We start from the raw sequence: 115,343 nt of genomic DNA, 5'->3' as shown, positions 1-115,343 counted from the left end.
ATAGGTGAAGCGGATGAGGTTGCCTGCGCGGTCGGTATGAGTGAGAGGGTTGCCTTCGCCGTCGTAGGTCCACGACTCGGCATACCCGTCCGGGTCAACCCGGCGCAGCAGTTTTCCGTCAGGATCCCATTGATAGTGAGTCTGGGCATCCAGCGGGTCGGTGACTCGAATCGGGCGGCCACAGCAGTCTCGCTCGATGCGTGTGATTGCCCCGGATGGGTCGGTAACCTGCACGGCCAGGCCTGCGGCGTCGACTTCGATGCAGGTGCGTGTGTCGACCGCACTGATGATCTCTGCGATCGCACCGTTGGGGTGGTAGGTGTACTCGGTCCTGGCTCCTGTCGGGTCGATAACGGCGGCGAGGTTGCCTGCCTTGTCCCATTCTTGTTGTCGCGCAGTACCGTCGGCGTCAGTGACTCGGGTTGGCCGGTTGCGCCAGATGTACTCGATTTCGACGGTGCGGCCGTCCGGGCGGATGATTTCGGCGATGTCGCCCTCGCCGGTGTACCGGTATCGGGTCACCGTCCCGTCCGGCGCCGTGACCTTCAGTGGTTTGCGGTCGGCGTTGTAATCGGTATGAGTGCGGCCACCGGCGGGGTCGACGAGGTCGCGCAGGCGAAAGTCTCGATCGAAGCCGTGGGATGTGGTGGCTCCGAGGCAGTCGGTGACCGTGGTGAGACGGCCAGTTCCGTCGGGGAATTCGAGGTAGTCGAAGTCGGTGTCCAGGATCCCGGCGGTTCCGCGCTGGAAGATGACACGGCCGGATTCGTCGTAGGTGTTGACCATCTGGTTGCCGTTGGAATCGGTCCAGGACCTCAGCCGATGTTCGTCATCGTAGGTGTAGCTGGTGGTAGCGCCGATAGCGTTTGCAACAGTTGACAGCTGGCCCGCCTCGTAACCGAATTTCCTTATTCGAGTTCGAGTTTCGGCGCCATCGGAATCTGTGTCGAGTATGCACAATCCGGTGACGCGCCCCGCGGCGGTGTCGATGCGTACTCGGTATCCGCCAGAGTGTGACACCTCGACCGGTGCGCCGTCGGTGTGGTAATGGAAGCGGATCCGGTTGCGGTGGCGGTCGGTGATCGCGGAGATGGCGTAGTTGCCCAGGCGCGACTCGATGCCATCGAGAGTCGTTTCGGGCGCGAAATGCCAGAGTATTTCCCGCTGTCGATCCCAGATGCGATAACCGCCGACCTCGGTTCGGGTCAGCGTCCACGCCTGTCCACCGGTCACCGGTTCGGTAGCGGCACCGACCTCGGCGTGCGGGTAGGCCAGCATGATGCCGTCCTCACCGAGGAAGGTGACTCCTTCGTGCTCGACGACCAGACGCATGTCCAGGGTGGTCGACCACGAGGGGCCGAACCAGCGGCCGTACCGGTAGTTCGAGCGATGCGTGCGCCGCAGAGTTAGTGCAAGGACACCGGGAAGGTTGACATCAATTTCAGGGAGCAAAAATTCGCCGGTCGCGATATCGACGGGATCTTCGGAGCAGGTTTTCTCACCCCCGGTGCGGTCGTTATCCGCACCGTTCTCACGGGCGGTGTCACCGGCGCCTTGATCAGCGTCGGCACGCTCCTGCGGAGTCGGGTGCTCCTGGGGTGAATCATGATGGACCGGTTGGTTTTCCTGGGCGGGATTGTCGTGTCCATTGGGATTCGTGCCGTCCCTGTCCGAGTGTGTGGGTTCTGTCCCGTCGTGGGTTTGATGCGGACTGCCGTCACCATGATCTGTTGGGGTGTCGGGTGAATCGGTGTGAACAGGCGGGCTGGAGTCTGGGTTGGGGTGGTGGCCGGATGTGTCGTAGCTCGGGTTCGGCCCCGAGGACACCTCGGTATCCGGCCGAACCGCAGGTGTGGCGGAGGGCTGCTGATGCGATGTTTGGGGCGTGTCGCCGGGATGTTTACCGCTGGGGTGCGAGTCGGGCGGCGCCTGTTCGGGGTGCGCCTGCTGGGGCGTGTCCGGCTGAGTGTGCCCCGGTGCGTTGTTGTCGGGCCCTCGTGTGCCGGAGTCCGATGTGTGCGTGGAAGTTTCAGATTGCGGGTTGGTCGTTCCCGGTTGCGTCGGCGACTCGGTTGTCGCGTGTGGTTGTGTGCCCGGCTCGGTGGTGCTCGGATGGGTTCCGGTCGGAGTGCCCGGCTCGCTGCCGGTCGAGGTTGGTGATGGTGCTTCCGTTGTCGGGTGTGTGCTCGCTGGTGTGCCCGGTTCGTGCGGGGCCGACGAGGGGGTGTGGGTCGCGGAGGTGCTGCTCGGGGTATGCGGTGTCGTGTGTGGGACGTGTTCGGCTGCGCTGGTTACGGCATGGGTGGTCTTGCTGACCTTCGAGACGTCACCGATCTTGTCCAGCACCGACAGCGCGGGTTTAGCCGCACCGGCACCGCCGGTGCCCACTGTGGTGATCAGGTCACCGGTCAGCGAGCCTAGGAATTCCGACGGGTTCTTGCGCGCACCGGACAGGATCGAGGACACCGTCGCCCCGGGATCAGCCGCCGCGACCACCAGCCCGGTGCCCAGATCCGACATCCCCGACAAGTATTCGGCCGGATGGGTCAGGTTGTAAGCGTCGATCGGGCTGACCTGACGCACGAACTGCACGATCCCGGTGAAACTGGTCAGCAATCCGGAGGTGAAGTTCAGCTTCGCCTGATCGACCGCCCCCGATAGATCCGAGACATTGGAAGACCAGCGTTCGGTGAACGGCGGCTCGGTGGGGGCGGCCTCGGTCGCCGCCGCCAGCGCCGCCGCAGCCGAGTTCGCCGCGTTATCACGCTGTGAGCGTGCGCCGCGCAGGATCTCGCGAGCCTCGTTCCGGATCGAGGTCCACGTGTCGGTCAGAGGTGTCTTGCGCTTCTGCTCGTCGGACAGTACGTTCCACTGATTCTTCCTGGTGATTTCCTCGGTATCGGCCGCTTCCCATCTCGCGATCGCATCGGCTGCTTTCGTCTGTGCCGCAGTGACCTCGTGGTACCAGCCGTCGAGCACACCCGAAGCTTTGTGCATCGCGTCGGCGCCCGCCCACCACAGCTTCGGCTGCTTCGCGAACTCGGTGTGAAACTCCTCAGCCGCCGACCCAGTCCAGTCCGCGGTGTTGACTGTCCGCAAGGCGTCACCGGTCTTGCCGATCGAGTCGCCCATCTTCTGCAACATCTCGACGGCGTCGTGGATCGCCGAGGGCTCGCCCCGGATCAGTTCTTTCGGGTCGGTGGTGTGCCCGAGTTCGCGTTCTTTGATTTCACCGCCGGCGAGATCTGCGATCTTGTCACCGAGGTCGTCGAGGTTCTCCGCGACACCGTCGGCACCGACCTTGCTCGCCAGCCCCGCCGCCGCGTCCAAACCAGCGTCGGCGAGCTCGCCCGCCTTCTGGGTGACCGATTCGACGCCGTGCTCGACCGCGTCACCGACCTTGTTGACGAAATCACCGAGACCACTCACTTATCGCCCCCATCTCGACCATTCATGATCTCCGCAGCCCGCTCGGCAGCACCGGTATTCCAATGCCGCGGAATCCCCGGTATCGGACCGCTGTTCCCCAACGCATCCGGGCCCACCGCCTCGATCACCTCCACATTCGTGCCGATATGGGTGAAGGCATTCTGGAACGACTCGGCGCTGTAGTCGGTGTGGCGGACCTGGTTGAACTGATTGTCGGCCAACGTGTCTGCCCACGACCGCGCATCGATCTCTTCCTTCGACAGATGCGGGTTCCCCGTCAGCTGCGTGAACATCTCCTTGAACGTGTTCGAGAACTTCTCATCCATGAGGTGATAGCGCCCCGCCGCCAACCCCAACGTCTTCGCGATCTCGTTGCCCGCCTGCACCAGCGCCCGCACACCCCACGACCAACGCTCGGTGAAGGTCTCGAAAGCGCTCTGCACCGACGCCTTACCCGCCTCCATCGGCGACAGGGTCAACAACGAGAACCCGCGCCCCATCGCCCCGGTCTCCCCCACACCCAGATCCGACAACTCACCGATGACCCCGGTGATCCCATCCGCAGCTTGCTGCAGCACCGCGGGATCAACATTCAACTGATCTCCCACCGCCGCTGCCTCCCGTCCCCAGCGGAATCGTCCGACACCTGCGGTGGAAACGCCATCGGCGCCGAACCGGTGATATCGACCGCCACACCCGTCGGCTCCGACCGCCCAGCCGCGTACTGGGCCAGCCGCGATCCCAACAGCGAGTGATACCGATACTGCTGATCACCAGCGACACCCCGCGCAGCCATGTACTGGGCGTACTCCTCGACGCCGGTGAACGCGCAAATCCAATCAACACCCCCAACCCGAGAGACGTACAGGCGGTCATCATCGACCAACGGCACCAATAGAGCAGCCTGCCGAAACGCCGCCTGCAGCACCTCAGGCTGCCCGAAACCGGCATAGAAGGCCGCGATCTCCGCCCGCAACGCGCCACCACTGTTGAACTCAGCCAATCGCCTAGCCACCCCCACGATCTATCGGCCACCCGCCAAACCAAGCCTTCGCAGCATACCTAGGGCTCGCTGGCCACCGCCCGGCCGAGGAATGCGTGCCATCCTTAGGGAACCTATGAGATGCTTGCCGGCACGAAGGTGGACCATGTTGTGTTGGTGAGCAATTCGCTGGGCGCCGCAGTGGCCCTGGCCGCTGACTCACCTCGGATCGCGGTGCGGGCGTTGATCTCACCCGCTGGTTTCATCCGTCTGACGGTGGACCCGAAACTGTTGGCGGCTTCGGCCGTTCAGCTACAACGTCCCACATATAAGCACACGCACCGCATGCTCCGGCTGTTCGTCGCCCCGGCCGGTTGAGCCTCGCGTAGGGGCTGCTCACGACTCGCTTCTCGTGCGCCGGCATAGAATGACCGCCCGATTGTCCAGGAGCGGTTCCCGGCCGGCCAAACTGCACCAGCACCGCGCCGATGAGCAGTATCACCGACCCGGCCAGTTGCGTCAGCCCGAGCGCTTGGCCGAGCAGCAGCCAGGCCAGCCCCGCGGCGACCAGCGGTTCCACCATGGCCAGCACGCTGGCCGTGGCCGAGGGCAGATCGCGCAACGCCCGCAGCCCGGCCAGGTAGGGCAGCACGGTACCGACCACGGCCAGCAACAGCAGCGCCAGCCACACCGGGGTCCGCAGGCCGCCGAGTACCGCTGGGTCGGTGAGGCCGGTGGGCAGCGTCCACGGCGGGCTGATCGCGACCACCACGACCGCGCCGATCGCCAGCCCAGCCGCGGTCAGCCCGAATGGATCGTGCCTGCTCGCGCCGTGCTCGCCGAGCAGAAAGTACCCCGCCGAGCAGATCGCCGCGGCCAGCCCGGCGGCGACACCGAGCATGTCCAGCCGGGCGCCCTCCCAGATCTCCGCGACCAAGGCCAAGCCGGCGACGGCCAACCCGATACCCAGCCAGACCAGCCCGGGCAGCCGGATGCGCCGCACCACCCGCACCCACAGGGCGACCAGCGCGGGCGCCAGGTTGACCAGCACCATCGCCACCCCGATCGGAACCCGCGCCACGGCCACAAAGAAGAACAGCTGCACCCCGGCGACGCCGAGCAGGCCGTAGCTGAGCAGCAGCCAGAGATCGGCGCGACGGAACTGCAGCGCCCGTGGCCGCAGCACCCCGACCACCGGCACCAGCAGTACAGCGGCCAACGCGATCCGCACCGAGGTCACCGCGGCCGCGGACCAGCCCGCCGCCATCACCGCCTTGGCCAGTGAGCCGGAACTCGCGAACAGCGCCCACGAGATCAGGCTCAGCCCCGTCGCCCGGGCCTGGCTCGGCACCCGCGCGGCCTTCTCCAGTACGACCATGGCTGCAGTGTGCATGAGCAATCACGGCCATGACCAAAGGTTTTCCGACGGCTGAGCCCACGGCGTCAGAGCGAGACGGGCTCTGAGTCGAAGTCCGGATTTCGGGTGGTGCGAAGGTCGCGTTGCGGTGATGGAGCCGCCGCAAGGTCAGGGCAAGTCTTCGGTTGGCCCGACGCCAGCCGTCGGATTTCTTTCAGCAATCCATCTACGCAGTCAGCTAGGTTTCGAACAATCATCGTCATTTGCCATGACGCTACGGGTCGCGTCGCGTGTCCACTCTTGATCTGCTTGCGTCGTCACCCCCCGATCCCCAGAACGGGGGGCTCGGGGCTCGAGGATCGGGGATCGGGGAGCGGGGAGCATTTCTCGTTCCGTGAGCACGCGGAGGCCCCCGTTCCTGCTTATGGGGCCCACCCAGCCCAGTTCGGGCAACAGGCAATAAAGATGCGGCTGGGCTCAATACAGTTAAGCCCAGCCCCATCTTCACGTCAGCCCCGGCTACAGACCCATGCGTTCCAGCGCCCAGTCCGTCGCAGCGTCTACGTCGTTGGCAGGGATGGCCCGAGTGAAGTGCAAGGGCGGACTGACCCACCGGTACCGACGCCAACCCTGGTCGGGCCGGATTGTCCAACCTCCGAACTCGCGGCGTATGGGGTAGCCCGTTTTCGTGCCACCGGGATCACACGAGAATGGCAGTAGCGATTCGAACTCATGCCGCGGAGGCGGTAGCAGCCTGAGCAGCATGCGGCGGAACCAGTGCCAGTTTGCTGTCCACGCGGGAAACCGCCTGTATAACTCCAGCGGATCTTGAAGAAGCCTCATGTCCGATCCTCAGCAGCTGAGAATGTGTGCCGGAGTCTTGTCGGTGAACCGGTATGGTTCGCCGTACTCCGTGGACTCGATCCTAGCGACAACCCGCCACGCGCCGGGCTCGCACGGAGCCCACGCCGCGATGTTCAGCCGCGGGTCGGGGATCTGCTTGTCGTTTGCCGCGCCGCGGACCTCCCAGTCGCTACCAGACTTCCTGAACTCCAGGGTCAACTCGACGCGGAACGCCTGCGGTGCGGGCACGCAGTCCGTGTAACCTCCGCCGATGACAGCGCTGTACCCCTGCCTGGTCTGAACGTATGGCCGGCCATTGTGGAAAGCGAAGCTGCACGACCTGGAGCCGTTGGGCTCAGCGGCGGCCGAAGGTGCTTCGACTGCCACTGCGGCACTGGTCAACGCCAACGCAGCGATGCCTATGGTCACGGTAGACCGAATCCTCATGGTGTTCTCCCCTTCTCTACAGAACGGCGCGTACCTGGATTCAGATACGCGCCACGAATACGTCCACCAGTCGCAGACATGGACCTCGGTCGTGTCGCCGTGAAGTTGCGGAAGCCCTGGCTCCGGCGGTTTTGTGGAACCGGCTGTCGGAACCGCGGGGCTCCTCCTAACCGCCCTCGACCCGAAAAAGCCGAGCAGAGCGGGAAGTTCTCAGTTAGTCCTAGCCGTTGCTGTGCGTGTCGTCGACGCCGATGGGATGCTGCTCATCCCAGCATTCGTCGCTCGAACCGCCATCCGGACCGGGGCGACAAAGCTCGTTCATCGCTCTCCTTGCTCGGTTCTCCTCGGTTCCCGGCCGGAATGCCGGGACGATTCGGGGCGCGGCCACAGATGACCGCGCGGCCATGTCTTCTCCGGGGCGACGGAGACGAGCCCGCAGATCTCAGTGATGTGGTGGCGCGTGGATTGGATGTGATTGAGCTGCGGTACGAGGACCGCGGCAGCATCGTGGGTGTGGACCGCGTTGATCAGCCGCAGACCGGGGTCGAGGGCCCCGCCGGGCAGGACGTTCAGCAGGGCTTCGATGGTGTAGCCGTGGGAGCGGGCATAGCGGCGGAGGGCGTGTATGTCGTCGGCGGTTTGGGAGCCTGAGATGTCGCGACGTACGAAGGCGATTGCTTTCACTGCTTGTCCTCGCGCGGGTTGTCGCTGACGACCCGGCCGTCTGCGAACACGACCGCCCAGGACCCGTCGTTGCGCAGCAGGATTCCTTGCGGCTCGTCCATGTCGCGGTCTGGGTCCCACGTGATTCGCCGACTCATCTGGGACCCGCCGACAGTCGGTGTTGCGCGGCCAGGAACAGGTTGCATCCGCCGTGTCCGCTGTGGGCGGTCGCCGCGAACTGGGCGTGATCGACGCCGCTGATGTAGGTGTCGTTACACGGCTGCATGCGCCACCGGTTCAGCTTGTACGTGTGCGCGACGGCGATCATCGGACGGCCCGCCAAGGCTTGACGAGCTTGGCGTCGACGAGGACATCGAGCGCGGCGGACTTGTCGGCGCATGTTTCGGTGTCGCATCTGATTCGCGTATGCCACACCAGATGTGCATCCTCCAGGGTGTACGGGATATCGGGTGCGGGGTGGCATGTTTCGGTGGCTTTCACCGGCCGATCGAAGAGGCAGATCGTGCCGTAGATGACGCCGGCGACACCGAAGGCGATCACCATGGCTGTGGGCATTGGTCTATACCCCCGGGCATGTTGTTGTGTAGCTGGTGCGCCCGATGCCGGGGGACGCTTCACCCCGGCACCGGGACGATGTGGCGGCAGACGACTGGTCGACCAACTCATGGAGCGCGTCGGCGATGCGTTCCAAGAGTTCGAGCGTCAGCGGATCGAATCCGACCACGGGGCGCAGTTCGATCGAAGTTTGTTGTGGCAGTTCTGCTTTTGGCATGGCTTCCTCCCGTCGGGGCGGCGGGGCCAGGCCGTGACCTGGTCGCCGCACGCACCCCGACCCTGTAGACCGATGGTTGGCACCCGGCACCGAAGGCTCTGCACTCATCGGCCGGGCGACGAACCGGCATCACCCCGGCATCGGGTGCGGATTCGACGGTAAGAAGCCCCAAGCATGCTCGTCTAGGTTCATGCTCCAATATGCTCGAAGTCGACATTCGCTGTACAAGACGGGCATTGCCCGGGGATCATGGGATGTGCGTGAGCATATGTACGCATACAGCGATTTGGAGAGCCAGGCCATGCGATTACAGTTTCTCGGCAAGGGTGGAACTACTGGCGGCGGATGCCCCAGCCTGTACGCCACCGACCAAGACACTTACGTTGTGCAGGGATGGAAGACCAGCTCATCCGGAACCGTCGAGATTCCACACCTGTTGCTCGGCTTCGCGCTGCCGGACACGTTCGTCGGGGCGCCGATGACCGACACCGGCCGCGGCACCTTCACTCTCGAAGGAAGCCCGGTCACCGACCCGGATGTGCTTGAAGGACTGGACATCTACGACGACGAAACGTGCATCGAGGTTCCGAAGGCAGAAAGGACGTTCTACGGTGCAACTCGTGCAGGATGAGGCGTTCAACCGCCTATTCCACTCCTGCGAGCGGGAGGCGTTCCACCTGGAAGTTCAGGACACCTACGAGACTCCAGAAGAGTCCGAACCGTTCCGGAAGTTCCTCCAGGACGAACCCGACGACTACGCATGGTTCCAACCGTGGCTCGACCACGTGCGGGACGTGACCAGCCGTGGCGTCGCTGTGAACCGTGCCCGCGTGGTGACCGAACCTCACACCGACTACACCCGATTCGCAAAGGCAGTGGCGCGGTTCAATGCCGAAGCCGGCGAGAACGTCCGCTATTTGCCGCGGTACTTGATCGACCCGGCCGAGCTGACCGTGGACGATTGGTGGCTGTTCGACGACTCACTGCTGGCGTACACGATCTTCGAGCCGTCCGGCCGCTGGGTCGGCGGCGCCGTCACAACCGATCCCCAGTTGGTCGAATACTGCCGGACCGTGAAAGAGCGCGTCTGGGCGCTCGCTACCCCTCTCGCGGAGTACTCCAACCAGTGAGTGATTCGCTTCACCAACTGCGCGAAGCTCTCGGAGGACGACTCCGGGAGCTTCGCCTCAACTCGGGGCTCACCGGAACGGATCTCGCCAATCTGGCAGGCTGGCACCAAACCAAGGTGTCGAAGATCGAGTACGGGAAAACCAAACCGACAGACGCTGACATCCGTACATGGTGTGAACACACCAACGCACTCGACCAAATGCCGGACCTTATCGCGACAGTCCGCAACATCGAGGCGTCATACCTGGAGTGGCGTCGCGTGCTCGGCAGTGGCACGAAGCGGCGCCAACAAACGTCTATCAAACTTGAGTCGGAAGCCAAGCTGATTCGCTGGTATGAGCCGAACTTAATTCCGGGCTTGCTTCAGACAGCCGAATACGCCGAAGGGATCATGCGGAACTTCATCGAGTTCCAGGGCATACCCAACGACCTGGACGAAGGCGTGTCGAAGCGAATGGAACGCCAACAGATCCTCTATCGACGAGACCATAGTTTCCATTTCGTCATTGCCCAGCAATCCTTGTACACCACGGTCGGCGACGACCAAGTCATGATCGGACAGCTAGATCGACTTCTGGCTGTAGCAGGAATGCCGAGAATAACCCTCGGTGTCGTCCCCGCGGAGTCCCCGTATCGGGTCAACATGACGAACTTCATCATGTTCGACAGTCGCATGGCGATGGTGGAGACCGTGACAGCGGAGCTGACCATCACGCAACCACGCGAGGTAGCCATGTACGGGCGCGCGTTCGACATCCTGGCTACGCAATCTGTCACCGGCAAGCAGGCACGAGACCTGATCTCCGCGGCCCTCGAACGTCGGGCCGAGTCCGCCTAGAGAGCCGATTTGCATTCGCGCAAATCGCCGTTTGCCCCATCTAGTAGCCTTCACGCAAACACTGATCCGTGCGTGGAGGACGGCATTGTGAGTGGCTCAACAGTGCGCGGTCGGCGTGATCGGTCACGGCGGCAAGTTATCAGGTTCGTCAGCCCTTCATGACGGACGAGTTTGCGGTTCGCGGACGACTTCATTTGGCGTTTTGTCCGGGCGGAGGCCCCGCCAGGATGCGTGACGGAGTCGGCCGTCACCGGTCCACTCGGTGAACGACACTTCACCCACGACCTGGGGCTCGAGCCAGACGGCGTCCTTGACGTCGGCGTTTTGCGTTGCAGCGGTTGAAGTTTCGCCCGAAGCTCATCGAGCATTCGTTGCGTGAAGCCGGTACCGACGTTGCCGATGTAGGTGAGCTTTCCGCTCGAGTCGTGCACGGCCACGAGAAAAGTCACGCTTACGAGTTACCGCCGCCGGTCAGGCCGGGTGGCGCGGCCGTTTGTCGGCGTCGGCGGTCTGGTGTGGGCGGGCGAGTCGGACCATGGCGCGGTAGAGGGCCCGCGGTTGCGGCGGCGGGGGCAGTGTGGGCAATTCGGCGCCGGGGGCGGCGAAGGATCGCAGCATGTAGCCGACCAGGCGTTGCCAGGTGTCGGGGGCGGCGTCGCCGGTGGCGGCGATGACTCCGGCGTTGGCCATGAGCAGGATCACCATGTCCCGGTCGGAGAATTCGGGGCGTAGATGCCCGCTGGCTTGCGCGCGGGCGATGAGTTCGAGTAGGCCGTTGTAGGCCTGGGCGCGGCGGGCTTCCAGGGGTTTGGCGGCGGGGAAGGTCATGGTGAGGACGTCGGCGAAACCGCGGTCGGCGGCCTGCATCGCGCAGACCGCGTGGACGTAGCCGGCGAAACCGCGCCAAGGGTCGGGGTCGGCCAGGGCCGTGTCGGTCGCATCGGCGTAGGCGTCCATGCGGTCGGCGAACACCGCGGTGATCAGGTCCTCGCGGGTGGCGAACCGCCGCGACAAGGTCGCCTTGCCGACTCCGGCCTCGCGGGCTACTGCGGCCATCGACACTCCCAGGCCTTCGCGGGCGAACAGGGTCCGTGCGGCGGCCAGGATGCGTTCGCGGTTGCGTTCGGCATCGGCGCGCAGTTCGCGCTGCTCATCGGGTGAGGCGCCCAGGGGTTCGGGGGATGTCACGGCCACCACTCTACCCAACTGGAACACCCTAACCATTTGTGTTGTTACACTCCCCGAGCGAATCGGGAAGCCAGTTCCACTTCCGTGCCGCAACCAATGGACCAGCGAAAACTTCCGGTCCACCCCTGACGAAGGAGTACTGCTGTGAACATCGCCCTGTGGATCGCGGCCGGGGTCCTGGCCGTCATGTTCGGGATGGCCGGGGTGATGAAGTCCACCCAGCCCAAGGACAAACTCGCTCAGAAGCTGCCGTGGGTCGCCGATGTCTCGCTGCCCACGCTGCGCCTGATCGGTGTCGCCGAGTTGCTCGGCGCGCTCGGGCTGATCCTGCCGGCATGGACGGGGATTGCCCCGATCCTGACACCGATCGCCGCGGTCGGTCTGGCCGTCATCATGGCCCTGGCGATCGTCACCCATGCCCGTCGCAAGGAACCATCAGCGATCGTGTTCAACCTCGTGCTGCTGGCCGCCGCAGTGTTCGTCGCGTGGGGACGCTTCGGCCCCTACAGCTTCTGACCAGCCGCTTCTTCCACAACTTTCGAGGAGATGACTTCGACATGAAGATCACCGTGTTCGGCGCGACCGGCGGTATCGGCCGCTTGGTCGTCGCACAGTCGCTCGATGCCGGCCACCGCGTCACCGCCGTGGTCCGCAACCCCGCCAAACTCACCCTCGCCCACCCTGCGCTCACGGTGGTCACCGCCGAACTCACCGACAGCGATGCCGTCACCGAAGCGGTCGGCGGCGCGGATGCGGTGATCAGCGCCCTGGGTCCCTCGCTGAAACGGTCGGACACCGGTAGTCCGGTCACCGACGGCACGAAGACGATCGTGGCCGCCATCCAGACCGCGGGGGTGTCGCGGTTCATCGGGCTGGCGACCCCGTCGCTGGCCGACCCGCGCGACAAGGCCCACTGGAAACACAAGGTCCTGCCCGTGATGGCCCGGCTCGCCTTTCCCAACGCCCTGGCCGAGCTGGAGAACATGACCGCCGCGGTGACCGGCTCGGACCTGGACTACACCATCGCCCGCATCTCCGCGCCGAAGGACAAACCTGCCACCGGCCGTATCCGTTCCGGTTTCCTCGGCCACGACCGGATCGGTTCCGCGATGAGCCGCGCCGATATCGCCGCGTTCCTCATCACCCAGCTCACCGATTCCCGCTACCACCGGGCCATGCCCGCCATCAGCAACTGACCCGAAACCAAACCCCCGGAAAGGTAGTCATGAACGCCATCCCCGACACCCACCGCGACCTGCTTGACGCTGCGCACATCGCGACCCTGAGCACTGTCGGCGCCGACGGCACACCACAGGTCACCGCCCTGTGGTACCTCGCCGACGGCAACACCGTCGCCACCTCGCTGATGACCAGCCGCCAGAAATACAAGAACATCGTCGCGCACCCGAAAGCAACCCTGTTCATCGCCGATCCGGCCAACCCGTACAGGACCTTGGAGATCCGCGCGACCGCGACCATCGAACCCGACCCCGGCCTCGCCCTGTTCGACCGGGTCGTGCGCCACTACGGCCAGGATCCCGACACCTTCCCCGCCCCGCGCGAGGACCGCGTCGTCCTGCGGCTCACCCCGACCCGAGTGGTCGCCCAAGGCTGAACCCTTCTCGCGGCACAACCGCTCACGGCTCTTCCGGGGCGTCGGGATCGCACAGCGGCCGGTGTGTTCCGCCGAGATCGCTGGTGGTGCGGTGGCGGCGGGTGAGTTCGGCGGCGTAGGTGTCGCCGCTGGCGTCGGCGAGTTTGCCCCACTGGATCGCGGTGGTGACCGGGAGTGCTCGAGCGCCGCATCGCCACCCGCACGGCCACTCCCGCCACCGAGGTTCCCAGCCGGGACACCCTCGAGGCGCGATGGTTACCGCAGCACCGGTGGGTGGCCGAGATCGACGGCGGAGTCGTGGGCTGGGCCGCGCTCAGCCCCGCATTCTGCGATGAGGGCTACGAGGGCGTGGCCGAGAGTTCGGTATATGTGGCCGAGCAGATGCGCGGGCGTGGCGTCGGGAAAGCTCTGTTACACAAGCAGGTAATCGTGGCCGACGAAGCCGGGCTGTGGACGCTGCAGATCTCGATCTTTCCGGACAACCGCGCCGCGATCGCCCTGCACCACTCCTCGGGCTACCGCACCGTCGGGGTGCGCGAACGCATCGCCCAGCTCGACGGAAAGTGGCGCGACAGCGTATTCCTCGAACGCCGCAGCCCGGTGCGCTGAGCCGGCGCACTCACCGCATTCCGGTGAGAGTGAGTTGGCGCCGATGGTGGTCGTAATAGCGGCCGGGATAAGGGGCCCCCACCTAAGCCTTGCCCCAGTCGTCATCGCCTACCATCCACAGCAGAGTGTGAAAGTCGGCCCGCGCTCGCTCTAGATCGGCGGCGAGCACGCTTCGATCCGTCACCGGTTCTGGCATGGCGCCTCGATTCCATGGCCGAAAGATCTGTCGCCTCCGTGGCAGTCTCCATCGCCCACCCGACACTTCGGGCTTCACAACCGCCATCTGCCCGGTGAGCGCGCTACAGCGGCGGCGAAAGTTTGTTCCATCTCGGGGTTGCATCCGGCCCCTGGGTACAGGACCCCACGGCGCCCCCGGTGCGTCCTTTCCTGTTCTCCTCCGTCTGTCCTGGTACCCATCCCCACGAATCCAGGAGTCACCATGACCCACTCGAATGAATTCGAGTCTCCGGCGGCACATCGCACGGACGCACCATCGCAGCCTGCGGCACCCACGTGTTGCAGCACCGAACGGCAGACCACGTGCTGCGATGCCAGCGAAAAGGCGACGTGCTGCGCTCCGGCGGCCACGGCAGGCTGCGGCTGCCAGTAGCCCTCATCCAGCACAGTGCGGTGCGAGCCTCGTATGGCTCGCACCGCACCGTTGTCTGATCGTGAGGGATCCTGCGGCTGACCGGCGGGGCGTTCCCGAACCGGTGTGCCGGTCTACTGGTCGGATGGTGGTGTGCCACCACCACAGCCGCAGCCTGTGTCGCTGCTGGCTGCGCCACCGCAGGCTCCGTCGCGGGGTTGGTAGTCGTGCACGTGGCCGGTGCGGTCTTGGCTGATCTGACAGCAGGCGTGCAGTTGGGCCTCGAGGGCGGCGCGGCCGCGTTGTACGCGAGATTTCATCCCGGACACCGAGATACCCGCCTCACCGGCAGCCGCGGCGTGCGTGCGCGCGTCGAAGTCGACCATCTTCACCGCCGCGGCCTGCTCGGCGGGCAGCCCGGAGAGCATCGGCACCAGGCACGAGGCCAGTTCCTTCTCCGCCGCCTCGCCGGTGTCGGGTTCATCGTCGCCTGGGGAGAGGTTCTCGGGGACGGCGTCGACGGGTAGTTCGCGGCGATGGGGCGCGGACCGGTAGTAGTCGGTGATCGCGTTGCGGGTGATGGCATACATCCAGCCCAGCAGCCTGTCCTGCTCGCGCAGATTGTCCAGGCTTTTGGCCATCCGCAGGAACACGATCGACAGGATGTCGTCGGCGTCTTGCGGGCGTGAGACCCGGCGGGCGATGAAGGCCCGCAGGTCGTCAGAGAAGCGGCGCCAGAGTTGGTCGAGATCAGCGTGTTGCGGCTGTGGTGTGGTGGCGGTGATGGCCGTTGTCTCGCTCATGATCGGGGTTCCTCTCCCTCTCCAGCATCCTCGCCCACCGCTGTGGTGGCGAGCCTTGGTTTGCGGTCCCCGGTACCGACGACGGTGACCGCGATCGGACGCATCCGTGCGTCCCAATCCGGAGTGCCACGTCTGTATGGGTGTCGAAGTCGATGTCGGATTCTCCGATTCGACAGACCCGATAAGCGCGGTGAGGAGGTGAGAGCGATGCTCACGACACATCTGCTGTCGGATCTGACCGACGAAGAGGTCGATCTGATCGTGGCCGAAGAACTGCATCTGCTCGACGCCACCGCATGAGCGCCGTCGACGCCCACACAGGGCGTACCCGCTGAAACAGCACACCCCATGCGCCCCTACCCCTCGCCGGATAGGGGCCATAGGCGTGCCCCGTTCCAGGCGAACAGCGCACACGCAAACCCGCCTCGTCCTTTCCTGCCGGAAGGAAAGGACGAGGCGGGTGCGTGGTTCAGCGAGCCCGTGTCGGTCGAACCAGACGCGTGAGGACGGGGATGGTGGTGACCGCGGCCCACAGTCCGAGCGCCGCGACCAGGGCGGTCACGGTGTCCCCGGTGGTGGCGGTGCCGAGCACGTGCCCGCGCAGGGCGTCGGTGGCGTGCGCGACCGGATTCACCGTGGCCATGGCCTGCATCCAGCCGGGCATCGTTTGGATCGGTGCGAACGCACTCGAGATGAACATCAGCGGCATCATCACCATCATTCCGGCGAACTGGACCACGTCCGGGCGGCGTAGCCGGTCCCCGATCAGCCCGAACAGGGCGCTCATCGCCCCCGCCAGCATTACCAGAACCACGACTGCGGCCACGGCATCGACGCCGCTGCCGTGGAAGTCGAAACCCAGCAGTACGGCGGCGATCCCGAGCAGCGCGGCCCGGGCGAGGGTGAACACGGCCTCGTTGATGGTGCGAGCCATCCCAGGTAACGTCGCCCGCATCGGCAGGGCAGCGAAGCGGTCGTGCAGGCCGTTGGTGTGATCGATCGCGGCGGAGACTCCGGCGTTGGTGCCGGCCATCACTGTGGAGACCGCGAGCATGGCCGGGGTGAGGAAGTCGATGTAGCTGACCCCGGCCGGGAAGCCGGGTCCGGCGGCGACGCTGCGGAACACCTGGCTGAACAGCACGAGCATCGCCATCGGCATGGTCAGCGAGAACATCAGCAGCTGCGGGACGCGGGCGCTGGTGCGCAGGTTCCGGACAGTCAGGGCGGCGAGCTGGTCGATGATCGGGGAACGCCCGATCGCGGTCGTGGACGTGGTCATCGGTGGGCTCCGGTGGTGTGGACGAGGTGAGTGAAAACGTCGTCGAGGCTCGGGGAGGTCACATCAAGGTCGGTGACGTCGATGCCGCCGTGGTGCAGGTCGGCGACCAGTGCGGTCGCGGTGGGGGCGTCGTCGACGGTGACCGATACCCGCACCCGGGTGCCGTCGACCCGGTCGGTGTCCGGGGTGAACGGCAGATCCGCGATCTGCTGGGCGGGGACGGTGGCGTGCAGCACCTTGCCGCCGACGATCCGTTTCAGCTCGGCGGGGGTGCCGCGGGCGGCGACCCGGCCACGGCTCAACACCACGATGTGGTCGGCGAGCCGGTCGGCTTCCTCGAGGTATTGGGTAGTGAGCACGACGGTGGTGCCCGCGGTGGTGAGTTCGTCGACGACGTCCCATAGTCCGGCGCGGGCGAGGGGGTCCAGACCGGTGGTCGGTTCGTCGAGGAACAGCACCGCCGGGTCACCGACGAGGCTGGCGGCCAGATCGACGCGGCGGCGGGAGCCGCCGGATAGTTCCCCGACCCGCCGGGTCGCGTACTCACCCAGCCCGAGTCGGTCGATCAGCGCGTCGGCACGTCTGCGGGCGGTGCGGCGCAGCCCGGTCAGGCGGCCGATCAGTTCCAGGTTCTCGCGGGCGGTGAGGAATTCATCGAGTCCGGCGTATTGACCGGTCACCCCGATCCGGCGGCGAACCTCGGTGGCATCGGCGATCACGTCGAGGCCACCGATCTGTACGCGGCCGACGGTGGGCCGCACCAGGGTGGTGAGGGCGCGGATCAGGGTGGTCTTGCCGGCGCCGTTGTGGCCGAGCACTCCCAGCGTCGCCCCAGCAGCAACTTCCAGGTCGACACCGTCGAGCGCCCAGGTTTTGCCGTAGGTGACATGCAGATCCTCGACCACAACGGCCGGGGCGGTCATCGCATGCTCCCGAAGTGGTCAGCGAGGTCGTTGAACAGGTGAATCGTCATCGAAAGGTTCCTCTCGAAAGAAGTGCTCTCACACCCGGGCGGATGCGAGTCCGCTTCCTCAGACGAACCAGCCGCGAGATGGACGCACCTGCCGACGGTGAGTGCCGGTCAGGTGAGGGGCACTGGTGTCTCTGGACGCAGGCGGCGATCCGAACAGCGCCATCCCCGCGGTCTGTTCACCCGGTGTTTGCTTGTTTACAGTATTGATATCAATCAATATAGGTAAATGTCGAAGTCGCAGCTTCCGATCGTTCCCGTGCAGTCGTGCACGGCCGCGCCGATCGTTCGTGAACCGTTGACCGCGCAGACCGCCACCGAGCTGGCGGGGGTGTTCAAGGCGCTGTCGGACCCGATACGGCTGCGGCTGCTGAGCGCGATCGCCTCCCGCGAAGGGCAGGAAGCGTGTGTGTGCGATCTGTCGGAGGGCATCGATCTGACGCAGCCGACGATCTCGCATCACTTGAAAGTGCTGCGCGAAGCCGGGCTGCTCACCAGCGAACGCCGCGCCTCCTGGGTGTACTACCGGGTGATTCCCGACGCACTGCAACGGCTCTCGGATGTGCTGCTGGTCGAAAGTGGCGCCGACGCGGGGGTGAACGCGTGAGCGCGGATACCGCCGTCGCGGAGAGCGGAGTTGTGGCGAAGCTGTCCCCGCTGGATCGGTTCCTGCCGGTATGGATCGGTGTCGCGATGGCCGCGGGACTGCTGCTCGGACGAATGATCCCAGGGCTCGGGGACGGGTTGAGCGCGGTGGAGCTCGATGGCATTTCGCTGCCGATCGCGATCGGCTTGCTGATCATGATGTACCCAGTGCTGGCGAAGGTGCGCTACGACCGGCTCGACACGGTCACCCGCGACCGGAAGCTGCTGGTCGGGTCGCTGGTGCTGAACTGGCTGCTCGGTCCGGCGTTGATGTTCGCCCTGGCATGGCTGCTATTGGCGGATCTGCCCGAGTACCGAACCGGGCTGATCATCGTCGGCCTGGCACGGTGCATCGCGATGGTCATCATCTGGAACGATTTGGCCTGCGGAGACCGCGAAGCCGCCGCCGTGCTGGTGGCATTGAACTCGGTGTTCCAAGTGATCATGTTCGCCGTGCTGGGCTGGTTCTACCTGTCGGTGCTGCCAGGCTGGCTCGGGCTGGAGCAGACCACGATCGACACCTCACCGGGGCAGATCGCGAAATCGGTGCTGATCTTCCTCGGCATCCCCCTGCTGGCGGGCTATCTGACCCGCCGCTACGGCGAACACGCCAAAGGCCGCGACTGGTGTGAATCCACACTGCTGCCCCGCATCGGGCCGTGGGCGCTGTACGGACTTCTGTTCACGATCGTCATCCTGTTCGCCCTGCAAGGCAAACAAATCACCTCCCAACCCCTCGACGTCGTGCGCATCGCGATCCCCCTGCTGGCCTACTTCGCCATCATGTGGGGCGGCGGCTACCTCCTCGGCGCCGCCCTCGGCCTCGGCTACGAGCGGACCACCACGCTCGCGTTCACCGCAGCGGGCAACAACTTCGAACTCGCCATCGCCGTCGCCATCGCCACCTACGGCGCGACCTCCGGCCAAGCCCTCGCCGGAGTCGTCGGCCCGCTCATCGAAGTACCAGTCCTCGTCGGGCTGGTGTACGTCTCCCTGGCACTACGCAAACGCTTCCGCCCCACCAGCCCCGCCACGCCGACACCGGCCGACCAAGCGGCGGAGAAGGTGGTAGAGCGGTGAGTGCGAGACCTGCGGTGCTGTTCGTGTGTGTCAAGAACGGCGGCAAGTTCCAGATGGCCGCCGGACTGATGCGGCACGCCGCCGAGGGACGCATCGAGGTCTACTCCGCGGGCACCGCCCCCGGCGAGAGCCTCAACGCGTTGTCGGGGCAGTCGCTGCTGGAAGTCGGCGTCGACATCCGCGAGGAAACCCCGAAACCGATCGACCCGCGGCTGCTGCGCGCGGTCGACCTCGTCGTCACCTTGGGCCGCGAAGCACGCGTCGATCCCGTCGACGGGGTGGCGATCGTGAACTGGGACATCGACGAACCCTCCGAGCGCGGCATCGACCGCATGCGCCTGATCCGCGACGACATCAACACCCGCGTGCAGCAACTGCTCACCGAAATGCGTCCCTCTGCCTAACCCTGCCCACCTCCGAGCATCGGAACCCCGCAATGAGCGACAGCCCCCTCGCCTACGCCACCTACGTTCGCAGCGACCTGACCATCGACCAGCAACTCGCCCTGAAAACCGCCGCCACCCGCCTGCAGCGGGAATTCGACGGCACCTTCGGGGTCGAAACCATCGAACGGTTCCTGCGCTCCTCCTACGACCAATTCGCCGGCCGCGCCACCGTCATGAACTTCCTACCGCTGCTGACCGAACGCTTCGCCCGCCAACGACTCAACGCCCTCGCCCGCGTCGAGGGCAAAGCCCACACCGGCAAACCCACCGTGCTGTTCCTGTGCACCCACAACGCCGGGCGCTCCCAGATGGCCCTCGGCTTCTTCACCTACCTCGCCGGGGACAACGCCGTCGCCTGGTCCGGCGGCAGCGAGCCCGGCGACGAAATCAACCCCGCCGCCGTCGAGGCCATGGCAGAAGTCGGCATCGACATCACGACCGAATTCCCTAAGCCGTGGACCGAGGAAATCCTGCAAGCCGCCGACGTCATCATCACCATGGGCTGCGGCGACGCCTGCCCGCTCTACCCGGGCCGCCGCTATGAGGAATGGGACCTCGACGACCCCGCCGGATTCGGCCTCGACGCGATTCGACCCATTCGCGAGGAAATCGAAACCCGCGTCCGCCACCTGCTCGCCGAACTCGAAATCCCCACCACCTGAAAGCGACCGCCGCCGCACCATGACCGCCAAGCCCAGCATGCTGTTCGTCTGCGTCCACAACGCCGGACGCTCCGAAATGGCCGCCGGATTCCTCACCCACCTCGCCGGAGACGCCATCGAAGTCCGCTCCGCCGGCAGCGCACCCGCCGACACCATCAACCCCGCCGCCGTCGAAGCCATGGCCGAGGTCGGCATCGACATCTCCGACCAAACCCCGAAAATCCTCACCCCGACACCGTCGAAACCTTCACCATGGGCTGCGGCGACGCCTGCCCCTACTTCCCCGGCGTCGACTACCGCGACTGGACCGGGTTGCGGCGTCGGCGGCCGCCGGTCCTCGCAGCTCGTGGATGTGTTCGGTGGCCAGGTTGAGCAGCAGTTCGCCGCGGGCGAGTGCTTGTTCGGCGTCGACTTCGGCGCGGAATCCGGCTTCGCTGGTGCCGGCGTAGCCTTCGAACATCTGGATGCTGAGGTGTCGGTATTGGATCGCGCCGGCGATGGATCCGCCCGGTTTCCGGGCGATATGCCAGGCCAGGTGCGACGGAATTGCCGGGTAGTCAGCTTCCAGGTGGCGCTCGCAATCTGAGGGATTCCGTCGGTCCTGCCGTGCTCGGCGCAATAGGTGTTGACCCAATTGACGACCTCGTTGATGAGGCTGTTCGTTCTTTGGATCGACATCGCTGGCCCGATCTTGTTATTGCGGTGGTTGAGGTGGCGGAACAGGATGTCGATGCCGGGGTCCTGCAATTGATCGTGGCTGGCGGGGCGAGAACATCGACGGCACCCCTTGGTCCCAAGCGCAACGTTCGCGTCTTGGACGTCGCCGACGTCGAGTTGGGCACCGGACCCTGCCCTGGGGGCGTTGGCGTTGCGCTGGTCCGATGGATCTGGAGTCGAATCCACCGCGACTCACCTTTTCCGGCACCATTATTCGCATCAAAGGTAAGGCGCTGATCCGTCCGGAGTGGACGAAGACAGATTCCGGATTCCGAACGGTGATCCCGCCGCAATTCGTCGTCGACACGCTAGAGCGCGTCAAAGCCCAAGCAGTCGATAACAAGTGGGATCTGGTGTTCCCGAACCGCGACGGCGGGATTTGGGACCCCCACAACTTCAACAGACTCTGGCGTCAGGCACGCGGCGAGAAGTTCGCGTGGGTGACCCCGAAGACGTTCCGCAAGACGGTCGCATCGCTGCTGGCGCAGGAGCACGGCCCTCGTGCCGCGGCTCAGCAACTCGGCCATGCGAGCACTGCTACCACCAACCGGCACTACATCGACCAGCCGACCCAGGCCCCCGATTTCACGACCACGCTGGACAAGTTTGTGAGCTGAAAGCGTGACGCTTACGGGCATCAAAAGGAAAAACCAGGGTCGAACTGATACGTTCGCCCTGGTCACAGCTCCCCCATCTGGACTCGAACCAGAAACCTGCCGATTGTGAGTGGGGGGTGTTTTCGAGTTCTCGAGAGTTCTCAATACTGCCCGTGAGCTGCGTCGATAGCAAGAATACGACCCCCAACAAGTCCCGTTGAAACCGGTCAGTTCTCGCTGAAAACGTGTCGTTTCCGTGTCGCTAAGGGTTGTCCCGTAAGTCTGGGATAGTGACGTCAGCCGGTTCACCGGCCAAGACGTCAGTGGGCGTGGGCGAGGTTGGCCAGAGTAGCGATACCAGCAATCGCGACAGCGACACCGTCGCCGCGTAGACGACAGTCGCGCAAGATCTTCCAGGTCTTCATCCGGGCGAAAGCGTGCTCGACGCGGGCACGGACCTTGCGGTGAGACTTGTTGTGGGCCTGTTTCCATTCCGGCAACTCCCCGCCAGGCGGGCGACGATGCGGGATGATTACACCGGTGCCCTGATAGCCACCATCAGCGATCACCACCGCGTTGCGGCAGGCATGAGCGGTACCGGACTCCGCCCAGGCCCGGCAGTCGTTACGGTTACCCGGCAACGGACGCCCGAGCGCGACGACGAGTTCGGTGTCGGCGTCGATCACGACCTGATGGTTGGTCGAGTACCGGTAGTTCTTACTCGGCGCGGCCACCTCGTGATCACGGGTCGGGACCAGGGTGCCGTCCACGATCAGCACCGCACCACGCGGAAACCGGGTCCGGGGCCGTAGCTCCAACGCAGGTCCCAGGTCCTCGATCACACGGGCCGCGGCCGACTTCGACACTCCGAACACTGCAGCGAGCTGGCGCATCGTGAGGTTGGTCCGCCAGTAGGTGGCCACCAGCAACACTCGGTCCTCGAAACACAACCCCCAGGGCCGGCCCCGCAACGGCCGGTCGGCGCCTTCGCGCCGCAACCGGGTGATCAGACGAGCGAACGTGCGTGGCCGCAGCCCGGAGAACAACTCCACCATCACCGGATCAGCCGCCGAGATCACCACTCGCGACACGATACCGTTGCCGCTCAACAGCTTACGGGACAACCCTTAGTCGAGTGACTGAACACGGCCTGCTGCACCCCAGATTGGCAGCACCTACAACTCGAAGCTCGCGTTGCCGTTACGCGAGGCGGCCCGAGCTCGACCAACGTGGTCCCACTCCCCAAAGGCAACCTTCGGCATGGTTCAGAGCAACACGCTCAGATCCCTGAGCATCTAGCAACAAGCACGCAAACTTCCCAAGTCCGCGTGGTGACTGCGGTCGAGCCACTGTGCTGGGATACCGCCGAGTCATGTGCATGTAGTCGTGTCCCGAGGGGACACACGCGCTAACCACACGAATTGACCTGCGGAAATAATGAACAGGAGCAACAAACTCGACACGTGATCGACAGCAAACCGTGATGATAGCCCATCACGCCAGTTGATGAGTGAAAATTCGACATCTATCGCGGTCATCGGGCGTTTGACATTGTCGGGTAGTTGGTTTGATGACCCACGATTCTACATGCGTTCCTGTTGCCGTCATAGGATGCCGTTTGCGGTCAACCGCTTGCGCCCTAGTTTTAAGTAGGCGGTCGTAGAATACAGAGGGTCGATAGTGTACAAGGTCGGAGATGTTCGAGATGTAGCCCCACAAATTCTGCCCAAGTCGATGATGGCTTCAAGGGCGATCTCACTATCCCGTATTAATTTCCACGGCATTGAAATGCCACGGCCGTTCGGAATTCAGCTTGCTACATACGGTAGCTGTCCCAGATGCCTGTCGTTCACCTGCAGTAGGGCTGGAGCAATGCCATTCCTTTGTTTCGATATGGCGCGCATTTCCCGTGCTCGGTACGTGACTGTCGGAGTATTCGGAGAGAATTTGCTTCATTCGTTGGCAGGTCAATGATCCCACGAGCAATTCGATACTTAAAACTGCTCCCGTGGACGACGTTGCAATACAGTTCTTGGAAGGGTCACCGGCCGCCGCGGGCTGTGCAGCGATGGAAAGCACGCCGGGAACGATCAGACGGTCCTGCCCTCCGACGCGCTGATATAGCGCTCCCTGACGGCAACGTAAGTTTGGGTATTCGAAACAGGTGGGCGATCTCAATTGGATTGCACTACCATTACCCAAATATCGAGTCATTCGCGCGGGCGGAACACCTGACTCATGCCTCCACTTCAACGAATAATTGTCAAGCGTCCACAGGCTTGGATGTCGTGTCCATTCAGCTCTCAAGCGAGTCGCACGCACAGAGCTGCCGTCAAGTTGAGGTTCGTCGACCATACCCTCGCCGTCAACACACGTCGCAGTCGATAAAGTCACATGAAATGCCCCGTCCAATCCCCACCACAGGTCCTCTACAATAACCTCGCCGTGACCTGTAGACCGAATGTAGGTCGGTATCGCCGCGGATAGGTCGGTAGGCCGCGCAATTCGATCTCGGTCAACGACGGAAATAATTGGGATAGAGTCACAACCGCGTTCGGATTCCGGCGACGACGCTGACCATAGCGATATTAAGAATCGTTCGGCAGCAAATTCCTCCGTAGAGTTGGAAGTTGCTTGGGAGACCCTCTTTCCCGAGGCCCTTGCCAGCGCATTGTGGTACCCGAGACTGGCTAAGCCCCTGGTTGATCTAATATCATCAGAAAGGATACGAGCGCGAGAGCTGGCATGTATCGCAAAATCATTTTGTACATAAGTCGACGTAAAGCGATCCGATTTTAGATCGAACTGAGTGGCTGCGACGTTCCCCTGCACTCCAGATAGTGCAAGGACCGAGCTGTCCCCGATGGCAACGATATCCCTACAACTTCGGCAAGGTAGTCGCTTCTCAATTCCAGAATTGGCGTCTATATAGATTAGCTCGCGTTCTTCACTTCGCGATACTGGCGGGTTGGAGAGGATAGTCGCAAAATCTCCGCTATGTGTCCAAATCATCTTATCGTCAGCATCGAACGCGCCGAAAGAGTAGCCGATAACCCGATCTAGAGTGGCGACTACAAATTTTTCGTGAGTAATGAAGCTGAACGGTACCTCGTTCCCGGCCGGTGGGGTCCATGGCCTTTCGGCGTAGCTTCCGGAAAGCATCGATACTGCGAGGATACTTGTGGCAAGTATAAAGAGGGGCGTCATTCGGGGCAAAACGCGCTTGCTCGTAGGTCTATTCATTCATTTTCCGACACTGTTAGGATCCAGTCGGATCCATTCCGGCGCTGTGTAGTCTCCCTGACGTCCATAAGCGGTTTGATACCCAGACAAGGGGCGTTCAGGATTTTTTGTGCGGGCCGGTGCCGTGATCTTGAACGAGGTTCCAGCGCAGTCTATATCCTGATAGACGGCGGGCCCTGACCCAACTACGTAGATTCGCACTTTAAAAGAGCAGCTGTAGAGTTTGGTAAATGCGCCTATAGTAAACGTCTGGGTTTCCCCAGGATTCAGCATCACAGTATTTTGATCGAAATAACTCGGGCCTGAAGGCAGTAGCCCTGACTCATTGTGATACATCTCCTGAAAAATCGAATCAGATGTATCCAGATCTACACCGAGCATGATATTCGGCTCCGCGCCGCCCTCGGCCGGGGGTTGAAAATACGTTCCATTGAGAGGTTGAGCGCATTCTTTGATTGCCGACATTCGGATTATTCGAACAGGCTGCGTCGAGTTCGCGCGTAACGTCAGGGTTGTGGTTGCGCCCTCGACCGGGACTGCGCCACGGCTCGTCAGCCATCCTTGATATTTCGCCGATTGCGTGTAGATATCCTTAGCGAAGCTCGCGAGCTCGCTCGAACTCATCTCCATCTTCTCTGCGAAGGCCCATCGCCCCGAACTAATCCCTATCAGGGGCCTTGCGTCAACAACCTGCAGCGGTGGCGACGCCTCTGACGCAGCCATCGCCTCTAGCTGGTCCGCACCAGGAGCTGCTGGTATGTGAAGGTAGGTCGGATAGCCTCGCGGGCTCGCCTGAGTCCCACGTACAACACATGCCGTTATGACGACGGTGACAGCGGCAACTATGGCAACTATGGCAACCGCTGCTGGTATCGCCCAGACCCGCACACGGGATGGGTCTCCGTCCACTGGGACAGGCACTGGGTTCGGCGCAACCTGATGAACCCGCCAGGAAGTTTCGCGCCAGGCTGACAGGTCGCTTCTTGGCACGCCACACGCCGACAGAAAGAGCTCCAACCTGTCGTCATCGACGGAATGGATCCGATTTCCCTTCTCCATATCCTCGATGAGGTTCTTTCGGAGCCGAACCTCAGTGTCGCTTCGCTCGGCTACGGCGGCAACGAGCCCGAGCATCGACAGACCCGCACCCAGCCGCTGCTCACGCAGCGCTGCGCCCAGTTGCACCGGAGTCTCCAACTCGGCCAGTCGCTCCCGAGCCGGGAGATGTGCGTCATCATCTGTCATCAAGTTCCCCCGCGTCTATCTGCCTACCCAGCTGATCACTATAGCGAGCGTGGCCGAGCGCCGTCCGGTGTCCGGTGGACGGTAGGAAACTGGTGCACTACCTGCGGAAATCAACTGATTTTGTCCGATCCCTGTGGGACGTGACGAACCGTCTGCATCGTCGTGGCCAGGCGATGCGATCAGGTCGTCGTCGAACTTCGAATCTGGGATGGACATGGACAATTGGATCGGTTTGGTAGTGGATCTCGACGGTGCAGCACGCGTCCTGGCCGCCATGATCAATCTTGTCTCCGCGCTGGTGCGGACGCAGATTGATCGGCGCCACAACGAGGATGATCAGCGCAGGGGCAAGTAGTAGTCGACCTCAGTCGTGGACTGCTGTTGCCACAAAAGTGGATACGACAGCCGTCTTTACGTGCTGAGACCGCTGGACGGCGATGGCCTGCAAATGTGATCGGGCCATCGTTGACCTTGCGAAGGGTCGGCTCACTCGGTTCGGGCCCCGCACACGCGAAACAACGAATCCGAGATACGCTGTCGGCGTAGCCTTTTGCGGTAATTACCCAAAGTACATAGCCGCAGGACTCCTCTGACGATCTCACGCCAGCGCTGCTCCGCGCGGTCAATAAATTCCTCGATCGATTCGAGTTCGTATTCGACAGCGCCTGGGACATGGTCAAGAGTTGTGTTACCGACGAGTACATGTTCGATCCAGAGATCGGCTCCTTCCACGAACCATACGTGGAGGACGAGAGCAACAATTGGGCGAACAGAGGAGGGCGATCGGCGGATCAGCAACTCCTTCTACGAGTGATCGTCGCGATGCCGTCTGCCTCGTAACAAGAATTACGCTGCTGCAGAGCGTGATTCGACGAATCTCGCGTATCTCTGAGTTATCGTGAGTAGCGGAAGTCATTCGAGGACGCAAGGGGGACTCGTGCCTGACATCATCCGTGAGCGGCGTCGGGGCTGGGTGGAGCGCCGCCTCGCTGAGATTTCTTCGCTTACTGCTGGCCAGCGCCGATTCCTGTCGATTCCAATGATGGAGCGTCGATGGCACGTGCTCATCGATCGTGCGCCCGGTAGCGAGGATCGGGCAACGGCTTTCGCGATCGGCCCAACTGGCGTATACGCGCTGGTGTTTACCGAACGAGTGCCCGAACGTCAGGTCCTCCGTGCCATCCGCAAGCATGCGGAGGAGGCATTCGCCGGCCTGGTGTTCGGGCGCAGTCAGTATGTGCCACACATGCTAGAGATCTTGCTACTAATGCCAAGAGCGGTGGCTACCGAGGCGCACGACCCGTTCGCCTCCGTGGACGAGTTCACGTTGAGGAAGACGCTGCTCGACGGCGATAAAACGTTGCCGCTTAGGTTGATCCGTGAGTTCTCCGCGACGGTCGCAGATCGGAGCACTCGATACGAGTGGATCAGCAGTGACGACGCGCCGGTCGCGGAATCCGTTGCGCCCGAGTCGCTTTTCGGTGTCACTGAACTGCAGGAGGATGAACGCGGCAAGATGCTCGGCCGTCCGTTCAAGGAATGGATAACCTTCCTAGACCCTGATCAGATCGGCTTGGTGAACATCAATTTCACCGGTCCAGCCCGCTTCAGCGGACCCGCGGGCACCGGGAAGTCGGTAGTGGCACTACACCGGATGGCCCGATTCGTCAAGGCGAACCCCGGTCGTGTGATGTTCACCAGCTTCGTGAAAACCCTGCCCACGTACCATGAATCGGCGTTCCGGCGACTCGCTCCGCAGGCCGTTGACCGGGCCGAGTTCATCGGCCTACACGCCTGGACCATACGGTTCCTCAAGAAACGAAAAGTCCCGTACGCTCTCGCCGACGACGCCCACGAGGACGCGTTCGCTCGCGCATGGACCACGGCCCGGCATGTGCTCGGTGAAATCCGTGATACGGATTACCAGTACTGGAAGGACGAGGTCGATCGGGTCATCAAGGGGCGCGGGCTACCGGACCTCGAGGCATACAAGAAGGTCGCCCGTTCCGGCCGTGAGGGCGTAGGGCTTGGGCCGAAGCGTCGTGAGGACGTGTGGACGCTGTTCTATGAGCCGTACCAGTCGCGACTCGAGGAACGAGGAATCGACGACTTCAACGATGTAATCGGCAAGGCGATCAACGAGCTTCGCGATCGCCCACTGGACGACACCGAAGACTTCGCCATGGTCGCGGTCGACGAGGTGCAGGACTTCACCCTGATGCAGCTGATGCTGGTCCACCAGATCGCCGGCGGGCAGCAGGATGCTCAGCTGCTACTGGTCGGCGATGGTCAGCAGCAGGTATACGCGGGTGGCTGGAAACTATCCGACGCTGGTATCCCGCTGCCCGGTGGCCGCGGGCGCGTGTTGAGGAAGAATTACCGCAATCGCGAAGCCGTCCTGCAGTTCGCGCAGCGGGTAGAGGCCGCCAACACCGTCGACGACCTCGATGGCGGGCCCGGATTTGTCCTACGTGACAGCGAAACCGTCCTCCCCGGTGGCAAAGCGGTCGAGAAGTCGATACGCCGTGCGGCAGTAGGCGACGAACTCGTTCGCGCGCTCAATGAATTCGGCTACACCTCGTCTGATACCGCCGTAATCGTGGGCAGTCGACGAGATGCCGTCCGCTATCAGCACATCCTAGAACGCGCCGGACTGTCGGTACTGTCACTCGACAAATACGACGGCACCCAGCACGAGGCCATTAAAGTTGGTACCGTCCATCGAGCAAAGGGCATGGACTTCGCCGCCGTCTTCCACATCACAGAGAAGTCGGACACACCGCTCAATGAACTCACCGGCGGTGCCCGTGACCGGGCGGAACTTGCCGCCCGGCAGACCATGGTGGCACTGACCCGAGCTCGCGACTTCGTCTGGGTAGGAGTGGTAGAAGACTGACTATCTCGTCGTCCTGCCAGGCAAGCGCGGGCGGCACCCAATTCGGTGGAATCTGTACTCCCACAGACGTCTTGCCGACCTGGACTACGAAACAAACCGCCATCCGACAAGCCGTGACCTGCCCAGTCGATGTCGACCGCGTCGAGCAATGCTGGCGATGGGTCTCCAACAACGGTGCTCCACTCAGGCATTGCGATAACGACAGCATCGCTGACACCAGGCGAGGTACGAGGTGTAGTGGAGGTAGTATGCCAGCCAACTCTTGCTATTCCTTCGGTCTCGCTACCATTCCTGAGCGCCGCACCGAAATACCGCTCTATATTCTTGTCGTCAATTTACAGGTTGACCAGGTTCGCAACCGCTTCGTCCAAATAGCACCCCGACAGACTTCACCTGGTCGACCAGTTCGTACCGTTCACCCTGCTGCGCTAGCGGAAATAGCGCAGCGAAGGAGGCGCCCCGCGCCGTAAAATTCACACCTTACGAGTGAGGAGTGAACGGTGACAAACGCGGCGAAGCCGGACTTCGAGCAGAACCTGGTGGACTTCAGGTCTGCGAGGTTCACCCAACTTCGGCCGGGTCAGCGCCAGGTCCTCGCCGCCTACGCGGACCAGCACCTCGACACTGCAGATCTGGCCATAGAGATGCCCACAGGCGAGGGTAAGACGCTGCTGGCCCTGCTGATCGCCGATCATGCCCTCAGCCGCGGTTGGTCGGTGGCCTACCTGACTGGTACCCGCCAGCTCGCCGAGCGGGTCGAGGAGGAAGCCGAAGATCTGGATCTAGACGTCGTCCGCTTCGCCGCGAAGGACTACGGCGGTGCGAAGCTCGACGACTACCACCAAGCTCAGGCCGTCGGCGTGATGAACTACTGGGTCTACTTCAACAGCGATCCGAAGGTTGGAGCCGCTGACCTGGTCATCTTCGACGATGCCCACCTTGCCGAGCAGTCTCTCAGCGGGCTGCAGACCTTGCGCATCCTTGACAAGCCCGGCCTCGGCCGCCAGCTCTTTCGAACGATCTGCGAGCTGGTGGTAGCGCACACCGACGCCTACCCCGGTCTACACGCAATGCTGGACGGGACCGCCCGACCTGGCACCCCTCCCGAACTGCTGTCCTTCAGAGATTGGGACGCGATCGTGGGCTCAACACGCGACGCTATCGCGGCATCGCCACTCGTCACGGACCGTGACCTCAAGGACGAGATGCTATACGTCTGGCCAACCGTCCGCGATCACCTCACCCAGTGCGGCGTCCTCATCGGCCCCTCCGGTATCGAGATCGGCCCCTACCATCCACCAACCACGCTAAACCCCCAGTACAGCCGTGCCAAGCAGCGGATCTACCTGTCAGCCACCCTCTGCTCGATGGACGACCTCCAGCGCCGAGTTGGAGGCGGACCGGTCACCCGTCTCACCACTGCCACCCCACTGCCGCCTGGGGCGACGGGCGAGCGGCTGCTGGTGCTCAACCCTAGTGCCGAACACCCCTTCAGCCAGAATGTGCTCGGCTGGGCCCTTGCTCAAACTCAGGCAGCCGGCGGCCGTGCCGCCTGGTTGTGCGCCAGCCACGCCGAAGCCGACACTCTCCAGAAGACTCTCACCGCTTACGGACAGCCGATATACCGCCTTCGCCCTGGGGACGACTCGATGGTCGACACCTGGGGGCGCGTCACCAACGGACACTTGATCACCGCCGGTCGCTACGACGGGTTAGACCTCGCGGGCGACCTGTGCAAACTGGTCATCATCACCACTGTCCGCAGGCAAGCAGTGAGTTCGAACGATTCGTCGTCGCCTACCTCGGCGACGCCAGCTTCATGCGCCACCGGGTCGGCCAGCGAGTCACCCAAGCATTAGGCCGGGCTAACCGTGAAGAGACCGACCGGTCCCTCTACCTCGGACTCGACCCTAGCTTCGCGCAGATGCTCGCCGACCCTGCCGTACGCAAGTCGATCCCTACAGGCACCGAACCCACCATCCGCACGGCGCTGGAGATCTACGACCAAGGTTGGGAGGGCACCCTTCTCGCCTGCACCTCGTTCTGGCAACCAGCCATACCAGCTTCGACCTCCACGGAGACCTCTGCGCCGACGAGTCCTCGCCGGAAGGCGCGACCCGGCCGCGACATCGGCGGAAGCAGCCATGTCTCCAGCGCCGACGCGGAAGTCTCTGCGGCGACCGACTTATGGCTCAGCGACCACGCGGGGGCAGCCAGGAAAGCGAGGGAAGCCGCCGCTCAACTAGCCAAGGCAGGGGAAACCGAACACGCCGCGTTCTGGCGCTACGTGGAGGCCCACGCCCACTTCGATCGCGGACGCCCCCAAGACCTAGCCGCCGCGCGCAAGGCACTCGAAGAGGCCACCGCCGGTGGACCGCGCACTACTTGGTTCCGCCGGCTGGGCCGTACCGTCGCCGACCTTGAAGGCTACGAACAGACCGCCGACGACACCGACAGGTTCTTCTCGCTTGGGATGAGTGGCGCCGTGAAACCGGTACGCGACTTGATCGTGTCCTTTCCGAGGGACGGGCCTTGCTCACTGGCAGCCATGACCAACAGTGTGAAGCCCTGACCAGGCTCGCTCGCCTGGTGGGGGCCTACGGAGAACGCCCACCCAAGACCGAACAGAGCGCCACGGACTGCCGATGGACCTGGTCCACCGTCAAGCGCGCCGAACGCCGCGTCTGGGAAGTAAAGACCATCCCGAAGGGAGAGCCGAAGCCACTCATCCGCGGCGATGTGAACCAACTGCTCGGCCAGATCGAGGTCGAGACTCGGCGATCGGCAAAGACTCGAGTATGCGGCTGCTTGCTGACCCCCGCCACTACCACGAAGGACGACGCCGCCGAGGCCGCCCACGACAAGATCGTGTTGGTAAACCACGGTGCTGCCGTCCGCCTCTACGACATGCTGGCCGACCGCCTTCGCCAGTACGACGCCCTATGCGGCGACAATCACGCCGAAGCACGTGGCGAGGCTCGCACGCGGATCGAGGCGCTCCTGCCTCAAGAGGACGGCTGGCTGGGCAAGCTGCTCGCACCCTCTCGGGGGAAGCTCGTCAGAGCACACGACGTCGCTGCCATCTTCCCATCAACATGAGATGACAAGTCCAGTGGGTCTCCTGTCTCCTCCGGACACGCCTCGGGATTCGGACTCAGCTCCAGCATCTTTCCGACACGCTCGTAGATCATCTTGGAAACCGCCGCGTACGCCAGATCAAGAGCGATGCCCCTATCGTCTGCGAGCAACTCCATCAGCGACTTCACAACGAGCAGCGTCACCAGCAGCACCACGTTCCGGTGCACAACGGTGCACAGTTCGAGTCGTTCGAGATACACCTGGATCAATGCACCATCGGCTGTAAACCAGGCATCGATGAGTGCCAGACTTTCCAAGATGAGCTCAGCGCCCGAGCCCTGAGCTGAATCGCCGGTAAACCCGGGCGCGGCACGCTTCGCCGCCACTCTCAGAAGGTCGTCGCGCCCGTCGCGAGAAGCGAAACAAGATAAGACGGTTACTGCCAGAAACAAGGCGGTGTAGAGATCGACCGGCTCGTCATGCAGGTGGCCGATTATCTCTTCTCGGATGCGGCATGATCGCGAGCAGGCGCTGCAACTTTATGGGATCGGCTGAGATCTCGACGATCGGTCGCTCGGAACGCAGGCGGTCAGGTTCATCGATACCGAGCTGTTCCTCCAGCTCATTGGCTATACCGATCAGGTCGCTCCACAGCGGCACGGTCGGACTGCGAAGCAGCCGTCGAGAACAGTGGTTCACGATCGTATCGCTCACCATGGCATGGGTCTCGGGCCTAAGACTGTGTCTTACGTGGTTGTGATTGGTTTGTGTTGTGCCGGAATCGGCTGTGCTGCATGATGTTCGACTCGTGGTCGATGAGTTGTCGAAACGTCTTGTTCCGGACGAGTTGTGGGCTTTGGTAGAGCCGTTGCTTCCGGAGTTCACTGCGCGTCCGCAGGGTGGTGGCACCGCCCCGGCCGACGAGCGTGCAGTGTTCACGGCGGTGGTGTTCGTGCTGGTCAGTGGTTGTGCGTGGCGGATGCTGCCGCCGTCGTTCGGGGTTACGGTGCCCACGGCGCACCGCCGGTTCAGCGTGTGGACCGAGGCCGGACTGTGGCGGCGTTTACACAACGCCGTCCTGGACGAGCTGGGCAGCCGAGGCTTGATCGACTGGTCGCGGGCGGTGATCGACGCAGCGAGTGTTCGGGCGAAAAAGGGGGACCTTTGACCGGTCCGAGCCCAGTCGATCGCGGCAAGCCCGGCTCGAAGCTTCACGTCCTGTCCGACCGCGCGGGAATCCCTCTGTCGGTGGGTGTTTCGGCGGCCAACACCAACGACGCCGAAGCGCTGCGGCCGCTGGTTAAAGCGGTCCCAGCCATCCGGTCGCGGCGCGGTCCGCGCCGACGCAAACCCGGTAAGCTGCACGCCGACAAGGCATACGACACGGCCGAACTCCGGCAATGGGTGCGAGACCGCGGCATCGGCGTCCGCATCGCCCGCAAAGGCATCGAATCCTCCCAGCGCCTCGGACGCCACCGGTGGGTGATCGAGCGCACGATCTCCTGGTTGACCGGCTACCACCGCCTCAACATCCGCTACGACCACAAGGCCACCCACTTCCTCGCCTTCCTCACCCTCGCCGCGACACTGACCTGCTATAAGAAACTCGCGAAATCAACCACATGAGACATTGTCTAAGCCGATCGAAATTGATCTCGAACAGCCCGGTGTTGCCGACAGCGGTAACCATCGCCGCTGCGTGGGCGAACTTCGCGTCGGCGGTGACCAGCACCGGCATCCGCGGAACCGTGATCCCTTCGAGCTGATCGACCGAGCGAAGCATTGACATATAGGACAGCAGACTCATGTCCCATCCGCCCGAACGGGAATTCTTCGCAAGAGAGGATCCATCCAGTTTGAACAGACCCGAACGCACCGTCCGTGCCACCTCAAACGTACCGAATTCGGCGTAGAACAACATAATCCATGTCAAGGGGAGGTAGTTGATCTTCGTCTCGAGGCGCCGACCGAGCTCAAGGAGCAGTGTGCGCGAGGTCTCAGCGTCACGACGATTCGGTCGGTCCTCGCACACCAGCCGCCACAGCAGGATCGCAATATAGTTGGGCAGAAAGAGGTTACCGGCTAGATCCTGCGCGTGATCGACAGCCGACGTGATATCGGGCAGCTTCACCAGCATCCGATCTTGCAGTGGAGTTGCATCGAATGGATCAACGCCGCAGTCGGTAGTCGCGGCCCGAAACAGCGCCGCAGATGATGCAAGCCGCCGAGCAAGGCTGTAGGACGACACGGAGTATCCATCGAACCCTGCGCCTTCTACGGCCCCGACGTAACAGTTGAACTCCGCATCTCCCGATCGTGCCCAATCGCAAATATTTCGGAGCCGACGATGCTGAATGTCGTTCTCTACAAAACCTTTTCGCATCACGGACTCCGCGATCGACACGACGTTGTTGTCCACTATCAGCTCAACATTAGTATTGCTGACCGAGCCTCGATACGCCTGGCCGACGAGGTGGAACTCTTCCCTCGGTGCGCCCTTGCCCTCCTTCTCCGCCATACGCTCCCTTTCCGAGCTCGTAGTGCCTCAAGGAGGAATTGTCGCCACGCGACATGAGCATTGTCATCTGAATTGCCGCGTACCACGAGGTCAGGAACCAATTCGCTCCCGAGTTCCGGGGCGTACCTGGCGGTCGCGAGACCATCCAATGAGCAGGCTGAGTGGTCAGGGCCCGGATTCGCGCCAACGGCGCGACACGACGTAATCATCCCATGACATGTAGAGTTCTCAGGCCCATCGACGCTGACGCAGTCGGGACGAGCGCGACCGCCCAAGTTCCGGAGGATTGCTGGCGGTCACCCGTAGTATTCAGGGCAGTCGGGTAACGAGGGTGGGCTTCACGCGCGAATTGTGGTGAGCGGCTTGGGGTCAGGAAGGATGAGAGTTCGTGCGTGAGGATTCGCTACGCTGGGAGCAGATCAACCCCAGTGCCTTTGCTCACGAGCGGGATGGCCTGCACGAGCTGGCCAAATACTTGCCTGACGAGGACCCGTTCCATGTATGGCCGAACGTCGAGTTCGTCGCCACCGACGGCTCGATCAATGAGGTCGATGCACTCGTCCTGATACCCCGCGGTCTATTCGTCGTCGAGCTGAAGCACTGGCAAGGCGACCTCATGGGCGACGGGATCCAATGGGTGCGCCGCATGCCCAAGGGGCGACTCGTTCCGGTCGACAACCCTTACATCCTGGCTAACCGGAAGGCCAAGCGCCTTGCCAGCCTGATCAACTTCTACGCCCGCAAAGCAGGCAAGCAGACTCGAAGCCCGTTCGTGGGTGCCGCCGTCTTCATGCATGCCCACAACATGGTCTCCTCGTTGGACGAAATCGGCCGCCAGCACACGTTTGGCCTGGACGGTGGCACTTCCAACCTGCCCAGCTTCAAGGAGTTCCTCCTTGACCGGCCCGCAAACGCTCAGCTGATCAACACGAAGCGCGGGCGCGAGATCGTCGATCTGGTTCGGGGAGCGAAGATCCGGCCGTCGGTTGCGGATCGGCGGATCGGACAGCTGATCCTGCATCCGAAGCCGTTTGCTGAAGGTATTGGCTGGCAGGACTTCCTGGCTGGTCATGCGATGGACACCGCGCTCGTGCGACGGGTCCGCTTCTACCTGACCAGTCGGGCCGATGAGGAGGAGCTGCCGGTCATCAAGCGGGCGGCGGAGCGAGAATTCCGTTTGCTGCAAGGGATCCACCATCCCGGTATCGCGCACCCGGTGGATCTGGTCGACCATGCCTTCGGCCCGGCGGTGATCTTCGACCACACCCTCGAGTCGCAGCGCCTGGATAGCTGGCTCAACCAACGCCAGAACCAGACGCTGGCTCAGAAGCTGCAGCTGATTCAGGATCTTGCCGAGATCGTCGACTACGCACACTCGCGGCGGCTGTCGCACCGAGCATTACACCCGAACGCGGTCTTCGTCACCGAGAAGGAACGCGCGCACCCCGCGTTGGTGATCACCGACTGGCAGACCGGCGGTCGGCTCGCCGGATCGACGCAGCTCACCAAGCTCGGCTCGTCGAGCAATGGCGCCGGGCTTGAGCTGTTCTTCGACGACGAAGTGCGCCGCTTCCAGGCCCCGGAGTTCGTCACCAACGCGCATGTGCCTGGCGTACAACTCGACGTGTTCGCGCTCGGTGCGATCGCCTACCGGATCTTTGCCGGGGTCGCCCCGGCCGAGAATGCCGAGCAGCTGGTCGCAGCAGTCACCAACCAGGGCCTGAACCTTGCTGCCGTAGTGGACGGAATGCCCGCCGGTCTGGTGGATCTGATCTATGACGCCACCCACGGCGACCCGAAGCAGCGTCTGTCCAGCGTCCGAGACTTCCTGCGTGGGCTGGACGCGGTATGGGACGAGCTCACCGCTCCAGAACCCGAGCCGGTGACCGATCCGCTAGAGGCGAAGAAGGGTGATCTCCTCGATGGTGGCCTGACCGTTGTGCGGCGGCTCGGCTCCGGTTCGACGGCAGTCGCGCTATTGGTCAACCGGAACGGCCGCGAGCTGGTTCTCAAAGTCGCTCGCGATGAGCAGCATTCACAGCGGCTCGAAGCTGAAGCGTCAGTGCTGGGCAAGCTCAAGCACTGGCAGGTCGCCGCCCTGATCGAGGGGCCGGTGACCGTTGGCGGCAGAACCGCGCTGTTGCTGGAGAGCGCCGGCCCACGGACAGTGGTCGAAGAACTCCAGGAGGGTCGCCTGGCGCTGGACCTGCTCGAGCGCTACGGCCGCGACCTGTTCGACATCGTCGATTTCCTCGACGGCCAGGGCGTATGGCATCGCGACATCAAACCCGCCAACCTGGCCGCGCGTCCCCGGCCCAAGGACAAGCAGCTCCATCTGTGCGCGTTCGACTTCTCACTCGCCGCAGTCCCAGCCACCCAGCTCAACGCAGGCACGCCGACCTATCTCGATCCATTCCTCGGCGGGCCGAGGCGGAAGGTATACGACGCGGCGGCCGAGCGCTTCGCGGTCGCGGTGACCTTGTACGAGATGGCTACTGGCGCCCTTCCTCGGTGGGGTGAAAACGCCAATCCCGCTGCGGTGACGGATGAGGTCACCCTCGAACCATCCGCTTTCGATCCGGCGGTCGCCGACCGCATGGTGACATTTTTCGCCCGTGCGCTGTCACGCGACGTGGCCAAACGATTCGACACTGTCGAGGAGATGGCCGACGCCTGGCGTGAGATCTTCCGCGCCATCCCCGACACCAAACCTGATCCGTCGAAGGTCGGGCCTGTCACGGCCGAGCTCACCCGCACCTCGCCATTGGAGGCCACCGAGCTCACCGCGCGTGCGCGCTCAGCGCTCGAACGGCTCGGCGTGCACACCGTCGGTGAGCTGCTGGACTACGAGCCCTCGGCCCTGACCCGTGCCCGTGGTGTTCCCAACGCCACCCGCAAGGAAATCCTGGACCAGACCCGTGCGCTGCGGGTGCGGCTCGAACCGGTACGGGAGACACTCCCGGAGACGGCCGCCGAGGAACAGGTGCCCCACGGCATCGAAGCAGTGTGCGCGACGCTGCTGCCCAACCGCACGAGTCGCAACGCCAAGGAATGGACCGCGATGCAGGTGGTCCTCGGCCAGGCCACGACCGAGAACGGCGTATTTCTGCGCTGGCCGTCACAGGCCGAAGCCGCCCGCGCCACCGACCAAAGTCAACCCCAGATCTCCATCTGGCTGCGCAAGTACGTCAAGAAGTGGGTCGGAAGCACCGCCCTCATGCAGATCCGCGACGAGATCGTCGCGTTGTTGGATGCTCGCGGCGCCGTGATGAGCGCCGCCGAGTTGGCGGAGGCGCTGGCCGCGGCCCGAGGCTCATACACTTCCGGACCCGCTCGACTGCCCCAGGCGATCGGGCTGGTCCGCGCGGCCATCGAGGCCGAGCTGTCCACCGGCGGCGACTCCCGCGTCGCCATCCGCAGGTTCCGTAGCTCCGACACCGTCTTGGTCGGCCGCGAGCCAGACGACCCGGCTGCAGTTACCACTGCCGCCGATCTACTCCAGTTCGCCGTGTCCTTAGGGCAGTGCGCGACACGTTTGTGTATATCGGACCCGCTGCCATCGCGACAGCGTGCCGTCGACGAGCTGCGCGGCATCGCCCCGCCGGATGGCATGCCGACTCTCAGCGACCAACGTCTGCTCCAGTTGGCCGCAGTTTCGAGCAACGCTGAGGCCTCCGTCAGCGCGCAGGGGCAGTTGTATCCAGTGGGTATGCCGGCCGAGCGCGCTCTGAAGCTTTCGGCCGGTGCACTGTTCGGCAAGCGCATGGCCGTCGAGGAAGTACGCGGACGAGTGCACGCGCGGTTCCCCGACGCCGAGCCACTGCCAGGCAGACCCGCACTCGACAAGTTGCTGGAGCAGTGCGGCCTGCGCTGGGACTCCGACGCCCAGGCATACGCCCCGCCGACGCTGCAGTCATCGGTGACCGCGACTCGGATGCCTACCACGTTGGGCCGGTTGACTGGCCCGACCGAAGTAGCGAAGGTCGATACCGCGCTTGCCGCCGTCATCGATCGCCGCGGATTCCTCGCAGTCCTGGCTCGCCTGAGCGCTCTGGACCACGCTCGCCGGGCCTTGCTAGCGAGACACAACCTCACCGAGGTCAACATCACCGCGATCACGCTCGACCAGTTGCGTGCCCTCGGATACCCGTGGGAGGCGATTGTCGCCGCAGACAACGGTGAAGCCGGCAATGCGGACTTCCGCGGCCTCACCGAGCTCGTGCAGCATCATGTCCTCCCGGCCATCGCCGAGCAGCTTGAGACCGAGGCGCCAGTACTGATCACCGAGGCCGCCCCCCTGGCCCGCTACGGCCAGCTGCAGTTGCTACAGCAACTCGCCGACCCAACTCGCCCCCGACCCGCTGCCCGGCTGCTGCTAGTACCCGCACGCCGCCCCGAACCTGCCATGCTGGACCAAGTCCAATTGCCGCTGACCTCCCCGAGCACCCAGTCGCTGTGGCTGCCGCAGGAGTGGATCGAACCGACCGCCGAAAGGGCCGCCCGCTAGATGATCGAGTTGAAGGCGCTGCAAGGCCAGGTCAAGAACCTGGTCGAAGACCTGCGCACGCAAGTCGCCGCCAAGGACGACCTGCGCACTGAGCTGCGGCAGGAATACGCCGACGCGAGGTCCGCCGAACGCATCGGCGTCACCTTCGAAACCTGGCTCGAGGACGTGCTCGACCAGGCTGCGGTGGCCTGGGTACTCGGTTGTGTGTTCGTGCGGTTCTGCGAAGACAACCGCCTGGTCGACAAGCTCTGGATCGGCGGGCCGGACGACGACGCGTCTACCGAACGAGCGATGCAAGCGATGCAGCAGTACATCATCACCAATCCGATACACAACGACCGGCATTGGCTGCGTCAGGCTTTCGAGCATTTGCAAGGCTTACGAGCGACCAGCAAGATATTCGACAAACACAACCCGGTGTGGCGATTCGACATCTCCGCCGAGGCTAGCGAGGCTCTGTCGGACTTTTTCCGACGCGGTGCGGGGTTCCGGTCGTTGTTGTCGGAGGATATGGATACCCGGTTCCTAGGCGATCTGTATCAGGACCTGTCGGTTCATGCGCAGAAGAAGTTTGCACTCAAGCAAACCCCGGAGTTCGTCGAGGAATTCATCCTCGACCGCACCTTCGCGCCGGCACTGAAGGAATTCGGTTTGGCTGAAATGTCGGTTATCGATCCGACCTGTGGATCAGGACATTTCCTGCTCGGCGCATTCCACCGGCTGCTGGATCTGTGGATGGAACGCGAACCCGCGACCTCAGTCGACGCCCTAGTGGAGCGAGCACTAGGGCAGGTAACAGGAGTGGACATCAATCCGGTTGCGGTGGCTATCGCTCGTTTCCGGCTAGTAATCGCTGCGTTGCGGGCTACAGGACGCAAAAACCTCAATAGCACGTATCCGGTGCGAGTGGCGACCGGCGATTCGTTGCTGCATTGGGGAAAGGAATCTGGCAGCCATCAGGGCGATCTCCTCGCTGCCCTCGACGAACGACCCGAATTCGCCTATTACGGCGAGGACGGCGACCTGCTCGCTGAATATCTCTGGCCCGGAACCTACACCGTAGTTGTCGGGAACCCGCCGTACATCACGGTCAAAGATAAGGTGCTCAACGAGCGTTACCGCCACGACTATTCTGCCTGTTCCGGAAAATATGCCCTCGCCGTACCTTTCGCGCAGCGCTTCTTCGAACTAGCGAGACGGGGGGATCATGACGGTGATAGGTCAGGCTACGTGGGACAGATCACTGCAAACTCGTTCATGAAGCGAGAGTTCGGCAAGAAGCTAATCGACGACTATTTTGCGTATGAGGTCGAGCTGACCGAGGTGATCGACACGTCGGGGGCATATATACCCGGCCACGGCACGCCAACAGTGATCCTTGTTGGCATCAACCGTTCGGTCAGCGACCGCTACAGTCGTTCGATTCGCGCGATTCTCGGAGTGCGTGGCGAACCAGCCCAGCCTAGGGACGCCGCTCAGGGCCACGTGTGGTCAGCAATAGTGAAACAGATCGACGAGCCGGGTTCCGAGTCGGAGTGGATCGGTGCGGTAGACCTCAATCGTGATGCGCTCAAGACCCATCCGTGGAGCTTAAGCGGCGGAGGCGCTTCCGAGTTGCTTGCAGTGCTTGATCAGGCAAAGCAACGGCTCAGCACTCGGATTCAGGGAGCCATCGGGTTCGCCAGCTTCCCTGGTCAGGATGAGGCATTCTTGGCGCCAGAACAGTGGTTCCTCCGACATGGACTCAGCGACACGGTTCACCGTAGGCTAATTGCTGGAGAACTAGTTCGTGACTGGGACGTACTGCGCGGCGATCATGCGATCGTGCCTTATGGTGAAGATTTAAAACCGCTCCCTTTCGAAATAGATGCACCGTGGGCTCGGCACCTGTGGACCGTGCGGGCATCGATTGGTTCAACAACAGGGTTTTCCGGTCAGCCACGCTCTGAAACGAATGAGCCTTGGTGGGTTTGGTATCGATGGATTCCTGAGCGTTACCGCATTCCGCTGTCGATAACCTTCGCGGAAGTTGTCACACACAACCACTTCGTACTAGATCGAGGTGGGAAGGTCTTCAACCGCTCGGCGCCGGTTATCAAGCTGCCGGAGGGGGCAACGGACGACGATCACTTGGAGCTGCTCGGGTTGCTCAACAGTTCGACTGCATGCTTCTGGCTTCGACAGGTCTGCGGATCCAAGGGTGGAAGTGGAATTGGCCGTGGAATTCAACCCGAGAGCTGGATGGAGAGATTCAACTTCACGTCAACCAACGTGGAGAGGTTCCCGCTGACTACCAAGCGCCCACTGCCGCTGAGTCGGGATATATATCGAATGGCACAGGATCTCGCTGCCTCTACTCCTTCGGCGGTAGCAACTGCTGGGGTGCCGACCCGTGAGAACCTAAATAATGCTCGCTCCAAATATGAGGCCATCCGCAAGAATATGATTACGGTACAGGAAGAGCTTGACTGGCAGGTGTATGGACTCTATGGGCTTATTGCTGACGACCTGACTGCTGTGAAACCACCGGCGCTTAAGCTCGGCGAGCGGGCGTTCGAGATCGTTCTTGCGCGCAAAATAGCGGCCGGTGTGGTCGAGTCACAGTGGTTCGCCAGGCATAACTCGACCCCCATCACAGACCTACCTGATCACTGGCCCTTCGAGTACAAGGTATTGGTGGAAAAGCGGATTGCCGCGATCGAGTCCGATCGCAGTATCGGGTTGATCGAACGGCCAGAATGCAAGCGACGGTGGACGACTGAGAGCTGGGATGCGATGCAGGCCACTGCTCTGAGTGAATGGCTAATGGGGCGGCTTGAGGCATCTGAGCTGTGGGGAGGCAATCCGACCCTGCTGTCGGTGGCGCAGCTTGCCGATCGGGTACGCCACGACGAAGAATTCCGGTCCGTGCTGGACCTGTGGATTGGCACGGACCAGCATGACTTGGTGAAGACATTGAGCAAGCTAGTCGCAGATGAGCTCGTGCCGTTTCTGCCTGCCGGCCGGTACAAGCCCTCAGGCCTGCGAAAGCGGGCCCAATGGGAGCGTACGTGGGCGCTACAGCGTCGGATGGACGCTGGCGAGAAGGTCGAGATTGACGTGCCTCCGAAGTACTCCAAAGATGACTTCACGAAACTGAGCTACTGGGCCAACCGCGGGAAGTTGGATGTGCCGAAGGAGCGCTTCATCTCCTACCCGCAAATGGGTCGCGACGGGGACAACACCGAGCTACTCGGATGGGCAGGCTGGGATCACTTGGCGCAGGCCCAGGCGCTGGCCGGGGTCTACCTTGACCGTAAGACTCAAGGCGGCTGGCCTGCAGAACGATTGTTGCCGATGCTGGCGGGGCTAGCAGAGCTTGAACCATGGTTGCGTCAGTGGCACGGCAAACCAGCATCCAGTTTCCCCGGCTCCCCGGCAGAGTTCTTCACCGGGCTGATTGACACCGAACTGGCAGGTCTCGGCGCTGACCGGCATGCGCTGACCGAGCTGCGTGGCGTAGAGGAACTGGCATGACGCTGCTACGGGACCTGATCACAATCCCCACCTCGGTGAGCGACGGAGACTTCGTCGTGAAGGCGTCCGAGGGTGCGGATCTGGCGAATTACGTTGTAACCGAGCAGTTGCGGGACGACTTCGGTGACGCGCTGCGTATGGTAGGGCATGCGGTGACGACTGGTCGTTCACAAGCGGCGTATCTGCATGGGTCGTTCGGTTCGGGTAAGTCGCATTTCATGTCCGTGCTGCGAGAGATCCTGCAGCACAACAACCAAGCGCGGGCGATTCCGGGATTGGCGGCGCCGATCGCGGAAGCCGATTCCTGGTTGCCGGGCCGCAAGGTATTGTGCTTGACGTTCCACCTGCTCGGCGCGCAGTCGGTCGAGCAGGCGGTGCTGGAGGGCTATCTCAACCAGATCACGGCGCTGCACCCGGAGGCGCCGCCGCCGGCGGTGCATCGCTCGGATCGGATGCTGGCCGATGCCGCAACGCTGCGTCAGACCATGACCGACGAGAAGTTCTTCGAGGTGCTGGGGAACGGCGGACAGCCGGGCTCGGCGGGGGCGGGCCTGGCGTCGATGATGGCTCAGCGTCAGGGGTGGACTGCACAGAGCTACGACGCGGCAGCGGCTGCAGCACCCGGCACGAAAGAACGCGACAGCCTCGTCAGCGCGCTGACGACGGCGTTCTACACCGGCGCGGTGCGCAGCGGCGAGTACCTGGACCTGGACACCGGGTTGCAGGTCGTCACCAGACATGCGAAGAGCCTCGGCTACGACGTAGCCGTGCTGTTCCTCGACGAGTTGATCCTCTGGCTGTCCACCAGAATGTCCGACATCACCTTCGTCAATACCGAGGGCGCGAAGCTCAACAAGCTGGTCGAGTCCTCGGACGCGGCGCGGCCGTTGCCTCTGGTGTCGTTCATCGCCAAACAGCGCAACCTGGAGGAGTTCCTCGGACCACAGGTAGGCGGCACCGAACGTGAGGTGCTCGCCGACGTGATGCGCAGCGGCCAGGGACGATTCGACGAAATCGTGCTGGCAGACACCAACCTGCCAGAGATCACCGAAGGTCGGCTGTTGCGTCCGGGCACGGAGACAGTGCCGAAGGACGAGGCGCGCCGGATCATCGACGAAGCGTTCGAGGCGGTGCGCGGCAACCGTGAGGTGTGGGACATCCTGCTGTCGGGTGCGCAGTATGGCGATGCGGGCATCGGCTCGGATCGAGCCACCTTCCGGCGGCTGTATCCGTTCTCCCCCGCACTGGTGGCGACCTTGGTCGCGCTGTCGCAGGCATTGCAGCGTGAGCGCACGGCACTGCGGGTGATGACCGAGCTGCTGGTGGAGCGGCGGAATACGTTGCAGGTCAACGATGTCATCGGTGTGGCGGCGCTGTTCGATCCACTCGTGTTGCATGGTGCACTGCCCGATCGGCCTCAGCTTAAGCAACAGTTCCAGGCAGCCCGCGACACTTACCGGCAGAAGCTGCGTCCATTGTTGTTGGCGCTCAATGGGATCGCCGAGGAGCAGGCCGCCGGCCACGAGCAGTTCCAGCTCGACGACCGGTTGGTGCGAACACTCATGGTGGGGGCGTTGGTGCCGGAAGTGCCTGCGCTGCACAACTTGACGGCCTCGCGCCTCCATGCGCTGAACTTCGGCAGTATCAGTGCGCCGATTCCTGGCTACGAGAACCAGACCATCATCAGCCGGTTGAGCAAGCTCGCCGACGACGCGGGCGAGCTGCACAAGACCGATGGACCCGACCCGGTTTTCTCTTTGAAACTGTCGGCAGTCGACTACGACAAGCTGCTCGAATTGGTGCCGCACAACGAAACCGCGACGGGTGTGCTGCAGCAGCTGGTTCGCGACATGGTCTGTGTCGAGCTGGGGGTGGGCAGCTCGGAGGGCACCTTTGGCGAGCTCGCGCATATGAAGGAGTGGCGCGGTCGTCGGCACCAGATCACCGTCAAGTTCGGCAATGTGCGTGATCGGGAAACGATGCCCGACGCGACCCTCTACGCGGAGGGCGAAACATGGCGGGTTATCATCGACTACCCCTTCGACAACGGCGGCAACCGGCGCGACGACCTGGCGCGCATCGAGGGGTTGGAGCGGGACAAGAACACGGTCTTCTGGCTGCCGTACTTCCTTTCGGACGACTTGATGGTCCGGCTGGGACAACTCGCGAAGATCAACTACCTGCTGGGCAGTGGCGGTACCGGGGACCGGCTGACCACGTTGGCTGCAGACTGGTCGATCGCCGACCGTCAACAGGGCAAGATCTATCTCCAGCAGCGTCAGCAGCACTTGAAATCCTCGCTGCTCGACACCTTGAAGCTCGCGTACGGCGTGGTCAAGCCGAGGCAGTCGGATACGGCCGTGGAACTCGACACCGGCCCGGTGCTGGTCTCGTTGCGAGAGGCGTTGCCACTCGGTGATCCTCGCGGCGGAACGGTGAAGGCAGCGTTCGACAACCTCACGTCGGACCTACTGGACTGGTCATTCCCCGGCACCCCGTGCCTTCCGGTGGCGGAAAAGCCGGTGACGAAAGGCGAACTGAACAAGGTGTTGGGCTTCGCCCGCGCCGCGGCCACCGACGAGGCACGCCGGGCGAAGGTGGAAGGGAGCACGGACCAGAAGACGGTGCAGCGCATCTGCAACAACCTGCAGTTGGGCGAGATCGTCGAGAACCAGTACGTGTTGAATGCCACGACGTGTTGGTGGAGCACCCATCTCGTTCGGGAAGCCGCCAAAGACGGGTACACCGAGCAATTCCCGGTCCAGGTGCTGCGGCCATTGCTGGACAAGCCGTCGCCGCGCGGGTTCGAACGCGACCTGCAGAACCTGATCCTGGCGGTGTTCGCTCACGAACAGCAGCTCGCTTGGTACCAGCACGACGGCAAGATCGACATCCAGGCGGTGCAGCAAATCACCGACTCGATGATGCTCAAGCGCCCACCCATGCCCGAACAGGACATATGGGATCGGGCGGTGCGCCGGGCCAAGCCCATCTTCGGGATACAGCTGGCGGAATACCGCACCCCCGCGACGCTCGAGGATTTCGGAACGAAGATCCGGAGCGTGGCAAAGGTACACGTGACGGCCACCGACGTGCTGGTCACCGAACTGACCGAGCACGCCGGTGTGCTGGGCCTGGACACCGAGGCACGATCCGGGCGGCTGGCCACCGCGCGCCGAGTCGCGAAACTGCTGCGCGAGATTGCATCCGAGACCGACGATGCCGTGCTGGTGGGCATGGTGGCAGACGCCGAGGTTGGTGAGATCGAAGACTTGGTCGCGGGAACATCCTTCAAACAGTCGGATCAGGTGAAGGTGGCCCTGGCAGGCACGCAATGGGATCTGCTCGATGCGGTGGCACAGCGGGCGAGCCATGACGGGGGCGCCAAGCTCGTCATCGATGAGTTGCGCGCCGCGGCCGGCTACGAGCAGAGCGTGTGCGACCTGGCCGCAGCGCTGAAGAATGCGGTGAGTGCCGCCGCCGCGCTGCTCGTGAAGCCCGTGCCGCCACCGGCCCCACCACCGGCTGCGGTGTCCAAGGGCGATCCCACGTCCACGCGCGTGCCGACGCGGCAGCAACGCGACGTCGCCGACACGTCGGCAATCGCAGCGGTGATGGCCGAAATCGAAAACGAGGTGACCGCCGGCCACAACGTGCGGATTTCGTGGGAGGTCATCGGTGATTCGTGAGCCTGTGCAACCGGCCACGATCCGCCGCAAGGTGGAAGCGTGGCTGTCTGAGGGCGACAGTCAGATGGCGCTCGCGCTGCGCGCGACCCCCGTGTGGGACGACGAGCCGATCCTGACAGTCGGGGAGAACGCGAACGCGGCGCGAGTGGTGCCGTGCCCCACGCCGATCGCGGTCCGCGCTGCGCTACATGATCGCCGCGAGGGTGAAAGGCTGGTGCTGCTCACCGAACTCACCGATCTCGAGCTCGGCGATGGCCTGCTGGCTCACCTCAGTCGCGGTCAGATCCGCAGCGTCGACCGCTGGGATCTCGTGCGACAGATGTTCAAGCTCACCAACTTGGACCCGACCATCGTCAGCTCGACGATGGGCGGCGGCGGGTGGATCGCGGATGCACTTGCGCAGTACCAGCCCCGCGAGGGTTGGCCCCCGCCACCAGGCACCGTCTTGACTCGCGACCATGTCCTCCGTTGCTTGTCTGCGCAGCTGCTCGGTCTGGATCGTGGCCGTCTGGACAGCGCCGGCCTGCTGCAATGGACTACGGACGCGCACAGCCTATTGCAGTTCAGTCACCTGCCCTCGGACGTGCTGAACGGGATTACCGGCTACCTCACTGAGATCGCCGGCCCTGCAGTGGCACCAATTATGGCGGCGGTGCGTTCCGGTCACGGCGTTGACGCGATCCCGCTCGGATTGCTTGCCGCGGCGCTGTGGCCTGTTCCGAACGGCGCCGCCATGAGCACTGACGTGATTATCGCTCGCACCCGGCTCGAGCCGTACTTCGGCGGAGAACGCCTGACCGACGAGCAGGCGTACGCCTTCCGCGTAGCGGCCGAAGCGTGGGTAGACCGAGCACTCGACTCCGATCGAGATGCCGGCCTGCTTCGTGAAGTTCATCGGGTCTTCAACCGCGCAGAAGACCTGGCCAAGAAGGTCGATGCGGCCGAGTTACTTGCCGCCTCAGATCTGTTGCCCCTGGGTTTCACCCACCGTCTGCGGGCCTTTACGGCATCCATTCGGCGGGCATTACCGACCAAGGGGCGGGTATCGGCTGAGGCGGTGCTGTCAGCACAGCACGCTCTGGAGGCGGTGGAACGACACAGGGGGGTGGACAACCAATCTCGAGTCGACACCGCCAGAATGGCCGTTCGACTGTTGCGCTGGTTGTCCACGCCTGAGCCTGCCGCGCCGCAAACCCTGCTCGAGGCCGTGTGGCGCCACGTCCGGGAGGACGGTTGGGTGGATCGCGCCCGGCTCGACCTCTTTGTCGGCGACACCGACCCGGGCGTCGCGCAGGCATACCGCCAGCTCTACCACTCGGTAGACCAGCGGCGGGCGCTCCACGATCACCAGTTCGCGAACCTGCTCGCCACGAGCACGGCTGCGGAATCCGAACCCGGCACGCTCCTACGCGTGGAGGATGTCCTGGATCGCGTCGTGGCACCGATACTGGAGCGCCATCCGGTGCTGCTATTGGTTATGGACGGCATGAGCGTGGCCGCGGCGACGGAACTCGTCGAGTCGGTGACTCGGTCAGGGTCCTGGCTCGAGCTCACGCCGGACGGTGGAGCACGCACCGGCGTTCTCGCAGCCTTGCCCAGCGTCACCGAGGTCAGCCGATGCAGCCTGCTCTCCGGGCGGATCGCCGTCGGTAAGGCCCAAGCCGAGCGTGCCGCATTCACTCAGCGCTTCCCGAAGGGAATGCTGCTGCACAAGGGTTCACTGCGTGCCGGTGCTGGATCCGCGCTGGATTCCGAAGTTGTCGAAGCAGTCGCCAACCGGAACGTTCCATTGGTCGCAGCGGTGGTCAACACCATCGACGACGCGCTGGACCGCAGTGAACCGGACACGATCGTGTGGGGTCAGGAGAACATCGCCGCAGTGCGTGCGCTGCTGGAAGTGGCTCAGGATCGCGTTGTAGTGCTGGTCTCCGACCACGGGCATGTCCTTGATCGCGGACCGGATTCCGTCACGCGCACCTCACCTTCGAGCGAGAACCGGTGGCGACCTTCGAATCCCCCTGCGGGCGACGGGGAAATCGCCATACACGGCTCGCGCGTGGGCCTGGGCAATAGCAGCGTCGTACTCCCGTGGCGCGAGGAACTGCGATATGGCCCGCGAAAGTCCGGCTACCACGGCGGCGCGTCGCCCGCCGAGGTCGTCATTCCGCTGATCGTGCTCAGCGCCGGCGACGACCAGGCAGTCCCCGGTTGGAGTGGTGCCCCGGTGGCCAGCCCGGACTGGTGGCGTGAGGCTCTGACAGGCGCGGCTGCCGTGGCAGCGGCTCCGGTAGCACCGCGACGGCCGGCTCCGAAATCGGACCAGGACCTCACCCTCTTCGACGAGACTCCAAAATCGACTCCGGCACCGGAACAGTCGACGAAGCCGAAACACCCTGCTCTGGTGGAAGCATTCCTCGCCAGCGAGATCTATCGCCAACGACAAGGCACACGAGCGCCACTGCCCAACGAGCGCGTCGCAGCGCTGCTGACGGTGTTGTTAGCTGGCGGTGGACGAGCCACCCTGGACACCATGGCTGCTCACGCGGGCGTACCCGCACACCGCATCGGTGGCACCGTCACTGCCCTGCGCAAATTGCTGCAGGTCGAGGGCTATCCGGTGCTGGATATCGATGCGGACGGCCAAACGGTCAAGCTGGACACGGCCTTGCTTATCGAGCAATTCGATTTGGAGCAGATGTGACAGCGGATGTTTCGGCGCGCCGCCGACAGGACATCATCGAAGCGCTGCGCCGGGGCGCGGTGCCGATGAACGGGCTTGACGTGCTGGCGGTCGGTCTCGACCGCTTCACCAATGCGATGGACGCGGACCTCGACCGGGTTGCCTCCGGTAGCAGCGTATTCAAAGCGGTCCGAGGCGAATATGGCGCGGGCAAGACGTTCTTCACCCGGTGGCTAGCTGAACGCGCCAAACGGCGAGGCTTCGCCGTCTCCGAAGTACAGATCTCCGAGACCGAGACTCCGCTGCACCGGATGGAAACCGTTTATCGTCGACTGGTCGAGCAACTGTCCGCCGAGCAGTTCCCACCCAGTGCCCTGCGACCGATCCTCGACGGTTGGATCTTTGCACTCGAGGAAGATGTACTCGCTGACGGTTCAATCCACGAGGAGGACGCCGAGGCGCTCGATGCCGCAGTCGGCGAACTGCTCGAACTGCGGCTGGCCGAGATATCCCGTAGCACACCAGGTTTCGCGGCGGCGCTGCGCGCTTACCGAACCGCCAACGCTGATGGTGATCACGCCACCGCCGACGGCCTCGCGGCCTGGTTGGGCGGGCAGCCGCACGTTGCGGCGGCGATTCGCCGATCCGCCGGGGTCAAGGGGGATCTGGACCATTTCGGGGCGATGAGTTCCCTGCAGGGCCTGCTCACCGTGCTACGTGACAGCGGCCACGCAGGGCTACTGCTGGTGCTCGACGAGGTCGAAACGCTGCAGCGAGTTCGTTCGGACGCACGCGACAAGGCGCTCAACGCCCTGCGTCAGCTTGTCGATGACGTCTACTCCGGACGGTTCCCCGGGCTGTACCTGGTGATTACAGGTACGCCGGCGTTTTATGACGGCCAGCAGGGTGTGCAGCGGCTCGCGCCATTGGCCCAGCGGCTGGCCACCGACTTTGGACCTGATCCGCGTTGGGACAACCCACGCGCCACCCAAATCCGATTGCCCGGCTTCACCATCGACGCCCTCGTCGAGCTCGGCGGTAAAGTTACTGAGTTGTATGCCGCGGCCTACAATTGCCCACGTGCGACCGCGGTGGTCGATGCGGAATACATCGCCGAGTTGGCGCGGGCGGTCACCGGCAAGCTCGGCGGGCAGGTCGGCGTAGCGCCACGTGTCTTCCTCAAGAAGTTGGTCTCCGATGTGCTGGATCGGGTGGAGCAATACGACGACTGGGATCCGCGAGAACATTATGCGCTGACCCTGCGCAGTGACGAGCTCACGGACGTCGAACGCAACGCCGCTACCTCGGCCGACGACATCGACCTGCAACTGTGACACTGGACAGGCTCGAGCCAGTGCTGGTGCACCACATCGTCAACTCACTGGGTTGGCGAGACCTGCGCCCGCTCCAGCATGCCGCGATCGAGCCGCTGACCGCGGGAGAGGATGCGCTGTTGCTGGCGCCGACCGCAGGCGGCAAAACCGAAGCGGCGCTGTTCCCCCTGTTGTCGCGCATGACTGCACACCGCTGGCAGGGCACCTCTGTGCTGTATCTGTGTCCGCTCAAGGCGCTGCTCAATAACCTGACACCGCGCGTCGAGCGCTACTCGGGCTGGCTGGGCCGCCGTGCTGCCGTATGGCACGGCGACGTCGGCACGGCCAGTCGCCGCGCCGTGCTGACCGAACGTCCCGACATCCTGCTGACCACACCGGAATCTCTTGAATCTATGCTCGTCAGCACGAATGTCGACCATGGCGCATTTTTCGCCGGGCTGCAGGCAGTCATCGTCGACGAAGTGCACGCCTTCGCCGGCGACGATCGTGGCTGGCACCTGCTTGCCGTGCTTGAACGGCTCACGCATCTCATCGGGAGGCCGGTCCAACGCGTCGGTCTCTCCGCCACCGTCGGCAACCCCAAGGAGTTACTGACTTGGTTGCAGGGCTCCGGCGCGAAAACTCGCCCCGCTGCTGTCGTAGCTCCCGACCTCAACAGCACCGCCGTGCCGGGCCCCCCGCCTGGCGAGGTCGAGCTCGACTACGTGGGCTCCCTGGCCAATGCCGCCACCGTGATCACATCCCTCCACGCGGGTGAGAAGCGCCTGGTGTTCTGCGAATCCCGGCAAACCGTAGAGGAACTCGGCCAGCTGTTGCGAGGAAACGGCGTGACAACTTTTCTCTCACACGCCTCGCTGTCCGCCGACGAACGGCGGCGCTCCGAAGAAGCGTTCGCGGAGGCACGCGACTGCGTTATCGTCTCCACCAGCACTCTGGAACTGGGCATCGACGTCGGCGACCTGGACCGAGTAATCCAGATCAACACGCCGTCGACGGTGGCGTCGTTCCTGCAACGCATCGGACGAACCGGCCGTCGAGCCGACAGCACTCGCAACTGCCTGTTCCTGACCGTCGACTCCGACTCGCTGCTCAAAGCGGCCGCATTGTTGCTGCTGTGGGGCAAGGGCTGGGTAGAGCCAGTAACCGCGCCACCAGAACCGCGGCACATCATCGCCCAACAGATTCTCGCGTTGTGCCTGCAGGAGCACAGCGTTGGAGACCAGGTGTTGCCACAGTGGTGGAACGGACTGGCACCGTTCGACTCCTCCGCGATGCCGATCGCACGCTTCCTGATCGACAACGGGTATCTGGACGGCGACGGCGGAATGCTACACATAGGTCCGTCGGCCGAGCTGCGTTTCGGGCAGCGCAACTTCATGGACATGACCGCAGTGTTCACCGGGCCACCAGAATTCACGGTGCTCACCGGCCGCACCGAACTCGGCCGAATCGACCCAAGCCTTCTCACCGAAGAAGTCCACGGCGATCGACGTCTGCTCCTCGGCGGACGAAGCTGGCGGGTCACCTATGTCGACTGGCGGCGCAGGCGCTGCTTTGTCGATCCCGCAGATGGCGGCGGCAAGGCCCGATGGATGAACTCGGGCATGGCCGGGTTGGGTTTCGAACTCACCCGTGCCATGCGTGACGTGCTGCTCGGCGCCGATCCACCCACCAAACTCACCAAGCGCGCCGTCGGGCAACTCATGGGAATCCGGGACAGCAGAAGCGGATTCGTGGACCCCGACACCAATCTCATTGTGCGAAGTAACGGCGGCAACGACGTCCGCTGGTGGACCTGGGCCGGATATCGCACCAATGCGACGCTGGCCGCGACTCTCGGCGGCATCACAGACCCGCTGCAACGACACGGCGACCAGTACATTCGGCTACGCGAAGACTTTAATGCCATCAGTTGGACGGAAGCCATCGCAGACGCAGGGACGAGACTCTGCCTGCCCGATGTCAGCGAGAAAGCCTTGGTGGGATTGAAGTTCAGCGATGCTCTTCCCAAGCGGCTCGCGATGGCAACCCTGGCTGCTCGGGTGGCCGATCTCGACGGTGCGGCGGCGGTGCTCTCCGAACGCAGCCGAATCGTTGTGCGCGCCAGTTGAATCGGAGGTGCCGAGGACCTTCGCTAAGTGGGTCATCGGTCACCGAAACGTTCGGGCCCACTGCCCTGCATTGCACAACACATCAATATTTTGTTGCGGTTTTCCGTTGAACACGAAGCTGATCAGGTCGTCCCATTCCGGACGGATTCCACGGACGATCGGCCAGACGGTGTCCTGGCTGGTGAACCGCCCCGGTGGGTCGGGAGTCTCCCGATACTTACAGGCGATTCAACTGGTGAGTGCTGTGGTTAGTGGCTATTGGTCCAGCCGTCGCGGTTCATCCGCTCGAAGTACGCGTCGTCGGCATGCTGGATTTCTTCCTCTGTCAGCTGAGCTCGAGCCGCTGGCTCAGTTTGGTGGTGTTGCTGCGGGAGCTGTCTACTGAGGCGTGGGTCGGCCTTGGCGAGGATACGTTCGACTCTTGCTTTGGCCTCGGTTCGGGCTTTGCTATGGCAATCGATCAGGACGCTGGTGAGCTGAGTACTGCTCCATTGCATTACGGCCGGGGCAATCTGCATCGTGGTGATGTCGCCATCAGCGTTGACCTCGACGAGGACGCCACGTCCTTCCCCGCGCCCTCGCACCGCCGCAATCGCGTTCGCGAGTTGTGCACTGCTGCGGCGGATCTCGTCGAGCTCGCGCTCAAGCTGCCGCTCCCACGCTTCGATGTCGGCCACCGGTCATCCCTGACGGTCGATAACGGTTCCGGCGGTGACGATCGGCCGGAGCCCAGCATCGAGCAGGATGGTCGTTTTCCCTGGCCGAGTGTGGATCTCGATCGATCTGACGGTCGTGCTTGTTGCCTGCCCGCCGTGACAGATCGATACCTCGTCGCCGACGCTGACCGGCTCGCCGGACAGGGTGCCGGTGACGAAGATCCAGTCGGGTCGGCTAGGGAGGTAGTCGACCCGCTCTACGATCAGTTGCGAGTGTCCGTCGGTCATTGCGTATTCCTCCGCCAAGTGTCGACGAAGCCGTCCTCGGCTGCGTAGGCTTCGTCCTCCAGTGCCCGTGTCATCGAGTTGATCTGGCCTTCCGCGTATTGGCGGACGTGCACATTCTCGTGCGCCAGGGTACGCACCAATGTTTCCGCGTCTTGGAAGGCGGCCGGCCCGAGTTGGACGCCGAGAGCATCGGTTCGTGCGATGGCGCCTTGGAAGTCCAGGTAGGAGATCGTGTCGGCGTCGTCGAGGATCTCGATCTTGGCGCCGCGGAGATCGATGCCGGCCAGCTGGGCGTAGTGCTCGATCGTGTCCATGTCCCGGTTCAGGCCGATGTTGCCTTCCAGGACTTCCCGGTTGGTCAGGGCGCCACCGCGGGAGTACAAGGCGGTGGGTCCACTACGGCCGAGGAATTTAGTGCGGGCCGCTTGGACCCAGGTGCGGATCTTCTCGACCAGCGGCTTCAACCGTTGCACGAGCGGCCGCACGACGTCGGCCACGATCTTCGCTGCCTTGGCAGCCAGCTCGGCAATGACGGTCGCGATGCGTCTCGCTTTGGTGGTGATGCGGGCGACCAAAGCCACATTGCCGACCCACTCGGACAGAGTAGCGGTAACCGGTGCCAGGATCGCGAAAGCCGTTTCGGCGGCGACAGTTTCGATCGCGATGTCTTTGAGCTCGTCGAGGATTTTGCTGTGCGCCTCGTCGAGGTGGTGGGCGTATTCGCCGCACGCGTCACCGAGCGCCTGGCAGACGTCGGCGAGCGCGTTCAGATCCGCCTGGCGGGTATTGCACGTTTGAATCCCGATCTCGATCTCGGGCGACTGCTGGTTCGCAAGCAGACCGACCGCGCTCGGCACGGCACTGGCCACAGTGCGGAAGTCCGAGGACGCGGTATGCCACGCTGCCTTGGCGCCGTTGAGCTGATCCTGATGACCGTTGGGCCAAGCCCACCCGACAATGTCCTTGACGAAGGACCACCCGAACGGCTCGGGTATCCCGTCCCCGGCCGCAGAGGGCGCGGTCTCGGGCAGACACGGATCACTCCACAGCGACGGCGTCGGTGGCGTGGGCAGCTCCCGCAGGTTTGCCGCCGCTTCGGCGACCTGATGGTTGTAGGCACTGACCACGATCAGGTCCCGGGTCTGGCCACACGCGGTAGCCAGTTTCGATGACGTCGAGATCGCCAGCTGCGCGGCCTCGTCATAGCCCGCAGCCCACTCGGTGCCGACGCTGTCGCTGCCCGCCATCCCCTTGTACGCGGTCAGCACCGCGACCAGCGCGGAGTGAGTGGTCACCGTATCGGTCGACATCTGACCGAAGACCTCGCCGGCGGAGGTGTACTCCTGGGCGCGGTGCACGATCAGCGGCACAGTCGGTGTGGTCACTGCGGCCACATCTCCACGTTGGTTTGTACAGCGTGGCTGTAACTCGTATGTGCACGGCGCGCGACCTCACGCAGTTCGTCGAGGTTTTCGCGCATCTCCGCCGCGCCGGCCATCCATCGGTCGTGCGCGGCACGCTGCGCTTGGGCAGCCCGGCTTTCCCACGACAGGTGTAGCTCGGCGACCTTGACGTCGACTTCGCGCAGTAAACCCTCGACCTCGGCGCCGAAGGCAGCCATCGCCGCGACCGCTTCGTCGAGCTGGCTCAGATTGACTCGATAGTCGTCTGCCACCGGCCTACACCTGCCCACCGGCTCGGTCGATCGCGTCCCGAAAATTGGTATCGCGCAGCTCGTACTCATTCGCCGCCGTCAACAGATTCGCCGCTGAATCTTCCAGGGCAGCAACGATCAGCTCGGCGCCCTGCTTCCATTCGACCCAGGACTCGTCGTAGGCAGACGCGGCCTTGCCCTGCCACCCGTCGATAAGCAACTCGCGCCCAACCGTGCCATCGAGCTTGCCGACACCATCCTTGATGCGCTGGGCTTTCTCCGAGATGAATCGCGCCGCTTCCCGGAGTCGATCCACCTCAACCCGAAGCTCGCCCACCTCGCATCCCCTCTCGGCAACCGCCCACCAGAGCTCTTCGCACTATAAGCCCGCGCCAGCCCCGACTGAGTCTTGCCCCAAGCATCGCGCCCACGCCGCGGCCCACGCTGCGCAAGACGCCGCTCAGTCACGCCAACTGCCGTCGATGAGCCGCCATGCTAGTCGGCTCGCCGCATGCCGACCCTCCTGCCAATCCCATCGTCAGCGTTGCTGTCCCAGACTGTGCACGGCCCACCGTTCCCCGGTGCCCGCCGAACGCGTAGTCTCTCGTCGTTTCTCCCTCCCCTCGTGAACCTCGGGATACCAGCACACCTAACCACTGCGCACCAGCCCAACTACCTTCCACCACCCTCCGCACCGCTCCCTCTCGCATCTACACTTCTCCCCGCCATGACCACCAAACCCACTTTCTCCACCTTTCTCGCAAGCAGACCTCTTGCACCAAGGATAACGATTCGATAACTACCAGGGGTTTTGGCGGATTTGATACTAATGAGATGGGTCCGACGCCTGGACTAATTCGAGCCCGAGGTGCTTGCTGGAGGTATGACCGCGACGATCCATAAAGTCGTGGCAGGCAATGGGTATCAATATTATCTCCGCAATGTCGCCGCGAACGATGCCACTTCCCGAGGCCGCTCCAGCCTCGCCGACTACTACTCCGCACGAGGTGAGACGCCGGGCCGCTGGCACGGCTCCGGGTTGGCCGGCCTGGACATCCATCCTGGTGAGGAGGTCACCGAGGAACAGATGAAGTCTCTGTTCGGACTGGGCCGCCATCCGAACGCCGAGGCGATCGAAGACCGCGTCTACAACGAGCAGATGGAACTCGGCGCCAAGCACAAGGACGCCACCCGAGCCGCCGACAAAGCGACCCGTTTGGGTCATCCATTCCCGCTCTATGCCGATGTTTCCGAGTTCCGGAAACGGTGCGCGAAGGCGTTCGAGCAACATAATATCGCGCACGATTTACCTCCCGGCGATGCTATTTCCGATGCGGATCGGGCGCAGATCCGCACCCATGTCGCATCCGAAATGTTCACCGAAACCTACGACCGGCCACCGATTGATGCGCGCGAACTGTCGGGGTGGGTGGCCAAGAACTCGCGCCCGCACACCACCGCGGTCGCCGGTTTCGACATCACCTTCTCACCGGTCAAGACAGTCTCGGTGCTGTGGGCGGTGGCACCACGGGCGGTGTCCGAGCAGATCGAGGCCGCACACCACGCGGCCATCTCCGACGCATTGCGCTGGCTTGAGCAGCATGCGGTCTTCACCCGGTTGGGTCGCCACGGGGTCCGGCAGGTCGACGTCGAAGGGATCGTCGCGGCCGTCTTTTCTCACCGCGACAGCCGCGCAGGTGACCCGGACCTGCACACCCACGTGCTGATCGCCAACCGCGTACGCACCCTGGACGGCAAGTGGCGCACCCTCGACGGAACCCAGATCTACCGCGCGATGGTAACGGTCTCGGAGATCTACAACACCCGCCTCGAACATCACCTCGAACGAACCGTCGGCGTCGAGTTCACCGAACGCCCCGGCCAAGACCCCGCCAAACGCCCGATCCGGGAAATCCTCGGCATCCCAGCACCGTTGATCACCGCCTGGTCGCGCCGCGACACCGCGATCACCACCCGCCTCGGCGAGCTCACCGCACAGTTCCAAACTCTCCACGGACGCGAACCAACACCAGGAGAAGTGTTCGATCTCGCCGAGCGTGCCACCCTCGAAACCCGCCCCGCCAAACACCTTCCGCACTCCCTTGCCGAGCAGCGCAATACCTGGCGCGCTGAAGCCGAGCGACTGCTCGGAGGTCGAAAGGCGTTGGCACGCATGGTCCATGCGACGTTGAATCCGCTCCGCGTGTCTCGCCCGCAGATCACCGAGCACTGGATCACCCGCGCCGCCGAGCGCGTCATCGACGTCGTATCCGAACACCGCGCCACCTGGACGACCACCAATCTGCGCGCCGAAATCGAACGTCAACTTCGCGGTCACGTCGCCGGCGAAGACTGGGAACACGTCGCCGAAGCGGTACTCGCCGAGACCATCTACCCCACCCACGCCATCGCCCAACAGGATCCGGATCTGACCGACGAGCCCGAACTCCGTGCTGTACCGATCGTGTTGCAGCGCCGCGACAGCACTAGCGTCTACACCTCGCCGGACCGCCAGCTCTACACCTCGACGCGCATCCTGTCGGTCGAGCAGCAGCTGATAGATCTCTCGATCCAGCCCGGCGCCCGCCAACTCCCCGCACAAACCATCGCCACCGCAGTCGCCGACTACAACGCCACACACCCGGATCGACCACTCAACACCGGACAAGTCAGCATGATCGAAGGCTTCGCCGCATCGAATCTGCGTGTCCGCACCACCAACGCACCCGCAGGTTCGGGCAAGACCACCGCGATGGCAGTACTCGCGGATGCGTGGACGGCCAGCGGCGGCCAAGTCCTCGGGCTCGCCCCGACCGCAGCCGCAGCAGCGGTACTCGGCGAGTCGATCAACCACCGAGTCGAGACCGTCGACAAGGTCCTCGATGTCCTGCACCGGCACACACCCGCACCGAACAACCCCTATCTCGGCCGCGAGTATCCACCGTCGTTGCCGCAATGGGTCCTCGATATCAACCCCGACACGTTGGTGATCGTCGACGAGCACACCAAAATCGGGAACCGCAAACGCCTTCGCCTGCTCCGATATCTGGCCGATCGCGGCGCGACAATCCGCTGTATCGGCGACCCTCACCAGCTCGCATCGATCGAAGCCGGCGGCGCCGATATCGACATGAACGCTGCGGCTCCCGACACCGTACTGACCCTGACCCACGTCGTCCGGTTCGACTCCAGCGCTGAAGCGACCGCGAGTCTGTGTCCATGGCCGTGACAAAGTCCCCGCTGGTGGCTGGTTGTAGGTCGCCGCTGGCGGCCAGGTAGAAGTCCCCATTCCTCTTGCTCGTCGTGTCATGCCCGGAGCTCATGGCCTGGGCGGTGACGGTGATAGCGCCAACTGTCATTCCGTCACTGCCCAGGGAGTTCCATTGAAGTCTGCGAGGGAGCGAATGGACATCATTTCCGCCTATCGAGAGGTCGGAACCTATCGGGGGGCCGCCGAGCTGTGCGGCACCACGCACAAGACGGTGAAACGGGTCGTCGAGCGTGTCGAGGCCGGCGGCCGGCCGCCGGAGCGGGCACCGCGGTCCCGAAATTACGACTCGGTGCAGGATCTGGTCGCCGAACGGGTCGCCAAGTCGAAGGGCCGGATCTCGGCCAAGCGGCTGTTACCGGCCGCTCGCGCTGCCGGTTACGAGGGGTCGCCACGGAATTTCCGGCGCCTGGTGTCGGAGCAGAAAGCGTTGTGGCGCAAGGATAATCATCGGGGTCGTCGTCCGGCGGTGTGGTCGGCGGGTGAGTATCTGGTGATCGATTGGGCCGAGGCCGCGCCTGGGTTGCAGCTGTTTTGTGCGGTGCTGGCGTTCTCGCGGTGGCGGTTCACCGCGTTCGCCACCGACCAGAAACAGTCGACCACCCTGGCCATGCTCGCCGAAGCGTTCACCGCGATCGGCGGCGTCCCCGCCCGGGTGCTCGCCGACCGGATGGGCTGCCTGAAGGGCGGGGTGGTCGCGAACGTGGTCGTCCCGACACCCGAATACGTTCGGTTCGCAACACATTACGGTTTTCGTCCCGACTGGTGTCACGGCAGCGATCCGCAGTCCAAGGGCATCGTGGAGAACCTGTGTGGCTATGCCCAGCGGGATCTGGCGGTCCCGCTGCTGACCGAGGCCGCGATGACCGGGACGGCCGTGAGCCTGCGCGAGGCCAACGCGGCGGCGAGGACCTGGTGCGCGGAGGTGAACTCGCTGGTGCATTCGGAGATCTGTGCCGTCCCCGACGAACGCCTGGTCGTCGAGCGGGAGTTGTTGCGGGGATTGCCGTCGCTGCGGCTCGAGGTCGGTGCACCGGCGGTGACGCGCACGGTCGACCGGCTCTCGTGTGTGCGTTACGGGTCGGCCCGCTACTCGGTGCCGACCCGCCTGATCGGTGAGAAAGTGCAGATCGTCCTCGACTGCGGCGCGCTGCTGGTGCTCGAACCGGCGACCGGGGTGATCGTGGCCGAGCACGAACTCGTCGCTCCCGGTGACGCGTCGATCCTCGATGACCACTACGACGGGCCCCGGCCCGCGCCCAACCGCGGGCCGCGTCCGAAAACCACTGCAGAACAGCAGTTCTGCGCCCTCGGGCCGGACGCGGAAGCGTTCCTGGTCGGCGCGGCCGCGATCGGCAACACCCGCCTCGGCGCCGAGTTGGAGATCCTGCTCGCGCTCGGCGCCGCCCACGGCGAAGCCGCGCTGGTCGCGGCGTTGCGGCGGGCGGTCGCGTTCGGGCGGTTCCGCGCCGCCGACGTCCGCTCCATCCTCGCCGCTGGCACCGGCACCCCGCAGCCGCGGGGGGCCGGTGACGCGCTGGTGCTGGACCTGCCCACCGCACCGATCCGGTCCCTGGATGCCTACAAGATCACTCGTGACGGGAGCGCCTCGTGACCACAGCTCGATCGAAAATCGTCGCTCCCAAGCCGATTCCGGAACTCGCCGCCGATCTCGACGCTGGGCTGCGGCGGTTGAAGCTGGCCACGGTCCGGCGCACCGCGCCGGAGGTGCTGGCGGTCGCGAAAACCCAGCGCTGGACACCGGAAGAGGTGCTGCGGACTCTGATCGAGGCCGAGTTGGCTGCCCGCGACGCCTCCAACGCGGCCAACCGGCTCAAGGCCGCCGCGTTCCCGGTGACCAAGACTCTCGACAGCTTCGACGTGTCGGCGTCGTCGATCCCGCAAGCCACCTTCGACTACCTGTCGAGTCTGGAATGGGTTCGCGCGCAACACAATCTCGCGATTATCGGTCCACCGGGGACAGGCAAGAGCCACACCCTGATCGGGCTCGGCCACGCTGCGGTCACCGCCGGCCACAAGGTCCGCTACTTCACCGCCGCCGATGTAGTCGACACCCTCTACCGCGGCCTGGCAGACAACACCGTCGGCCGAATCATCGACACCCTGCTGCGCGCGGACCTCGTGATCCTCGACGAGATCGGGTTCGCGCCACTGGACGACACCGGCACCCAGCTGCTGTTCCGGCTGGTCGCAGCCGCCTACGAACGCCGCTCGCTGGCCGTCGCGTCGCACTGGCCGTTCGAGCAATGGGGCCGGTTCCTGCCCGAACACACCACCGCCGCCAGCATCCTCGACCGGCTCCTGCACCACGCCACCGTCGTCATCACCGACGGCGACTCCTACCGCATGAAACACCGCAACAAACGAGGTGACCGCCCCTGAACTAACCACCCCACCCCCAGCAAAGGGGTGGGGACTTCAACCCCGGCCACCAGCGGCGACCTGAAAGTGGCCATTGACAGTCTGCAACTGCGCGAAGGCGATCCGACCGCACTGGGCTGGTATCTGGACAACGGCCGCATCCACAGCGGACACGAAGGCGCCGTCCACGACGACGCGTTCATCGCATGGACCGCGGATCATCTCGCGGGCCGCGACACCATCATGTTGGCCGCCACTCATGACGTGGTGACCGAACTCAACGCGCGCGCACGCGCCGATCGCCTCGCTCGCACCGGCACCCCGGTGGGTGCACAATCCATGCTCTGCGACGGCCTCGCGGCCTCGGTCGGTGACATCATCCGCACCCGCCGCAACAATCCGAGACTGCGTTTAGGCGAACGCGACTGGGTCCGAAACGGCTACACCTGGACCGTCACCGCAGTCCACAACGACGGCAGTCTCACCGCCACCCACCACACACCCGACCGAAAACCAGGCCACAGTGTGCGACTGCCCGCCGACTACGTGAGCGAACATGTGCGCCTCGGGTACGCGACAACCATCGATTCCGCGCAAGGAATCACCGCCGAAACCTGCCACGTCGCACTCACCGGAAGCGAGTCGCTGCAACAGCTTTACGTCGCACTCACCCGCGGAATCTACGCCAACCACGTCTACGTCCCGACCGCCTTGGACGGTTCAGAAGGCTCGTTCTGGTCCGAACCCGCAGCCAATCCACGCACCGCCGTTGAGGTTCTGCTGCGCATTTTCGGTCGCGACGGTGCACAAAAGTCAGCGCACTCGATGCTGCGTGACGCGCTCGACCCGCACCAGCGCATCGGCCGCGCGCTCGATATCTACCTCGACTCCATCGGCATCGCCGCCGAAAACGCACTCGGTCCCGAAGGTCTCGAGCGCCTCGACACCGACGCCGAGACGATGCTCACCCACCTCACCGACTGCCCCGCCTACCCCATCCTGCGCCAACACCTAGCGGTGATCGCGCTCTCAGGACGCGACCCGATCACCGCCTTACGCACCGCGATCAACGCACGCGAACTCGACACCGCCGACGATGTTGCCGCCGTCCTGGACTGGCGCCTGGACCCAACCGGCGCCCACTCCACCGGCCACGGACCACTCCCCTGGGCCGCCGGAATCCCCGACGGCCTGGACGCCGAACATGACACCACACAGCTCGCCGCCCGCGCCCGCATCGTCACCGACATCGCCCACCAGATCCGCACCGACGCAACGGCGTGGACACCAGCGACGGCTCCGCCGTGGGCGCGCGCACTCCTCGGCACGGATCGACAACTCGTACAAGAACTCGCAGTCTGGCGAGCTTCGCTGCACGTAGACGACCGAGATCAACGGCCCACCGGACCACCACGGCACACTGTTCTCGAACGAGAACACCAGCGGCTCCTCGACTCCCGCATCAGTGATGTCCTCGGTGACCCACGCCTGCCAGCCAACACGTGGGCACCTGTCGTGCAACAGATCGCACCACGGGTCGTCACCGACCCGTGGTGGCCGAGCATCGCCGCCAAGATCGAGACCGCTCACCTCGCCGGAATCGACATCCAAACCCGACTCGCCAACGCCGCCGACACCCGCCCACTACCCGATGAGATGCCTGCCGCCGCACTGTGGTCCCGGCTTGAGATTGACCACTCAGCCCTGGACATACTCAACGGCGAGCACACCAGTGATTCCTTATCTGAGCCGCACGACACCACGGTCACGCCAGCCGATCGGGTCGCGAAGAATCCGCTGATCGTGCTCTCCGACGCTCAGCTCCGACAACAGATTACAGACCTCGAGCTGCGTATCGCCTTCGCGGACACCGACGAAATCCTTTACGGCCCAGCTCCCGAACTCCAGGACAACGACGATTCCGTCCACACCAGCGCAGTACGGAGTGGGTTCGCTCCCGCCGCCGACACCTCAGTGCTCGTCGCCGACTACCAGCGGCAGATCGATGAACTACGCACGGAGCAACAGCGACGCGCCACTCTCTCCGAGGCGCAGCAAGCCATCGAGCAACAGTTGCAGCGTGGTTTGAGCACCGACGCAGACAACGAGTTCGACGTCGACGACGATCTGATCACCCGACAACCCGACATCGACCTAGAGCTTTAACGAAACAGGACGGGCACGACCAGCTTCATCGGGGCGGGTTTCTGACCATCGTGACCTGCTCAGGTGGGAATTCAGAGCGATCGTCGACCACCCGAGTACCGATCCAGGGACACCTCCCCGGAATCCACCCATCATGAGCACTGATCTTTCCATCGACTAACCGAACTAAGCCCGAACAGAACCGCGACGGGCAGGCAACCGAAACCAGGGCTTGCGATGCCGGATCGAATGCTCCGACCCCGCAATGCGACAACTTGATCCATGGACCACACGCGCAATCAGGCTTCGACATCAGGCACACCCTCTGCTCGTTCGTCGAGAACCATCCGACCGTTGTCGACCAACGTGTTGCGGGCACGTCGGCGCACCCGGCATCGGTCCACAGAGCATTCGAGGTGCACCTGCATCGCCTTATGCGCCTGCGCAGTGGTCATCGGCCCCGGATCCGCACCGCACGACCACACCGGCGCATGTAGGTAGTCGACGACGGGCAAATCGCTGGTCGGGCACCCAACGTCACGAGCGAAGCGTCTTTCGCGTTCGAGCCGCTCCCTGATCCGATCAACCGTGAGCTTGCTGTCAGGCATTTCTCTCATCCCTTTCGTGCGGGATCCGGCGACGGCCTCGGCCTGGGCGCGTCAGCAGGGTTGACGCTCCTGCCGAGACGGGCCGCCGCCGGCGCATCCCGCATTTGCAATCAGACGGCCCGATGCCTATGCAGTACTTCTTTCACTGCGTCGGTGACTGGTGGCTCTTCAGCCAAGCTGGTCCAGGTGTAGGCGTCGTGTTCGGTGAGCTCGACCGGTTCGGGATCAACTACGTCGACGGTGAAGTTGAACTGCCGGCTCTTCTTGCCGCTGCCGGATTGATAGTCGAACTCGCCCAAGTACTTTCGGATTCCCGCGATGTCGAGTCCGGTTTCCTCTTTCACCTCACGGATGAGGGCTTGATCGAGCGTTTCGCCTGGATCGACCTTGCCGCTGGGCAGCTCCCAGATGCCGCCCATGAAATCGTCGGCTGGTCGTTGCAGCAGCAAGACTTTGCCGTCGTGCGCGACGACCGCGCCGACGACGAGCTGTTGTACCTGGTCGCGTTCGGCATCGCTGGTCAGAGTCTCCAGCAGCGTGGTTTCGATCATCAATCCTTATCCCTTCAACTCGGTGTGGTGTGCGGCGACTTTGCGGATGGCTTCGATGTAGCAGTCGACGATCCAGAGATCTTGTTCCTCGTGCCAGACCGGCAGTTTGAGTGTCGCGTGGTGGATCTCCTCCGCCCGCGGGTAGTCGCCCGCCGCGTAGGCCAGTTTCCCTGTGAATGCCGGGAACAGGGGTCCTGGCTCCTGAAACAGCGGTAGCTGGTTCAGCGGACACGTGGAACCTGGACGATCGATCTCGGCGCACCCTTCGGCCAGCAGCGCCTCATGGAACCGTTCGACCGGCAAATCATTGAAGGAGTCAGCGTCGTACTGCATTGTCAGCCCATACCAGGACGACTGAACGCCTAGTTCGGCCCGCGGAATCGTCACGCCTGGCAACTCGTCGAGCTCGTCGGCGATGTATGCAGCGATACGCTGACGACCATCGAGGTACTCGTCCAGACGCGAAAGTTGATCCAGCGCAACCGCAGCGGCCAGCGGATGGATGCGATGCTTGAGGCCCATGCCGGTGACGGCATAGCGGTACAGTTCGCTGTCAGAAGGGATCTCGCTACGGCAGCGCTTGTTATATTGCCCGTGGAGTAGGACTCGGTGATACACCTCGTCGTCATCGGTCAGCACGAAGCCGCCCTCGCCCGCGGACAAAGGCTTGGGTCCGTTCATGCTGAACGCAGCAGCACGCCCGAAAGTACCGACCTTCCTGCCGGCGACGCTCGCCCCGTGAGCATGAGACGCGTCCTCGAACAGTTGCAGACCGTAGGTATCGGCGAGCTGTTTCAAGCTCTGGATTTGAGCGGGCATGCCCCACATGTGCGTGACCACAATGGCTTTGGTGCGGTCGGTGATCCGTCGCGGTACGTCGTGCGGATCGAGATTGCCCCTGGCGTCGCAGTCGGCCAACACCGGTGTCGCACCGAGGTGCAGCAGCGGGGTTGCCGTGGCGAAGAAGGTGTAGGCGGGCACGATGACCTCGTCACCCGGCCCGATCCCGCACGCGGCGTACATCGAGTACAGGGCGGCCGTGCCGGAGCTGGTGAGGACGGCATAACGTACGCCGAAGTAGCGCTGTAATGCATCTTCCAGCTCGGCGATCACGCTGGAGCGGTTGTAGATGGAGAAGCCATCCCACAGTTGATAGAGCACCGCGCCAGCGGTGGCCTCCGTCAGCGGCGGCCACAAAAAGTGCGGAGCCGCTTTACTAATGACCGGTGTGCCGCCGAGAAGAGCCAATGAAGATGTCACAGCAACTCCTGTGGGTTGATGGAAGTGCGGGTACGCGCGGCCTCGTAGCAGGCCGCGACGAAAGCCATGTGGGCCAGGTTGTCGGCAGGACTGCTGAGGTTCGGTCGAGTGCCATCGATGACGCGGTGGAAGTAGTCGATCTGGCAGGCCGCGGCCGATGGCCAGGCTTGCTCGCGCCGTAGTGATTCGATGACCTCACCGCCGTTGGTCAGCCGGCGAATGCACCCGCGTTCCAGATGGACGATGCCGTCGGAGCCGATCAGCCGGATCTCCTCGGCTTTGGGACCGACGAAACGCGATAGCAGCAGCGATCCGTATAGGCCTGTGTCGTAGGAGAAGTGAACGAGCGCAGTGTCTTCGGCGTCATAGTTACGATCCGGCCGAGCACTGATCGATAGGTCAGCGGTGATGCTGTCCGGTAGACCGAAATACCAGAGAAGCAGGTCGATCAGGTGGTAGCCCATATCGATCACGCAGCCACCTCCGGCCTTGGCCGTGACGCCACGCCAGCCATCGGAAGGGTCTTCAACGTGCACGGTGTAGCGAGCGTCTACCAGGAACGGTGTACCGATCTGGTCTGCGAGCTGGGTAAAGCTGCTGTAGATCGGGTTGAAGCGGCGCTGCAGCGTGACCATCAGCTGGATGCCGGACTGTTCACACAGGTCGGCAAGTTCGACGGCCTCGACCAAACCCGTAGCGAACGGCTTCTCCTTCAGGACGTGAACCCCATGTTCCGCGGCGGCTTCGATCACACTTCGCCCGACATCGTGCGGAACGCAAACGATGACGAAGTCGAGCTGCTCAGCGTTCAACATCTCCCGGAAATCGGTGTAGCCCGACACCTGGTACCGCTGCTTCTGTTCGACAACGATCCCCGGATTCTCATCACAGACGGCGACAAGCTCAGCGGTACTGGACGCGAGCAACCCTGGCAGATGATCATCCACCGCCTGGTGACCGAGACCAACGACACCAGCTCGACGCATTGATCGGCCTTGGGTGGCGAGTCTGCTTGTGCGCCAGGATGGTTCGATCGTCGGCGCGCTGACGCAGGGCGCTAGTGAACTGCCGATAGTGCCCCGAAGTGATTCGCACGATCTCATTGGATCCCCCAGATTTGGTGAGTCGGTGCTCGTGATGGTCAGCTTCTAGATTCGTCGTCAACGAGGTCCAGCAAGAGGGCAAGTTACGGGGCAGAACACCGTCCGTCCGCTCCATACGAGTGCTGCTGGATAAACTGAGCCGACCGGTTACTCGGCAAGGGGGCACATGCCACCGAACGTGCATCTACAACGGCGACGCGAGGCGACACCGTCAAGGGTTGAGCCTCGGCGAGCGATGTGCCGTGCCGAACTGGCGGAAGCGGTCAACAACTACCTGTGGCGCACTCACCGGCAGCGCTGCGATCTAGATGCCCGCACTATCGCGCGCTACGAGCGCGGCGTGGTCCGATGGCCGAACGAGCGATACCGCGAGGCATTCCGCGTCGTTCTCAGCGCAACCGATAGCGAACTCGGGTTTATCCCCTCCCGTCAGCGACGGGAAGACACCCGATCTCCCGATGGAACGTTGGCGGTGAATCTGTTCAGCCCGTTCGATCCGGGCGTCATCCCCACCACCTATCTCGGATCGAGCACAACAGACGAAAAGCCGGTCAGCCGCGTGGGCTGGACGGATGTGGACCAAGTGCAGACCGCCACGCGGGAGGCCGCTCAGGCCGAGAACCTGCATGGTGGCGGCTCAGCCAGCCTCACCGCAGGCGCACAGGTCACCCGCTTCGTCCGGCTGCTCGACGGGCATTCCGCGCCGGCCACTCGCCGTGCGCTGCTCGAAGCAATCGGAAACCTGAGCAGCGTGGCCGGTTACGCTGCCTTCGACATCGGCGACTACCCGGTGGCCGAGCGCAGGTTCCGACTAGCGCTGTGGTGTGCCGACAACGCTGGCTCCTGGGAATTACGCGCGAGCACGTTGGCAGATATGGCTCGAAAGATGGCCTACATCGGCAACACCGACGGTGCGCTGTCGTTGATCGAACTCGCTCAGGTCCGGTCAGACCGACTGTCCGCCACCGCCCGCGCGATGCTCAGCGCACTGCGTGCCCAGTTCCTCGCCACAACGGGACGGACACAAGAGGCACTCACCGAAGTCGCCAGGTCTGACGAGCATTTCGCCAACCGCACCCCCGCCACCGACGCTCCCTGGCTGTGCTACTACGACACCGCCGAACACCTCGGCAGCACCGGGAAGGCATTGATGCCCGTCGCGAAAGCACGACAGCGAATCGACTTGGCAGCACCAAGGATCCGTGAAGCCGTCGCGCTCCAAGGAACCCAGTATCCGCGTTCGCGAACCTTCTCGCTTACTCGATTAGCCACGCTGACAATGCAATTGGATGATCCGAGAGAAGCCGCTGTCATCGGCCTGCAAGCTACCCAGCAAGCCACCGCCTTTCGCTCACAGCGCATCCAGAACGAACTCCGCACGCTGGCGGCGGCAGCAGCACCTCGGCGCCGGATGACTGAAGTCGCGGAACTGCGGTACGCCATCGCCAGCAGCGCACCAACAGGTTCGGATCAATGAGTTCGCCACGCTCGCACACCTCGGCAGACGAGGTGTTGGCCAAAGCTGCAGAAGTCAGCGGCGTCGATCTGCGTGGTGCCGAAGTAATTCGAGACGGATCACATGCGATCTACCGGTTGGCCGATAACATCGTCGCCCGGATCGGACAACCAGGCAGCATCGATGACGCCGACCGTGAACTACGAGTCTCCCAGTGGCTCAACGATTCCGGGATACCGACAGTCGAGGCCGAAATATCACTGACGCAACCGATCGTCGTCGCCGACCGCCCCGTCACATGGTGGCGCTTGATCCCTGACCACCGCCCATCGACGCCAGGCGAGCTGGGCGCAATGCTGCGGACGCTCCACGCGTTGCCACCCCCAACAGAATTCGAACTTCCCGCCTACGACCCCTTCACCGGGCTCGAGAAACGCATCGACACCGCGGACATCCTCGACCAGGACGATCGAACGTGGCTGCTCCAGCACTACGCACGACTACGCACCCAGTACCATTCCTTGCCAAACACCCTCTCTTCCTGCGTGATTCACGGTGATGCCTGGCAGGGCAACCTGGTAGTGCCACCTTCAGGCATCCCGACAGTGCTCGACCTCGACAAGATGTCGATCGGCCGACGCGAATGGGACCTCACCCAACTAGGTGTGGACTACACCGATTTCAGCCGCGTGCCCTACGACGACTATCAGTCGTTCGTCACGGCGTACGGCGGCGATGACGTCACCGAGTGGCCAGGATTCCGGACCCTCGCCGACATCCAGGAGCTCCGATGGGTCGCGTTCGCTGTTGCCCAATCAGCAGGCAACGGCAATGCAGCTCGACAAGCCAAGCACCGGATCGCGTGCCTGCGCGGGCAGGTTCCTCGACCCTGGCAATGGGAGGCGTTGTAACGGCGCCCCCGCCAGAACGTCCTCGACGTGCCTGCCGGAAAGGGTTGCGAGGCGTTGCCTCGGACACGATCCCGGTCCAGCCAAAGCTGAACTTCGAGATCGGAACGTCTGTGAACCTAAGGGTTGTCCCGTAAGTCTGGGATAGTGACGTCAGCCGGTTCACCGGCCAAGACGTCAGTGGGCGTGGGCGAGGTTGGCCAGAGTAGCGATACCAGCAATCGCGACAGCGACACCGTCGCCGCGTAGACGACAGTCGCGCAAGATCTTCCAGGTCTTCATCCGGGCGAAAGCGTGCTCGACGCGGGCACGGACCTTGCGGTGAGACTTGTTGTGGGCCTGTTTCCATTCCGGCAACTCCCCGCCAGGCGGGCGACGATGCGGGATGATTACACCGGTGCCCTGATAGCCACCATCAGCGATCACCACCGCGTTGCGGCAGGCATGAGCGGTACCGGACTCCGCCCAGGCCCGGCAGTCGTTACGGTTACCCGGCAACGGACGCCCGAGCGCGACGACGAGTTCGGTGTCGGCGTCGATCACGACCTGATGGTTGGTCGAGTACCGGTAGTTCTTACTCGGCGCGGCCACCTCGTGATCACGGGTCGGGACCAGGGTGCCGTCCACGATCAGCACCGCACCACGCGGAAACCGGGTCCGGGGCCGTAGCTCCAACGCAGGTCCCAGGTCCTCGATCACACGGGCCGCGGCCGACTTCGACACTCCGAACACTGCAGCGAGCTGGCGCATCGTGAGGTTGGTCCGCCAGTAGGTGGCCACCAGCAACACTCGGTCCTCGAAACACAACCCCCAGGGCCGGCCCCGCAACGGCCGGTCGGCGCCTTCGCGCCGCAACCGGGTGATCAGACGAGCGAACGTGCGTGGCCGCAGCCCGGAGAACAACTCCACCATCACCGGATCAGCCGCCGAGATCACCACTCGCGACACGATACCGTTGCCGCTCAACAGCTTACGGGACAACCCTTAGTTGTGGCGCATTGGCCGAAGATCAGGTTTCATGGACCCTGGGAGAATCAGTGCGACGGGTAGAAAGCGACCTGCCATGCCCACAATCATCTCCCGGCCTCCTGCCCAGCTGACGAACGATCGAATAGACCGACCAGGCCGTCGCTGAACAGTTCCGATCGCGCCCATCTGACGATTCAGCCACTCTGCACTCCTGTAATCAATTGGGCATCAACATCTTTCGGCTGCGGGCTTCCACAGCATGCTGCACAACAGAGTTCCTCGCTCTCGAGGACATCCAAATGAATTCTGATGACGTGTGGCTCAGCACCGAAGAATTGGCCGCTCGTCTGAAAATCCCGAAGAAGACACTTGCGGTCTGGGCGTCGGCTGGGCGGGGGCCGAGATACGCACGCATCGGTCGATATCGCCGGTATCGCCTCAGCGATCTGCTCCTCTGGGAACAGGATCAACTCGACAAGAGCGCACCGTCGAGAGTCGAGTATCCAGGCCAAGATTCCCACCGCCGACCGCCCACTCGGCTCGACCGCGGTCGCAGCAGAGATCACTGAGCGCCAGACACAGACAGCTACCCACTGGCAATCATTCTCGTCTTGACGTAGTCCGCTGCGATGAGGCAGTTTTCGTGCCTAGACCTCGCCCATGCGAAGACAGCAATCTTCCAGCCCGCCGACGGCATCTCCTGCCCGTCGAGCCAGGCAAACACTCAAACGGACTGACTCACCCAGCCCGATCCCAGGAAGGACAGTGATGCCCAGACAATCGCTGCCTATCGGCACCTACGGCCGGATCACCTCCAAGCGGCAGCCGAACGGAAGCTGGCGTGCAACCACGCGCTACCGAGACGACGACGGAATCACCCGCCCAGTACACAAATTCGGCCCTACGAAGGGTCAGGCCGAGGACATCCTCCGCAAGGCGCTCACCCAACGCTCTGGGGGTCGCGGCCGCTTGATCACCCGGGACACGAAACTCACCGATTTGGCCGACCTGTGGTTGGCAGAGAAGGTCCTCCAGGAAGGCATCACCGAGCAGAGTCTGGACCTGTACCGGATGGAGATCAACGTCTCCACCGACCGCCGGGCCAGCAAGGACACCGTCAAAATCAAACCAGCGCTCGGCGCCTTGCGGATATGGGAAGCCACCACTTCGCGCATCGACGCTTATCTCAAACGCATCGTGCTCAACGGCCACCGAGAGAAGGCCCGGCGGCAGCGCGTCATCCTCTCCGAGATGATGAGCATGGCCGTGCGCCACGACGCCATCGACCGCAACCCCGTCCGCGAAGTAGCCGACCTCCCCCGCAAGCGCCAGAAACCTCGCGCCGCCGACCTCGAAACCCTCACAGAGCTTCGAGCCCAACTACAGGCGTGGGTAGATGGAGAGCCCCTCGATGGGGCTCCCGCCTACACCTACGGCCCCAAACGCAACCCGAGGGTCCTCGACGTCGCAGACGTCGAACTCGGAACGGGCCCGCGCCCCGGCGAAGCACTCGCCCTGCGCTGGTCCGATGTCGACCTCGACAGCACCCCGGCGCGGATCACATTCTCCGGCACCATTATCCGAATCAAGGGCAAAGGACTGATCCGGCAGGAATGGACCAAGACAGACTCCGGATACCGGACCGTCGTGCTGCCCCAGTTCGTCATAGACACCCTTCGGAGAGTCAAGGCCGAAGCAGTCGCGACCGAGCTGGACTTGGTCTTCCCCAACCGCGACGGCGGCATCTGGGATCCCCACAACTTCAACCGTCTGTGGCGCCAAGCACGCGGCGAGAAGTTCGCCTGGGTCACCCCCAAGACCTTCCGTAAGACCGTCGCATCCCTCATCGCCGAGCAGTACGGCCCCCAAGCCGCAGCTCAGCAGCTCGGCCACGCCAACGACTCGGTCACCAAACGCCACTACATCGACCAACCCACCGAAGCACCCGACTTCACCGCCGCTCTAGGCGGCCTCGCACGCTGAAAGCGTGTCGTTTCCGTGTCGTTCTACCCCTGAAAAGCAAAAAACCAGGGTCGAACGTTACCGTTCGCCCTGGTCACTGCTCCCCCATCTGGACTCGAACCAGAAACCTGCCGATTAACAGTCGGCTGCTCTGCCAATTGAGCTATAGGGGACTATCCTCGGCTCGCTCGTGGTACCGGGCGGGCCGAGGAGAAACTTTAGCGTATCGCTGGGCGAGGGCCCAAATCGCGTCTCTAGCTGCTGACTTGTCCGGGATCGCGGGTGTGTTCGTGGCGGGCGTCCGGATCGACAGGCGTGCGGGGTGTCGGGCAGGATAGTAGCCGCGAACAGCCAACGGGAGGAGCACATCGAGATGCTGCGGTTGATCATCGGCGTGGCGGCCGGTTACGTACTCGGCAGCAAGGCCGGGCGGGCTCGCTACGAACAGATCAGTGCGGCTACCCGCGCACTGACGGAGAGCCCGGTGACCCGCAAGCTCGTGCTCTTCGGCAGACAGAAATTGGCGGACAAACTCAGCACCCGGCCACGGCTGGAGCCGATGGAGCCGCTCGACGAGCGGACGACCCTCATGGTGCCGCACGACCAACTGCGCCGCTGAAGGGTAGTCACGGGGGCCGATGAAGCGGGTCGCAGTGGGCCTCGTCATCGAACCGATCCAGCCTTGCTTGGCCGGTTGGCGGTCGGGGCCCAGACGGGCGACGACTGGGATCGATCGGAATCGTGGTTAGGCCAGATCCGACCGAGTACGACATATCCGCCGGCGCGGGCGGAGCGCGAAGCCCTGCTCAGCCCGCTGAACTGCCACTCCGGGCGCCCATGTGCACTGAAGTACGGCATGGAATCGCACACTGAACGCGAGGAACCACGCCGATGCGCCGGCCAATGCCGCGGGTGTCGATCACCGCACGGACCGTGCGACCGCTAAGCCCCGGTCGCGAAATCGCCGTGGCTGCCCATCGCCTGGGTGAGCAGGCTCTTGCGGTACTGCTCCAGGGCGACCAGATCGCCGAACAAAGCGAAGTATGCCTCCGGCTGTTCGGTCGAGGACACCCGCTGCAGCTTGGACTTCAGCTCGGCGATCTGCCTGCCGACCCAGGCCTCCTGGGTACGCGCCAGGACACCGGCGACGAAGCGCGGGATGTCGGCTTCGGACTTCACCGGCAGTGGCTCGTTGGCCAACTCGGACAGCATCGCCCGCACCGTGAGGTCGTCGGTGCCATCCGCCACGGCGTTGACCCATTCAGCGCCGCCCAGCCCTGCCGCCGTGCCGCCCGCCCCGGCGATCAGCGTGCGGACGACTGTGTAGGCCGGGTGGGTGAAGGCCTCCGGCTCGAGCGCGTCGAAACCCGCCCCGGCCATCGCCGGGTACTGGAGCGCGGCGGCCAGCACCTGTCGTTGCGGCAGCAGCGTGGGATCGTTCGGATTCGGCCGTGCCGCAGGATGTTCGGCGACCACCTCCCGCCGCGGCGCGGTCGCGCGGCCCACCCCGGCGTGCCCGCCGCCGTTGCGATTCCGCTTGGCCTCCTCGCCGACTCGGCGCACGACGGCCTGGATATCGTCCCAGCCGACCCAGCCAGCCAGCTTGGTGGCATACGCCTTGCGCAGTGCGTTGTCCTTGATCTGCGCGACCACGGGCACCGCACGGCGCAGTGCTTCCACCTGCCCTTCGGCGGTATCCAGATCATGGTCGGCGAGCAGACCGCGAACCACGAACTCGTACAAGGGGGTCCGGCGCGCTACCAGGTCGCGCACGGCGCCGTCGCCGGAGTGCTGGCGCAGTTCGCACGGGTCCTGCCCGTCCGGCGCGATCGCGATATAGGTCTGGCCCGCCAGCTTCTGGTCGCCCCCGAAAGCTTTCAGCGCCGCGGCTTGACCCGCCGCGTCACCGTCGAAGGTGTAGATGATCTCACCGCGCCAGAAGTTGTCGTCCATCAACAGACGGCGCAGCAGCGCGAGGTGTTCGTCACCGAAGGCGGTACCGCACGAGGCGACAGCCGTTTTCACACCGGCCAAGTGCATCGCCATCACGTCGGTGTAGCCCTCCACCACGACGGCCTGGTGACCCTTGGCGATCTCCCGCTTGGCGTGATCGAGACCGAAGAGCACCTGAGACTTCTTGTACAGCAATGTTTCGGGGGTGTTGATGTACTTGCCGGGCATGGTGTCGTCGTCGAAGAGCTTGCGTGCGCCGAATCCGATGACGTCGCCGCCGAGATTGCGGATCGGCCAGAGCAGACGCCGGTGGAAGCGGTCGATCGGGCCGCGCTGGCCCTGCCGCGACAGCCCGGCGGCCTCCAGCTCCTTGAAATCGAAACCTTTGCGCAGCAGATGCTTGGTCAGCGTGTCCCACCCGGCGGGGGCGTAGCCGCAGCCGAACTGCTGAGCCGCAGCCGCGTCGAAATTACGCTCGGTGAGATATTTGCGTGCCGCCTCGGCTTCCGGCTCGCGCAACTGGGACAGGTAGAACTCGTGCGCTGCCGCGTTCGCCGCGACCAGGCGGGAGCGGGTGCCCCGATCGCGCTGCACCGAGGTCCCGCCACCCTCATAGTTGATCTGGTAGCCGACCCGGTCGGCGAGCTGCTCGACCGCCTCGACGAAGCCGACATGCTCGATCTTCTGCAGGAAGGCGAATACGTCGCCGCCCTCACCGCAGCCGAAGCAGTGAAACAAGCCGTGGTTGGGCCGCACATGGAACGAGGGCGATTTCTCGTCGTGGAACGGGCACAAACCCTTCATGGAGTCCGCACCCGCGCGTTTCAGTGCGACGTACTCCCCCACCACATCTTCGATCCGGACGCGTTCGCGTATCGTCGCGATATCGCGATCAGGGAGTCGTCCGGCCACGGCAGTGAGTCTAGGCGAACGCAGCGGCTACCCGCTCGGAGGCTGGTCAGGCCGGGTCGGAAGAGTTGACGCGCTATACGTTCAACTGGGCGGCGACGCGCTCCAGGCGACTCTCGGTGTAGGAGGCGATCTGGTCGACGATGACGCGTACACGGGCGGTGTCGTCGGTGGCGGCGTCCCAGACGGGCAGCAGGAGCGGGTCGAGACCACGCGGCGCGGTGGCCAGCAGCCGCTCGGCCACCGCGAGGATGCGTTCCCGCTGGGCGGCCTGCCGCAGCTTGTGCGCCGGATCAGACATGACGTAGCGCAGCGCGACAGTCTTCAGCAGCGCCACCTCGGCGGCGACGATGCGCGGTATCTCCAACTCGGCGTCATAGCGGGAGAGCCACCCTTGCCCCGCGGCATCCTTGGTCGCCATGATCGCGGCGGTGGCGAAACGGCCGACGAGCTCGCTGGTCAGGCGCTTCAACGCAACAGAAGCGGTGAACGTGCCGTCGTACCAGGAGGCTGCCGCGACCACGGGCAGCTCCGAAAGTCGTTGCGCGGCGGCGGTCAGCTCGTCGGCCGACAGCGCGTGCTGGAATTGGCCGAGGGTCGCCAGCGCATCCTGCTCGGCGGGGTCGGCGAGGGCGCGCAGATCGATGCGGCCGGCGAGCACACCGTCCTCGACGTCGTGTACCGAGTAGGCGACGTCATCCGACCAGTCCATGATCTGGCATTCCAGGCTGCGCCGCCGATCGGGCGCACCCTTGCGTATCCACTCCAGACGCTCGGCGTCGACCTCGTACGTGCCGAACTTGGTGCCGGAACCCGTTCTGCCCCAAGGATATTTGAGAGTCGCGTCCAGCGAGGCACGGGTGAGGTTGAGGCCGGCACTGGTGCCGTCGGCGGCGAGCACCTTGGGTTCGAGGCGGGTGAGGATGCGCAGGTTCTGTGCGTTGCCCTCGAATCCGCCGTACGCGTCGGCGAAGGTGTCCAGCGCGGTCTCACCATTGTGGCCGTAGGGCGGATGGCCGATGTCGTGGGCAAGGCCGGCCAGGTCGACCAGGTCGGGGTCGCAGCCGAGGCCGTCGGCGATGCTGCGGCCGATCTGGGCGACCTCGATGGAATGGGTGAGCCGGGTGCGCGGGGTGTCCCCCTCGCGCGGACCCATGACCTGGGTCTTGTCGGCCAGCCTGCGCAGCGCGGCCGAGTGCAGCACACGGGCACGGTCGCGGGCGAACTCGGTGCGGTGGCCGGTTTCGAACTCACTGCGCGGCGGGCCGAGCCCCGCGGTCTTGGCGCCTTCGACGACAATGCGTTCCCTGTCGTATTCGGTGTAGCTGTCGACCATCGGATCTCACTGTCCCGCTGTATATGTGAAGTCCGCCGAGAAATGGGTGAGCTGGTACCACAGTAAAGCGCCGGTCTCCCTGGCGATTCCGTGCGCCTGTGACTCCCGGGTGTAGACGGCGGGACCGGTTCTGGTCGGCGCGGTCCACGCGGCGAGGCCCTCGTCGCGCGCCATGGTGCGAGTGCGCAGCGAATGCCAGGGATCGCTGACCAACACCGCGGAGGTCATTTCGCGCGCACGCATCGCCGTCGCGACCGCCTCGACGCTGCGCACGGTGTCCGAACCGGTTTCGACAGCGAGGATCTTGTCGCTGGGCACTCCGCGCGACTGCAGGTAGTTCTTCCCCGAAGCCGCCTCGGTGAACAGGTCGCCCTCCTGCTTGCCGCCGACGGTGATCACCCGCGGCGCGACACCAGCCCGGAAGAGCTTGTATGCCTGATCGAGTCGCGCCTCGAACACGGTCGACGGAGTGCCGGAATACTGTGCGGCGCCGAGCACGACGATCGCGTCGGCCTTCGTGTAGTCGTCGATGCGCGCCACCTGCCACACACGGAACGCGGTCCCGCCGACCAGCACCGCGCTCATCACCACCGAGCCGACGACCAGTCGCCGGGCCCAGCGCAGCAACCGCGCGCCGAGGCCGAAGGGCCGGGCGAGGTCGGGAGCCGAACCAGCTCTGTTGCGCGTCGTTGGCGAGTTCACTCCCCAAGTTTGCCAGTAGGGATGCCACTCCCGGCGAGTTCGGGCTCCCGGCGCGCGGTCCTCGGCTGATAGCACGTCTGCCAGGAACCGACCAGTCGTGCGAAAAGGCCCGAGCTGGCGGGGTGCGGCCCCCGCCGATTACCAGCCGCGGGCGCGCCAGTCGCCTAGGTTCGGGCGTTCGGTGCCGAGGGTTGTGTCGTCGCCGTGGCCTGGGTAGACGACCGTGTCGTCGGAGTATCGGTCGAAGAGTTTCGTCGTCACATCACCGAACAGCGAGTTGAAGTCTTCGGGTGCGGTGGTGCGGCCTAGACCGCCGGGGAACAGGGAGTCGCCGGTGAACAAGTGGGTGCGACCGGCACCGTCGGTGAGGGCGAGGGCGACCGAGCCCGGGGTGTGGCCGCGCAGGTGGATGACTTCGAAGACCAGGTCGCCGATGGTGATGGTGTCGCCGTCGGCGAGGATGCGGTCGGGGCGGACGGGCAACGGCTCGGCGTCCAGTGCGTGGGCAGCGGTCGGGGCGGCCGTGGCGGCGGTGGTCTCCTTCAGCGCCGACCAGTGGTCGCGGTGCTGGTGAGTGGTGACGATCAGCTGGACCCGCCCCGGCGTCTCCTGCTCGACGAGGGCCGCGATGCGCTCCGCCTCGTTGGCGGCGTCGATGAGCACGGCGGCCCCGGTGTTCGCGCACTGCACCAGGTAGCAGTTGTTGTCCATGCCGCCGACGGACATCTTGACGATCCGCGCGCCGGGGACGTCGCGCTGCTGCGGATTCGAGCTCGGGAATACGTGGCCGGTGTATGGGCGATCGATGGTGATCACGGATCAATGCTAACCAGTTGGATTCTTTCCATGTCGTTGCCGCTGCCCAATGGCCTTGCCCGCTGGACGCCTGGCCGGCGATCGGCATCCTGATCGAAGGGCCGCTGCGTGGCGCTCCGGATCCGGCGGCTGGAGTGCGGGCTCCTACGGCGACGACCGGTTCCCGGCGGATCAGCCGCGGCGGCAGGTTCTGATTACTTCGCCATCAGACACAAGCCACCGACAGCGCGGTCAACTCCGCACGGACCGCCGCGAGAAGACCCTCGGCGTTCGCGCCCCCGCCGAGCAGACCGACGGTCAGCTCGCGGGCGAATGTGTAGACCAAGAAGGTGACGGAGGCGGAGGCGCCCGCCGACGGTCGGGGGTGGGCGGAGAGGTAGACGATCTCGTAATCGGTCAGTTCGATCGCGGCCGGTATGCGGAATGTGGGAACGACGCCGGTGTTGGTCACCGCGATGTGCCCGGCCAGGGAATAAGTCCTGGTCACACCGTAGAAATCCGGAAAGTGCAGAACCGACTGGTGCACAATGCCTGAGGACAGATCGCGGGCCAGTCGGCCCGAAATGCGCTGAGCCAGTTCCATGAGACTCCCCGAGGGATCGACCTCGGCCGCGAACGAGGCCATCCCGGCCATGTTGGTTCCCGCCGCCGCGGCGACGGGCGGATCGAACCGCGAGCGCAGGTCTACCGGATACAGACAGCCCAACGACACAGCACCGCCGACGGTTTCGCTCGCGCACGCCCGCAACAATGCTGCGGTGACGAGCCCGTTCACCGTCACTCCCGGCTTGCGGCCGAGCGCGACGATCCGCGTGGTGGTGTCCGGATCCAGGCGCGCGCGAAGCGGACGCGCGAGCGTGCTCGGCGTGGGTTCCCCGGCGGCGGGCACAACATCGGTCTCCGGGGGAAGCGGCTTGGTCACGTCTTCGAATCCGGACGCAACGGACCTGACGATCCGATGCGCCTCGACATACCACTCCAGCGGCTTGGGATAGTCCTGTGGCACAACGGTGATAGGCGCACAATCGACGATCCCGGTGTAGAAGTCCCAGAGCCCGGACAACAGTCCGACGCAGTGCCCCGCGTCGGCGATGCTGTGATGTGCGAACAGCGTGACACGCCATTGATCCGCGCCCGATCCGACGACATCCAGGTAGGCCAACTGGCCGGCGGGATCCACCGCGGGTGGGTCGACGGTTTCCACGTCACCCTGGCGCACCGACGCCGGTGTCCACGCCTGCTCGTCCGGAGCGAGTAGATATCCCTGTCCCGCAGCGTCTTCCATGATTCGGCAGGCCACCACCGGATACTCGCGCCGCACAAAGTCGAATGCCTCCCCCAGCGCTACTGGGTCCAGCGCTCCTCGCACCGACACCGATCGCCCCGTGTACGTGCCGTGCCGTACGAACCGCTGCTCCGACGGCGCCAACGTCCGCAACACATCAACCTCATCCCGCAACACATCGCAAGCGTGCGGCAACTCCGGCACAGGTGCAATCCAGGCCGCCGGGGCGAATGCGGAAGACTGCCGGTATGAGTCTCGCGGCACATCTGGAGGACATCGGCCGATCCCTGGTCGAGGAACAGCTCACCCATCCCACGGTGGCCGGGATCGCCGAAGGCACGCTGCCCGAGCCGATCTTCCGGTCCTGGCTGGAACAGGACTATCTGTTCCTGCTCGACTACGTCCGGGTGTTCGCCCGCCTCGCCTGGCAGGCGCCACCGGCCCACCTCGGCGACCTGATCGATCTCGCGCATGTCACCTACCACGAGGAGCTGTCGCTGCACCGCTCGCTGGCCGCGGAGTTCGGCGCCGACCTCGACGGCGCGACCAAAGGCGCGCCGTGCGCGGCGTATACGGCGTTCCTGCTCGAGTCGGCCGCCTCGTACAGTGAGGGCCTTTCCGCCCTCTATCCGTGCATGTGGGGGTATTCCACGCTCGGAGCGCTGCTCGCGCGGAACCCGCCCGAGGATCCGCGTTATCGCCGCTGGGTCGACACCTACGCCGATCCCGGCTTCGCCGAGCTCACCCGGCGCTGCGCGCAGATGATCGATGAGGCGGGTACCGACCCGGCGCGCGCGGAAGAACTGTTCAGGGAAGGCATGCGTCACGAGCTCGCGTTCTGGGACGTTCCACGCTGAGCCGCCCTCCACAGACGGACCCGGCCGCATCTGGCGCTCGGATCTCACGTCCTTCGGGACAGCGATTGTCGCCATAGGCGATCGGGGTTGCGCCGACTGAGCGCAACCACTCGTGATCGGTCTCCCCTGCCGCCACGGCACGCATCGCAGCGAAAGGCGTTGTGCCGGCTACGAACAACGCTCCGGCGACATTCCAGCCCAGATTCGCAGGCTTGGGCGTCACCTGATCGGCGGGCACCACCACATGGGTGGCGTGGCTGGCACGGTTCTCGTGCCCCGCCCTGCTTTCGGGGTGGCCACCTCGAGAACCCTCAATTCGTCGATCCCGCCGTAGCGGTCGAACTGCACTCCTCTCGCCATGCGTCGCTCCTCACCTTCGGTGATCTCCGGTCTTTCGAGCGTCAACGGGCCGGTCCGACCGGATGTTTCCGCCCACCGAGACCGAGGGGCACGCCACCACAGCCCATCGTTGCGGCATGGTGGCCCTCTGGACGTGGACGATCTCCGTCCAGACCCTGAACGAATCCGTCGGCTGTCACCCGATGACTCGGCTCCGGCAACTCCGTCTACCTATATGGAGCACTGTCCACCGACCAAGGAGAGATTTCATGAACCCTCCAGCCGTGGCATCACGCGAGGAATGGCTGGCCGCCCGCACCCGACTGCTGGCCGAGGAGAAGGCGCTCACCCACAGGATGAACGAGGTGGCCGCGCTACGCCGCGCCCTGCCGATGGTCGCAATCGACAAGGACTACGTGTTCGAGGGCCCTGCGGGGAAAGTCACCCTCGCCGACCTGTTCGACCGGCGCCGCCAACTCATCGTGTACCACATGATGTGGCGCTGGGACCTGGACGCGGGCTGCCCGAGTTGCGCGCTGCTGCTCGACAACGTCGGCCACCTCGCCCACCTGAACGCGCAGGACACCGCCTTCGCGGTGGTGTCACGCGGACCGTGGGAGACCCTCGACCGGTACCGCGAGCGGATGGGCTGGAGCTTCCCGACGTACTCGTCGTTCGGCAGTGACTTCAACTATGACTTCCACGTCACCCAGGACGAATCCGTCGCCCCGCTCGAATACAACTACCGCACCAAGGCCGAGCTCGAGGCCAGGGGCGAGACCTGGCACACCGACGGCGAGCAGCCCGGCACCAGTGTCTTCTGGCGCGACGACGACACGGTCTTCCACACCTACTCGTCCTACGGCCGCGGCGGCGACATCCTCATCGGCACCCACCAGTACCTCGATCTCACCCCGCTCGGCAGGCAGAAGCACGTCGGCGAGGCGGTGCACCACGACAGCTACGGCGACGCCGAATCTCCTTGTCACTGACCCGAACGGCGTGGGCGCCGCGGATTTACGCTGACATCCTGGGTCAGGAACACGTGCGCCGTCCGACGGCGATCGCGAAAAGATCCTCGACCAATTGCGTCACACGATGACCGAGGGCAGGTTGTCGCTGCCCTAATTCGATGAACGGCTGCAGCAACTGTATGCCGCCGAGACCGACGGCGGGCTGGCTCCGCTGTTGTCCGACAGAACAGTTCCTGTAACAACGGTCCCTGATCGAGGAATGCCCCCCGTGACCGGTTCGGCCACGGGGCGTCGTCGGAGCGGGTCAGGCGCCGATCAGGTGCTGGGCCAGGTAGCCCTCGACCTTGTCCAGCGCGATGCGCTCCTGAGTCATCGAGTCCCGTTCGCGGATGGTCACCGCCTGGTCCTCCAGCGTCTCGAAGTCGACGGTGATGCAGAACGGCGTGCCGATCTCGTCTTGGCGGCGGTAGCGGCGGCCGATGGCGCCCGCGTCGTCGAACTCGACGTTCCAGTTCTGACGCAGTTGCGCGGCAAGGTCTTTCGCTTTCGGCGTCAGATCGGCATTGCGCGAAAGCGGAAGCACCGCCGCCTTCACCGGGGCAAGGCGGCGATCCAGCCGCAGCACCGTGCGGGTGTCCACGCCGCCCTTGGCATTGGGCGCCTCGTCCTCGGCGTACGCGTCGACCAGGAACGCCATCAGCGAGCGGGTCAGGCCGGCCGCGGGCTCGATGACGTAAGGGACATACCGCTCGTTGGTGGTCTGGTCGAAGAAGCTCAGCTCGGTTCCGGAGTGCTCGGCGTGCGTCTTCAGGTCGAAGTCGGTGCGGTTGGCGACACCCTCCAGCTCACCCCACTCATTGCCCTGGAAGCCGAAGCGGTACTCGATGTCGGTAGTGCCCGCCGAGTAGTGCGAAAGCTTGTCCTTCGGGTGTTCGAAGAGACGCAGGTTCTCGGCGGTGATGCCGAGGTCGGTGTACCAGGAGAACCGGGTCTCGATCCAGTACTTGTGCCACTGCTCGTCCTCGCCCGGCTTTACGAAGTACTCCATCTCCATCTGCTCGAACTCGCGGGTGCGGAAGATGAAGTTGCCCGGGGTGATCTCGTTGCGAAAGCTCTTGCCGATCTGCGCGATACCGAACGGCGGCTTCTTGCGCGCGGTGGTCATCACATTCGCGAAGTTGACGAAGATGCCCTGTGCGGTCTCGGGGCGCAGGTAGTGCAGACCCTCCTCGGACTCGATCGGACCCAGGTAGGTCTTGAGCATCATGTTGAAGTCACGCGGCTCGGTCCAGCGGCCGACGGTGCCGCAGTTCGGGCACGCGACCAGCTCCATCGAGACCGTATCCGGGTCGTCGATCTTGTTTTTGAGCGCGTACGCCTCCTGCAGGTGGTCCTGCCGGAAGCGGTGGTGACAGTTCAGGCATTCGACCAGCGGGTCGTTGAACACGCCGACGTGGCCCGAGGCGACCCACACCTGGCGCGGCAGGATCACCGACGAGTCGAGGCCGACGACGTCCTCGCGGCTGGTGACCATCGCGCGCCACCACTGCTTCTTGATGTTCTCCTTGAGTTCGACACCCAGCGGACCGTAGTCCCATGCCGACTTGGTGCCTCCGTAGATCTCACCACACGGGTACACCAGACCCCGGCGCTTGGCGAGGTTGGCAACGGTGTCCACCTTCGACTTGGGTGCCACTCGAGAGTTCTCCATCCACTTGCGAGTCGGATCAGTGCGGTTGAATGTGTTGCCTTCACTCGAATGCCAACACATCAACCAGGTCGGCTCTAGCCTATAGACCCTGCCCAACCGAGTTTCCACCGCACAGCCAACCCTGAAACGCAGGCCGACCGACGCGCCTGTTTGACATGCGCACCCGTGCATATCAAAATGGTAATGCTTTCCATTAAGGAGTTGGGTGACATGACCGCCGAGACCGCTGCCGCGCCGCCGCACAATCCCTACCGATCACCCGGACCCGCGCCGGTCCCCGCGCGGGCCGTGCTGGAGGATGCGGGTGAGTTGTTGCGGGCGCTGGCCGCGCCGGTGCGCATCGCCATCGTGCTGCAGTTGCGCGAGTCGCCGCGGTGCGTGCACGAGCTGGTAGACGCGCTCGGGGTGACCCAACCCCTGGTCAGTCAACATCTGCGTATCCTCAAGTCCGCGGGCGTCGTGCACGGTGAGCGTTCGGGTCGTGAGGTGCTCTACGAACTCGTCGACGACCACTTGGCGCATATCGTCGTCGACGCCGTCGCGCACGCCGAGGAAGGGTGATTCGTGCCAGACAATACGGCCGCTCCACAGAAACCGGTCGGTATCCGCAGCACCAGGCAGCGCAGCGCCATCGCCGCGCTGCTCGGTGACATCGATGAGTTCCGCTCCGCCCAGGAGCTACACGACGAGTTACGCAAACGTGGCGAAGGCATCGGCCTCACCACGGTCTATCGAACGCTGCAGTCGCTGGCCGACGCGGGGATGGTGGACGTGCTGCGCACCGATTCCGGCGAATCCGTCTACCGCCAGTGCTCGAATGGCCACCATCACCATCTGGTCTGCAGACGCTGCGGCCGCACCGTCGAGGTCGAGGGCCCGACGGTCGAGGCGTGGGCCGAGGCGATCGCGAGTGAGCACGGCTTCACCGAGATCAGCCACACCCTCGAGGTGTTCGGCACCTGCACGGCTTGCTTGTCGGCGGGCCACGGAGTGATGTAACCGGCCGACCCCGCCGACGAACTCCGCGAAACAGCCGGAAGCCGACGAATTCCGGCTCCCGGCTAGCCTTTTCGGCTCGCACCGCAGCGGGTATCGGTCATCTTCCGCACCGTCTCGCACTGGTCGGGCCGCCCTCGGCTACGAGGACGGCCCGACCATGACCGAACTCAACCCACGGGGACCGCGTCCCGCGCCGGAGTCGGTTCCGCCACGGCACGACCGCGCAGCGCGGCGACGCCGAGCAGCACGAGCGCGACGGCGGCCCAGATCAGCAACACCGCGAGCGGGCCAGCCGCGGCGGCTCCGTCGAAGAACGCGACCGAGCGCAGCAGCGAGGCTGCCGCGCCTGGGGGCAGCAGCTGGCCGATGACGCCGCCCGGCTGCGGCAACAGTTCCGGAGCCGAAGTCGCCGCCGAGAACGGGTTGCCGACCAGCAGCATGGTGAGCGCGGCGAGGCCGATTCCCACGCGGCCGATCACGGCGGCGAGTCCGACGACCGTGCCCGCGACCGAGACCGAGACCAGTGCGGCCACGGAGGCGAGCACGAGGTAGGAACCCGGCACCACCGACATCCAGCCCTGAATGATCGCCATGCTCAGCAACCCGCCAGCGACGCCGAAGGTCACCAGCCCGATCACCTTGCCGCCGACCGCGGGGATCAGTAGCGCGAGCAGCACGCCCGCCGCGAGACCGGACATCACCAGCGGCAGCACCATGGCGCCGAACGCGGCTCCCCGCGGATCGTCCGGGTCGGCGGCCACCACATCCTCCACCCTGGCGGCCGGAGCGCCGGAGAGCTGCTGCCCGATCTGGGTGAGCTGCTGCGCGACAGCCGGACTCGCACCAGAGGCGACCAGCACGCGGGGCGGCCCGTCGCCGGTGACGATCGCACCGTAGACCTCCCGGTTCGCGATCGCGGCGCGGGCGGCGGCCTCATCGGCCGGAGTGGAGATGTCGAAGGCATCCGGACTGTTCTCGGCGAGCTTGCCTGCGACCACCCCTGCCTGTGGGCCGGTGACGGCCAGCGGCAGGTCACGTGGGGCGATATTGGCGGCGGGCCAGGCGAACGCGATCAGCATCAGCGCTTGGAGCAGGGCGGCGCCGAGACCGAGGGCGAGCGCCCGCTGCATGGTGTTCATGACGTTCTCCCCAAAATCGAATGATCGTTCTTTTTCGATGCTTTACGGTGGCACGGGACAGTGAGGTTGTCAAGAACGAACATTCGTTTTACTTTGGGAACATGCCCCGAGTCAGCGAAGAACACCTGGAACGCCGCAAGCAGCAGATTCTGGACGCCGCGCGGCTGTGCTTTGCCCGCAAGGGGTTTTACGAGACCTCGATGCAGGACGTGTTCATGGCATCGGGCCTTTCGGCCGGTGCGGTCTACCGGTATTTCAAGAGCAAGGACGAGCTGATCACCGCGCTGGCCACCCAGACAACCGTGCACCTGCGTGTGGCGATGGACGAGGCGATCCGCCACGACCCGCTGCCGACACCCGCCGAACTGATCACGACGATCGCCGAAGAGGTCGTGCGCCAGAGCGGTCCCGACGGGCCAGTGCGGTTGGCGCCGCAGGCCTGGGCGCTGGCCCTGGTCCATCCCGAGGCAGGCGAGATGGTCCGGACGACGATGTTCACGATGCGCACGTTGTGGGTCACCTACGCCGAACGCATGCGCACGCAGGGCTGGCTACCCGACGATGCCGACACCGATGCCGTGGCCAAGGCGATCATCGGATTCCTGCCGGGCTTCATTCTCCAGCACCTCATCCTCGGCGATATCGACCCGCAGACGCTGGCGCGGGGCGTCCGGACATTGCTTCCCTTCGGAGAAACCACCGCGCGGGCGAAGGCCGTCTGAGACGAATCACGGCGTGGACGCGGCTCGACGATGGGGCTGCGCGCAGGGATCAGAGCCCAGCCGAGTCGCTCCGCGGCGCGCACCACCTCGGCCCGCGCTCGTGCCGGCCTTGCCGATCCGCCCGAGCCCGCGGCGCGGATAACCCGAGCCCCATACCTCGCATGGCTGTCACGACCTCGGCAGGACAGAGGTCATGTCCTCAGGGCAGCAGACCTTGTCTGGCTCGGCCCGCGTTCGACAGGACGAGCAGCAGCATCGTGGTCAGCGCCTGGTCGTCCAGCCCCGCGGCCGGGAAGGTGTACCGGAGGATGACGTCGGCGAGATTGCCGCGGCCGATCACGGTGAGCGAGCCGAACTGCAACGCGTTATTGCGCTCGGCGACCCGCTTGTGCAGCTGGGATTTGAGCGGCCGGTCCCAGGCCAGCACGCAGGTGAGGGTCAGCACATCCAGGCCCGGCGCGAGATTCACCGCGCGCAGCGAACAGAGGGCGCCCTCGTATTCGAATCCGAGCGACCCTTCGGGGTCGACACGCACATCGATGTCGTAGTGCGACAGGCAGGCCCCGGCCCGTGCCTGCAGCTCCCGGTCCGGAGTCACCGCTGCGTCCATGTCCGTCCCGCCGTTCACTTGGTGCCGCCGAAGCGACGGTCACGCGAAGCGTACTGGAGACATGCCTCCCATAGGTTGCGCCGGTCGAAATCGGGAAACAGCGTGTCCTGGTAAACATATTCAGCGTAAGCCGACTGCCAGATGAGGAAGTTGGAGCTGCGGAACTCGCCCGACGGACGCAAGAACAGATCCACGTCGGGCATGTCCGGCTCGTCCAGGTACTTCGCCACTGTGGACTCGGTGATCTTTTCCGGGTCGATCTCGCCCGCCGCCACGCGACGCCCGATCTCCCTTGCCGCATCGGCGATTTCGGCCCGGCCACCATAGTTGACACACATGGTGAGAGTCATCACCGTGTTCTTCTCGGTGAGCTGCTCGGCGATCTCCAATTCGTTGATCACGCTGCGCCACAGGCGTGGTCGGCGTCCGGCCCAGCGCACGCGCACACCCATCGCGTGCATCTCGTCGCGGCGGCGGCGGATCACGTCGCGGTTGAAGCCCATGAGGAAGCGCACTTCCTCGGGGCTGCGCCGCCAGTTCTCGGTGGAGAAGGCGTAGGCCGACAGCCATTTCACCCCGATCTCGATGCAGCCCTCCACGGTGTCCATCAGCACTACCTCGCCGCGTTCGTGACCTGCGGTGCGCGGCAGCCCGCGCTCCTGGGCCCACCGCCCATTGCCGTCCATCACCAGCGCGACATGGTTCGGCACCAGCTCTTGCGGCAGCTGCGGCGGACGAGCTCCCGACGGATGCGGCGAAGGCGGACGGACGGCGCCTACTGTGTTCGGCCTGGTCGCGGTGGAAGAGTCTCGACGGAGGATCACGGGCTCCATCCTGCCTGATCGGCACAGCACCCTGTACTGGCGAGTTGCGTCCTGGTGAATTCCGGGGTCCCTTCCAGCAAAAGTGACCTATTCTTTTCCATACTGTGATGCTGGGGAGGGTTCTCGCACGTGATCGATCTACCAAGCACCGGAACCGCGGCAGGTTTCCGCGCCACTCGGGAATTGCTCGGCCTGCCGGTCCCTTGGTGCGCGCGGTTCTTCGAGGTCGCCGAGCGCACCGTCGAACGGTGGGAGAAGGGCGCCTTTCAGATCCCCGACACCGTGGCCCGCGAGCTCGCCTCGATCGCGGATGAGACCGAGCAGGTGGTCGAGGCAATGGTCGACGCCATCTACACCGGAGAGATCTCCCCACGCCTGCACACTTACCGAACCAACGACGATTACTGCAAGCACGAGCCCGACACCCGTTACCCGGCCACCTGGCACCGTGCGGTGTGCGCCCGCGTCATGGTCGAGCTACCCCAGGTAGAGCTTCAATTCGTGGATTAATGGCCCCAGAACGCTCGATCAACGGCAAGGTGCGCAACTGACGCTCCAGATGCCACTGCAGGTGCGCCGCGACCAGGCCGCTGGCCTGTCTGCGCACCGTGTCCGGCACCGTCTCGACGTACTCCCACTCGCCGCGCAGCAGGGCAGTCAGCAGATCGAGCACCCCGGGGGCGGGCGTCGCCGCCCCCGCCGGACGGCAGTGCACGCACACCGCACCCCCAGCCGCGACATGGAAGGCCCGATGCGGCCCCGGTGTCGCGCACTTGGCGCATTCGTCCAGCGCGGGCGCCCAGCCCGCGAAACCCATGGCACGCAACAGGAACGCATCCAGGATCAGCTCGTGCGGGCGCTGCTTGGCCGCGATCGCGCGCAACGCACTCGCAGTCAGCGCATGCAGCCGGGGCGCGGGCGCGTGTTCCTCGCCTGCCAGACGTTCGGCGGTTTCCAGCACGGCGCACGCGGTGGTGTAGCGCCCATAATCATCGATGATGTCGGCGGCGAACGCCTCCATCGTGTGCACCTGGGTAACCGTGTCGAGCGTGCGCCCCGGATACAGCTGCACATCGATGTAGGAGAACGGCTCCAGGCGGGCCCCGAACCTCGACTTGGTTCGCCGCACCCCCTTGGCGACCGCCCGCACGAGACCGTGCTGCCGGGTGAGCAGCGTGACGATGCGATCCGCCTCGCCGAGCTTGTGCTGGCGCACCACCACAGCCTCATCCCGATACAAACGCACGGCCTGAGTCTAATTGCTGTGTTGGTTTGCAGCGCCTGCGGCGCCGCGGGTTCGCGCCTCGGTTGATCCGGGATACACCGGGGCGAGATATCGAAGATCGGCAGCAACCCAGGATCGCTCGCCGCCGCCTTCGGGATCGGGCCCAGCGGGGAATCCGGGTCGGGGTCACCACCACGGTGTGGGCGGTGGCGATGCCACTCCAGTTCGGATTCGAGTTGGGCGGCTACGGAGATCAAGAGGGGTTCGGAGTTTGCTGTGCCCATCAGTTGGGCGCCGACCGGCAGGCCGGAGTCGGTGAATCCCGCGGGCACGTTGACGCTCGGCCAGCCGAGCACGTTCCACGGCCAGGTGTATGGGCAAGCCGCGGTGATGAGGTTCGTGGTGGCGGTCACGCCGATGCCGTCGATCTCCTCGACGCGCGGCGGCGGTGTCGCCGTGGTCGGCGCGAGGACAAGGTCGTGGTTACGGAAGAAGTTCCCGATGCGCTTGTGTAGCAACGGTTCGGTCTGACGCGCGGCAATCAGCGCCGGTCCGCGTAACAGGCTGCCGAAACAGGCGTTGGCCGTGGTGCGCGGGTCGACCTCGGCGCCGGGCATCCGGTGGTACACCCGGTGGATTCCGGCCAGGGAGCGGGGCAGAAATGAGGCGCCGATCATGATGCCGTAGTGCAGGTCTGCCACGGTCACCGAATGTCCGAGCTTGCGCAGGCTGGCGGCGGACTGCCGCACCGCCCGTTCGACCTCGGGGTCGAGCGCCGTCTTGGTCGCCGTGAACGGGATGCGCAGCGAGAGAGCGATCCGCAACCGTCCTGGGTCGCGGCCGACGGCGTCCGAGGCGGTGATCGGCGCGGGCGTGTGCAGGTCGCCTTGGTGTGGACCGGCGGAGGAGTCCAGTAGCAGCGCCGCGTCCGCGACAGTGCGCGCCAACGGCCCGTTCACGGTGAGCCCGTAGAACGCCTCGGCTTCCGGCCAGGTGGAGATCCGGCCGCGTTGCGGCTTGATGCCGACCAGGTTCGTCCACGCGGCCGGGATGCGGATCGAGCCCGCGCCGTCGGAACCCAATGCGGCCGGGACCAATCCGGCGGCGACGGCCGCCGACGAGCCGCCGGAGGACCCACCCGGCGTTCGGCTGCGGTCCCAGGGGTTGCGGGTGTGTCCGAACCAGTCGGCACTGGTGAACGGCAGCTGCCCGAGCTCGCAGGTGTTGGTCTTGCCGACGATCACCGCGCCCGCCGCGCGGAGCCGCCGAACCGATTCGGCGTCTTCGGTTTTCGGCGTGAAGCTGCCACCGCACCCGAACGCGGTCGGCTCACCCGCGATATCGGTGTCGTCCTTCACCGCGATGGGCACGCCGAGGAGCGGCCGCCGTTCACCGGTGGCCAGCCGCCGGTCGGCGTCGGCCGCCTCGGCCAACGCCCGTTCGCGGCGCACGATCCGGAACGCGTTGAGCGTGGGCTGCGACGCCTCGATCCGATCGAGTACGGCACCGACCACCGCCGTCGAGGTGATCGTGCCCCGCGCGATCACCGCCGCTAGCTCGGCCAGCCCGAGTTCCCGCCTCTCGGGCGAAATCCGGGTCTGATCGGACACCGTCATCTGAGCTCCGTCTCGTCGCTGTAGTAACCGTAGCGCCGAACTTGGTCAATCGTCCATATCAGTTTCGCAATATCCGCCCTGGGTAGGAGTACTTCTCTAGACATACATACGGTATGCATGTAACAGTGGACCGGAACTGCGACGACTCGGAGGAACCATGGCAACCAGCACATCACTCGGCCGCACCCACGAGGTGGACTTGGCCGGCGGCCGCATCCGCTACCACGAAACCGGGGAGGGCGCTCCGGTCGTCTTCGTGCACGGCCTACTCGTCAACGCGGACCTCTGGCGCAAGGTGGTCCCCGCGATCGCCGCCGCGGGCCACCGCTGCATAGCGCCGGATTGGCCGCTCGGCTCACACGAGATTCCAGTCCCGGACGCGGAACTGACCCCGATAGGCGTCGCCGACTTGATCGCCGCATTTCTCGAGCGCCTCGAACTCACCGACGTAACCGTGGTCGCCAACGACACCGGCGGCGCGATCACACAGGTGCTGCTCACCCGCGACCGGTCCAGGATCGGCCGCGTCGTGCTCGCGTCGGTCGATAGTTACGAGGGCTTCCTACCGCAGCCGTTCACGGCGCTCCCGCTGCTGGCGAGGATCCCCGGGTCGATGCGCCCACTGACCGAAGCGATGCGCATTCGGGCGCTGTACCGCCTGCCGCTGGCCTTCGGCTTGGCCACCAAACGGCCGGTGCCGGCAGAGATCGTCGACTCCTATCTGTTGCCGAGCCGGAACTCGGCCGCGATCCGAAAAGATCTGCGCCGCTTCCTTCGGTCCGTGCATCGCAGCTACACCCTGGCAGCCGCGAGCCATTTCGCCGACGTCGACATTCCTGTGCTACTGGCCTGGGCGCGGGAGGACCGCATCTTCCCGCTCTCGTTCGCCGAACGTCTGGCCGGCGACCTGCCGAACGCGACGCTGAAGCTCATCGACGACTCCTACACCTTCCTGCCGGAAGACCAGCCCGAGTTGCTCACCGAATCGATCCTGGAGTTCACTCGGCTGCATGCCACGCCGTAGCCAGGAAGACCGCTCCCGCGTCACCAGGGCCGCGCTCGAACAAGCCGGACGCCGCCTGTTCACCGAGCGCGGCTTCGCGGGGACCTCCGCCGAACAGTTGGTCACCGAGGCGGGGGTCACTCGCGGCGCGCTACACCACCACTACGGCGACAAGCGTGGACTGTTCCTGGCTGTGCTCGAGCAGATCGAGGTCGAGACCACAGAGGAGATCGAAAAGGCCATCGCCGCGGCCGATCCCGACGATGTGATGGCCGGCATGGCCGTCGGGCTCGCTGTTTTCCTGGAGATCTGCCAGCGGCCCGCGATGTTACGGATCGCCCTCACCGACGCCCCCACAGTGCTCGGCTGGCAGGCGTGGCGCGAGTTCGAGTCGGCCCATGGCCTCGGCCTGATCACCAGGCAACTGGAGCGGGCCCGCGACGCGGGGCTGATCGCCGACGCCCCGATCCCGGTGCTCGCCCAGCTGGTCATCAGCGTGATCAGCGAAGCCGCCCTGATCGTCGCACACGCCGCCGATCCGGACGCGGCCCGTGCGCAGACCCAGCAATCTGTACTGCTGCTGATCTCCGGCATCGTGCGCGGCAGCGGCTGACTCGGCCCGCGTGTCCCGGCAGCGGCGTTACCGGCCAGGCTGAATCGACCGCCATCCGAAGAAGGATCCGGGAACCGCCTGGGACGGCTGAAATCGGTCAGAAGCCCAGTTTGCCCAGCTGCTTCGGGTCACGCTGCCAGTCCTTGGCGACCTTCACGTGCAGATTCAAGTAGATGCGAGTGCCGAGGATGTGCTCGATCTGCTTGCGCGCGTTGGTGCCGACCTCTTTCAGCCGAGAGCCGCCTTTACCGATGACGATCGCCTTCTGGCTGGGCCGCTCGACATACAGCAGCGCGTGCACGTCGAGCATGGCCCGGGCGGGGCGAGGGCCCGTCGACTCAGTCTCACGGCCCTCATAGGGCAGGATCTCCTCGATGACAACGGCCAGCGAGTGCGGCAGCTCGTCGCGGACACCCTCGAGCGCGGCCTCGCGGATCAGCTCGGCCATGAGCGTCTCCTCCGGCTCGTCGGTCAGCTCGCCGTCGGGGTAGAAGGCCGGGCCCTCCGGCATCTTCGAGGCGATGACATCGACGAGGACCTCGACCTGCTCGCCCTTGACCGCCGACACCGGCACCACGTCCGCGTCCGGGCCGAGCAACTGGGAGACCGCGACCAGTTGCTCTGCGACCTGGTCCCGGCTCACCTTGTCGATCTTGGTGACCACACCGAGTAGCGTCGTCCTCGGTGCCATCTGCCTGATCTGCTGCACGATCCAGCGGTCGCCCGGCCCGATCTTCTCGTCGGCCGGGATGCACAGCGCGATCACGTCGACTTCCGAATACGTATCGCGCACAAGGTCGTTCAAGCGCTGGCCGAGCAGCGTACGTGGCCGGTGCAGGCCGGGGGTGTCGACCAGGATCAACTGGGTGTGTTCTCGGTGCACGATGCCACGAATGGTGTGCCTGGTGGTCTGTGGGCGCGAGGAGGTGATCGCGATCTTCGCACCGACCAGCGCGTTGGTCAACGTCGACTTGCCCGTGTTCGGCCGTCCGACGAAACACACGAAGCCGGAGTGGAATTCGGCGTCCTCGTGCGCCTTGGATCCGTCAGCCACCACGCACCTCGCCGGCGTCGGCCGAATCGTCGACGATCTCGAACACCGCACCGTCGCGGTCGGTGAAGATGATCCGCGCCTCCGCCGACACCTCCCGCACCGCGGTGACCCCGAAGTCGGACAAGCGCCCGCCGACCACCACGGCCGCCTCGAATCCCTCCGCGCCGCTGGAGATCGCGGCGGCCACCGCCGCCTGCAGCGCGGTCAGGCGCAGCGCCGTCAGGTTCACCTCGCCCGCGGCGTAGCTGCGTCCCTCCGTGTCGCGGATGGCCGCGCCACTCGCGCCGTCGGTGCGGCCGAGCGCGCCACGGGCCAGCACCATCAGCTTATTGTCCTCGGCATCCAGTTCGGTCATCCGATGTCTCCGTCCTCGTTACGATCGGCCGGGGTCTCCGGCTCCGATCCATTGGCCTTGCGCTTGCCATTGGGGTTGTCGCCGTTGGATTTCTCGGCCTCGACCCTTTCGGTCGCCTTGCGCACCACCACGGTGTGCACCCGCATCCGCCCCCGTGCATCCGCGCGGCCCTCGCCACGCAGTACCAGCCCGTGCACCGCGACCTTCGAACCGGGCAGCGGCACACGGCCGAGTTCGTGCGCGAGCAGGCCGCCGACGGTGTCGACGTCCTCCTCCTCGATCTCCAGCCCGTACAGCTCGCCGAGGTCCTCCACCGACAACCGGGCCGACACCCGGTAGCGGCCCCCGCCGAGGTTCTCGATGGGCGGTGTCTCATCGACGTCGTACTCGTCGGCGATCTCGCCGACGATCTCCTCGAGCACGTCCTCGATGGTCACCAGGCCCGCGATGCCGCCGTACTCGTCCACCAGCAGCGCCATGTGATTGCGCCTGCGCTGCATTTCGTCGAGCAGGCTGTCCAGCGGCTTGGAATCGGGCATGAACACGGCCGACCGCATGACCTCGCGCACCCGCACCTTTCGGCTGCGATCCGCATACGGCACAAGGTCTTTCAGGTAGACGACGCCGAGAATGTCGTCGACGTTCTCGCCGATCACCGGGATGCGCGAATGCCCGGACCGAACCGCGAGCGACAGCGCCTGCGCCGCGGTCTTGTTCGCCTCGATCCAGACCATCTCGGTGCGCGGCACCATCACCGCACGGGCCGGGGTGTCGCCGAGCTCGAAGACCGACTGGATCATCCGGCGCTCGTCGTCGGCTACCACGCCGCGCTCGCCTGCCATCTCGACCACCTCACGCAGCTCGATCTCGGAGGCGAACGGGCCGTTGCGAAACCCCTTGCCCGGGGTGATCGCGTTGCCGAGCAGAATCAGCAGCGTGCTGAGCGGGCCGAGCAGCGCGCCGATGAACTGCAGCGGCAGCGCGGCGGCCAGCGCGATCGAGTACGCGTGCTGACGACCGAGCGTGCGCGGGCCGACGCCTATCACCACGTAGGACACCAACACCATCACCAGCGCGGTGACCAGCAGCGCCCAATCGTCCGCCCAGACCGTCATGAGCCCCGCCGCGAGCAGTACCGTGGCGCCGATCTCGCACAGAATGCGCAGCAGCACCATGAGATTCACGTAGCGGGCCCGGTCGGAGACGATCCGGGTCAGCCGCACCGCGCCGGGCCGATCGGCACGCACCAGGTCCTCGACTCGGGCGGGCGAAATCGTGTTCAGCGCCGAATCGACACCGGCGAACACCCCACCCACCGGGACGAGCAGGACCGCAAGCAGAACGAGGGTCTGTGAATTCACGCGGGTCCCACGGGGTCACCCGGTGTGGTGAAGCCCGCCTTACCCAGCAACCGCGCGTCCCGCGCGGCCAGCTCGGCCCGCCGCCGCGCTTCGCGCAGGCTCTCATACCACTCCTCGAGCAGCCGGGCCTGCAGCGCGAACATCTCCTTCTCCTCCTCCGGCTCGGCATGGTCATAGCCGAGCAGATGGAGCACGCCGTGCACAGTGAGCAGCGCGAGCTCATGATCCAGCGAGTGGCCCGCCTTGCGAGCCTGTCCTGCCGCGAACTCAGGGCACAGCACGATGTCACCCAGCATCGACGGGCCGGGTTCGGGGCTGTCCGGCCGCCCGCCCGGCTCGAGTTCGTCCATCGGGAAGGACATGACGTCGGTCGGGCCCGGCAAGTCCATCCAGCGCATGTGCAGGTCGGCCATGGTGTCGAGATCGACGAGCACCATCGACAGCTCCGCGGCCGGGTGTACGTCCATTCGGGCGATCACGAATCGCGCGACGCTGACCAGGTCTTCTTCGGGCACGTCGATACCCGACTCGTTGGCGATCTCGATACTCACCCGAATAGCGTACGATCCCGGCGATCGTACGGCGGGAGCGGAGCCCCGCACGGCGAAACGAGCTACCGCCGGTCCGTCCGGCCCGCGGCGCGCCGTTGCGCCCGGTTGCCGCCGTAATGCGCGGCGACCTGCGGACGCGACTCTGCCTCGAACCGCTCGTAGGCGTCGACGATGTCTGTGACGAGCCGATGCCGGACCACGTCGCTGCTGGTGAGCAGTGCGAAGTGAATGTCGTCGATCTCGGTGAGGATCTCCGACGCCGCACGCAGACCCGACCGTGCCCCGGTCGGCAGATCGACCTGGGTGACGTCACCGGTCACCACGATCTTCGAGCCGAACCCGAGGCGGGTGAGGAACATCTTCATCTGCTCGGCGGTGGTGTTCTGCGCCTCGTCCAAAATGATGAACGAGTCGTTCAAGGTACGGCCGCGCATGTATGCCAGCGGCGCGACCTCGATGACACCGGCCGCCATCAGCTTCGGGATGGCCTCCGGATCCATCATGTCGTGCAGCGCGTCGTAGAGCGGGCGCAGGTATGGATCGATCTTCTCGTTCAGCGTTCCGGGCAGGAAGCCGAGCCGCTCCCCCGCCTCGACCGCGGGACGGGTGAGGATAATCCGGTTGACCTGCTTGGACTGCAGCGCCTGGACCGCCTTGGCCATCGCGAGATACGTCTTGCCGGTACCGGCGGGTCCGATGCCGAACACGATCGTGTTGGCATCGATCGCGTCGACGTAGCGCTTCTGGTTGAGGGTCTTGGGCCGGATGGTCCTGCCGCGCCTTGACAGAATGTCCAGGCTGAGCACCTCCGCCGGGGACTCGCTCGAGCCCTCGGTGAGCATCGACACCGTGTGGCGCACCGCCTCCGGGGTAACCACTCGATTGCGGCCGGTGAGCGCGACAAGTTGCTCGATGACTCGCTCGGCCAGCGCGACATCGGCCGCCTTGCCGGTGAGGGTTACCGAATTGCCTCGGACGTGAATGTCCGCGTCGAGTAGCCCCTCGAGTTCGCGCAGATTCTGGTCGGCCGAACCTAGGAACGGGAACACGGATTCGGGAGCGAGTTCGATACTCGAACGCACGGTGCGCGCTGCGGGGCCCGAACCGTCACCGGCACCGATGCCTGCCTCGGGTGTAGTCGGGTCGCCGATCTCGCCTTGTGTTCTCAAAAGTGGCTGAAGCCTGCTTTCCGGTCTCGACTGCTGCTGTATTGAGGCAAGTTTAACGCGCCCCACCGACACCGCCCAATGAATAGGCCTCTGACGGAGGGACCATGATCACGGGATTCCCCCGCGCCGCTGGGCCCAATCCGTAGTGAAATCACGAAATCGTCGCGCCGCGTCCGACAATGTCGCGGCCGCGGACCAGACCAGCCCGACCGCACGAGAGGCGCCCGGGTCCGCGAGCGGCACGGTCACCGGACCGGACAGCGGGCCCGCCGACAACGGATCCTCCCGCGGCAGGATCGCCACGCCCAACCCCGCCGATACCAGCCCGGCCACGGTGACCAGGTCGCTGGATTCGAACCCGATCCTCGGCCGGATGTCCGCGGCCGCGCACAGCTCGTCGAAGATGCGCCGCATCCCGAAGCCTTGATGCATTGTGACGAACTCGGCATCGGCCAGCTCCGCGAGCCGGACCTGCCTGCGCCCGGCCAAACGGTGCTCAGCGGGCACCGCGAGCACGACAGGTTGGTGCAGCACGGTGCGCCAACCGACACCGGCCACGGCCGGGCGCGGGGAGACGATGCCCAGATCGGCCTCGCCGTCGAGCACCCGCTGCGTAACCGTCTCGCCGGCCCCTTGCCACAGTGTGACCGTGATCCGGCCGGAGCCGCGCCGGAAACCGCCGATCAGCTGCGGCACGAGCGACCCGCCGAAGGAATGCTGGAACGACAGTCGCACCACGCCCTTGGCGGGGTTGGCCAGGTCCGATACCGCTTGCGCGGCCCCGTCCAGCTCGGTTTGCGCGCGGCGGGCGTGCTCGTAGTAGATCCGGCCGTACTCGTTGAGCATGATGCGTTTACCTCGTCGATCGAACAGCTCGACGCCGATCCTGCGCTCCAACCGGGCGAGCATGCGCGACAGCGTGGGCTGGGCGAGGTGCAGCCGATCGGCCGCCGCGCCGACCCGCTCCAGTTCGGCGAGTGTCGTAAACCACTCCAGGTCTTCACCCAACACAACCCGGCCTCTCTATATGCGGATAGAGCATGAACTCTCTCATTATTATTCATTTCCTTTCTGTACGACGGGTGGCGATCCTGAACCGCAGGAGGAGCCCATGACCACGACGCAAACCCGGGACGCCCAACACGAGCGCCGGATCACGACGGCACTGTTCGCCGCCGGCCTGACGACCTTCGCGTCCATGTACAGCGCCCAAGCCCTGCTGCCCAGCATTTCGGCGGCGTTCGGCGCCACACCGGCACATGCGGCGCTCGCGGTGTCGCTCACCACCGGTTTCCTCGCGCTGGCGAGCGTTCCGGCGAGCGCGCTGTCTTCTCGTATCGGGCGGACCAAGGTGATGATCGGCTCCGCCGTCGCGGCGGCCGGGATCGGTCTGCTGCTACCGCTGAGCCCGTCGCTGGGCGTGCTGCTCGCCGGGCGAGCGCTGCAGGGAATCGCGCTCGCGGGCGTGCTCGCGGTGGCGATGGTTTATTTGGGAGAAGAGATCGGCGGCGCCGGAGTCGGCGCCGCGATGGGAACCTATGTGGCCGGCACGACGGTCGGCGGGTTGGCCGGGCGGTTGATTCCGGCGTTCACCCTGAATCTGACGTCCTGGCGATGGGCGGAAGCAGCGGCTTCGGTCGCCGCGGCGGCCTGCACAGTGTGGTTCATCCGGGGCCTGCCGCCCTCCCGCGGTTTCGTCGCCCGGCCCGCCGGAATCCGCACGGTGCTCGGCGGTCTCGCGAAACAACTGCGCCATCGCGGGCTGCTCGCGCTGTTCGGGCTGGCCTTCGTGCTGATGGGCGGGTTCGTCTCGATCTACAACTATCTCGGCTACCGCCTGATCGGGGCGCCGTTCGGGCTACCAGAGGCGCTCGCCGGGCTGGTGTTCGTGCTGTACCTGGCTGGAACGGCAGCGTCGGCGGCGGCCGGGCGCCTGGCCGATCGGATCGGCAGACAACAGGTGCTCGCGGCGTCGGTGGGGCTGATGGCCATCGGTCTCGCGGTGACGGTTCCAGATCATCTCGGCACCGTGATCCTGGGCGTATTGCTCTACACCGCCGGGTTTTTCGGAGCGCATACGGCAGCAAGCACATGGGTCAGCGTGATAGCGGAGGGCAACCGTGGTGCGGCGTCGTCGCTGTATTTGTTCGCCTACTACCTCGGCAGCGCGCTCGTCGGCGGCGCTGCGGGCATCGCCTACGCCAGAGGCGGGTGGCTCGGGTTGGCCGGTGGAATCGGCGTTCTGCTCATACTCGCGGGGATGCTGGTGTGGGCGTTGGCGATTCATTCGCGCGGATCGGCCCGGCACTCGGGGGTGGTCGGCGCCTGAGCGCACGGGCCGGGACTACCTCACCAGCGCGGGGTCAGAGCACCCAGAGCGCCGAGGGCGACCGCGGCGGCGGTGGACGTGCGCAGCACGGTTGGACCGAGCAAGGCTACCTGGGCGCCCGCGTCGGCCAGGCCCGTCAACTCCATGTCGTCTAGGCCGCCCTCGGGGCCGACGACGAGGATGATCTCGGTGGTGTCGGCGAACGGCAGTTCGGTGAAACGGGCGGTCCCGGATTCGTGCAGCGCCGCGATGATCGCGCCGTCGGCCTTGGCGGTGCGCACCAGGTCGAGCAGGTCGGTGGTGCGTTGCAGGTCGACTACGTGCGGGATGTAGGCCCGGCGGGATTGGCGTGCGGCCGAGCGGGCGACGGCGCGCCATTTGTCGACCGCCTTGGCCGCCTTGCCTTCCCAGTTCGCGACGCAGCGCGCCGCCTGCCATGGAATGACGACATCCGCGCCCGCCTCGGTCATCAGCTCGACGGCCAGATCCGAGCGATCGGATTTGGGCAGCGCTTGCACCACGGTGACGCGTGGCGCCGCCGGGGCGGCGAGCATGCGGTTGTGGACCGTCAGCTCGAGCCGACCGCGTTGCGCGGCAACGACTTCGGATTCAGCAAGCACGCCGCGGCCGTCGGAGAGGGTGATCGACTCGCCGACCCGGATGCGGCGCACCGTGGCGGCGTGCCTGCCCTCCGGGCCGTCGAGCACCGCGACAGCGCCCGGTTCGGGCACCTCGTCGAGGTAGAAGACCGTCGCGGCCAACTAGCGTCCGCTGAACGACGCGCGCAGCCGCGCGAACAGGCCGCTATTGTGCTCGGACTGCGCCGACATCACCTCGGCGCGCTCGCGCTCGCGCATGCCCTTGTATGTGCGCAGCAGCTCGGTCTGCTTGTTGTCCAGCTTGCTCGGAATCACGATGTCCAGGTGTGCGAGCAAGTCGCCGCGCGCGCCGGAACGCAGGCGCGGCATGCCATGGCTGCGCAGCACGGCTACCTCTCCCGGCTGGGTGCCGGGTGCGATGGTCAGTTCGGTGGGGCCGTCCAGGATGGTGTCGATCACGACGGTGGTGCCCAGTGCCGCGTCGACCATCGGGACCCGGATGGTGCAGTGCAGGTCGTCACCATCGCGGACGAACACGTCGTGCGGCTGCTCGACGATCTCGACGTACAAGTCGCCCGCGTGGCCACCGCCCGGGCCCACCTCGCCCTGCGCGGCCAGCCGCACCCGCATGCCGTTGGCGACACCCGCGGGGATCGGCGCGGCGATCTCGCGGCGCGCCCGCACCCGCCCGTCTCCGCCACACTTGTGGCACGGGTCCGGGATGGTCTCGCCCGCGCCGCGGCAGGTCGGGCACGGACGCGAGGTCAGCACCTGGCCGAGGAAGGAGCGCTGCACGGACTGCACTTCCCCCGCGCCGCCGCAGGTTTCGCAGCGCACCGGCTTGGATTTGCCGTTCGTGCCCGAGCCCTGGCAGATGTCGCACAAGATCGCCGTGTCCACGGTCAGATGCTTGGTCACGCCGACCGCGCATTCAGCCAGGCTGAGCCGGGCGCGGATCAGCGAGTCGGCGCCCGGCTGGACGCGACCGCGCGCCTTACGGGGCGCGCCCGATCCGCTCATGCCCCCGAAGAACGCCTCGAACACGTCGCCGAGGCCACCGAACCCCGCGCCGTTGAAGCCGCCACCGCCGCCGCCGGATTCCAGCGGGTCCCCACCCAAGTCGACGATGCGGCGCTTCTCCGGATCCGACAGCACCTCGTAGGCGGTCGATACTTCCTTGAACTTGGCCTGTGCCACCTCGTCGGGGTTGACGTCGGGGTGGAGCTCACGCGCCAGCTTGCGGTATGCCCGCTTGATCTCCTGGTCGGTCGCGTTCTTCGCGACGCCGAGCAGTCCGTAGTAGTCCCGTGCCACTTGAGTTCTCTAGTCCTTGGTCGTTTCGACAGTGCCGCCGGTGCCCGCGCCGCATCTACCGCACGCTGACATCAGCATTAGTCTTGTGCACTCAACTTTATCCGGCCGGAATGTCGAGCTTATCAGCGGCGGGGGTGGCCGGTGTCACGGTCAGCGTTCGGCGAGCACCTCACCGATGTATCGGGCGACCGCCGCCACCGAAGCGATCGTTCCTGGGTAGTCCATCCGGGTCGGGCCGAGCACGCCCATGCCGCCGAGCACCGCGCCCGCCGCGCCATAGCCGGTCGACACCACCGAGGTGCCGCGCATCTGCTCGACCTGCGTCTCCTCGCCGATCCGCACCGTCACCGTCCCCGGCTGCTGGGCCGCGGCCAGCAGCTTGAGCACGACCACCTGCTCCTCCAGCGCCTCCAGCACCGCGCGCAGTGAGCCGGGGAACCCGAAGTCCGCGGCGTTGCGGGTGAGGTTGGCGGTACCGCCGAGCACCAGCCGCTCCTCTGGATGCTCCACCAGCGTCTCGACCAGCACCGTGGACACCCGGATCAGCACTTCACGCAGTCGCGGCGGCGCGTGCTCGGGCAGCTCCGCGACCGCCGCCGAGGCCGCAGCCAGGCGCTTGCCGTCCATCGCGCCTCCGAGCATGCCGCGCAGCGCGGCAAGATCCTCGTCATCGATCACCGCACCGAGCTCCACCAAGCGCTGGTCGACGCGGCCCGTATCGGTGATGACCACCAGCAGCAATCGCGCGGGATTGAGCGCGACGACCTCGATATGCCGGACCGTCGAGGCCGACACCGTCGGGTACTGCACGACGGCGACCTGCCTGGTGAGTTGGGCCAGCAGCCGCACGCCACGACGCAGCACGTCATCGAGGTCGACACCCGACTCGAGGAAATCCATGATCGCCCTGCGCTCCGCGGACGACAGCGGCTTCACCTCGGAGATCCGGTCCACGAACTGGCGATAGCCCTTGTCCGTGGGAACACGCCCGGAACTCGTGTGCGGCTGCGCGATATAGCCCTCCGCCTCCAGCACAGCCATGTCGTTGCGCACCGTCGCGCTGGAAACACCCAGGTTATGCCGCTCGACCAAGGACTTCGACCCGATCGGCTCCTTGGTAGCGACATAGTCGGCGACGATCGCGCGCAGGACCTCGAAGCGCCGATCCTCGGTGCTCGACATCGGCCCCACCTCCTCGCTCTCGTCTTCGGTCACGCCGTACCCCGGCGCCGGCGCCCAGCACCCGTCCCACAAGTCCAGGTGAATTCCGGGTTCGTCTGTTTATCCAGTCTAATTGTTTCGCGCCGAATCGCCCGTTTGCGCGGGTGCGCAGACACGCGGCTCACGCGACTCACGCGATCGGTGGCCAGGCGACGAGTAGCACATGACTGCGGCAATGAAGACCTCCTGGTGTGCCATCAACAAGATCTGGTGGTGAAGTCGGCTCGCCGGCTACGAGGTTCATGCGATCCGCGGCAGGACCTCCGAGGCGAGGCGCTCCATCTGGGCGGACGAGTCGAACAGGGGGTTGACGAGGATCATGTCGGCTCCGGCGGCCACCACCTCTCGCAGGCCCCGGATGCAGGCGGTGGGTGGGCCGCAGACTGCGACCGGGAGAAGGGTTTTGCCGTAGTCGCCGTATTGGGCGATGAGCGCGTCGGACATGCGAGATCGGGCGCGGTCGGTGTTGTCGTCGACGGCGATGTATACGCGTTTTGCGATACGGAAACCCGTAGTGTCCCTTCCGGTTTCGGCGAGGGCAGCGCGGACGATCGGAACCTGCTCGGCGAACTGGGCCGTGGTGGTGGAGCCAGCGCCGAAGAAGCCGTCACCGTGGCAGCCGGCGCGGCGCAGGGCGGCGGGCTTGCTGCCGCCGAACCAGAGGGGCGGGTAGGGCTTCTGGAATGGCTTGGGCTCCATGGTGGCTCCGGCCAGCTGCCAGAAGCGGCCTTCGATGTCGATCGTCGGCTGGGTCCACAACGCCTTCATCACCCGCAGGCCCTCGTTGAAACGGGTAACGAGGTTGTCATCGGGGTCGACGTCGAAGGCGGTGAACATCCGGTTGCGTCCGCCGATGCCCACGCCGACCTCGACGCGTCCGCGGCTGAGCTGGTCCAGCGTCGAGATCCGTTTCGCCAGGTGGACCGGGTTGTGCAGGGGCGTGACGAACACGGCGCAGCCGAGCCGCAGCCGCTGGTTGCATGCCGCGGCGAACGCCAAGGTCTCGAGCGGGCTCAGGCTGGCCCCGGACCCGACGATCTGCTCGGTCATCCACGCGCTCTCGAAGCCGAGTTCCTCGGCCCGATTCAGATACGCCCGCAGTTCGGTCGGCTGAAACGCACCGTCATCGACATGCTGCGGAACCGAGATCGCGTATCGCATAAGCCCCGACACTAGACCCCGCCCGAGCCCCATGCCGCCCCGACACGGGCGGCTCCATGAGCCGCCGAGCGGCAGATGACCGCGGCAAAGGTGACAGTCGTATCATCAGCCAGCGGCTCGACCGGGTGCGCACGGATTCGACCAATCCGGACGATATGCACCGGACGATCGCGATGATCTTGCGGCGCTGGGGTTTTCGCGATCCGTCATATTTCGTCCGGCGCTTCCGCGCCGCCTATGGACTGTCGCCATGGGAATGGCGACGGGTCGCGACGGCCGAGGGCGAGCCGTAGCGGCGAACTAACCGCGATCGCAGACCTTCGCCTGCTTGCCCGCGAGGGCGTCGAGGCCGAGCATCGCCAGTAATGACTGGCAGTCGGCGGCGTTCTTCGCGTAGCTGGCGACGGTGCGGGCGGCGACGGCGCTCTGGCGCGCGTTCTCCGCTTTCTCCGCTTTCCTCGCCTCGGCGAACTCGCCCGGTTCATGGATAAGGGTGATGTGTCGTGCCGACGCCATTTGTCTCCTTGGGGTTGGTCGAAGCCTACAAGGCTCGCCAGCACCGCGATACCCGAACCGAACGGGCACTTGGTCGAATCGCCGAATCCTGGCACCGGACCGGCGCTCGGCACGGCACACGACCGCACGGAACATCGTTATGCGAGTTGTCATCTCGTAGGCGGCGCCCGACCAGGTCGCCCTGCCCCGTAGGTCTTCGCCGGAGCAGCCGGCCACACGGCATCGACGTCCGTGGCCCAGTACGGCTAACTCAGCAGCTCTCGAACCACACCGTCGGCGAGCAGCCGACCGCGATCGGTGAGCACCAGCCGGTCACCCGAAAGGTACGCGAGGCCATCGGCCACGACCCGATCCACCGCGACGGTCCCGGACGCGTCGAGTTCGGCCAGCGGTAGACCGGTACGCAGCCGGACGGCGAGCATCACGCGCTCCAGATAACGCTCGTCGGCACCGAGCTCCTCCCAGCCCCCCACGGGCAACCCGCCCTCGGCGACCCGGTCCGCGTAGCGTGCCGGGTGTTTGACGTTCCACCAGCGCACTCCCCCCACGTGACTGTGCGCGCCCGGCCCGGCGCCGAGCCAGTCGCCGCCGTCCCAGTAGCCGAGGTTGTGCCGACAGACCGCGCCATCGCCCGCGGCCCAGTTCGATACCTCATACCAGCCGAGCCCGGCCGCGCCGAGCCGGGCGTCGATGCGTTCGTAGCGTGCGGCGAGCACATCGTCGTCGGGCGCGGGCAGTTCGCCGCGGCGCACCCGACGGGCCAGGGCGGTGCCGTCCTCCACGATCAGCGAGTATGCCGAGACGTGATCGACGCCAACGCTGAGCACCGCGTCCAGGCCGGCATCGAGATCGGCGTCGGTCTCGCCCGGTGTCCCGTAGATCAAGTCCAGGTTGACGTGCTCGAAGCCGGCGGCGCGCGCCTCGCGGGCGGCAGCGACCGCGCGACCGGGGGTGTGCGTCCGGTCGAGCACCTTCAACACGTGCGCCGCGGCGGACTGCATACCCAATGAGACCCGGGTGAACCCGGTGTCCCGGATGCGCTCGAAGAATTCCGGGGAGGTGGATTCCGGATTGGACTCCGTGGTCACCTCGGCGTCGGCGGAGAGGGTGAATTCGCCGCGCACCGCGGCGAGCACCGCGGCGAGCCCGTCGCCACCCAGCAGCGAGGGCGTCCCTCCACCGACGAAGATCGTGGCCACTTCCGGAGTCGAGGTCGGCAACGCCGCGAACTCCCGCGCGGCCGTGGCCAACTCCCCACGCAGCGCCTCCAGCCAGGACTGCGGCGATGCCGACGTGCCGAGTTCACCCGCGGTATAGGTGTTGAAGTCGCAGTATCCGCACCGCGTCGCGCAGAACGGAACATGTACATAGACGCCGAACGGCCCACGTCCGAAATCACGCAGCACGGGCGCGGAGGATTCGGCGCTCGAGGAGACGACGGCGGAAGCACTCACCTGTCCAGTGTGAACGTCGCCGCGGCCGCACCGGTGGCCGGGCCCGTGGCACACTCTGGAACAACCGCTGCCCGCCGAGCGGACTCGAGTGGGGTCCGCGGCGACCCACCCGCGCCCCTTGGGCCGGGCTCATCGCCCGGCGCAGCCGAACCGCGAGCGGCTCAATCCGCCACGACCGGGGTGTTCTGGTTGGCGGTGAGCAGCCAGCGGCCGTCCTCCTTGGACATCACGTACATCGGGCTGCCCGCGCTGTCGAGTTCGCCGTCATTGGTGAAGTAGCGCTGGCGCACCTTGACCGCCGCCACATCGGTGCGAATGAACAAGACATGCTCGACCTCATAGGTCGCCTTGCCGTGCTCGGTGGCCCCGGGCAGTACCTCGGCGGTGAATTCGGCGATGGCCGCGCGGCCGTAGAGACGCTTGCCGTGCCCGGTAGTCCAGATCGCGTCCTCGCGGAACAAGGCGACGAACTCGTCCACGAGTTCGTGCTGCTGGGCGTGCTCGACGGCGGCGACCACCGCGCGGATGGCGTCGGTATCGGCGGCTGAAGTACTCATGGCACAGAGCCTGCTACCTCGAGCAGACTTCAGGTCAAGCGGCGTGCTCGGCGTCACAGCCGACCACCGGATCTATCGCAAGCCCGTTCGGCACAGGAACTATGACTGCCGTCACAAACCAGGTCGACAGTCCAGGGAATTTCCCTCGAAATTGCGGAAAATATGGCCGCAGGGTCGGAAGGCTATTGCTGACGTGGCACAATGGCCCCCATGCGCGTTTTGGGAGTACGGCTTGTGGCACGTCGCCACGTCGACTACAAGCGCGTTTGTAGCGCCTGCTGTCTGCCCTGTTCCCTCCGGTAGCTCGAGCGGCGCCACAGTCCGGGTCTCCCCGGCGATTCCCGAGACCGACTTCATCGGCCCGCTGACACCGCAGGCGTGAGTCAGCCCCTCACGCCCTCACGACGGACGTACCATCCACCCCGCAGGAGCGACCCCCATGACGTCGAGTACCGGCGCCGGTCCGACCGAGCAGCCCGAACCCCGGCCGGAGCACCACGCGCGCCCCGAACGCCCCGCCTCCGAACGCCGTGTCCGCCCGGACCGCCCGCGTCCCGTGGCGTCGACCGGGCCACGCGCCCGCACAGGCAAACCCGTGCGCCGCAAGGCCGAGGGCCAGTGGGCGCTGGGTTACCGCGAGCCGCTGAACCCGAACGAGCAGTCCAAGAAGGACGACAACCCGCTCAACGTCCGCGCCCGGATCGAGAACATCTACGCCAAGACCGGCTTCGACGGCATCGACAAGGGCGACCTGCGCGGCCGGTTCCGCTGGTGGGGTCTCTACACCCAGCGCGAGCAGGGCTACGACGGCAGCTGGACCGGCGACGAGAACATCGACATTCTCGAGGCCGAGTACTTCATGATGCGCATTCGCTGCGACGCGGGCGCGCTGAACGTCGCGCAGCTGCGCACGCTCGGCCAGATCTCCACGGAGTTCGCCCGCGACACCGCCGACCTCTCCGACCGCGAGAACGTGCAGTACCACTGGATCGAGGTGGAGAACGTCCCCGAGATCTGGAAGCGGATCGAGGCGGTCGGGCTGAAGACCACCGAGGCGTGCGGCGACTGCCCGCGCGTGGTACTCGGTTCCCCGCTGGCCGGCGAGTCGCTGAACGAGATCATCGACCCGACGCCCGCGATCGACGAGATCGTGCGCCGCTACATCGGCAAGAAGGAGTACTCCAACCTGCCGCGCAAGTTCAAGACCGCGATCTCCGGCCAGCAGGACGTGGTACACGAGATCAACGACGTCGCGTTCGTGGGCGTCGTCCATCCTGAGCACGGCCCCGGTCTGGACCTGTGGGTCGGCGGCGGGCTGTCCACCAACCCGATGCTGGCGCAGCGGGTCGGTGTGTGGGTGCCGCTGGCGGAGGTCCCCGACGTGTGGGAGGCCGTGGTCTCGCTGTTCCGCGACTACGGCTACCGCCGCCTCCGCACCAAGGCGCGACTGAAGTTCCTGGTCAAGGACTGGGGCATCGAGAAGTTCCGTCAGGTGCTCGAGGACGAGTTCTTGAAGCGCAAGCTGATCGACGGTCCCGCGCCGGAGCAGCCGACCAAGCCGATCGACCATGTCGGCGTGCAGAAGCTGCGCAATGGGCTCAACGCCGTCGGCTTCTCCCCCATCGCGGGCCGGGTGTCGGGCACCATCCTGACCAAGGTCGCCGACGCGGCGGAGCGGATCGGCTCCGACCGCATCCGGTTCACCCCATACCAGAAGCTGATCGTGCTCGACGTTGCCGACGACAAGGTCGACGCTCTGATCGACGAGCTCGAACCGCTCGGGTTGCAGGCCCGCCCGTCGCTGTGGCGGCGGAACCTGATGGCCTGCTCCGGTATCGAGTTCTGCAAGCTCTCCTTCGCCGAGACCCGCAAGCGGTCCCAGGTGCTGGTGCCCGAGCTGGAGGAGCGGCTCGCGGATCTCAACGCGCGGTTGGACGTCCCGATCACCATCAACATCAACGGTTGCCCGAACTCGTGCGCCCGGTCGCAGATCGCCGACATCGGATTCAAGGGCCAGCTGGTCGACGACGGCACCGGGAATCAGGTGGAGGGTTTCCAGGTTCACCTCGGTGGCAGCCTCGGTTTCGACAGCGCCTTCGGGCGCAAGCTGCGCCAGCACAAGGTGACCAGCAGCGAACTCGGTGACTACATCGAGCGCGTGGTGCGCAACTTCGTCAAGCACCGCGAAGACGGCGAGCGATTCGCCCAGTGGGCGGTTCGCGCCGACGAAGCCGACTTGAGATAAGTCTCGACGGGAGATCAATTGTGACAACCCAACTCGCGGAAAAGCTGTCCGAGGACGAGCTACGAGCCATCGCCACCCGAGGCGCGGCCGAGCTCGACGGCGCCTCGGCGACCGAGCTCCTGCAGTGGACCGAAGACACCTTCGGTGCGAGCTACATCGTCGCCTCCAACATGCAGGACGGCGTGCTGGTGCACCTGGCCGCCGAGGTCCCAAAGGACAAATCGGATGTGCTGTCGGTGCTTTTCTTAGACACCGGCTACCACTTCGCCGAGACCATCGGCACGAGGGACGCGGTGGAGGCGGTGTACGGGGTGAACGTGATCAACGTCCGCCCGGAAAACACTGTCGCCGAACAGGATCGGCTGCTGGGCAAGGATTTGTTCGCCCGCGAGCCGAACGAGTGCTGCCGGTTGCGCAAGGTCGTCCCGTTGCAGAAGTCACTCGCCGGGTACAACGCCTGGGTCACCGGTATCCGCCGGGTCGAGGCGCCGACGCGGGCGAACGCGCCGCTCATCTCGTTCGACGAGGCGTTCGGACTGGTGAAGATCAATCCGATCGCGCCGTGGTCCGACGACGAGATGCAGGACTATATCGAGCAGCACGGCATCCTCGTCAACCCCCTGGTGGAGGAGGGCTATCCATCCATCGGCTGCGCTCCGTGCACACGGAAGCCGGAGCCGGGCTCCGATCCGCGAAGCGGCCGTTGGGCCGGCCGCGCCAAGACCGAATGCGGGTTGCACACAGCATGACCGAGTCAGGGCCCGGAGGAGGCAGCATGCGTAACCACGCAGGGCACCTCGGGCATGCAGAAAAGGACACAGCATGACCGAGTCAGGGCCCGGAGGAGGCAGCATGCGTAACCACGCAGGGCACCTCGGGCATGCAGAGAAGGACACAGCATGACCGAAACCATCCGAAGCGAACGTTCCCTCGGCATCAGCGATTTCGACACACTTGCCGCGCTGGAGTCCGAGTCGATCCACATCTTCCGCGAGGTGGCGGGCGAGTTCGAGCGGCCGGTGATCCTGTTCTCCGGCGGCAAGGACTCCACCGTACTGCTGCACCTGGCGCTCGCGGCCTTCTGGCCCGCGCCGTTGCCATTCGCGCTGCTGCACGTGGACACCGGGCACAACCTGCCCGAGGTGCTCGAGTTCCGGGACGAGGTGGTCGAGCGCTACGGCCTGCGACTGTACGTGGCCAAGGTGGAGGACTATCTGGCCGACGGGCGGCTCACCGAGCGTCCCGACGGCATCCGCAACCCGCTGCAGACCGTCCCGCTGCTGGACGCGATCAGCGAGCACCGCTTCGACGCCGTATTCGGCGGCGGCCGTCGCGATGAGGAGCGCTCACGCGCCAAGGAACGGATATTCTCGCTGCGCAACGCCTTCGGGCAGTGGGACCCGAAGCGGCAGCGCCCGGAGCTGTGGAACCTCTACAACGGGCGTCACGCACCAGGCGAACATGTGCGCGTATTCCCGCTGAGCAACTGGACCGAGCTGGACATCTGGCGTTACATCGCCCGCAAGGACATCGATCTGGCGAGCATCTACTACGCACACGAGCGTCCGGTGTACCAGCGCGACGGCATGTGGATGACGCCGGGCGTATGGGGCGGCCCGCGCGACGGCGAGGTGCTGGAGGCCCGGTCGGTGCGCTACCGCACCGTCGGTGACGGATCGTCCACCGGCGCCATTCTTTCCGACGCGGCCGACAACGACGCGATCCTCGCCGAGGTCGCCGCGTCTCGACTGACCGAACGCGGTGCGACCCGCGGGGACGACCGGGTGTCGGAGGCCGCGATGGAAGACCGTAAACGAGAGGGTTATTTCTGACATGTCCGACCTACTGAGGCTGGCCACCGCCGGTTCTGTCGACGACGGCAAGTCCACTCTGGTCGGACGCCTGCTCTACGACACGAAGTCCGTACTGGCTGACCAGATCGACGCCGTCACGCGCGCGTCGGTGGACAAAGGTCTTGCCACACCGGATCTTTCGCTGCTCGTGGACGGGCTGCGCGCGGAACGCGAACAAGGCATTACCATCGATGTGGCCTATCGCTACTTCGCTACGCCGCGGCGTTCTTTCGTGCTCGCGGACACCCCCGGGCACGTGCAGTACACCCGCAACACGGTATCCGGCGCGTCCACCGCGCAGCTGGTGATCCTGCTGGTCGACGCCCGCAAGGGCGTCATCGAGCAGACCCGCCGACACGCCGCGGTGCTCGCACTGCTCGGCGTGCCGAAGCTGGTGCTCGCGGTGAACAAGGTCGACCTCGTCGACGACGCCGCCACCGTGTTCGCCGACATCTCCGCGGAGTTCACCGAACTCACCGGCAGGCTGGGCTGGTCGAGTGAGGACGTGCTGGAGATTCCGGTATCGGCGCTGCACGGCGACAACATCGCCACCCGTTCGGACAACACCCCGTACTATCGCGGCCCCTCGCTGATCGAGCATCTGGAGTCGGTACCGGTCGACGCCGACAGTACCGGGAATCATTCACTGGGACTGCGGTTCCCGGTACAGTACGTGATCCGGCCGCGCACCTCCGAGTACCCGGACTACCGCGGCTACGCGGGACAGATCGCGGCGGGCACGGTCGCGCCGGGCGACGAGGTCGTCGTGCTGCCCTCCGGTATCCGGACCACCGTCGAGCGAATCGACACCCCGGACGGCGAGCTCGCGGTGGCGCAGACCGGCCGCAGCGTCACGCTGATCCTGGCCGACGAGGTCGACGTCTCGCGCGGCGACATCATCGCCTCGGTCGCCGACGCGCCGGAGCCGATCGACACGTTCGACGCGACCGTCTGCTGGCTGGGCGACAAGCCGTTGCGCCCGGGCGCACGCCTGCTGCTCAAGCACGGCACCCGGACCACCCAGGCGATCGTCGGCACGCTGCTCGAGCGCTTCGACGAGCAGCGCCTCGCCGCAGACCCGAACCCGGAGTCATTGGCACTCAACGACATCGGACGCATCTCGGTGCGGGTCGCCGAGCCGATCGCGGCCGACGACTACCGGGTGAACCGGCACACCGGCAGCTTCCTGCTGATCGACCCGGCCGGTGGCAATACGCTGGCCGCCGGACTGGTCGGCGATGTGCTGACCGCAGTCGAGGTCGGCGCCTGAGATGCCGCCCACGCAGGCCTCTTTCGGCGCCGCGCCGGTCGTGCGCGGGTCCGGCCCGGCGCCATCCGGCGCCGCGACGTTCCGGGCCGCCCGATCAAGTTATGCGACCACCTGGCTCGGCTACCCACCCGCCATGACCGGCGGTATCACCGCCTCGAAGCCGCCCGCGCTGATCGCGGTCGCTCACGGCAGTCGTGATCCGCGGTCGGCGGCGACGGTGTCGGCGGTCGTCGCCGCCGTCGCGGCCGCACGCCCGGATATCGATGTCCGGCTCGCCTTCCTCGATCTCAACGCACCCTCGGTCGAGCAGGTCGTGGATGGTGTCGCGGCCCAGGGACATAGGCACGCGGTGGTGACGCCGCTGCTGCTCGGCAGCGCTTTCCACGCCAGAGTGGACCTGCCCGGTCTGCTCGATGCGGCCCGGGCCCGTCAGCCACAGCTGCGGCTGACCCAGGCCGACGTACTCGGCCCGGACATCGGACTGATCGCCGCGCTGCGGGATCGTGTCCTGGCCGCCTGCTCCGCGCGAAATGCTGTGCACCCCTTGGCGGATCGTCGCCTCGGCATAGCGGTCGCGGCGGTCGGCTCGTCCTCGGGCACCGCCAATGCGCGCACCGCCGAGGTGGCCGGTCGGCTCGCCGCGCTCACCGGATGGCGTACCGAGATCTGCTTCGCCACCACCGAACCGTCGGTGGCCGAGGCGATTGCCACACTGCGTGCCGACGGCGCGAGCCGTGTTTTCGTCGCGCCCTGGTTCCTCGCCCCGGGCCGGCTGACCGACCGTCTGGTCGGTGCGGCACCGCACGAGATCCACGCCGACGTCCTCGGCCCGCACCCGGCCCTCACCGACGTCATCCTGGACCGCTACCACGCGGCGATCGCCGAGCCGCACGCGCTCTCGGCCTGACCGGACGTAACCGCGAAGATGCCGCCGCCCGAAGGGCAGGGGCCACTCGGCGGAGAATGCAACCAGCGTTCAGCTACTGCGTGGCCCCACTCGGTTCTGGAAGATGCGCCGCTGCGGATTGCTGAGCTCACCGACGGACCCACTTCGAGTTGGTTCGGTCGGCAGCCGACGCGTATCGGCGTGTGACCGAATCCCGGCTTCGCGGTAAGTCCGCTGGTCCGTACGCAATCGACGCAGTGGCGAAGGCTCGGTCGAGCAGACTGTCCACGATGGAACGGGCGGTGGCGACAGCCCATTCTTCGCCCCCGCGTGGGCCCTCACCACAACCCTGGAGGGCGGTGCACTAGCCCCCATCCCGGTAGCGGTCGACTAGTTCGGTGCCGAGGCGGGCCAGTTCGACACGGACGTCGGGTGGGCCGAGGACTTCGAGCGAGGCACCCCACCCGGCCAGCTGCTGAGTGACCATCCATGCGGTCGGGGCGGTGATGCGGACCTGGACCCGGCCGTCGTCGGTGGGGCCGTCCACGACACAGTTCCTGCCCTGCTGGTCGCGCAGGATGGGTAGCAGGCGCTCAGGGACGAGAACGGTCGCTGCGGTAGTCGCGCGGTGTTGTTCCATCTCGTCGACCACCTGCTCCCAGGCGGCGGAGAGATCGAAATCGACGGGGCGGTGTGACTTTTCGTCGGTCGGGATCGCCTCTGCGATGCGATCGACACGAAAGGTTCGCTGCCCACGCTCGGTTCCGGCCACCAGGTACCAGACTGCGTCCTTGTCGACCAGACCCCACGGGTCGACGAGACGCTCGGAGCGCTCGCCTGCCCGGTCGGCGTAGTGCAGCCGAACCTTGGTGCGCTGGACCACCGCTCGCTGCAGCAGAGTCACGACCGGCGGCAGCTGCCGGGCGTTCGCACCCCAGCGGGCCGGGTCTATCACGATGGCGTCGGCCGCCGCCTCCGCGTCTTCGCGAAAGGGCTGCGGCAGCGCCCGGACCAGTTTGCGCAGCGCCGATTTCACCTCCGGCACCGCACCCGCGGACGGACCTGCCAGCAGGAACAACGCACGCGCCTCCCCTGCGGTCAGCCCGCTCAGGTCGGTGCGCGCACCGCCGACCAGCGACCACCCACCGCCACGACCGGGCTGCGGATACACCGGCACACCGGCCGCCGACAGCGCCTCGAGATCGCGGCGCGCGGTGGCTACCGAGGTCTCGAGTTCCGTGGCGACCTGCGCGGCGGTCACCCGTCCACGCGTCTGCATCATCAACAGGATGGCCACCAATCTGTCCGCTCGCATGCACACAATTCTGCCGAAAAAAGTGCTCATTCGGTGAGCACTTCAATTTGGATGATGGTTTCACAAGCACGAACGAGCACATCGAAGGAGATCCGACATGCTGCGAGGAATGGCGACGAGCACCTTCTACGCCGACGACCTGGAGGCCGCGAAGGACTGGTACACGGAGTTCCTGGGCGTCGAGCCCTACTTCCACGTCCCCAATGGCTACTACGAGTTCCGCATCGGCGACTACCAACACGAATTCGGCATCGTGAATCGCGCCTACGCCCCGGCGGGTGCGCGCAACGAGCCGGGCGGCGCCATCGTCAACTGGCATGTCGACGATCTGCGAGCAACGGTCGACCGGCTGCTCGAACTCGGCGCGAAGGAATACGACCCGATCACCGAACGCGGCACCGGAACGGGGTTCGTGACCGCCTCGGTAGTAGACCCGTTCGGCAACGTCCTCGGCCTGATGACGAACCCGCACTACCTCGAGATCCTCGCCGAAACCGGCCCGGCGTAGCCCGAGCGCGGCAGCATGGTGCCGGACGGGTATTCGTTTGCGAGCACCATGCCCCGCAACGTTTCCCAACCGGTCGCCTGCACCGCGGCACCATCTCAGGTGGGACGACTTCGCGGCGCGCCGGATAACCAGATGGTTGCGGCATGATCTGCGTCATATGATCGGCCGCACACGCCGTCGCTGCACAGACGGCATCCGGCTTGGTCAGGCTTGGAAGGACACCGTATGGTCATCCGCGCCCGAGCGGTACACGGCGCCTTGGGCGCCGATGGCGTCACCGGCACAGCAAACACCCCGGACCTGGTTCAGGGGGATGACGAGTCCATCCAGGACCTGGCGGTCCCCGATATCCGCACACACGGGGAGTCGCCCGCAGACGGACGGGGCGAGCTGGACTCGACCCGGATCATGCCACCGCTCGACACGCTCGGCCGCGCCGACATCCTGCCCCGACCTGACGCGCTCGGCCACACGAACATCCTGCCGCCGCTGGAGCTGTTCGGGGAGGACGACATCGCACCACTGCCCGCCCGTCACCCGTGGGCGACGCGAGTCGTGATCGGCATCGCGACGGCGGTGGCGGTCGCGGTCGCGGCGATCACCGGGTTCGCGCTGGCCGATCGGGCCGCCCACGGCGACGACACAGTCGCGACGGAGCAGGTACGCAGGGCGGCCGATTCCGTCACCCGCAAGGGCACTGTGGTGGCCGAGGGCGGCTCGGCAACAGCGCTGCTGTCGCACAGCGTGGGCAAGGTGGTCGTCTCGGCCGTCGGCCTGCCCGCGCTGGACCACGAACACGGCTACCAGCTGTGGCTGATTCCTAACGCGGGCGCACCGCGGTCGGCCGGAATGATGCACACCGCGGGCGGGCGCACCGAGCAGATGGCCGACCTGCGCGACGATACCGCGTTCGTCGTGATCACCACTGAACCCACCGATGGTTCGCTACAGCCGACCACGCCGATCGCGGTCCGGATCGACCTGGCCTGAGCCGACCGACAGGGGTTGGACGCTTGGACACTGACCGCCCCCGAGCGGTCATCGAGCCGGGCTCGCCGCGAGGACCTCGTCGGCGGCGCGTTCGCCCGCCTGGATGGCGCCGCTGAGGAAGCCGATCCATGCGTCGGCGGTCTCGACGCCTGCCCAATGCACACGATCGACCGGCGTGCTGGCCAGGCGACGCGCCGAGGTGAGTGCGCCGACCGCGAGACCGCCCTCGCAGCCGTGCGCGTACGGCTCGTCCTGCCAGTTCTTTTCGACATAGTGCCGGGGTGTGCGAGCGCGCGGCCCGAAGAGTTCGGCGCACACCGCCAGCACCGCACGGCGGCGTTCAGCGGCGTCGGCGGGTCCTCGGTCGGCAGGCAGATAGCCGGCCAGGATGCCCGCATTCCCGTCCTGCGGTGAGGCGTCGGTGAGCCCAGGTACCACGTCGAGATCGGTGAGCGCGGAACCGGACAGCCCGGCCTGCCGCCAGAACGGTTCGTCGTAGACGATATTGACCTTGCGGCCGTGCACTGGTTGCCAAGCGTCCTGCAGCGCTATGCGATCGACGGGCAGTGCAGGCTCGAAGCGCAGCTTTCGAATGCCCGAGGGAGCCATCGCGACGATCACTCGCTCCGCCGCGAACTCGGCGTCGGCGCAGCGCACCACTACGCCGGTGGAGTGCTGGGCGATCTCTAGCACGGAGCTGTCCAGAACCACGCGATCGCCCAGTGCCGCGGCCAGCGCGAGCGCCAATTCCTGTGCACCACCACTGAATCGATGTACCCGAGCGGGCGTACCGAGTAGCCTCCGCACACCGCCCCAGGTGTTGAAGAAGTGCAATGCGTAGAGCAGTGAGGTGGTCGCGGGCAGGTATCCGGCAACGTTCGCCTCGAGCAACCGGCGGGCCTGAGTCGACGGCACCTGTTCGCGCAGCCAGGAATCGAAGGCGCGGCAATCGAGCAGATCGGCGTCAGGGGCGGTCCATGGTGCCGCCGCGGGCACCGTGGCGGCGAGTTCGTCCAGCGCCGAGATGGCGCGGAGCACCTGCATCATCGCATCGGGCGGCAGCGGCAGGGTGGTTCGGAGCGCCGCGACGTGGAGGGCGACGCGGAGCAGGGGGCGCAGAACCGGCATACCGAACAGCTTCATGCCGCGAGAGTCGCCGAATCGGAAACTGTGTCTGGCGCCCTCGGTATAGAGCAGGAAACGCCCGTCGGATCGGCTCTCGAACAGGTCGACGCCGAGAGCCCCAGCGAGCCGGAACACATTGTGCTGCATGGGATAGACCAGGGTCGCGCC

Annotated in this window: 104 protein-coding genes, 1 tRNA gene and 4 pseudogenes (2 of these 109 running past the window's edge); 52 read left to right on the top strand and 57 right to left on the bottom strand. The window is 65.2% G+C overall.

Going from position 1 to position 115,343, the window contains the following annotated elements; all coding sequences use genetic code 11:
* From OH799_RS32950 to OH799_RS32905, 10 genes are all read right to left on the bottom strand, one after another.
* A protein-coding gene (locus OH799_RS32950) for a putative T7SS-secreted protein (protein ID WP_406272438.1) crosses the window boundary here: on the bottom strand, positions 1 to 3,429 show its 5' portion. It extends 2,037 nt beyond the left edge of the window; only the first 3,429 of its 5,466 coding nucleotides appear in the window; the start codon lies at positions 3,427 to 3,429; its stop codon lies off the left edge, out of view.
* A complete protein-coding gene (locus OH799_RS32945; protein WP_406272435.1) occupies positions 3,426 to 4,025 on the bottom strand; it encodes a hypothetical protein in 600 nt (199 codons plus the stop codon). The genes OH799_RS32950 and OH799_RS32945 overlap by 4 nt, the downstream gene beginning before the upstream one ends.
* Positions 4,022 to 4,432, bottom strand: coding sequence for a hypothetical protein (locus OH799_RS32940; protein WP_406272432.1), 411 nt, complete (start codon positions 4,430 to 4,432; stop codon positions 4,022 to 4,024). The genes OH799_RS32945 and OH799_RS32940 overlap by 4 nt, the downstream gene beginning before the upstream one ends.
* 241 nt (positions 4,433 to 4,673) lie before the next feature.
* Positions 4,674 to 5,789 (bottom strand): EamA family transporter, encoded by a 1,116-nt coding sequence (locus OH799_RS32935; protein ID WP_406272429.1) that lies wholly within the window; start codon positions 5,787 to 5,789, stop codon positions 4,674 to 4,676.
* 831 nt (positions 5,790 to 6,620) lie between these two features.
* Complete coding sequence (locus OH799_RS32930) at positions 6,621 to 7,058, bottom strand: hypothetical protein (RefSeq protein ID WP_406272426.1); 438 nt, start codon at positions 7,056 to 7,058, stop codon at positions 6,621 to 6,623.
* A 318-nt stretch (positions 7,059 to 7,376) separates the two neighbouring features.
* Entirely contained in the window at positions 7,377 to 7,742 is a 366-nt protein-coding gene (locus OH799_RS32925) for a hypothetical protein (protein ID WP_406272423.1), read from the bottom strand.
* A complete protein-coding gene (locus OH799_RS32920; RefSeq protein ID WP_406272420.1) occupies positions 7,739 to 7,879 on the bottom strand; it encodes a hypothetical protein in 141 nt (46 codons plus the stop codon). The genes OH799_RS32925 and OH799_RS32920 overlap by 4 nt, the downstream gene beginning before the upstream one ends.
* Positions 7,876 to 8,049 (bottom strand): hypothetical protein, encoded by a 174-nt coding sequence (locus OH799_RS32915; RefSeq protein ID WP_406272419.1) that lies wholly within the window; start codon positions 8,047 to 8,049, stop codon positions 7,876 to 7,878. The genes OH799_RS32920 and OH799_RS32915 overlap by 4 nt, the downstream gene beginning before the upstream one ends.
* Complete coding sequence (locus OH799_RS32910; RefSeq protein ID WP_406272416.1) at positions 8,046 to 8,297, bottom strand: hypothetical protein; 252 nt, start codon at positions 8,295 to 8,297, stop codon at positions 8,046 to 8,048. The genes OH799_RS32915 and OH799_RS32910 overlap by 4 nt, the downstream gene beginning before the upstream one ends.
* Positions 8,298 to 8,301: 4 nt before the next feature.
* Complete coding sequence (locus tag OH799_RS32905; RefSeq protein WP_406272414.1) at positions 8,302 to 8,514, bottom strand: hypothetical protein; 213 nt, start codon at positions 8,512 to 8,514, stop codon at positions 8,302 to 8,304.
* A 256-nt stretch (positions 8,515 to 8,770) separates the two neighbouring features.
* Between OH799_RS32905 and OH799_RS32900 the strand changes: the two genes are divergently transcribed.
* The 3 genes from OH799_RS32900 to OH799_RS32890 are packed head-to-tail and all read left to right on the top strand — an operon-like array spanning position 8,771 to position 10,483.
* Entirely contained in the window at positions 8,771 to 9,145 is a 375-nt protein-coding gene (locus OH799_RS32900; protein ID WP_406272411.1) for a hypothetical protein, read from the top strand.
* Positions 9,126 to 9,644 carry a DUF6879 family protein gene (locus tag OH799_RS32895; RefSeq protein WP_406272408.1) on the top strand — a complete coding sequence of 173 codons (519 nt, stop codon included), beginning with the start codon at positions 9,126 to 9,128 and terminating at the stop codon, positions 9,642 to 9,644. The genes OH799_RS32900 and OH799_RS32895 overlap by 20 nt, the downstream gene beginning before the upstream one ends.
* A complete protein-coding gene (locus tag OH799_RS32890; protein WP_406272405.1) occupies positions 9,641 to 10,483 on the top strand; it encodes a helix-turn-helix domain-containing protein in 843 nt (280 codons plus the stop codon). Before OH799_RS32895 ends, OH799_RS32890 begins: the two co-directional genes overlap by 4 nt.
* A 156-nt stretch (positions 10,484 to 10,639) precedes the next feature.
* Here the strand turns inward: OH799_RS32890 and OH799_RS32885 are convergent.
* Positions 10,640 to 10,920 (bottom strand): annotated as a pseudogene (locus tag OH799_RS32885) (hypothetical protein).
* A gap of 34 nt (positions 10,921 to 10,954) precedes the next feature.
* Positions 10,955 to 11,671, bottom strand: a complete 717-nt coding sequence (locus tag OH799_RS32880) for a TetR/AcrR family transcriptional regulator (RefSeq protein ID WP_406272402.1) — start codon at positions 11,669 to 11,671, stop codon at positions 10,955 to 10,957.
* Positions 11,672 to 11,815: 144 nt separating this feature from the next.
* Between OH799_RS32880 and OH799_RS32875 the strand changes: the two genes are divergently transcribed.
* The 4 genes and pseudogenes from OH799_RS32875 to OH799_RS32860 all read left to right on the top strand — a co-directional run.
* Positions 11,816 to 12,187: a DoxX family protein gene (locus OH799_RS32875; RefSeq protein ID WP_406272400.1), complete on the top strand. Its 372-nt coding sequence runs from the start codon at positions 11,816 to 11,818 to the stop codon at positions 12,185 to 12,187.
* Between the two features lie 41 nt (positions 12,188 to 12,228).
* A complete protein-coding gene (locus OH799_RS32870; RefSeq protein ID WP_406272397.1) occupies positions 12,229 to 12,867 on the top strand; it encodes an NAD(P)-dependent oxidoreductase in 639 nt (212 codons plus the stop codon).
* Between the two features lie 29 nt (positions 12,868 to 12,896).
* Positions 12,897 to 13,286: a PPOX class F420-dependent oxidoreductase gene (locus OH799_RS32865; protein ID WP_406272395.1), complete on the top strand. Its 390-nt coding sequence runs from the start codon at positions 12,897 to 12,899 to the stop codon at positions 13,284 to 13,286.
* A gap of 189 nt (positions 13,287 to 13,475) precedes the next feature.
* Positions 13,476 to 13,895 (top strand): annotated as a pseudogene (locus OH799_RS32860) (GNAT family N-acetyltransferase); the annotation flags it as partial.
* Positions 13,896 to 14,618: 723 nt separating this feature from the next.
* Here OH799_RS32860 and OH799_RS32855 read toward each other — a convergent pair.
* The 3 genes from OH799_RS32855 to OH799_RS32845 form a co-directional block, all read right to left on the bottom strand.
* The gene (locus OH799_RS32855; protein WP_406272392.1) at positions 14,619 to 15,287 is read right to left on the bottom strand and encodes a sigma-70 family RNA polymerase sigma factor; all 669 of its coding nucleotides are present in this window, start codon (positions 15,285 to 15,287) and stop codon (positions 14,619 to 14,621) included.
* Between the two features lie 469 nt (positions 15,288 to 15,756).
* Positions 15,757 to 16,566, bottom strand: a complete 810-nt coding sequence (locus OH799_RS32850; protein ID WP_406272389.1) for an ABC transporter permease — start codon at positions 16,564 to 16,566, stop codon at positions 15,757 to 15,759.
* On the bottom strand, positions 16,563 to 17,489 hold the full coding sequence (locus OH799_RS32845; protein ID WP_406272386.1) for an ATP-binding cassette domain-containing protein: 927 nt from the start codon (positions 17,487 to 17,489) through the stop codon (positions 16,563 to 16,565). The genes OH799_RS32850 and OH799_RS32845 overlap by 4 nt, the downstream gene beginning before the upstream one ends.
* A 276-nt stretch (positions 17,490 to 17,765) precedes the next feature.
* Between OH799_RS32845 and OH799_RS32840 the strand changes: the two genes are divergently transcribed.
* The 6 genes and pseudogenes from OH799_RS32840 to OH799_RS32815 all read left to right on the top strand — a co-directional run bounded on the left by OH799_RS32840 (position 17,766) and on the right by OH799_RS32815 (position 21,703).
* The gene (locus tag OH799_RS32840) at positions 17,766 to 18,143 is read left to right on the top strand and encodes an ArsR/SmtB family transcription factor (RefSeq protein WP_406272383.1); all 378 of its coding nucleotides are present in this window, start codon (positions 17,766 to 17,768) and stop codon (positions 18,141 to 18,143) included.
* Positions 18,140 to 19,261, top strand: coding sequence for an ACR3 family arsenite efflux transporter (arsB, locus tag OH799_RS32835; RefSeq protein WP_406272380.1), 1,122 nt, complete (start codon positions 18,140 to 18,142; stop codon positions 19,259 to 19,261). The genes OH799_RS32840 and arsB overlap by 4 nt, the downstream gene beginning before the upstream one ends.
* Positions 19,258 to 19,665, top strand: coding sequence for a low molecular weight phosphatase family protein (locus tag OH799_RS32830; protein WP_406272377.1), 408 nt, complete (start codon positions 19,258 to 19,260; stop codon positions 19,663 to 19,665). Before arsB ends, OH799_RS32830 begins: the two co-directional genes overlap by 4 nt.
* 32 nt (positions 19,666 to 19,697) lie before the next feature.
* A complete protein-coding gene (locus tag OH799_RS32825; protein ID WP_406272374.1) occupies positions 19,698 to 20,369 on the top strand; it encodes an arsenate reductase ArsC in 672 nt (223 codons plus the stop codon).
* A 19-nt stretch (positions 20,370 to 20,388) separates the two neighbouring features.
* A pseudogene (locus tag OH799_RS32820) lies at positions 20,389 to 20,675 on the top strand (heat-shock protein HtpX); the annotation flags it as partial.
* A gap of 575 nt (positions 20,676 to 21,250) precedes the next feature.
* Entirely contained in the window at positions 21,251 to 21,703 is a 453-nt protein-coding gene (locus OH799_RS32815) for a tyrosine-type recombinase/integrase (RefSeq protein WP_406272371.1), read from the top strand.
* A 299-nt stretch (positions 21,704 to 22,002) separates the two neighbouring features.
* Here the strand turns inward: OH799_RS32815 and OH799_RS32810 are convergent, their stop codons facing one another.
* On the bottom strand, positions 22,003 to 22,737 hold the full coding sequence (locus OH799_RS32810; protein WP_406282807.1) for a transposase: 735 nt from the start codon (positions 22,735 to 22,737) through the stop codon (positions 22,003 to 22,005).
* Positions 22,738 to 24,925: 2,188 nt separating this feature from the next.
* Positions 24,926 to 25,549: a hypothetical protein gene (locus tag OH799_RS32805; protein WP_406272369.1), complete on the bottom strand. Its 624-nt coding sequence runs from the start codon at positions 25,547 to 25,549 to the stop codon at positions 24,926 to 24,928.
* 835 nt (positions 25,550 to 26,384) lie between these two features.
* On the opposite strand from OH799_RS32805, the gene OH799_RS32800 reads away from it, so the two are divergent.
* The 4 genes from OH799_RS32800 to OH799_RS32785 all read left to right on the top strand — a co-directional run bounded on the left by OH799_RS32800 (position 26,385) and on the right by OH799_RS32785 (position 31,638).
* Entirely contained in the window at positions 26,385 to 26,525 is a 141-nt protein-coding gene (locus OH799_RS32800) for a hypothetical protein (protein WP_406272367.1), read from the top strand.
* Positions 26,526 to 27,107: 582 nt separating this feature from the next.
* On the top strand, positions 27,108 to 29,066 hold the full coding sequence (locus tag OH799_RS32795; RefSeq protein ID WP_406272364.1) for a UvrD-helicase domain-containing protein: 1,959 nt from the start codon (positions 27,108 to 27,110) through the stop codon (positions 29,064 to 29,066).
* A gap of 500 nt (positions 29,067 to 29,566) precedes the next feature.
* Positions 29,567 to 30,925, top strand: coding sequence for a DEAD/DEAH box helicase family protein (locus OH799_RS32790; protein WP_406272362.1), 1,359 nt, complete (start codon positions 29,567 to 29,569; stop codon positions 30,923 to 30,925).
* A gap of 65 nt (positions 30,926 to 30,990) precedes the next feature.
* The gene (locus OH799_RS32785) at positions 30,991 to 31,638 is read left to right on the top strand and encodes a hypothetical protein (RefSeq protein ID WP_406272359.1); all 648 of its coding nucleotides are present in this window, start codon (positions 30,991 to 30,993) and stop codon (positions 31,636 to 31,638) included.
* A 433-nt stretch (positions 31,639 to 32,071) separates the two neighbouring features.
* Here OH799_RS32785 and OH799_RS32780 read toward each other — a convergent pair whose 3' ends face one another.
* Together OH799_RS32780 and OH799_RS32775 are read right to left on the bottom strand one after the other, a co-directional pair.
* Positions 32,072 to 32,530, bottom strand: coding sequence for a hypothetical protein (locus OH799_RS32780; RefSeq protein WP_406272356.1), 459 nt, complete (start codon positions 32,528 to 32,530; stop codon positions 32,072 to 32,074).
* A gap of 91 nt (positions 32,531 to 32,621) precedes the next feature.
* Complete coding sequence (locus OH799_RS32775) at positions 32,622 to 32,861, bottom strand: hypothetical protein (RefSeq protein WP_406272353.1); 240 nt, start codon at positions 32,859 to 32,861, stop codon at positions 32,622 to 32,624.
* Between the two features lie 103 nt (positions 32,862 to 32,964).
* On the opposite strand from OH799_RS32775, the gene OH799_RS32770 reads away from it, so the two are divergent.
* Positions 32,965 to 33,770 (top strand): IS5 family transposase gene (locus OH799_RS32770; RefSeq protein WP_406281853.1). Its coding sequence is split into 2 segments (ribosomal slippage): positions 32,965 to 33,306 and positions 33,309 to 33,770, totalling 804 coding nucleotides; the frame shifts between segments, so codons are not numbered across the junction.
* On the opposite strand, the gene OH799_RS32765 is transcribed toward OH799_RS32770, so the two are convergent.
* A complete protein-coding gene (locus OH799_RS32765; protein WP_406272350.1) occupies positions 33,715 to 34,662 on the bottom strand; it encodes a hypothetical protein in 948 nt (315 codons plus the stop codon). The genes OH799_RS32770 and OH799_RS32765 overlap by 56 nt on opposite strands.
* A gap of 388 nt (positions 34,663 to 35,050) precedes the next feature.
* On the opposite strand from OH799_RS32765, the gene pglW reads away from it, so the two are divergent.
* From pglW to OH799_RS32735, 6 genes are read left to right on the top strand one after another with little or no spacing between them, the layout of a single operon-like run.
* Positions 35,051 to 39,169, top strand: a complete 4,119-nt coding sequence (gene pglW / locus OH799_RS32760) for a BREX system serine/threonine kinase PglW (protein WP_406272347.1) — start codon at positions 35,051 to 35,053, stop codon at positions 39,167 to 39,169.
* Entirely contained in the window at positions 39,170 to 42,685 is a 3,516-nt protein-coding gene (gene pglX / locus OH799_RS32755; protein ID WP_406272344.1) for a BREX-2 system adenine-specific DNA-methyltransferase PglX, read from the top strand.
* Positions 42,682 to 46,374 carry a hypothetical protein gene (locus tag OH799_RS32750; protein WP_406272341.1) on the top strand — a complete coding sequence of 1,231 codons (3,693 nt, stop codon included), beginning with the start codon at positions 42,682 to 42,684 and terminating at the stop codon, positions 46,372 to 46,374. The genes pglX and OH799_RS32750 overlap by 4 nt, the downstream gene beginning before the upstream one ends.
* Complete coding sequence (gene pglZ / locus OH799_RS32745; protein ID WP_406272338.1) at positions 46,364 to 49,075, top strand: BREX-2 system phosphatase PglZ; 2,712 nt, start codon at positions 46,364 to 46,366, stop codon at positions 49,073 to 49,075. Before OH799_RS32750 ends, pglZ begins: the two co-directional genes overlap by 11 nt.
* Positions 49,072 to 50,388, top strand: coding sequence for a BREX system ATP-binding protein BrxD (brxD, locus tag OH799_RS32740; protein ID WP_406272335.1), 1,317 nt, complete (start codon positions 49,072 to 49,074; stop codon positions 50,386 to 50,388). Before pglZ ends, brxD begins: the two co-directional genes overlap by 4 nt.
* Positions 50,385 to 52,499 (top strand): DEAD/DEAH box helicase, encoded by a 2,115-nt coding sequence (locus OH799_RS32735; protein WP_406272333.1) that lies wholly within the window; start codon positions 50,385 to 50,387, stop codon positions 52,497 to 52,499. Before brxD ends, OH799_RS32735 begins: the two co-directional genes overlap by 4 nt.
* A gap of 248 nt (positions 52,500 to 52,747) precedes the next feature.
* Here the strand turns inward: OH799_RS32735 and OH799_RS32730 are convergent, their stop codons facing one another.
* Genes OH799_RS32730 through OH799_RS32710 form a run of 5 tightly spaced genes read right to left on the bottom strand, consistent with a single transcriptional unit; the run spans position 52,748 to position 55,434 of the window.
* Positions 52,748 to 53,176 (bottom strand): hypothetical protein, encoded by a 429-nt coding sequence (locus OH799_RS32730; RefSeq protein WP_406272330.1) that lies wholly within the window; start codon positions 53,174 to 53,176, stop codon positions 52,748 to 52,750.
* Positions 53,177 to 53,179: 3 nt separating this feature from the next.
* A complete protein-coding gene (locus tag OH799_RS32725; RefSeq protein WP_406272327.1) occupies positions 53,180 to 53,443 on the bottom strand; it encodes a hypothetical protein in 264 nt (87 codons plus the stop codon).
* Positions 53,440 to 54,828: a hypothetical protein gene (locus tag OH799_RS32720; RefSeq protein ID WP_406272325.1), complete on the bottom strand. Its 1,389-nt coding sequence runs from the start codon at positions 54,826 to 54,828 to the stop codon at positions 53,440 to 53,442. The genes OH799_RS32725 and OH799_RS32720 overlap by 4 nt, the downstream gene beginning before the upstream one ends.
* Positions 54,825 to 55,118, bottom strand: coding sequence for a WXG100 family type VII secretion target (locus tag OH799_RS32715; RefSeq protein WP_406272322.1), 294 nt, complete (start codon positions 55,116 to 55,118; stop codon positions 54,825 to 54,827). Before OH799_RS32715 ends, OH799_RS32720 begins: the two co-directional genes overlap by 4 nt.
* A 4-nt stretch (positions 55,119 to 55,122) precedes the next feature.
* Positions 55,123 to 55,434, bottom strand: a complete 312-nt coding sequence (locus OH799_RS32710) for a WXG100 family type VII secretion target (protein WP_406272319.1) — start codon at positions 55,432 to 55,434, stop codon at positions 55,123 to 55,125.
* A 546-nt stretch (positions 55,435 to 55,980) separates the two neighbouring features.
* On the opposite strand from OH799_RS32710, the gene mobF reads away from it, so the two are divergent.
* The 4 genes from mobF (at position 55,981) to OH799_RS32690 (ending at position 62,913) form a co-directional block, all read left to right on the top strand.
* Positions 55,981 to 58,326 (top strand): MobF family relaxase, encoded by a 2,346-nt coding sequence (gene mobF, locus OH799_RS32705; RefSeq protein WP_406272316.1) that lies wholly within the window; start codon positions 55,981 to 55,983, stop codon positions 58,324 to 58,326.
* 154 nt (positions 58,327 to 58,480) lie between these two features.
* The gene (gene istA, locus OH799_RS32700; protein ID WP_406265554.1) at positions 58,481 to 59,980 is read left to right on the top strand and encodes an IS21 family transposase; all 1,500 of its coding nucleotides are present in this window, start codon (positions 58,481 to 58,483) and stop codon (positions 59,978 to 59,980) included.
* Entirely contained in the window at positions 59,977 to 60,768 is a 792-nt protein-coding gene (gene istB, locus OH799_RS32695) for an IS21-like element helper ATPase IstB (RefSeq protein ID WP_406265551.1), read from the top strand. The genes istA and istB overlap by 4 nt, the downstream gene beginning before the upstream one ends.
* Positions 60,769 to 60,834: 66 nt before the next feature.
* On the top strand, positions 60,835 to 62,913 hold the full coding sequence (locus tag OH799_RS32690) for a hypothetical protein (protein ID WP_406272313.1): 2,079 nt from the start codon (positions 60,835 to 60,837) through the stop codon (positions 62,911 to 62,913).
* A 278-nt stretch (positions 62,914 to 63,191) separates the two neighbouring features.
* Here OH799_RS32690 and OH799_RS32685 read toward each other — a convergent pair whose 3' ends face one another.
* The 4 genes from OH799_RS32685 to OH799_RS32670 form a co-directional block, all read right to left on the bottom strand.
* A complete protein-coding gene (locus tag OH799_RS32685; RefSeq protein WP_406272310.1) occupies positions 63,192 to 63,500 on the bottom strand; it encodes a hypothetical protein in 309 nt (102 codons plus the stop codon).
* Between the two features lie 110 nt (positions 63,501 to 63,610).
* Positions 63,611 to 64,051 (bottom strand): NUDIX hydrolase, encoded by a 441-nt coding sequence (locus OH799_RS32680; protein WP_406272308.1) that lies wholly within the window; start codon positions 64,049 to 64,051, stop codon positions 63,611 to 63,613.
* A gap of 6 nt (positions 64,052 to 64,057) precedes the next feature.
* Positions 64,058 to 65,311, bottom strand: coding sequence for a DegT/DnrJ/EryC1/StrS family aminotransferase (locus OH799_RS32675; protein ID WP_406272306.1), 1,254 nt, complete (start codon positions 65,309 to 65,311; stop codon positions 64,058 to 64,060).
* Positions 65,308 to 66,297, bottom strand: coding sequence for a Gfo/Idh/MocA family protein (locus OH799_RS32670; RefSeq protein WP_406272303.1), 990 nt, complete (start codon positions 66,295 to 66,297; stop codon positions 65,308 to 65,310). The genes OH799_RS32675 and OH799_RS32670 overlap by 4 nt, the downstream gene beginning before the upstream one ends.
* Positions 66,298 to 66,649: 352 nt before the next feature.
* Between OH799_RS32670 and OH799_RS32665 the strand changes: the two genes are divergently transcribed.
* A complete protein-coding gene (locus tag OH799_RS32665) occupies positions 66,650 to 67,891 on the top strand; it encodes an XRE family transcriptional regulator (RefSeq protein ID WP_406272300.1) in 1,242 nt (413 codons plus the stop codon).
* On the top strand, positions 67,888 to 68,781 hold the full coding sequence (locus OH799_RS32660) for a phosphotransferase enzyme family protein (RefSeq protein ID WP_406272297.1): 894 nt from the start codon (positions 67,888 to 67,890) through the stop codon (positions 68,779 to 68,781). The genes OH799_RS32665 and OH799_RS32660 overlap by 4 nt, the downstream gene beginning before the upstream one ends.
* Positions 68,782 to 68,955: 174 nt before the next feature.
* Here the strand turns inward: OH799_RS32660 and OH799_RS32655 are convergent, their stop codons facing one another.
* Positions 68,956 to 69,690 (bottom strand): transposase, encoded by a 735-nt coding sequence (locus OH799_RS32655; RefSeq protein ID WP_406282807.1) that lies wholly within the window; start codon positions 69,688 to 69,690, stop codon positions 68,956 to 68,958.
* 356 nt (positions 69,691 to 70,046) lie between these two features.
* On the opposite strand from OH799_RS32655, the gene OH799_RS32650 reads away from it, so the two are divergent.
* Together OH799_RS32650 and OH799_RS32645 are read left to right on the top strand one after the other, a co-directional pair.
* The gene (locus tag OH799_RS32650; RefSeq protein ID WP_406272294.1) at positions 70,047 to 70,316 is read left to right on the top strand and encodes a helix-turn-helix domain-containing protein; all 270 of its coding nucleotides are present in this window, start codon (positions 70,047 to 70,049) and stop codon (positions 70,314 to 70,316) included.
* Between the two features lie 199 nt (positions 70,317 to 70,515).
* Positions 70,516 to 71,730, top strand: a complete 1,215-nt coding sequence (locus OH799_RS32645) for a tyrosine-type recombinase/integrase (RefSeq protein WP_406272291.1) — start codon at positions 70,516 to 70,518, stop codon at positions 71,728 to 71,730.
* A 79-nt stretch (positions 71,731 to 71,809) separates the two neighbouring features.
* Here OH799_RS32645 and OH799_RS32640 read toward each other — a convergent pair.
* Positions 71,810 to 71,882, bottom strand: a tRNA-Asn gene (locus tag OH799_RS32640).
* Positions 71,883 to 72,082: 200 nt separating this feature from the next.
* Here OH799_RS32640 and OH799_RS32635 point away from each other — a divergent pair.
* Entirely contained in the window at positions 72,083 to 72,328 is a 246-nt protein-coding gene (locus OH799_RS32635; RefSeq protein ID WP_357266647.1) for a hypothetical protein, read from the top strand.
* Between the two features lie 323 nt (positions 72,329 to 72,651).
* On the opposite strand, the gene dnaG is transcribed toward OH799_RS32635, so the two are convergent.
* The 4 genes from dnaG to OH799_RS32615 all read right to left on the bottom strand — a co-directional run bounded on the left by dnaG (position 72,652) and on the right by OH799_RS32615 (position 77,425).
* Entirely contained in the window at positions 72,652 to 74,574 is a 1,923-nt protein-coding gene (dnaG, locus tag OH799_RS32630) for a DNA primase (protein ID WP_406272288.1), read from the bottom strand.
* Between the two features lie 73 nt (positions 74,575 to 74,647).
* Positions 74,648 to 75,907 (bottom strand): deoxyguanosinetriphosphate triphosphohydrolase, encoded by a 1,260-nt coding sequence (locus OH799_RS32625; protein ID WP_406272285.1) that lies wholly within the window; start codon positions 75,905 to 75,907, stop codon positions 74,648 to 74,650.
* Positions 75,908 to 75,913: 6 nt separating this feature from the next.
* Positions 75,914 to 76,492, bottom strand: coding sequence for a YdcF family protein (locus OH799_RS32620; RefSeq protein WP_406282803.1), 579 nt, complete (start codon positions 76,490 to 76,492; stop codon positions 75,914 to 75,916).
* A gap of 255 nt (positions 76,493 to 76,747) precedes the next feature.
* Entirely contained in the window at positions 76,748 to 77,425 is a 678-nt protein-coding gene (locus OH799_RS32615) for an MBL fold metallo-hydrolase (protein ID WP_406272282.1), read from the bottom strand.
* Positions 77,426 to 77,442: 17 nt separating this feature from the next.
* On the opposite strand from OH799_RS32615, the gene OH799_RS32610 reads away from it, so the two are divergent.
* Positions 77,443 to 77,619 carry a hypothetical protein gene (locus OH799_RS32610; protein ID WP_406272279.1) on the top strand — a complete coding sequence of 59 codons (177 nt, stop codon included), beginning with the start codon at positions 77,443 to 77,445 and terminating at the stop codon, positions 77,617 to 77,619.
* An 11-nt stretch (positions 77,620 to 77,630) separates the two neighbouring features.
* Here the strand turns inward: OH799_RS32610 and OH799_RS32605 are convergent, their stop codons facing one another.
* Positions 77,631 to 78,887, bottom strand: coding sequence for a phthiocerol/phthiodiolone dimycocerosyl transferase family protein (locus OH799_RS32605; protein WP_406272276.1), 1,257 nt, complete (start codon positions 78,885 to 78,887; stop codon positions 77,631 to 77,633).
* Positions 78,888 to 78,958: 71 nt separating this feature from the next.
* Here OH799_RS32605 and OH799_RS32600 point away from each other — a divergent pair, with 71 nt between their 5' ends.
* Together OH799_RS32600 and OH799_RS32595 are read left to right on the top strand one after the other, a co-directional pair.
* A complete protein-coding gene (locus OH799_RS32600) occupies positions 78,959 to 79,567 on the top strand; it encodes a TenA family protein (RefSeq protein ID WP_406272273.1) in 609 nt (202 codons plus the stop codon).
* 608 nt (positions 79,568 to 80,175) lie between these two features.
* Positions 80,176 to 80,898 (top strand): DUF899 domain-containing protein, encoded by a 723-nt coding sequence (locus OH799_RS32595; RefSeq protein WP_406272270.1) that lies wholly within the window; start codon positions 80,176 to 80,178, stop codon positions 80,896 to 80,898.
* A 286-nt stretch (positions 80,899 to 81,184) separates the two neighbouring features.
* On the opposite strand, the gene OH799_RS32590 is transcribed toward OH799_RS32595, so the two are convergent.
* Positions 81,185 to 82,576, bottom strand: a complete 1,392-nt coding sequence (locus tag OH799_RS32590; protein WP_406272267.1) for a glycine--tRNA ligase — start codon at positions 82,574 to 82,576, stop codon at positions 81,185 to 81,187.
* A gap of 225 nt (positions 82,577 to 82,801) precedes the next feature.
* Here OH799_RS32590 and OH799_RS32585 point away from each other — a divergent pair, with 225 nt between their 5' ends.
* Positions 82,802 to 83,152: a metalloregulator ArsR/SmtB family transcription factor gene (locus tag OH799_RS32585; RefSeq protein ID WP_357266641.1), complete on the top strand. Its 351-nt coding sequence runs from the start codon at positions 82,802 to 82,804 to the stop codon at positions 83,150 to 83,152.
* Positions 83,153 to 83,155: 3 nt separating this feature from the next.
* Positions 83,156 to 83,590: a Fur family transcriptional regulator gene (locus OH799_RS32580; RefSeq protein ID WP_357266584.1), complete on the top strand. Its 435-nt coding sequence runs from the start codon at positions 83,156 to 83,158 to the stop codon at positions 83,588 to 83,590.
* Between the two features lie 167 nt (positions 83,591 to 83,757).
* Here the strand turns inward: OH799_RS32580 and OH799_RS32575 are convergent, their stop codons facing one another.
* The gene (locus OH799_RS32575) at positions 83,758 to 84,729 is read right to left on the bottom strand and encodes a hypothetical protein (protein ID WP_406272264.1); all 972 of its coding nucleotides are present in this window, start codon (positions 84,727 to 84,729) and stop codon (positions 83,758 to 83,760) included.
* A gap of 101 nt (positions 84,730 to 84,830) precedes the next feature.
* Between OH799_RS32575 and OH799_RS32570 the strand changes: the two genes are divergently transcribed.
* The gene (locus tag OH799_RS32570) at positions 84,831 to 85,451 is read left to right on the top strand and encodes a TetR/AcrR family transcriptional regulator (RefSeq protein WP_406272261.1); all 621 of its coding nucleotides are present in this window, start codon (positions 84,831 to 84,833) and stop codon (positions 85,449 to 85,451) included.
* A 199-nt stretch (positions 85,452 to 85,650) separates the two neighbouring features.
* Here the strand turns inward: OH799_RS32570 and OH799_RS32565 are convergent, their stop codons facing one another.
* Complete coding sequence (locus OH799_RS32565) at positions 85,651 to 86,061, bottom strand: YbjN domain-containing protein (RefSeq protein WP_357266576.1); 411 nt, start codon at positions 86,059 to 86,061, stop codon at positions 85,651 to 85,653.
* Between the two features lie 14 nt (positions 86,062 to 86,075).
* A complete protein-coding gene (locus OH799_RS32560; RefSeq protein WP_406272257.1) occupies positions 86,076 to 86,894 on the bottom strand; it encodes an isoprenyl transferase in 819 nt (272 codons plus the stop codon).
* 120 nt (positions 86,895 to 87,014) lie between these two features.
* Here OH799_RS32560 and OH799_RS32555 point away from each other — a divergent pair, with 120 nt between their 5' ends.
* Positions 87,015 to 87,395 (top strand): DUF1870 family protein, encoded by a 381-nt coding sequence (locus tag OH799_RS32555; protein ID WP_406272254.1) that lies wholly within the window; start codon positions 87,015 to 87,017, stop codon positions 87,393 to 87,395.
* Here the strand turns inward: OH799_RS32555 and recO are convergent.
* Positions 87,352 to 88,131: a DNA repair protein RecO gene (gene recO / locus OH799_RS32550; protein ID WP_406272251.1), complete on the bottom strand. Its 780-nt coding sequence runs from the start codon at positions 88,129 to 88,131 to the stop codon at positions 87,352 to 87,354. The two genes, OH799_RS32555 and recO, sit on opposite strands and share 44 nt — an antisense overlap.
* A gap of 233 nt (positions 88,132 to 88,364) precedes the next feature.
* Positions 88,365 to 89,726: pseudogene (locus OH799_RS32545) on the bottom strand (amidase); the annotation flags it as partial.
* Between the two features lie 157 nt (positions 89,727 to 89,883).
* Here OH799_RS32545 and OH799_RS32540 point away from each other — a divergent pair.
* Positions 89,884 to 90,750, top strand: a complete 867-nt coding sequence (locus OH799_RS32540) for an alpha/beta fold hydrolase (RefSeq protein WP_406272248.1) — start codon at positions 89,884 to 89,886, stop codon at positions 90,748 to 90,750.
* A complete protein-coding gene (locus OH799_RS32535) occupies positions 90,737 to 91,342 on the top strand; it encodes a TetR/AcrR family transcriptional regulator (protein WP_406272246.1) in 606 nt (201 codons plus the stop codon). Before OH799_RS32540 ends, OH799_RS32535 begins: the two co-directional genes overlap by 14 nt.
* Positions 91,343 to 91,439: 97 nt before the next feature.
* On the opposite strand, the gene era is transcribed toward OH799_RS32535, so the two are convergent.
* From era to OH799_RS32505, 6 genes are all read right to left on the bottom strand, one after another.
* Entirely contained in the window at positions 91,440 to 92,396 is a 957-nt protein-coding gene (gene era / locus OH799_RS32530; RefSeq protein WP_406272243.1) for a GTPase Era, read from the bottom strand.
* The gene (locus OH799_RS32525; RefSeq protein ID WP_357266557.1) at positions 92,389 to 92,751 is read right to left on the bottom strand and encodes a cytidine deaminase; all 363 of its coding nucleotides are present in this window, start codon (positions 92,749 to 92,751) and stop codon (positions 92,389 to 92,391) included. Before OH799_RS32525 ends, era begins: the two co-directional genes overlap by 8 nt.
* Positions 92,748 to 94,112, bottom strand: coding sequence for a hemolysin family protein (locus OH799_RS32520; RefSeq protein WP_406272240.1), 1,365 nt, complete (start codon positions 94,110 to 94,112; stop codon positions 92,748 to 92,750). Before OH799_RS32520 ends, OH799_RS32525 begins: the two co-directional genes overlap by 4 nt.
* The gene (ybeY, locus tag OH799_RS32515) at positions 94,109 to 94,663 is read right to left on the bottom strand and encodes an rRNA maturation RNase YbeY (RefSeq protein WP_357266551.1); all 555 of its coding nucleotides are present in this window, start codon (positions 94,661 to 94,663) and stop codon (positions 94,109 to 94,111) included. Before ybeY ends, OH799_RS32520 begins: the two co-directional genes overlap by 4 nt.
* Before the next feature lie 62 nt (positions 94,664 to 94,725).
* Positions 94,726 to 95,784, bottom strand: a complete 1,059-nt coding sequence (locus OH799_RS32510) for a PhoH family protein (RefSeq protein ID WP_406282800.1) — start codon at positions 95,782 to 95,784, stop codon at positions 94,726 to 94,728.
* Between the two features lie 156 nt (positions 95,785 to 95,940).
* On the bottom strand, positions 95,941 to 96,843 hold the full coding sequence (locus OH799_RS32505; RefSeq protein WP_406272237.1) for a LysR family transcriptional regulator: 903 nt from the start codon (positions 96,841 to 96,843) through the stop codon (positions 95,941 to 95,943).
* 100 nt (positions 96,844 to 96,943) lie between these two features.
* Between OH799_RS32505 and OH799_RS32500 the strand changes: the two genes are divergently transcribed.
* Positions 96,944 to 98,161, top strand: a complete 1,218-nt coding sequence (locus OH799_RS32500) for an MFS transporter (RefSeq protein WP_406272234.1) — start codon at positions 96,944 to 96,946, stop codon at positions 98,159 to 98,161.
* A 20-nt stretch (positions 98,162 to 98,181) separates the two neighbouring features.
* Here OH799_RS32500 and OH799_RS32495 read toward each other — a convergent pair whose 3' ends face one another.
* The 4 genes from OH799_RS32495 to OH799_RS32480 form a co-directional block, all read right to left on the bottom strand.
* Positions 98,182 to 98,922 (bottom strand): 16S rRNA (uracil(1498)-N(3))-methyltransferase, encoded by a 741-nt coding sequence (locus OH799_RS32495; protein WP_406272231.1) that lies wholly within the window; start codon positions 98,920 to 98,922, stop codon positions 98,182 to 98,184.
* A complete protein-coding gene (dnaJ, locus tag OH799_RS32490) occupies positions 98,923 to 100,074 on the bottom strand; it encodes a molecular chaperone DnaJ (protein WP_406272228.1) in 1,152 nt (383 codons plus the stop codon).
* Positions 100,075 to 100,224: 150 nt separating this feature from the next.
* On the bottom strand, positions 100,225 to 101,256 hold the full coding sequence (gene hrcA / locus OH799_RS32485; protein ID WP_357266536.1) for a heat-inducible transcriptional repressor HrcA: 1,032 nt from the start codon (positions 101,254 to 101,256) through the stop codon (positions 100,225 to 100,227).
* Positions 101,257 to 101,535: 279 nt separating this feature from the next.
* Positions 101,536 to 102,456 (bottom strand): LLM class flavin-dependent oxidoreductase, encoded by a 921-nt coding sequence (locus tag OH799_RS32480; protein WP_406272225.1) that lies wholly within the window; start codon positions 102,454 to 102,456, stop codon positions 101,536 to 101,538.
* Positions 102,457 to 102,512: 56 nt separating this feature from the next.
* Between OH799_RS32480 and OH799_RS32475 the strand changes: the two genes are divergently transcribed.
* Entirely contained in the window at positions 102,513 to 102,749 is a 237-nt protein-coding gene (locus OH799_RS32475) for an AraC family transcriptional regulator (protein ID WP_406272222.1), read from the top strand.
* Between the two features lie 7 nt (positions 102,750 to 102,756).
* Here the strand turns inward: OH799_RS32475 and OH799_RS32470 are convergent, their stop codons facing one another.
* The 3 genes from OH799_RS32470 to OH799_RS32460 all read right to left on the bottom strand — a co-directional run bounded on the left by OH799_RS32470 (position 102,757) and on the right by OH799_RS32460 (position 104,983).
* Entirely contained in the window at positions 102,757 to 102,972 is a 216-nt protein-coding gene (locus OH799_RS32470; protein WP_406272219.1) for a hypothetical protein, read from the bottom strand.
* A 245-nt stretch (positions 102,973 to 103,217) separates the two neighbouring features.
* Positions 103,218 to 104,378 (bottom strand): radical SAM family heme chaperone HemW, encoded by a 1,161-nt coding sequence (gene hemW / locus OH799_RS32465; RefSeq protein ID WP_406282797.1) that lies wholly within the window; start codon positions 104,376 to 104,378, stop codon positions 103,218 to 103,220.
* Between the two features lie 209 nt (positions 104,379 to 104,587).
* Positions 104,588 to 104,983, bottom strand: coding sequence for an SgcJ/EcaC family oxidoreductase (locus OH799_RS32460; protein ID WP_406272217.1), 396 nt, complete (start codon positions 104,981 to 104,983; stop codon positions 104,588 to 104,590).
* A 201-nt stretch (positions 104,984 to 105,184) separates the two neighbouring features.
* Between OH799_RS32460 and OH799_RS32455 the strand changes: the two genes are divergently transcribed.
* From OH799_RS32455 to OH799_RS32430, 6 genes are all read left to right on the top strand, one after another.
* Positions 105,185 to 105,286, top strand: coding sequence for an Ms4527A family Cys-rich leader peptide (locus OH799_RS32455; protein WP_406272214.1), 102 nt, complete (start codon positions 105,185 to 105,187; stop codon positions 105,284 to 105,286).
* A gap of 136 nt (positions 105,287 to 105,422) precedes the next feature.
* Positions 105,423 to 107,228: a nitrite/sulfite reductase gene (locus OH799_RS32450; RefSeq protein WP_406272211.1), complete on the top strand. Its 1,806-nt coding sequence runs from the start codon at positions 105,423 to 105,425 to the stop codon at positions 107,226 to 107,228.
* A 20-nt stretch (positions 107,229 to 107,248) separates the two neighbouring features.
* Complete coding sequence (locus tag OH799_RS32445; protein WP_406272208.1) at positions 107,249 to 107,977, top strand: phosphoadenylyl-sulfate reductase; 729 nt, start codon at positions 107,249 to 107,251, stop codon at positions 107,975 to 107,977.
* A gap of 150 nt (positions 107,978 to 108,127) precedes the next feature.
* Positions 108,128 to 109,060 carry a sulfate adenylyltransferase subunit CysD gene (cysD, locus tag OH799_RS32440; RefSeq protein WP_406272206.1) on the top strand — a complete coding sequence of 311 codons (933 nt, stop codon included), beginning with the start codon at positions 108,128 to 108,130 and terminating at the stop codon, positions 109,058 to 109,060.
* A 1-nt stretch (position 109,061) separates the two neighbouring features.
* Positions 109,062 to 110,351 carry a sulfate adenylyltransferase subunit 1 gene (locus OH799_RS32435; RefSeq protein ID WP_406272203.1) on the top strand — a complete coding sequence of 430 codons (1,290 nt, stop codon included), beginning with the start codon at positions 109,062 to 109,064 and terminating at the stop codon, positions 110,349 to 110,351.
* 133 nt (positions 110,352 to 110,484) lie between these two features.
* Positions 110,485 to 111,258, top strand: coding sequence for a sirohydrochlorin chelatase (locus OH799_RS32430; RefSeq protein WP_406282794.1), 774 nt, complete (start codon positions 110,485 to 110,487; stop codon positions 111,256 to 111,258).
* A 343-nt stretch (positions 111,259 to 111,601) separates the two neighbouring features.
* Here the strand turns inward: OH799_RS32430 and OH799_RS32425 are convergent, their stop codons facing one another.
* The gene (locus OH799_RS32425) at positions 111,602 to 112,552 is read right to left on the bottom strand and encodes a helix-turn-helix transcriptional regulator (protein WP_406272200.1); all 951 of its coding nucleotides are present in this window, start codon (positions 112,550 to 112,552) and stop codon (positions 111,602 to 111,604) included.
* A 97-nt stretch (positions 112,553 to 112,649) separates the two neighbouring features.
* On the opposite strand from OH799_RS32425, the gene OH799_RS32420 reads away from it, so the two are divergent.
* Both OH799_RS32420 and OH799_RS32415 read left to right on the top strand, forming a co-directional pair.
* Complete coding sequence (locus OH799_RS32420; RefSeq protein ID WP_406272197.1) at positions 112,650 to 113,060, top strand: VOC family protein; 411 nt, start codon at positions 112,650 to 112,652, stop codon at positions 113,058 to 113,060.
* A gap of 225 nt (positions 113,061 to 113,285) precedes the next feature.
* Positions 113,286 to 114,050 carry an anti-sigma factor gene (locus OH799_RS32415; protein WP_406272194.1) on the top strand — a complete coding sequence of 255 codons (765 nt, stop codon included), beginning with the start codon at positions 113,286 to 113,288 and terminating at the stop codon, positions 114,048 to 114,050.
* Between the two features lie 48 nt (positions 114,051 to 114,098).
* On the opposite strand, the gene OH799_RS32410 is transcribed toward OH799_RS32415, so the two are convergent.
* Positions 114,099 to 115,343: the 3' portion of a flavin monoamine oxidase family protein gene (locus OH799_RS32410; RefSeq protein ID WP_406272191.1), read on the bottom strand. Its footprint extends 177 nt past the window's final position; the window shows 1,245 of its 1,422 coding nt (coding positions 178-1,422); its start codon lies off the right edge, out of view — the gene reads right to left on this strand; it ends in the stop codon at positions 114,099 to 114,101.

This window comes from Nocardia sp. NBC_00881, assembly GCF_045207455.1.
Classification (GTDB): Bacteria; Actinomycetota; Actinomycetes; order Mycobacteriales; family Mycobacteriaceae; genus Nocardia.
Note: the sequence above shows the minus strand (reverse complement) of the source record. Positions and strands in the feature narration are given on the sequence as shown.

What these genes read in the sequence shown, in the direction of transcription:
- OH799_RS32935 (WP_406272429.1), bottom strand. Translation starts at nt 5,789, where the DNA reads ATGGTCGTACTGGAGAAGGCCGCGCGGGTGCCGAGCCAGGCCCGGGCG.
- OH799_RS32930 (WP_406272426.1), bottom strand. Translation starts at nt 7,058, where the DNA reads ATGAGGATTCGGTCTACCGTGACCATAGGCATCGCTGCGTTGGCGTTG.
- OH799_RS32920 (WP_406272420.1), bottom strand. Translation starts at nt 7,879, where the DNA reads ATGAGTCGGCGAATCACGTGGGACCCAGACCGCGACATGGACGAGCCG.
- OH799_RS32915 (WP_406272419.1), bottom strand. Translation starts at nt 8,049, where the DNA reads ATGATCGCCGTCGCGCACACGTACAAGCTGAACCGGTGGCGCATGCAG.
- OH799_RS32910 (WP_406272416.1), bottom strand. Translation starts at nt 8,297, where the DNA reads ATGCCCACAGCCATGGTGATCGCCTTCGGTGTCGCCGGCGTCATCTAC.
- OH799_RS32905 (WP_406272414.1), bottom strand. Translation starts at nt 8,514, where the DNA reads ATGCCAAAAGCAGAACTGCCACAACAAACTTCGATCGAACTGCGCCCC.
- OH799_RS32870 (WP_406272397.1), top strand. Translation starts at nt 12,229, where the DNA reads ATGAAGATCACCGTGTTCGGCGCGACCGGCGGTATCGGCCGCTTGGTC.
- OH799_RS32865 (WP_406272395.1), top strand. Translation starts at nt 12,897, where the DNA reads ATGAACGCCATCCCCGACACCCACCGCGACCTGCTTGACGCTGCGCAC.
- OH799_RS32855 (WP_406272392.1), bottom strand. Translation starts at nt 15,287, where the DNA reads ATGAGCGAGACAACGGCCATCACCGCCACCACACCACAGCCGCAACAC.
- OH799_RS32850 (WP_406272389.1), bottom strand. Translation starts at nt 16,566, where the DNA reads ATGACCACGTCCACGACCGCGATCGGGCGTTCCCCGATCATCGACCAG.
- OH799_RS32845 (WP_406272386.1), bottom strand. Translation starts at nt 17,489, where the DNA reads ATGACCGCCCCGGCCGTTGTGGTCGAGGATCTGCATGTCACCTACGGC.
- OH799_RS32840 (WP_406272383.1), top strand. Translation starts at nt 17,766, where the DNA reads ATGTCGAAGTCGCAGCTTCCGATCGTTCCCGTGCAGTCGTGCACGGCC.
- OH799_RS32825 (WP_406272374.1), top strand. Translation starts at nt 19,698, where the DNA reads ATGAGCGACAGCCCCCTCGCCTACGCCACCTACGTTCGCAGCGACCTG.
- OH799_RS32815 (WP_406272371.1), top strand. Translation starts at nt 21,251, where the DNA reads ATGGATCTGGAGTCGAATCCACCGCGACTCACCTTTTCCGGCACCATT.
- OH799_RS32810 (WP_406282807.1), bottom strand. Translation starts at nt 22,737, where the DNA reads ATGGTGGAGTTGTTCTCCGGGCTGCGGCCACGCACGTTCGCTCGTCTG.
- OH799_RS32805 (WP_406272369.1), bottom strand. Translation starts at nt 25,549, where the DNA reads ATGAGTTCGAGCGAGCTCGCGAGCTTCGCTAAGGATATCTACACGCAA.
- OH799_RS32800 (WP_406272367.1), top strand. Translation starts at nt 26,385, where the DNA reads ATGGACAATTGGATCGGTTTGGTAGTGGATCTCGACGGTGCAGCACGC.
- OH799_RS32785 (WP_406272359.1), top strand. Translation starts at nt 30,991, where the DNA reads ATGCTCGCCGACCCTGCCGTACGCAAGTCGATCCCTACAGGCACCGAA.
- OH799_RS32775 (WP_406272353.1), bottom strand. Translation starts at nt 32,861, where the DNA reads ATGGTGAGCGATACGATCGTGAACCACTGTTCTCGACGGCTGCTTCGC.
- OH799_RS32765 (WP_406272350.1), bottom strand. Translation starts at nt 34,662, where the DNA reads ATGGCGGAGAAGGAGGGCAAGGGCGCACCGAGGGAAGAGTTCCACCTC.
- pglX (WP_406272344.1), top strand. Translation starts at nt 39,170, where the DNA reads ATGATCGAGTTGAAGGCGCTGCAAGGCCAGGTCAAGAACCTGGTCGAA.
- OH799_RS32750 (WP_406272341.1), top strand. Translation starts at nt 42,682, where the DNA reads ATGACGCTGCTACGGGACCTGATCACAATCCCCACCTCGGTGAGCGAC.
- OH799_RS32725 (WP_406272327.1), bottom strand. Translation starts at nt 53,443, where the DNA reads ATGACCGACGGACACTCGCAACTGATCGTAGAGCGGGTCGACTACCTC.
- mobF (WP_406272316.1), top strand. Translation starts at nt 55,981, where the DNA reads ATGACCGCGACGATCCATAAAGTCGTGGCAGGCAATGGGTATCAATAT.
- OH799_RS32685 (WP_406272310.1), bottom strand. Translation starts at nt 63,500, where the DNA reads ATGCCTGACAGCAAGCTCACGGTTGATCGGATCAGGGAGCGGCTCGAA.
- OH799_RS32680 (WP_406272308.1), bottom strand. Translation starts at nt 64,051, where the DNA reads ATGATCGAAACCACGCTGCTGGAGACTCTGACCAGCGATGCCGAACGC.
- OH799_RS32670 (WP_406272303.1), bottom strand. Translation starts at nt 66,297, where the DNA reads ATGCGTCGAGCTGGTGTCGTTGGTCTCGGTCACCAGGCGGTGGATGAT.
- OH799_RS32665 (WP_406272300.1), top strand. Translation starts at nt 66,650, where the DNA reads ATGTGCCGTGCCGAACTGGCGGAAGCGGTCAACAACTACCTGTGGCGC.
- OH799_RS32660 (WP_406272297.1), top strand. Translation starts at nt 67,888, where the DNA reads ATGAGTTCGCCACGCTCGCACACCTCGGCAGACGAGGTGTTGGCCAAA.
- OH799_RS32655 (WP_406282807.1), bottom strand. Translation starts at nt 69,690, where the DNA reads ATGGTGGAGTTGTTCTCCGGGCTGCGGCCACGCACGTTCGCTCGTCTG.
- OH799_RS32650 (WP_406272294.1), top strand. Translation starts at nt 70,047, where the DNA reads ATGAATTCTGATGACGTGTGGCTCAGCACCGAAGAATTGGCCGCTCGT.
- OH799_RS32645 (WP_406272291.1), top strand. Translation starts at nt 70,516, where the DNA reads ATGCCCAGACAATCGCTGCCTATCGGCACCTACGGCCGGATCACCTCC.
- OH799_RS32635 (WP_357266647.1), top strand. Translation starts at nt 72,083, where the DNA reads ATGCTGCGGTTGATCATCGGCGTGGCGGCCGGTTACGTACTCGGCAGC.
- OH799_RS32625 (WP_406272285.1), bottom strand. Translation starts at nt 75,907, where the DNA reads ATGGTCGACAGCTACACCGAATACGACAGGGAACGCATTGTCGTCGAA.
- OH799_RS32620 (WP_406282803.1), bottom strand. Translation starts at nt 76,492, where the DNA reads ATGAGCGCGGTGCTGGTCGGCGGGACCGCGTTCCGTGTGTGGCAGGTG.
- OH799_RS32600 (WP_406272273.1), top strand. Translation starts at nt 78,959, where the DNA reads ATGAGTCTCGCGGCACATCTGGAGGACATCGGCCGATCCCTGGTCGAG.
- OH799_RS32595 (WP_406272270.1), top strand. Translation starts at nt 80,176, where the DNA reads ATGAACCCTCCAGCCGTGGCATCACGCGAGGAATGGCTGGCCGCCCGC.
- OH799_RS32585 (WP_357266641.1), top strand. Translation starts at nt 82,802, where the DNA reads ATGACCGCCGAGACCGCTGCCGCGCCGCCGCACAATCCCTACCGATCA.
- OH799_RS32575 (WP_406272264.1), bottom strand. Translation starts at nt 84,729, where the DNA reads ATGAACACCATGCAGCGGGCGCTCGCCCTCGGTCTCGGCGCCGCCCTG.
- OH799_RS32570 (WP_406272261.1), top strand. Translation starts at nt 84,831, where the DNA reads ATGCCCCGAGTCAGCGAAGAACACCTGGAACGCCGCAAGCAGCAGATT.
- OH799_RS32565 (WP_357266576.1), bottom strand. Translation starts at nt 86,061, where the DNA reads ATGGACGCAGCGGTGACTCCGGACCGGGAGCTGCAGGCACGGGCCGGG.
- OH799_RS32560 (WP_406272257.1), bottom strand. Translation starts at nt 86,894, where the DNA reads ATGGAGCCCGTGATCCTCCGTCGAGACTCTTCCACCGCGACCAGGCCG.
- OH799_RS32540 (WP_406272248.1), top strand. Translation starts at nt 89,884, where the DNA reads ATGGCAACCAGCACATCACTCGGCCGCACCCACGAGGTGGACTTGGCC.
- OH799_RS32535 (WP_406272246.1), top strand. Translation starts at nt 90,737, where the DNA reads ATGCCACGCCGTAGCCAGGAAGACCGCTCCCGCGTCACCAGGGCCGCG.
- OH799_RS32525 (WP_357266557.1), bottom strand. Translation starts at nt 92,751, where the DNA reads ATGACCGAACTGGATGCCGAGGACAATAAGCTGATGGTGCTGGCCCGT.
- OH799_RS32500 (WP_406272234.1), top strand. Translation starts at nt 96,944, where the DNA reads ATGACCACGACGCAAACCCGGGACGCCCAACACGAGCGCCGGATCACG.
- hrcA (WP_357266536.1), bottom strand. Translation starts at nt 101,256, where the DNA reads ATGTCGAGCACCGAGGATCGGCGCTTCGAGGTCCTGCGCGCGATCGTC.
- OH799_RS32480 (WP_406272225.1), bottom strand. Translation starts at nt 102,456, where the DNA reads ATGCGATACGCGATCTCGGTTCCGCAGCATGTCGATGACGGTGCGTTT.
- OH799_RS32475 (WP_406272222.1), top strand. Translation starts at nt 102,513, where the DNA reads ATGAGCCGCCGAGCGGCAGATGACCGCGGCAAAGGTGACAGTCGTATC.
- OH799_RS32470 (WP_406272219.1), bottom strand. Translation starts at nt 102,972, where the DNA reads ATGGCGTCGGCACGACACATCACCCTTATCCATGAACCGGGCGAGTTC.
- OH799_RS32460 (WP_406272217.1), bottom strand. Translation starts at nt 104,983, where the DNA reads ATGAGTACTTCAGCCGCCGATACCGACGCCATCCGCGCGGTGGTCGCC.
- OH799_RS32455 (WP_406272214.1), top strand. Translation starts at nt 105,185, where the DNA reads ATGGCCCCCATGCGCGTTTTGGGAGTACGGCTTGTGGCACGTCGCCAC.
- OH799_RS32450 (WP_406272211.1), top strand. Translation starts at nt 105,423, where the DNA reads ATGACGTCGAGTACCGGCGCCGGTCCGACCGAGCAGCCCGAACCCCGG.
- cysD (WP_406272206.1), top strand. Translation starts at nt 108,128, where the DNA reads ATGACCGAAACCATCCGAAGCGAACGTTCCCTCGGCATCAGCGATTTC.
- OH799_RS32435 (WP_406272203.1), top strand. Translation starts at nt 109,062, where the DNA reads ATGTCCGACCTACTGAGGCTGGCCACCGCCGGTTCTGTCGACGACGGC.
- OH799_RS32430 (WP_406282794.1), top strand. Translation starts at nt 110,485, where the DNA reads ATGACCGGCGGTATCACCGCCTCGAAGCCGCCCGCGCTGATCGCGGTC.
- OH799_RS32425 (WP_406272200.1), bottom strand. Translation starts at nt 112,552, where the DNA reads ATGCGAGCGGACAGATTGGTGGCCATCCTGTTGATGATGCAGACGCGT.
- OH799_RS32420 (WP_406272197.1), top strand. Translation starts at nt 112,650, where the DNA reads ATGCTGCGAGGAATGGCGACGAGCACCTTCTACGCCGACGACCTGGAG.
- OH799_RS32415 (WP_406272194.1), top strand. Translation starts at nt 113,286, where the DNA reads ATGGTCATCCGCGCCCGAGCGGTACACGGCGCCTTGGGCGCCGATGGC.